Raw genomic sequence first — 111,249 nt, forward strand, 5'->3', positions numbered from 1 at the left:
TGGGCTGCTCTGACCCGCTCGCCGCGCTCGCGCGCCGCTCGTTGCCTGGCCGCCTCGATGCGCCGCGTGCTGGCATCCGAACGCGCATCGACCTCGTGCTTGAGCTGATCCACAACGGCCTCGGCAATCGAAAGATGCCGATCAAGCGTCGCCGCCCGGCCGAACGAGGCGGCGCCCGCGCTTGCCCGTACCCGCACGCCATCCTGTGCCAGACTATCGAGAGAAACGAGGCCGGCATCGGCAAGCGCCGCCAGATGCTCGCAAAGCAGCCGGTCGAGCAGATCGGCGCAACCAACCCGAAAATCCGAAAGCGTGTGATAGTTCACCGAGACACCGCCGCACAGCCAGCGATAGACGTCGTGGCTCCCGCACAGCCGTTCCAGCGCCCGCGCGCTGCCGACGCCGTCGCTGTTGGCATAGAGCCAAAGCGCCAGCAAAAGCCGTGGCGAAATCGGCGGATGGCCCGGCCTGTGCTCACGCGCCTTGATCCGATCTTCGAGCGCGCTCAGATCCAGTCCCTCGACATAGCTCCAAATGACCCGCACCGCGTGATCCTGGCCGATCAAGCTGTCGATATCCACCGCACGCAACTCGATCTGATCGCGCACCGGCTCGCGCATGCGCGCCGCTCCGCCCGCCAACTGAGCTCTGCGCCGCGCTCCATGCGCCGGCATTCCCTCGAACAGATCGTCGCCCACCATCATCCCCCAAGCAAATCAACGACCCACAGAATCACAATCCAATCGCCGCCGCCACAAAACATTCACAGGCTCTGAGGCGCGTAGCCCGGAGGGCGGAGCTTCGAAGCACGCGGCCCAACGCCGCTTCTTGCATTCATCACCGCCGACACATCCGCCTCGTCCTTCGAGGCGATTCTACGGATCGCACCTCAGAATAAGGCTCTCTTGAGTCTTGGCGGGGCCGCGGTGGGGCAAGGCGCCAATCGAACTCGCGCTTCCGGGTTGCATCCACTGCAGCCGGCTGCGATGACATATCTCTGATATTCCGGGAGGTGGCGATGGATGCAGGTGGCGTGACGATCAGGCTCATAGGTGCAGACGAGGTGGAGGCTTTTCGGCGCATCCGCCTGGAAGCGCTTCGCGTCGATCCATCCTCTTTTGCCAGCCGTTACGAAGACTGGGAAATTCTATCTCTGCAGGAGTGGCGCGATCGGCTGAACGAGCCGGTTTTCATCGCCTTTCAGGAGGACGAACCCGTCGGTATCATGGGCTTGTTTCGGCAGCGGTCGAGCAAGATGGCCCACCGCGCCACGATCGTCATGGTCTATGTCTGCGCCAAACTGCGCGGAACGGGCGTTGCCGTCAAACTGCTGGAGGCGATTTCCAATCACGCGCGCAATATCGGCATCCGTCAATTGGAACTCTTCGTCAGCGCCGAAAATTCGGCGGCGATGCGGTTCTACCAGCGGCAAGGTTTTGCCGAGATCGGCCGTATCCCCGGCGGCGTGCTGGAGGATGGCCGGGAGATCGACGATGTCATGATGGCGCGGCGGCTGGTGGGTTAGGCCCGTCGCGGCGCGGCGTGCCATCCGGCCTCCTGACCTCAAGCGGGATTGGGGTTGCAGGGTGCAGCTTGAATCGGAGGTTGCCGTAATGAAAATCCTGATGGACAAGGATCTTGACGATAGCGGGTTGATGGCGATCGCGATCGATGCGCTGGAGACCGCCTTCCATGCCAGGGCCGCCAACAGGTTGATCTCGCCGCCGAGGCATCATGTGTCGTTTGCTGACCGAGGCGATCTCGTTTTTACCGTTGGCGGTATCCTGGGCGAGAAGCCGCTTGCGGGCTTTCGCGTCTACGACACATTCGATGGGGCTGAGCATGCGCAGATCGTCGCCGTATGGTCGGCCGACGACGCCAGGCTCAAAGGCATTGTTCTCGGATCGCGCTTGGGAAGCCTCAGGACTGGTGCGATCGGAGGTCTCGCGATCCGGCATCTCGGCGCGCCTGACGCCAAGATCGTCGGCATCATCGGCAGCGGAGCGCAGGCGCGAACCCAGCTTGCAGCGGCTGCCGCCGTTTGTAACCTCGATCGCGCCCGCGTTTACAGTCGCGACGAGAAAAATCGTGCTGCCTTTGCACGCGAGATGCAGCTCGCCCTGGGTCTTGAGGTGGAGCCTGTCGGCAGCGTCTCGAAAGCCGTTGTTGACGCCGACATCGTCATCTGCGCGACGACAAGCCAAACGCCCGTCCTCCACGTCGGCGATTTAAAGGCCGGCGCGCACGTCAACACAGTCGGCCCGAAAACGCTTCACGGGTACGAACTCGGCCTGGATGTCGCCGACGCCGCGGCCGTGATCGCGACGGATTCTCCCGAACAGGCGCGCGCATACGCATCGCCCTTTTTTCTGGCAGGCTCCGGCACCGACGGCCGCCTGGTCGATCTCGCCGACATCATTGCCGGGAAAGCGGCAGGGCGGGCATCGCCCGAAGAGATAACGCTGTTCTGCTCCGTGGGCCTTGCCGGAACTGAAGTCGTCGTCGCCGCGGCGGTGCTCGATAGGGTGGGGGATGGGTGTGGACTTTGAGTCAAAGACGCGCTTCAAGCCTCTGTTCACTCTATCTATTCGCGCCCTGCCGTGAGGCCCAGCACATCCCGCATGCCATATTCGCCGGGTGCGCGCCCTGCGATCCAGCGGGCGGCGGCAAGCGCGCCGCGGGCGAACATGCCGCGATCGAAAGCCGAATGCGACAGCGTCACGACTTCCTCGGCGGCGGCAAACAGGACGCTGTGTTCTCCGACGATCCCGCCGGCGCGCAGGACGGCAAAGCCGATCTCGCCGGGCGGTCGCTCGCCGGTGACGCCGTCACGCCCGCGCCGCTCGACGGACGCCAGGGAAACGCCGCGCCCCTCGGCGGCCGCTTCGCCGAGCATCAGCGCCGTACCGGACGGGGCATCGATCTTCCTGTTGTGGTGGGCTTCGAGGATTTCGATATCCCAGCCATGCGCGGGAAGAGCGCGCGCAGCCTGAGCGACGAGACCGACGAGGATGTTGACGCCGATGGCGAAGTTGCCGGAGCGCAGGATAGGAATCGTTCGGGCGGCCGCTGCGATCCTTTGGATCTCATCGGGCTCGAAACCTGTCGCTCCGATCACCAGGGCCGGTCCGCCTGCCGAGGCGCAGAGGCCGGCGAGTTCGGCAGCGGCATTTCCCGTCGTGAAATCCAGGATCACGTCGGCGGCCGCGATTGCGGCCGCACGGTCGATCAGCCCTTCACCGACGGAGCCGGGACGGCCGATGCCGCCGATCACCGCAAAAGCCGGATCGGCCGCGAGCAGCGGCAGTATGGTGCGGCCCATGCGACCGTTCGCGCCTGCGACGGCTACTTTGATCGGTGAAATCACGTTCTTTCCTTAGCTGGCAATTGCCGGCAATTACCGCAGTTCTGCTCCAAGCGCAAAGTGGGATCTGTTGGCCGATGATCTGAGGCATCACCAATTGCCGGGATCGGCGGTGTGATCGATGCTGGCGAATTCATCAGCCTTGTTCCGATCCAGCTTGATCTCCGTGGTCACATTCGTCTCGTCGGTGACCGAGTAGCGGTCAGGGACGGGTCCCTTCGAAAGTTCCTGGTACAGGAGCAAGGCTGCCTCCTCGGCGGTATCGGCCTCGATTTCGCGGGTGAGAGTAACGGTGAACTTGTGCATGGGTTCGGCCCCTTCAATCGGCGCGCAGACGATGCGCAGCTTGCGCAGTCTGACATGCTTTTTGCGGTGCGAACACCGCAAGCGTGCCGGGTGTGCGTGGATCAAACCGAAGAGCCTTTGCCGAAATAACCTACATGGGCTGGAGAAAGGCGATTTCCCTCTTATTTGAGTGGGAATTGCAAACCAAGAGGAAGGACCGCGCCATGGCAAAAAACACGATCTGCCTATGGTACGACAAAGACGCTGAGGACGCCGCCCGCTTTTATGCCGCGACCTTTCCCGACAGCGCTGTGGGTGCTGTCACTCGTGCGCCGGGAGAATATCCTGCCGGTAAGCAGGGAGACGTTCTGGTTGTTGAATTCACCGTCGCGGGTATCCCTTGCATCGGTCTGAACGGCGGCCCTGCAATCAAACACAGTGAAGCCTTCTCGTTTCAGATCGCCACGGAGGATCAGGAGGAAACCGATCGCTACTGGAACGCCATCGTCGGTAATGGCGGCCAGGAAAGCGAGTGCGGCTGGTGCAAGGACAAATGGGGTTTGTCGTGGCAGATCACCCCGCGCGTCCTCTCAGAAGCGCTCTCGGCGGGTGGTGATCAGGCAAAGCGTGCTTTTGACGCGATGATGACGATGAGAAAGATCGATGTCGCGGCGATCGAGGCGGCTCGGCGCGGTTGAGGCGCCTTCGCCCGCCCGAGGCCGACAGATGATGGCCTGTCAAAACCAGAGATCGCGTACACAGCGCCCGTCGGAGGGAAGGTCTTTGAATGTTTCCAGCCCGTCGAAGTGATCGATAGGGAGATCGGCGACGAGTTCCGGAGGTGCAAGCCGCATGTTGACCGCCATGCGGCGGCGGCCATCCTTTTGCAGGCGCAGACCGCGCCAGCTCAAGACGCAGGCGCAGGATGGGCAGAACAAAATTTCGAGGGATGACGTCTCCCTGCCGGAGCGGGTATAGGAGGCGGTCTGGCCGGTGAGCGCAATACGCTCTCCTTCGTAATCATAGGCCCAGAGCGTGCCGTAGCGCCGGCAGAGGGTACAATTGCACGCGGTGATCGATCCAGGATCGCCTTGGAGCGTCCAACTCGCCTTGCCGCAATGACATGAGCCCGTAAGCATGAGCGTGAGTTCACTTGCTGCTCTCCTTCAAGCACCGCATCGTGCCTTAATCGCGCGGTGACCGCAATTGCCGCTTGCCTATTGATCCGGTCGGCACATGACGATGTCAGATGCAATCCTTTCGAAATCCGGATCATGCTGCCTGTAGGCCGCCGCCGTTCAAGGGGCCTGTGGCCATGCTTCTTCATTTCAAAGGCCGTATAACGAGATCGCGGAGCGAACGCGGAATGCCTCGTGTCCTATTCCACAAGCCCGAAGATCGGGCCATAGCCGCCGTGCCAGGAGCGATCGTTGCGGCCCATTGCCGGATAGAAGAGTCCGACACCGCGTCCACCATCGAGAAACAACGCGTCGGGACATTTCAGCTGGTCGCGGAAGAGTCGTGCGAAATCGTGGAAATTGACGCTGTCTTCGCTGATCGCGAAGCGAACTGCGCCGCTTGTGCAGATGCCGACACCGCTTCGGCGGGTTCGGTCTGTCGAGCCGAAGATGAAGATCGGGTTCAGCTTTCCAGCGATGACGAGCATTGGGCCGGACTGCGTGGCGAACCGCACCTTAGGGGCGCGCTTTAGAAATTCGTCGGTCGGAAGTATGCCGGCGCCTGCTTCATCAAGAAAGAACACGCCGTTCGGCCTCTTATAAAAATTCGGGACCTGACCGGCAGAGCCTCCGGCCTCTGCCGTATTGAGAGATTTCAATTCCCTGGCGTTCTCGACATACAGTCCCATCGGCGAAAAGTCGGCCCGGTACATTCCGGCGTTGACGGCAAAGGCCAGCGTTTTCCCTTCGGAGCGAAGGGCTTCGGCGAGGCTTGAAAAAGCGCGGTATGGTTCGCCATCGGCGCCCTTCCAGAACAGGCGCAGATCGGCTTTTCCTGCTTCCAGCGTGCAGACGACGTATGTCGCCTGTTCGAAAGTTTCCTCATCGCATGGCTCTGCATGCGCCTGAGGCAGGAATGTCATCATTGCCGCCAGCATCACGGCCGCGGCGAGCATGGCTTGTTTGAGATAGGGCATTGGTGTCAGAATAGTCATGACGAGATCTAATTTCCTATCGTGCGGCTGCGGCGCCGGGTTTTTCATCGCCATCGGTGACGCCCAGAATAGGAATTTTTGCCGGCACAGCAATGACTGTCAGCCGCGATTGGTATTCCAAGATTTTTCGTGAAACGCCGAGGCCGCGTCCTGCCTCCTTCTTCTGCAGGAACGCAACCATAGCATCCGGCTCCAATTCTCCCGCTGGCAGAAGAAGTGGATCAGGCAGATGAGGGGGAAGGAGCCTCAGCGGCAAACGTCGCGATCATCAGAACCCAGACACCCCAAAGCTTGGAACATTCACCAGGCGGTACGGGCGGTGCCGAGTGCTGTTGTATGAGAGGATGAGACCTGGGCGACGTGCGCCTTGACCGACACGACGCAGTTTCCCGGGAAGCTAAGTTTGTGCATCGTCAAGTGCTTCAGCAACGCCTCTGCGTCACGCTTCTCGGTCAGCGGAAATGTCACAGTCATGCGGGTTCCTCCAACGAACATACTGAGCACCTGCGGAAATTAATGGTTAAATTCTCTCGCGCCGCAACAAGAAAATTTGAATGATAAAATTAAAATCGATTAGCTTTTTGGTGGTTTTTTTAAAATCGTTTGAAATTGGCTTCCTCGGTTTTCCCATGGATTGGTCAGCGGATCGGCCGCGAGCGAGATCCGCATCGTGCGCTCCAACAAGCACTCGAAGCGTTCGGAGCAATGCCCTCGATGAAGGCATTGGCAGATGCTGAGAGATGGCGCTGCTGAGTTAAGATCAGCCGCTCACCGTCTATTGCGGACCGCCCAACTTTTGAGCCGCAATCCATTGAGCCTGATGAAGCCTTCGGCATCATGATGATCATAGGCGATGGAGCTTTCCTCGAAGCTGACGAGGTCTGAGGAATAGAGTGAGGAGGGCGACGTGCGAGAGATGACCGAGGCGCTTCCCTTATAGAGCCTCATTGCCACTTCGCCGCTGACGAAGACCTGGCTTCGGTCGATCAGGGCCTGCAGCATCTCCCGCTCGGGGGCGAACCAGAAGCCGTTGTAGATCATCTCGGCGTAGCGTGGCATGATCTCGTCCTTCAGGTGCGCGGCGGCGCGATCGAGCGTGATCGATTCAATTCCGCGATGCGCGGCAAGCAGGATCGTTCCCCCCGGTGTCTCGTATACGCCCCTCGACTTCATGCCGATAAACCGGTTTTCAACCAGATCGAGCCGCCCGATGCCATGCCGGCCGCCCAATTCATTGAGTGCGGTCAGCAAGGCTGCCGGTGTCATCGCCTTGCCGTTGACGGCAACAGGGTCCCCGCTCTCGAAGCCGATAGTGACGATCTCAGGGGCATCGGGAGCGTCGACAGGATCGACCGTGCGCCGATAGATATGATCGGGTGCGACCTCCGCTGGATTTTCAAGAATTTTGCCTTCCGTCGAAGTGTGCAGCAGGTTGGCGTCGATCGAGAACGGCGCCTCGCCACGCTTGTCGCTCGGCACAGGGATGCGATGCTTCTCGGCATATTCCAGCAGCTGCGTGCGGGAGCGGATGTTCCATTGACGCCACGGAGCAATGACCTTGATTGACGGATCGAGCGCATCGACGGCCAGTTCGAAGCGGATCTGGTCATTGCCCTTGCCTGTCGCACCGTGGGCAACGGCGTCCGCGCCGATCTCCCTGGCTATGGCGACCAGATGCTTGGCAATCAGCGGCCGGGCGATGGAGCTGCCGAGGAGATACTGACCCTCGTAGACTGTGTTAGCCCGCAGCATCGGAAAGACAAAGTCGCGGACGAACTCCTCACGCAGATCGACGATGCGGACATCCTTGACCCCGAATATTGCCGCCTTCGCCCGCGCCGGCTCGAGCTCTTCGCCCTGACCGAGATCGGCGGTAAAGGTCACGACCTCGCATCCGTAAGTCTCTTGCAACCATTTGAGGATGATTGAGGTATCCAGCCCGCCCGAATAAGCGAGCACGATTTTCTCTATTTTTCTTGCCATCAGCCTTCTCCATATCGATTGGGTGGAACGATAGGCCAAGTCGTGCGCAATGAGCTTGCAAAACATTCCGAAAATTGCAAAATATTGGCATATTGTGGCGCTGTCGCGCATCAGATGGGATATAAAATGCCAGTTCTTCTGGACGCGATCGACCGCCATATTCTCCGCGTCCTTCAGCGCGACGGGCGCATTTCGAATGTCGAGCTGGCACGGGAGGTGGGGCTTTCGCCCTCGCCCTGCCTGCGCCGCGTTCGGTTGCTGGAAGAGGCCGGGATCATCGATCGCTACGTCGCCGTGCTGGATCCGGCAAAGGTCGGGGCGGGGCTGACGGTTTTTGCCCGTGTGTGGTTCAAGACCCAGGATGCCGAGGTCACGCTGCGGTTTGCCGAAGCCGTGAGGCGGTTTCCGGAGGTGATGGAATGCTACCTGACGGCGGGGGAGTGCGATGCCGTGCTTCGGATCGTCACTGCCGATCTGCACAGCTACTGGCGTTTTCAGGCCGACCACCTGACGCGCATTCCGAGCGTCCTCAACGTCAAGACCGATGTGCCGATGGAAACGCTGAAGCGGAGCTTCGAACTGCCGTTGCGATAAGTGTCGCTCTCGCTGGCGGCTGATGTCGAGCACCTGCGTTGCTGAGGTGGGGTGGCCGCCCTCGTCCTTCGAGGCTCCGGCCTCCGGCCTGCGCACATCAGGATGAGGTCGGAGAGAGGTCGCGGCTGCTGCAAGGCGGGCCGGTGCGTTTCAATCACATCCGGCGCGATATCAAGGGCATATCGCAGAAGGTTCTGTCGCAGACACTGAGAAGGCTGGAGCGCAACGGCCTGATCTCACGCACGATCTTTCCGACCGCGCCGGTAACCGTCGAATATGCGCTGATGCCGCTTGGGCGCACCCTGACCGATACGGTTTCGGCACTCGCTCACTGGGCGGAGCAGAACATGGACGCAATCTTTGCGGCGCAGCGTGCTTATGATGAAAGGGATGCCGGTTGATGGCGCCGGCGCTCCGAAGCATCTGGTCGGGCCGTGGCGCACGGGGCGCGCTTGCCCGACGGAAGATTTGCGAGCCATCGTGGCGCCTGCTGTGTGACGCGTGATGTCGCAAGCAACATCTGCTGTCACTCGCTTACGCGGTCCTCATCCGGCGCAGCCGTGCTGCGCACCACCGCCAGGCGGGCGCAACGACGTAGCCGACGGCCGGGATGGCCGCAAGGCCGAGGAGGATGCCGACGAGACCTGAGCCGGCAGCTTGGACCAGCCAGGAAACCACACCGCCAACGGCCGGCATTGCATGCGCGGCGCCTTCCCCGGCATCGTGGAGCAGATGGCTCAGCCAGGCAAAGCCAAAGCCTTCGGCGCCATGCACAATGATGCCGCCGCCGACCCAGATCATCGCCGCCGTGCCGACGAGACCCAGCACCTTGAGAAGATAGGGCATGCCCTGCACAAGGCCGCGCCCGAGCATGCGCGGTAACGCGCCTGTCCGCGAGCGGGAAGAACGCCGGGCAAGCCAGAGGCCGAAGTCGTCCGCCTTCACGATCAAGGCGACGACGCCGTAAACGGCGGCCGTGATCAGAGTGCCGACCAGGGCGAGAATCAGCGCCTGCATCGCCAGACCCGACTCCGACAGGGAGCCGAGAGTGATCGCCATGATCTCGGCCGAGAGGATGAAATCGGTTCTGATGGCGCTCGCGACCTTTTCGTCCTCGAAGGTCTTGGGATCGACGCTGATCGTCTCAAGGGCGGTCTCGTGGGCACGGGCCGCGTGCGGCACGACGAGTTCGTAGACCTTTTCGGCGCCTTCGTAGCAGAGGTAGAGCCCGCCGAGCATGAGCAGCGGCGTCACTGCCTGCGGCACGAGAAGGCTGAGGACGAGTGCGGCCGGCAGGAGGAACACCAGTTTGTTCTTGAGAGAACCGATGGCGATCCTTGCGATGATCGGCAGTTCGCGTGCCGCCGAAAGGCCGGTCACATAACGCGGCGTGACGGCTGCGTCATCAATCACGACGCCGGCGGCTTTGGCGCCGGCTCTGCCCGCCTGGGCGACTACGTCGTCCAGAGAAGCGGCGGCCGCCTTTGCAAGCGCTGCGACATCATCAAGGAGGGCAATCAGGCCGACACTCACAAGCAAACCTCTCATTCAGGGTCAATGGCTGGCGAGAATATCCAATCGGGTGACAGCCGGGAAGGGGCGCCTCTTCGGATGATTGGTGGTGCCTGATCAAAAGGTCAGGGATCACCCCGGCCGGGACGGAGTACATGGCGTAGGTGGGACCGTGTGCAAGCGAGCCGCTCATTCAATCTGGATATGAATATGGTCATCATGACGCGCGGCTCGGCAGCCCTGGAAGCGGACATGGGCGTCGGTGATGCCAAGCGCATTCTTCAGATGCGGCTCGATGAAGATCTTCTGCAGGCCAAAGCGTGCGACGCCTTCCGTCGTCAGCCAGGCGATCGCTGCCGCGGTGCGCTGCTCCTCGATCCCGTAGACAGGGAAGAGCGGCTGCAGGGCATCGAAATCCCAACGCGTGGTGAGCCAGTCGTGGCGACCCGCGCAGGGCAGTTCGTCGCCCGGGGCGGGCTCCTCGAAGGCAAAATAGCCGATCGGGGAGCGTGTGGCGCCGTTCAGAAAGGCGCCGTCGGCATCTTTGTAATAATAGGCGAAATCGAGCTTCTTGCCGTCGGCATGAGAGAGATGCGGCAGCAGCGGAAAACCGTTGACGAAGGGAAAGTTCGCATCCAGCGCGACGGTAACGGTACCGGGAAACTGCTTTTCCATGTGGGCGGCAAGTGCCTCTGCCAGATCGCGCAGTCCACGCGTCACGTAGTTGCGGTTGAGCGCGCAGTAGATCGGCGAGCGGATGACCAGCGGATCGGCGGTGCCGGCGAAGCAGGAAAGCGGAACCCGGCCGAATGTGGGTGCGGTGAGGTGCGCGACGAAGGTGGCGCCGGCGTAGAGAAGCAGAAAGAGCGCGAGGTTGGCCGCAAATCGGCGCAGGCGCAAGGCGCGTGCGACGACAAGCGTTATCAAATAGGCGAGGCCGCCGATCTGGGTGAGCAGCGTCAGAATGATGACGATCAGAGCGTGGAGGATAAAGCGGAGCACGGGCAGCCCTGTGGAGGGGAAGTTGCATTGCCATAGGTGAGGGAGTGAGGACGCGCAAGACGGTCGGCGCACCCGCCTGACACTTCGAGTTTTGGCCGGAATTGACAGCGGAATTTATCTGACTTAAGTCAGATAATATGGTTGCTGATCCTGTCGCCCGCGTCCGTCGCTTCAACCGCGCCGTCACCTCCGAAGTCGGCGCTCTGGATACGTCTTTCCTTGGACGCGGTCGTCCGCTCGGTGCTGCTCGCGTCCTCAATTCGATCGGTCGTGGCCAATCGGATGTTGCGGCGATCCGCGATTATCTCGGTCTTGACTCGGGCCTGATGAGCCGTCTGCTGCGCGCTCTGGAGGAGGAGGGGCTGATCGAGACCATCCCGAACGATCGGGATGCGCGTCGCCGCATCACCAGGTTGACCAGCACCGGCGAGTGCGAGTTTCAGGCTTATGAAGCACTTTCCAATGCCCAGGCCGAAGCGTTTCTGGCGCGTCATCGCCGCCCGGACGAACTCCTGCGCGCCATGGATATCGTCGCCTGCTCGTTAAGACGCGACCAGATCGTGCTGGAGGAGAAAGATCCTAGGCATGACGATGCCCGCTATTGCCTGAACGAATATTACGGCGAACTTGCACGCCGTTTCGACAAGGGTTTCGACGTCTCACTTTCCCGCGATCCTGACGCCAAGGACATGATCCGCCCGCGCGGCGCGTTCCTGGTCGCGATGTCCGACGGCCTTCCGATCGGTTGTGTCGGGTTGAAGGGCAGTGGCGGCGAGGTCGCAGAAATCAAGAGGCTCTGGGTCGCCCCGTCCGCGCGTGGCCTCGGGATGGCAAAACGGCTTATGTCGGCTGCCGAGACGATCGCCCGCGAGTTGTCCATCCGGCTCCTGCGTCTGGATACCAACAGCGCGCTTGCCGAGGCGCAGCAGCTCTATCGCGGTACCGGCTGGACCGAGATCGAGCGGTTCAATGACGATCCATATCCGGATACCTTCTTCGAAAAAAGTCTTTGACCGCGACCGGCTTTGTCCTGAAGTGGCTGGCGATGGTGCTGTGCGACGGCGCGGCCTCACGTTGATGCCATTGCGGCCACCCAAGGGTGAGGGCGCGGAGCCAGTTGCCAATATCCTCAGACGCGCATCGACAGCTCGATGTCCTCTTCGAACGGGACCGAGAGATAGCCAGCGGCGGTGGAACGAACGCGGGCGAGATATTCGGGGCTGACGTCGGCATTGTCGGCGACGATGAGGGCGCCGGGTCTCAGGCGGTCTTCGACCAGTTCCAGGATGTCACGATAGAGCCCCTTGGCGCCGTCGAGAAACAGGAGGTCGATGGTATCAGGAAGATCGGTGCCGAGGGTGCGAAAGGCGTCTCCCTCACGGATTTCGACAAGGTCGATGAGGCCGCCGGCCGTCAAATTTTCGCGCGCGCGCCTGACTTTCGACGGTTCGAACTCGCTGGTGATCAGCCGGCCACCGCCATTGTCGCGCAGTGCTGCAGCAAGATGGAGGGTCGAGATGCCGAAGGATGTGCCGAACTCGATGATCGTTTGAGCACGGCAGCTGCGCGCCAGCATGTAGAGCAGCGTGCCGGCCTCGCGCGAGACAGGAAGCCAGAGGTCCTTCAGTCGCCCGTAAAGGTCGAGATATTCCGTCTTGCTGCTGATCAGGCGCATCCTCTCCTCGCTGGAAAGCTCGGATATGGCGGGGCTCGTCGCCGCGGCGGCTTCTTCGAACAGGCCGTCGAGGAGAGGCGCGAGCGGCGCTGTGGTCAGTGTCGTCATTGGAGGGCTCCTTGGAATGATGAGGTTCTTGCGCTGGGTGAAAAATACGAGTAATCCATCGCATTTTCTAATCGCATTGCGGAGCACTGCCATGAGCGACCGGCCAAGTACCCGGATTTCTTCACGAAAGCAGCCGAAGCAGGCCCGCTCGACGGAGCTCGTGGGGGCGATCCTCGATGCTGCTGCTCAGGTTTTGGCACGGGAGGGAGCCCATCGCTTCACCACGGCGAGGGTAGCGGAGAGGGCGGGCGTCAGTATCGGTTCGCTCTACCAATATTTCCCCAACAAGGCGGCAATCCTCTTCCGGCTGCAGAGCGACGAATGGCGGCAGACGAACGACATGCTCGCCGACATTCTTGCCGATTCACAACGACCGCCGTTCGAACGGCTGCGCAGCCTTGTTCACGCCTTTCTTCGCTCCGAGTGTGAGGAAGCGGCGATGCGCGTGGCGCTTCACGACGCAGCGCCGCTCTATCGCGATGCGCCGGAGGCGCAGGCGGCGAGGGCGTCGGGAGACCGCATCATCGGGCTGTTCATGGAGGAGGTGCTGCCATCGGTCCCGGAGGCAAGCCGGGCGCTTGCCGGTGACCTGATCGTCACGACGCTCGCCACGGTGGGGAAGCAGTTCTCGGAGGCGCCCCGAAGCTTGGGCGAGATCGAAATCTACGCCGAAGCTATGGCCGAGATGTTCGCAGCCTACCTTGAAAAGCTCGAATCCGGCCGGGACACGGTGCATTCCTAACAAAGGACCGCAACACGGCAAATGAGAGGCTTTCTGTGAGCCGGCCACGGATTATCGCAACCCCTGTCACGGCGCAGGGGCAGCCCTGATCGGCCGATTCCGGATTCCTATTGGTGGTTCAACTGCTTCGACAGTTCGGCAAAAAGCCCATCGCGGGCGGTGTTCATCTGAACGAAATCGACGGCAACGGTGATGGCGCGGCGTCCTTCGACGCTGTCGATGTCGAGCTTTTTCTCGCAGCACCATTGCCGAACGGCATCGGTGACGATGGTTATTTGGCTGTCGTCGAGTGACATAAGCGACAAGAGCATCTTCGTACCCTCTATGAAGCGGCAGGAGCACGACGATCTCTCAAGCGGTCGTGCCGATGATCCGATGGGCCGATGGCGCGTACTCTACGCTCATTCTGCAGCAATGCCATAGCTATTTGGGCACGCTTAGTTGACGACAAGTCGAGAACGGGACTGCTGAGCGTTCCGGTCCGCTGACGCAGTCCGGATGTCGCAAAATGGCGAATGCGGAGATAGGCGATGTCGAGCGGGAAAAGCTTCTGAAAACCCCGGCGTCGCCTTACCGGGCTAATCCGTAAGACTTCTGCTTGGCCAGGCTCCGTTTGATCCGCACGGACGAGCGTCTGCTATAATCGCGGCGATCTCCGGTCGCATGGCCCGGCCGAACTTTGCGAGGCGTCAGATGACTGACGTTCAGGAACGGCTCCTTGAGAGCAAGATGACCGAGATCCGGCAGGCCCGGTCCTGGAGCCCGCGGGGCATCGCCAAATTCGAAAGCCTGATCCGCAGCGGTGACGATCTGTCCCTCTACCGCATCAACCCGCTGGCTTTCGCGCACGACGGCGCCATTTCGGAGGCGGAAAGCATCGATCTCTTTCTCCATGCGACGCGCAGCGGTTTATTCGAGATGAGCTGGGACGTCGTATGTCCCCAATCCGGAATGGTGCTCGATAGTTTCGGCGCCTTGAGGACGCTGAAGACTCACTATGTCTGCGGCCTGTGCGACGTCTCCGGCGAAACCGACCTCGACGATTTCATCGAGGTCACCTTCACAGTGTCGCCGCAACTGCGCCGGCTGTCTTTTCACGATCCCGGCTCGCTCTCGGCCGAGGATTTTCACTGGAAGGCACGGTTTCTCAGCGATGCGCGACTTCCAGGTCAGCAGGTCCGCTTTCTCGACGTCTTGAAAGGGTTGGTGCGCGGCCTTTCCTTCCTGGCGCCGGGTTCGGTCACAACGATCAGGGCTGAACTCGGCGCCGGGGCGCTCGCCGGCATCAATGTAGAGACCCAGGCGAGCTTTGCGCTGCCGGTGAGAGGCGAGCCCGTTACGGCGCCGGCACTCCTCAGGATCGGGTATGACGGTCGGCGTTTTTACCCTTCGTCCTCAGCGGTTCGGCCCGGCCCGGTCATCGTCGAAGTCGAGAACTCGGCTGCCGCGCGCGGCTCACTGCTCCTCATCAACTGGCCGCCCGAGATCCTGGCGCAGACCGCCAAACCTGTTCTCGATTTCGATCCTTACATGTCGGGCGGGATGCTGCTTGCACGCCAGACCTTTCGGCGGCTGTTTCGCTCCGAATGTGTTGATGAAAGGGAGGGCCTCGGCATCCGTCAGGTCACGCTTCTCTTCACCGATCTCAAGGGTTCGACCGCGATGTACGCGCGGCTCGGCGATCTCAATGCCTATGCACTGGTGCGTGAACATTTCGCCCTGCTCGGCGCCACGGTGCAGGAGCATTCGGGCGCGATCGTCAAGACGATCGGCGACGCGGTGATGGCGGCCTTCTCCCGCCCGAGCGACGCCATCTCGGCTGCTCTGCATATGCTCGAAGAAATCGAGCGCTTCAACGGCGAGCATGGCGATCCCGGCATCATCCTGAAGATCGGCGCCCATTGCGGTCCGTCGATCGCTGTGACCTTGAACGATAACCTCGATTATTTCGGGCAGACCGTCAATGTCGCGGCACGGGTGCAATCATTGGCCGAGGCCGGCGAGATCTGTCTATCCGAAGCCCTGTTTTCGGCGCCTGACGTCAGCCGGCTGCTCTCCGGCCATAGGCTAGTCGCCTTCGAGGCTCCGCTTCGGGGCGTGGAGGGGATGGCATGCGTCTACCGGGTGATGCCGGCGTAATCTCAGGTCCTTGATTTGTGCATGTCTTCATCCCGCGCCGCGGCACGTTCTTGAGCACACATGCATTTCACCATTTGCAACGGGCAATGTTGCCCAAAAGGAGGAGAATACAATGTTGAAATGCACAGCTATAGCCATCGTTGCCGCCGTCGCATCCGCACTGCCTGTCCTTGCACAGGATGTGATGATGAAATGCGACGAGGCGTCGATGATGAAAATGCAGTCCGACATGGACGCCATGACCGATCCGGCCATGAAGGAAAAGAAGGAAATGGCGTCCAAGGAAATGATGATGGCTAAGGATTCCATGACGGCCAACAAGATGGACGACTGCAAGATGCACATGGAAAACGCCATGAAAAGCATGGGCAAAATGTGACGCTATTGATGCCGGGCGAGAGGGCCTTGGACAGCCGCCTCGTCCAGGCGCCGGGATGAATGTGTTTCCGGCGCCGCTCACCCGGGAGAGATCGCCGGACTGAACCAGCGGCTCGGTTATTTCGCCAGCACAAGATGCGTGGCCTTTTCGCTGGCGACATGCTCGGTGATGCGAAAGCCCAGCGCAGGAAGATCGATGCCTGCAAACATTGCTTCGCCCCTGCCGAGCACGACGGGGGAGACGGCGAAATGCAGCTCGTCGATCAGACCCGCCTGCAGATACTGGCGGACAGTCGCCACTCCGCCGCCGATCTTCACATCTTTATCGCCGGCCGCCGCCTTCGCCTGCTCGAGCGCCGCATGAATGCCGCCGGTGACGAAGTGGAAGGTGGTGCCTCCTTCCATGACGAGCGGTTCGCGTGGATAATGGGTGAGGATATAGGTCGGTGCATGATAAGGCGGGTTCGGACCCCACCAGCCTTTCCAGGCATCGTCGGGCCATTCGCCGCGGATCGGGCCGAACATGTTGCGCCCGAGAATGAAGGCGCCGAAATCGGCCATGGCGCGGGACGCATAATCCTCGTCGATGCCGGACGAACCGTCGTCCTTACCCATCATCGCGCGGAAGGTGCGTGTGTGGAAGAACCACTGAAACATTTCCGGCCCGCGCTTTCCGAGTGGATCATTCAGGCTTTGCTCCGGCCCGGCGCCGAAACCATCCACGGAAACGGAAAATCCTGCAACGCGCACCTTGGACATGCTTTCCTCCATCTGATTGCGAATTGAAACTAGTTGTAATCTCGCACAGGTGATCCTATAATGCAACTGGTTTCCATAGGAGATGCTTAGTGGAAATAGAATTGCGGTCCGGCTGTCCGATCAACCTGACGATGGAGGTGCTGGGCGACCGATGGAGTCTGATTATCATCCGCGACATCATGTTCGGCAACCGCCGGCATTTCCGCGATCTGCTCAACCATTCGGAGGAGGGGATCGCCTCCAATATCCTGGCGGCGCGGCTGAAGCGGCTGCTCTCGCTTGGCTTCATCAGCAAGCGGGACGATCCGAGCCACAGCCAGAAAGCAATCTACAGCCTGACGGAACCGGCAATCCAGCTCGTTCCCCTCTTCGCCATGATCGGCGCCTGGGGCAGGCGTCACCTGCCGGTGAGCGAGGATCTCAGCATCCGCGCCGAGTTGCTGGAAGAGGGCGGGCAGCCGCTCTGGAACGAATTCATGGAGGATCTCCGGCAGATCCACATCGTCGATCCGATCGGCGGGGCGAACGGGACGGTGACCTCGCCGGTGCTGGCGCGGCTGACGGCGGCGTTTCTGGAGGTGCGGGGAAGAATGGCCGCGGGGGCGGCTTGATGTAAGAAAAGGATGATTGAAAGACCTACCGTGTGGCCCCCTCATCCGACCCTTCGGGCCACCTTCTCCCCGCGGGGGAGAAGGGGAACCGTGGCAACGCCTCGCTCCCTCTGACATTTCGGCTGAAGGAGGGCCGTGCGGCTTGGTCCCTTCTCCCCAGCGGGGAGAAGATGCCGGCAGGCAGATGAGGGGGCCACACAGTAGGACGCTTCTTTCACTTTCTACCAAAAATATCCGGCCGTGCCTGCTGGTCTCGGCATCCGCTATCTCACGAACAGTATAACCAACGGCCCGGCCAGCAGGCTGGCGAGGATGAAGGCGGAGAGGAGGTAAGTCTCCAAGATACGAAGAATGGATCTGAAGTGGGGCATCTTGTCGTCCTGAATTGTGATGCCCGATCCTCGGCCGCAACAATTGCAGCAGCATGACCGGCTGCCTTTCAAGTTCCGCAATGTTGCTGCAACCCTTGCGGCCGAAACTTGGGCGCAAGGAATGGTGGGCGATGCGGATTCTGTTGATCGAGGACGAGAGGGAGCTGGCCGGAGCTCTGTCGGCGGCGCTCGGCAAGCATGGCATCGTGACAGATCACACAATGCATCTCGGCGATGCCGTCGAGCTGACGCGGCAGAACCACTATGATGCGATCCTGCTCGACCGGCGCCTGCCTGATGGCGAGGGGCTGCGGTTCATTCCGGAGCTCAGGCGAACGGGGAGGGATACGCCGATTATCGTGCTGACGGCGCTGAACGAGCCGAAGCAGCGGGTGGAAGGGCTCGATCTCGGTGCCGACGACTATCTCGGCAAGCCGTTTCTGGTCGAAGAGCTGATGGCGCGGCTCAGGGCCGTGCTGCGCCGGCAGCCGAACCTTTCCGAACTCAAGATCAGCGCCGGGCGGATGGTGATCGATCCCTTACATCTCAGCGTTACCGTCGGCGATACGCCGCTCGATCTGCCCCGGCGCGAGCTTCTGGTGCTCGCCGCTCTCGCCAAGCGCAAGGAGAAGACCGTGCTGCGCTCAACGTTGGAGGCGGCGGTCTACAATTACGAGGAGGAAATCCAGTCGAACGCGCTCGATGCGCATATATCGCGGCTGCGCAAGCGGCTAACCGATGCCGGGGCTGAGGTTTCGATCCACAATATCCGCGGTGTCGGCTATCTTATGAGGGAAGAATGATGGTCGGGGGGAGCAAGGCCAATCCCTCGCTCTGGTGGCGGCTCAGCTGGCAGCTCGGCCTGGGTTTCGTCGGCGTGGTGACGGCCGTCATCATCGGGCTCTGCTTCTACGGCGCGACGATCCTCTCGCCGAACGTTGCGCTGGAAGACCACATTACCGCGGTGCTGGCTCCGGCCGTTGCGCTCGATCCCGAAGGGCGGCTTGAAATCAAGGATACGCCGGAGCTCGACGCGCTGAAGCGAGAATATGACGGGCTCTGGTATGTCGCGGCCACGACGAAAGGTTCTTACGTGTCCTACGGAAGCATTCCTGCCGTCTACGGCGAACTTGCGCGTCTGACCTATTTGTTCGAAGGGGCCGATATCAGGGGATCGGCCGCGACGGACGAGATCGCCTCCGTGGAAAGTGTGGAGACCGCGATCGGCGAGCTACGGGTGCTGTTCGGCGGCGTCGCCGACAAGGGCTGGCCTGTCTTTACGCTGATGGGCATCGCCTATCCGATCTACATCCCGCTGCTCGCCATCGCCTTGCCCGCGGTTTTTCTCGCCGTTCCCAGGATCGTCGGGCGAGGCCTCGCCAGCGTCAGCGAGGTTGCCCGTAAGGCATCGGAAATCGAACCGCGCCGCTACGATGCGCGCCTGCCGCTGGACGGCATTCCCAGGGAAGTCGCGCCTCTGGTGATCGCCTTCAACGAGGCGCTAGACCGCTTGGAAAACGAGCACCGCAAGCGGCAGCATTTCCTGATCGATGCGGCGCACGAATTGAGAACGCCGATCGCCATCATGCAGACGCGGATCGATGGAACGGCCGAAGGGCAGGAGCGCCGGCAATTGCTCGACGACGTCGCGCGTCTGGCCGAGACGGCCGAACAGCTGCTCGATTTCGAGCGCAACGACCAGGCGACCGATCTCCATGAGACCGTCGATCTGGTCGAAATCGCCCGGACCGTGGTGGCCGATCTTGCGCCGCTCGCGATCGGCGCCGGTTACCAGATCTCGTTTCGGAGCGCGGTCGAAAGCCTGAAACGCAAGGGCAGTCCTTCGGCCCTGCCGCGGGCGGTGAGCAACCTCCTGCGCAACGCCATCGACCATGGCGGCGGCGGCGGCATGATCACTGTCTCGGTGTCGGCTGCCGGCGGCGGGCGGATCAGCGTCGCAGACGAAGGGCCGGGCATTGCGGCCGTGCACCGGGAGCTGGTATTCGAGCCCTTCTACCGCGTCACCCCGAAAAGTAAGGGGGCAGGGCTCGGCCTCAGCCTCGTCAAGCAGATCGTCCTGAACCACGGCGGCGAGGTCCACATCGAGAACAGGGCTGCCGGGGCCGAGGTGACGATTCAACTGGAATAGGCCGAATTGTTCCGACAGCCTGCGCTGCCGGGAGCGATGTAATGCTGCGGCAATTCTTGGCCGGCACTTTCGCCTGAAATCAACGGCGACGGAGGCCAAACGGAGTGCGCAGCAATCGATTTACTTCATCCTTTTCAAATCGGGTGTCGAGAGCCTTTTCCCTGGCCCTGCCGCTGGCGCTTGCCGTGGCTGCGGGTGGCTGCAGCACGGTCCCACTCAAGGAAGGCGGGACGCTGACGTCCTACTCTCATCTCGGGCCGGCCAAGGGCAAACTCTCGAAATCGCGCGTCTATGTCGATGGTCTCAGCCTCGCTCCGATAAAGACGGTCGCGATCGAACCGACGAGCTTCGCCTTCAGCGCCGCGACGCGCGTCAAGTCGCCTGGTGACCGCGCGATGGTCTCCAATGCGCTCGACCGGGCGCTCTGCATTTCCCTCAGCGATCGGTATCAGATCGTGGCGTCAGGCGAGCCCGCGGATCTGACGATCCGCTCCGTCGTCACCGACATCGTACCGACCAACAAGACGATGGCAGGCGTTTCCACAGTCGTAACCGTCGGCACCGGCTTGGCGCTGCCGGTCGGCGTGCCGCGCCTTCCGGTCGGGCTCGGCGGGCTGGCGGTGGAGGCCGAGGCGGTCGACAGGTCGGGCGCGCAGCGCGCGGCGATGGTCTGGGCGCGCGGCGCGAATTCACTGCAGAACAACCCGCGCGTGTCCGAGGTGGGCGATGCCTACGGCCTGGCTGGAAAGTTCAGCAGCGACTTCTCCCGTTTGCTGATCGCAGGCAAGGAGCCGAAGGGGTTGGACCTCCGGCTTCCCTCGCGCCAGCGGATGAAATCCTGGCTCGGCGGGAAACCGAAATACGTCGCCTGCGACGCCTTCGGCCGCGAACCCGGGCTGGTCGGGATGGTGGCCGCCAAATATGGTGCGCCGCCGCAATGGACTGAGAAGAAGCCGAAGCCGGCAGCTGCCTATTGACCGAGTGCTCAGCCCACCCCGAGCTGGGCCGATCGGACGGACGGAGGGGCGACAGCCTTGCTCCGTCCGTCTTTAGTGCTCGGATGTGTTTTCAGGCGGCGGTCCGGGATGTAGCCAGAAATAGAGTTTGGTCCGCTCCGGCCTGTCGGAGGGGTGCGGACCGCGCATGAAGAATTGCCCGCCGTTGCGCTCGATCACGCGCCTCGAAGCGTCGTTGTCCTCGTCGCAGAGAACAACGAGGCGGGTGAGGCCCTGCTTTGCCGCCACATCGAGCAGGAGGCCGAGCGCGGCGGTGGCGCGGCCGCTGCGCTGCTTCCACGGCACGACCGAATAACCAACATGGCCCGAGACTTCGGGCGGCAGCTCCTCTGTGCCCTGATGAAAGCGGAGGTTGATGCTGCCGCAGAATTCGCCATCCCATATCCAGAAGAGAAGAACCGTCAGCGGCGACTCGGACACGGTGCGCTGTCTGTCGCCCGGACTAAGATCGTCGAGAAATTTCGATTTGTCCTGGCGCAGCCGCTGGAGTTCTCCGCGGATATAAGCCTGGTCGCCGGCACGGCGCGGGTCGGGAGACCAACCGGCCGCAAGCGCTGCTTCGAAGCCCGACAGGTTTTCCGGATCCGGCGCAAGCAGGGCCACGCAGCCGGAGGGTGTCGCGGTGTCTCCTGATGTCATAGGTCGCCTTGCAAATGCAGCCGCTCGGAAGGTTCGATCCTGGCTAGACAAGCACGACTGAGAGCCGCTGGGAAGCGCCTGCGCGACAGCAAAAAGCCCCGCGCGGTGACGCGGGGCTTACTGCAGTGCCGCAGGCTGGATTACCGGCACTGACGGCGCGGGCCGTAGTACGGCTGATAGGTATTGTCCCAGGCTCGGTATGACCGATAGCGGGCGTAGCAATATTCGGCATGCGAGCCATAGGCGCGCGGACGGTAGGCGGCGCGTGGCTGCGAGGCGATGATGCCCCCGATGATGGCGCCTGCGGCCAGGCCGCCGATGATGGCGCCGGTATTGTCGTGGTGGTGGTGGCGCCGCCATCTGCGGTCATAGCGGCGGTCCCAGCCATAGCGGTCGTCCCGATAATAATGGCGATCGCGGTAGTAACGCCGGTCGCCGTAATATCTGCGGCGATCGCCGTAGCGTGAACAGACGATCGAGAACCTGCTGCAACCGACGGTCATAATCCGAGCATCGGTACTTGCCGGTGCCGGCTGCGCCGCCTGTTGTACCGGACTCGGCACGAAGGTTGGGCCTGCGGATGCAGGCATTCCGGAGAATGCCGTCGCAATCGACAGGGCAATGATGGCGAATCTTTTCATCTCACTCACCTTCACGGACATATGAAGAAACAACGCGGACTGAGAAGATAAGTTTCATTTTGGGAATTGGGAACGGGGGACTTATGTGCGTATCCGCTAACGCAATAGGACTGGGCGGCCGGACTATTGCGATCGGGGCGGTGGTAGGGCCGCATCTCTCTGAAACGCGTAACGGACATTATCTCATTTGAGCGGGCGCATCAGGTCTTCCGGGCGTTGAGGCGTGGGCGGGGGAGTGGGATTTGCTAAAGGATAAGTTTCCGACCCTCGGCCAGGACGACCGGAATTCGCAAGAAGTTCAAATTGCAATTAGATCCTAAACTGGTTCTTATCGAGCGGCTGCTTCAATGCCTGACATGTAACGCGTCACCCTTAATGTCAGAAAGATGACCATGCAGCTCTCCAGAATCATCGGCCTTCTCTGTCTATCCACGAGCCTGGCGCTTGCGCCCCTTAACATTGTCTTTACCGATACATCGCCCGCCTTCGCAAAAGGTGGTGGCGGTGGCGGCAACGGCGGTGGCGGTGGTGGTCACGGCGGTGGCGGGGGTGGCAACGGCGGTGGCAGTGGCGGCGGCAACGGCGGCGGCAGCCATAGCAGCGGCGGCGGAAAGGCAAGCTCCAGCTCGAGTGGGAAGACGGAAAACGGCCGTGGCTCGAGCAAGTCCAGCGGCAAGACAGGCAAGGCGAATACGACCAAGCAGAGCGTGACCACGAAGGGCGCCGCCAAGAAGACGATATCCGTCAAGGCGCCCGCGGAAAAGTCGGCCAAAAAACCCGCAGCACAGCTTGCCGGTCTCAACTCCTTGAAACGCAATTTCCATGCCCTCATGAAGACGGCGGATCCGCGTATGACTGCGATCGCCGCGTACGCTACCGCTTACGCTCAATATGAGCTGGCCAACGGGGTTGCTCCGCCGGCGGACGATCCTGTTCTCGGCGACGCCGCTCTAACGGCAGCACTGGCTTCGGCGACCAAGACCGGCACGCTCAGCCCCGAAGCTTTGGCCTGGGCCAAGGACACGCTCGGCATCGGCACGGCTGTCGGCACGATCGACCAGATGAGAGACGCGTTGGCGGCTGCGGCGCCGGTCGCGGAAGAACCGGTGGCGGAGACCCCGACGACCGAGACCCCGGCAACCGAGACTCCGACTGGCGAAACCGCCGACGGCAGCGAGACGACAGATCCTAGCGCGACCGCGGAAACGCCGGAAGCCGAGACGGGCAGCACGGAAGAAGTATCGGGAACGACCGAGTCGGCGCCGGCTGTCGATTCAACCGAAACCTCGGCCACCGCAACGAGTACCAAGGCGACCGGCCTCTAAATCACCGGAAATGGCTAGCGTATCGGCTCGAAATCGGAATAGCTTTGTTAGCGCGCCCTTTGTGCGTCTGAAACGAGGATCACGGGCAGAGGTGTCGCGAGGAGACTGACGCGCGCCGTCAGACCCGCTTCCCGCCGGCAAGCAGTCGAAGCTGGTCCTCATCATGCACACCCTGCCGATAAAGCTCGATGATCAGGGCTCCGAGACGATCGGCTTCCCCGCCTGCTCTATCAATGTCGAGCCCGCTACACAGGGCTTCGTGCACACGCCTGCAAATATCGAGATCTGCGGAGGCGAGTGGTTCGTCACGCGTGCTGAAAAGCTTGTCTGACATCGCAATCAGCCCTTTTGGGATGCCGTGAATCGCTATTGTGCAAAAAAGATAATTTCGCAGCCTTTGCTTCGCAAGATGGGCGAACGTCCGAAATCAGAACAATATGGGAGCCGCGGCAAGACGCGGCGCCGGGGTGGAGCTAAAATCAATCGGCGCCTCGGCCGGACGAAATAGGCGGGCAGACGATCTCTATTTGGCCGCGGGGTCCTTACCGCCCTGCTGCGACAGGCGCAGCTCTTTCAGGCGTTTGGTCTTTTCCCGGCGAGCCCGCTGCTCCGCCTCGATGGTTTCCTTTGCGGCTCGCTCGGTATTTTCGAAACGGTCCTGCCGGTAAGCCTTTGATGAGGGTTCACGTTCTCTTTTCATGGCCGCTAAACGCAAATCGACGAAAACGGTTTCATGATAAAACCGTTTTGCCGAAAAGCGGCGCGGGCGGCGGGCGCCTCGTCAGCGCCCGGCGACACGTCGGATCAGCCTTTGATAAAGGCGAGGATGTCGGGATTTATGATATCGGCATGGGTCGTGCACATGCCGTGCGGGAATTTCTCGTAGACCTTCAGCGTCGCATTCTGCAGGAGCTTGGATGAAAGCAGCGCGGAGTCGGCGATCGGCACGATCTGGTCGTCGTCGCCATGCATGACGAGGGTCGGCACGGTAATGATCTTCAGGTCTTCGGTGAAGTCGGTTTCCGAGAAGGCCTTGATACCGTCGTAATGCGCCTTGGCGCCGCCGATCATGCCCTGGCGCCACCAATTGTTGATGACCGGTTCCGACACTTTCGCACCCGGCCGGTTGAAGCTGTAGAACGGGCCGGCTGGAAGGTCATGATAGAATTGGGCGCGGTTGGCAGCGAGCTGCCTGCGCAGGTCGTCGAAGACTTCGATCGGTAGGCCGCCGGGATTGGCATCGGTTTTCACCATAATGGGCGGTACGGCGCCGATAATGACGAGCTTGGCGACCCGGCCCTGCGGCTGGCCGTGGCGGGCGACATAGTGGGTCGCTTCGCCGCCGCCGGTGGAATGGCCGACATGGACGGTATTCCTGAGATCGAGATGCTCGACGACGGCTGCGGCATCGGCAGCGTAATGATCCATGTCGTGGCCGTCGGCCACCTGGGTGGAGCGGCCGTGGCCACGCCGATCATGGGCAACGACGCGGTAGCCCTTGTCGAGGAAGAACAGCATCTGTGCGTCCCAGTCGTCGGAGCACAGCGGCCAGCCGTGATGGAACATGATCGGCTGGGCGCTCTTCGGTCCCCAATCCTTGTAGAAAATCTCGACGCCGTCCTTCGTTGTGACTGTGCTCATATCTCATGGCTCCTTGTGGTTGGATTTGACTAAACAGGCTGCTGCAGGCGGGATTGGCAGCGCCACGAGCGCCGTGACGCCAATGACGGGATAAGAAAGTCGCGCCTGGGGATGGAAGCGACAATATGATGATGTTCTTATTGAATGCCTTGTTCTACTCTATTGATATGACAGAAGTTTGCATGATCAGTTGCCAGAATGCTCAGTGCCCTGTTAACCGGTGACGGCGACGCAATAGGGCGGGTCCTTACCCGACTGCTTCGCGCTGCGACATTCCTTGATCACGGTACCTCGGTATTGCAGTGAAGGCGGCCGAGCTAACGGGCAATGTCCGCAATGAGCCACTTTATTCCCGTTCGTGCAATCTATACGTTCGGGTAGGTGTGTTTCGCCTTCGATTATGTTGTGCCGGATCCAGCGCACTGGCGCTCACTTGAACGGAGATCGACGCCCAACCATCTAATCCCTCACAACAACGTTATGGCGACGATCGCATCCGCGATTGCTTTGCCGACGGCGGGACGGCCGTCTGCCGCCTGAGGATCAAAACATGGGTTACATGGATAAGGATATAGTGCCCCAGAAAGACGGGGCGCTGATCGATGCCTATTCGCAATCGATCGCAGCAGCAGTCGACACGGTCGGCCCGGCGGTCAGCCGCATCGAGCGGGCCGGAGGACGGCAGGGGCACGGGTCGGGCTTTGCTGTCTCGCCCGACGGCCTGATCATTACCAACAGCCATGTCGTCGACGACGCCAAGGTGGTTCGCATCACGACGCCTGATGGATTCGTCACCGAAGGCCGGGTGCTCGGCCGGGATATCGATACCGATATCGCCCTTATCCGCGCCAATGCCAGCACCGGGGCCTGGGCGAGGCTCGGTGATTCCCAGCGCCTGCGCAGGGGCCATATCGCGATCGCGATCGGAAATCCGCTGGGCTTCGAATGGACCGTCACTGCCGGTATCGTTTCGGCGCTGGGCCGGTCGATGCGGGCAGCCAGCGGCCGGCTGATGGACGACGTCATCCAAACCGATGCCGCGCTCAATCCCGGCAATTCCGGCGGGCCGCTGGTGTCTTCCGGCGGCGAGGTCATCGGCGTCAACACCGCTGTCATCCAGGGCGCACAGAGCATCGCCTTTGCCGTCGCATCGAACACCGCCAATTTCGTGGTGTCGGAGCTTCTTCGCTATGGCCAGGTCAGGCGCGCCTTCATCGGCATAGCAGGTGACACGATCGTGCTGCCGCGACGGGTCGCACTTGCGGCGGGCACGGTTCAAACGACATCCGTCCGCGTCCGCAGGGTCGAACGGGAGGGGCCGGCGGCAAAGGGCGGGCTACAGGAGGGCGATTACATCCTCGCCATCGACGGCAGCCCGGTCGGCGGCGTCGACGATATCGTCAGGTTGATGGATGGCAGCAGGATCGGCAGGGAGACGGAGATTTTGGTTTTCTCAGTAGCCGGCCGGATTGAGAAGAAGACATTGCTGCCGATGCCGCGGTCATGATGACTGTTGCCACGAAAGGTTGCCGACAGCCGCGGCTTACCGAATGAGCGCGCGACCGCGGCTCGTTGAGAAGGCGCGCTCCAGGCGCCAGCCATGACTTGCTGGTAAAAAACAGAGACACCGTTCCGTCACGTCAGGCGCTGACCGCCTCCGGCTCAATCCCGGAAAAGTCCACTGCCGCGAAAGCCGCCGCCAAGACTTCCGGTCCGGCACCGTTTTTTGCCGCGTCGGTAGAGAGGATCTGGCGGTAGCGACGCGCCCCGGGCAGGCCGGTGAAGAGGCCGACCATGTGCCGGGCCACCTGTTGCAGCCGGCCGCCGCCGGCGATATGGCGCTCGGCATAGGCCATCATCCGGTCGCACAGCGCCTGCCAGTCGGGCTCGGCCGCCGGCGCGCCGAAGAAGCGCCGGTCGATGTCGGCGAGGATCGCCGCGTTCTGGTAAGCGGCCCGGCCGAGCATGACGCCGTCGACATGGGCGAGGTGCTGGGCGGCCTCGTCGAGCGTGCGGATGCCGCCGTTGATGCCGATGAACACATCGGGCCAGCGCTGTTTCATCCGATAGACGATCTCGTAGTCGAGCGGCGGGATCTCGCGATTTTCCTTCGGGCTCAAGCCTTTCAGCCAGGCCTTGCGGGCATGGATCCAGATCGCGTCGGCGCCTGCATCGAGAACGCGGGTGATGAGTTCCGGCAGCGCCTCTTCCGGCTCCTGCTCGTCGACGCCGATCCGGCATTTCACCGTCACGGGCGCGGTCGCGACCGCTTTCATCGCCGCGACGCATTCGGCCACCGTCTCCGGCGTCAGCATCAGGCAGGCGCCGAAAGTGCCCGATTGCACGCGGTCGGAGGGGCAGCCGACATTGAGGTTGATCTCGTCATAGCCATAGGGCTCGGCGATTTTCACCGCCTCGGCGAGTTTGGCCGGATCCGATCCGCCAAGCTGCAGGGCCAGCGGATGTTCCGCGGCGTCGTGGCCGAGCAACCGCTCGCGCGGGCCATGGATGATGGCGTCGGCCACCACCATCTCGGTATAGAGCAGCGCCTGCCGGCTGATCTGGCGGTGGAAATAACGGCAATGCCGATCCGTCCAGTCGATCATCGGGGCCACCGCAAATATCGGCCTCTTCTCAGTCATCGACGGTCCATTGTTCCTTGTAGCCGCGGCGCCTCAATGTTGGCGCCCTGATCGCCGCTCAGGCGAGATCATCATTAAGGGCGCATATAACACCTGGCCTTGCGATCGACAAATCCAAGCGTGGCAAACAAAAACGGCGCCCCTTTCAGAGCGCCGTTCCCGCCGAAGCCATAATCTAGCTTACGAAGCCGAGATGTTGACAGCCTTCGGGCCCTTGCCCATGCGGTCCGGCTCGGTGTCGAAGGTGACCTGCTGGCCTTCGCGCAGCGACTGGATGCCAGAAGCCTGCAGCGCGGAGATGTGGACGAAAACGTCCTTTGCGCCGCCGTCCGGGGTGATGAAACCAAAACCCTTGTCCTGGTTGAAGAATTTTACGATGCCTTTGGTGGCCATTGGGATAGTCCTTTTCCCTTAGTCTGTGTTTATCCGCGCCCCCGAGAGGAAGCGGACGGCTTTAGCTTTCGTCCCGATTGGGGTTGGGGACGAAGGGTCAGTCGGAGAAGTCACGTACGGGGAAAGAACGTCTACGCAGGCGGGTATTCCCGCGCCCCTTCCGTAACGGAAGAGTACCACATCAGTCCAGTCACCGGCATGCAAATGCCCGAGTAGGTGGATTGGTGCCATCATTTCGGTCAAAATGCAAGCGCCATTATTGTGGCATGTCCTTTCTCATGACAGGAAATGCCGAAGATTCAGTTACTTGACGAAAAGTTAGCAGATCCTTGCACGGCTGTGCCATATCGGGATTTCGTGCCGAAACGGGATGAGGGGGCGCTTCGGTGGCCGGGCATGGATTTTGCGGAGCTGCGGTCGGAGCGGCAGGCCACATCGATCAGCCCTCATGCTGAAGAGGATTGCAAAGCCTGCCTCCGGTGTTCCTGGCGCCGTCTTTGCTCCGCCCTCATCCTGAGTTGCATAGCCCACAGGGCGAAGCCTCGAAGGACGGCCCCATTGCCTTGATTCTGCATCGGGGCTGTGTGGAATGCCGGTAAGGGGTTGCGCGCCCGCCCTCGTGGTTCGAGACGGCGCCCCTTGGGCCTCCTCACCATGAGGGCTCTCTTTTGGCGCCTGCGGTTTTACTGCGAATCCCCCAGCAGTGCACTCAGGCTCCAGGGATTTTCACCCTGCTGATCGGCGATGTCGTCGACCTTCCAGCCGCCGTGCTCGCGCACCAGGCTGTAGAAAAGCGTCACCTCCTTGCCGTTGTCGAACTGCACTTCCACCTCGGCCTTGTCGTCCAACAGGATCGGCTGCCCGATCCTGACATTGCTTGCCTCGCCGTCCTGGCCTGCAATGACGGGATCGAAATCGACCGCGCCGACATCGCCCTCGGGCGTGTTGTCGAGATCGGCCTGGAGAAGCTTGTTCAGATGGTCGGAAAAGAAGATCGAATAGGGCGACGGCGCCTCGGCGTCGCTCCTGTCGGTGTCGTAGCTGTAAAGCGCCTTGAGCAGCGCCTTCGGCGTCTTGTAGGTCTCCGCCAAGGCGGGCAGGGCCGCGAACGCCGATATGGCGAGGGCGAGGATGACGGTGGGCAGACGCATGTAGGCTCTCCTGCGATGAGCGGAGAATCATAGCCGAAACGGGCGTTGAGGTGGAGCGGCATTTTCTGAGATGCCTCGAGTGGCCGCCCCCTCTGCATCTCCTGCTGGTGGCGGCAGGCACACGCCTTAGATTGCCGCTGTGGGGCCCGCAAGACTGCAAGCCCCACCGGCGTTGAAAGCCGATCATGACGCATATCGGCGTCAGGCAGAAATCCTGTCGCGATCAGATCAAAGCGTCATGCAGCAGGCTGGAGGATGAAGGCTCGAAGACGTCCTTCACGGCGAGGGTGAAGTCGTGGCTGGTGATGTTGCCGGCTGCGTCATAGGCCTCGGCGGTGAAGGTCAGGCTGTGATTGCTTTCGAAGTCGATCGCAGCCTTCGTCTGGATCTTGTTGCCGACGAGCTTGAAGATGCCATCGGCATCATCCGTCAGCCGCCACTTCACCGTGCCGCCTTCCGGATCGACGGCGGAGAGAAGGCCGACCGAGGTGCCGATTGCGACGTTCTCGGAGATTGAGCTGCGCGAGAAGGAGAGCTTGATCGGCGCCTGGTTGACCGGGGCCTCGTTGACATCGAGCACGTTGATCGTGATGTCCTTTTCGACGGTCACCTTGCCGTCGGAGACGGCGACCTTAATCGTGTGGGACTTGGCCGTCTCGTAGTCGAATGTCTTGGAGGTGACGATGCGGTTGCCCTTCAGCCGGAAGTGATCATCGGCACCGTCGAGCAACGTGTAGGTGAGGGTGTCGCCGTCGGCGTCCTTGGCGCTGAGCAGACCGACCGTGGTCCAGATCGGCGTGTCCTCGGAGAGTGCGGTTTTCGACAGCTGGATATTGGTTGGTGCGTTATTGGTGCTCTCGAAAGTTTGCGTGGCGAAGTCATAGACCCCATCGGCAAAACGGGCGAATTCGACGTCGGTCAGCATATCCTCACCATCTTGCCCACTCAGGCTCATCACGATGTGGGATTGATTGTCGTAGCGGAAGCCGAGCATGTAGTCGGAGAAATTACCGGAGAAGACCGCCGTGTCGGTGCCGGCGCCGCCATCGATGATGTCGTAGCCGCCGTTGCCTTCGAAAATGTCGTTGCCATCGGTGCCCGTAAAATCGTCGTCGCCACCGCCGGTCTTGACGTCAATGCTGGAGCCATAGCCGGTGATAAAAGCTCCGTGGTCTCCCAGTTCATCGGAAAGATCGAGGTGGGCGCTGTCCGTTATTGCCAGTGAGGGGCGAGAAACAACGTCGAACGGATTGATCGACCCGATGATGCTATCAAAGCTTTCGAATTGCGCGCTCGAACCGGCAACCTGAAATCTCCCAGTGTCAAGGACTTCGAAGTTCTCGATCGTCAGCCCTCTAAGATCGGGAGCTTGTAGCGTATCGAACCCGTCACCGCCATTCACTGTTCCGGAGACCAGTGGAGCGAATGGCTGCACGATAACGACATCGCTGCCATTGCCGGCGTCGATGTCCAAGATTTCCGGCACGAGCCCGAGATCCGGAGAGAAGTTGCCAACATCACCGTCGGTGATCGTATCGTTGCCGGCGCCGCCTCTGATGACATCATTCCCGCCGTCGCCGAAGATCTGGTCATTGCCGTCGCCGCCATTCAGCGTGTCGTTGCCAGTTCCGCCATGGAGGTGATCGTATCCAGCGCCGCCGTTTAGCGTATCTGCGCCGTCGCCGCCCGAGATCGTGTCGTTGCCTGTGCCTGTCGTGATCACATCATCGCCGCTCGAACCCGTCACATTGGCGGAGCCCGAGCCCAGTTCGTCGGAAAGGTCTACCGTCCCGGAATCCGAGATTACCAGGGTGGCTGCGAGGAGAGGATTCGTTTCGGAGTGGCGGATGACGTCGTAAGTTTCGAACTCCGCGCCGGTCTTGGTGATCACGGCGCCGTTCGTCTCCAGAATATTCAAAGGAATACCCGGCTCGGTACTGTCGGCGGTGAACGTTCCGGTGGCGAAATCGTAGACACCATCGGCAAATCGCGCGAATTCGACGTCTCTCAGCGTATTCGTGCCTTCCAGGGCGCTCGTGACGACGTTATTGAAATTTTCCTGGGCAAGGGAATAGTCGGCAAAATTGCCGGCGAATACAGCGGTGTCCGTGCCGTCGCCGCCATCGATCTCGTCGTCGCCAGCGCCGCCGGTCAATTTGTCGTTGCCGCCATTGCCGGCGAAGTAGTCGTTGCCGCCGCTGCCGTCGAAAATGTCGTTGACGTCGCTGCCCTGAAATTCGTCGTCGCCGTCGCCGGTTTTGACGTCAACGCCGGAGGGATTGTTCCAGTCCCAGATAAAAGCTCGGCGGTTCGCCAGTTCGTCGGAGAGATCGACGTGGGCGCTGTCCGTCACCTCCAGAGAGGCGAAGGAGTTGAGGAGCGGATCTGTCGACCCGATGATATGGTCAAAACTCTCGAACTGCGCGCTCGAACCGCTCACAGTGTATGGCCAGGTTTGAAGGACCTCGATGTTCTTGATCGTCAGACCGTCGAGCGAAGAGGTTTGCAGCGTATCGATTCCGGCGCCGCCATCGACTGTTCCTGAAATCAGTGGATTGTATCTCTCCACGATTATGGAATCGTCGCCGTCACCGGCGTCGATGTCGGTGAGTTGCTGCTGGTCGCCCGTTCCCGGCCAGGGGATGCCACCATCAAAAATTGTATCGTTACCAGCGCCGCCGATCAATTTGTCGTCGCCGCTACCACCACTGATTACATCGTCGCCGGCGCCGCCGTTCAGCGTGTCATTGCCGTCGTCGCCTGAGATGGTGTCGTTGCCTGCGCCCGTCGTGATCGCATTGCCGTAGTAAGAGCCAATCACAAATGCAGAGACGGAGCCCAGCTCGTCGGCCAGATCCACCACCGACGAATCGGAAACGGTTAGGGAGACAGGCGCGGCGGGGTTGGCTTCGGAATTGCGGATAACATCATACGCTTCGAACTCAGCGCCGGTCTTGGTAACTGTGGCGCCGTTGGTGTCCAGAATATTCAGGGCCATATTAAACTTTCCAAAAGATGCGTTGCATTCTGTAAAACGAGAAATCTTCAGAAGAACTGTTCTCCGGTTCAACGGACGACAACCCTTCGGGGATCTATGCCAATGCGCAACCAAGTTTTCAATGGAAAATTGTGTTTTTTTATTAGGTTTTTAACGGAAAAGTAAGTGTGAACACCTTGTTGTAGTCGGAATTAGAGAACCTGTTGCTTTATTTTAGTCTTTTAAATTATGTTGAATTCGCGTAATGGTTGTTGAGAGTCGGCTTTCCGATCCCGCTTTACGCCAGCTTGATGAGACCTGCTTCTGTAGGCCTGAAGCCGCAGGCTCGGTAAAAGCCGGCCAAGCGCGGTTCGAAATCGACGTGCAGCCATGCGGCGCCGCGCTCGCGGGCCAGGCTTGTGGCTTGCCTGACCATGCGCGTCGCGATGCCCTGCCGCCGCATCTCGGGATGGACCGACGTATCGAGGAGGAAGGCATGAATGCCTCCATCCCAGGCAACATTGACGAAGCCGACGAGCCTGCCGTCGTGATAGGCGCCGATATGGGCGAGGCTGCGGGAGAGGATGGCGGCGAAATCCCGGCTGTGTGGGCTGCCCCAGGCGGCGGAAAAGAGGGTGTTCAGTTCGTCGGCGGCGGGGAAGGGGTCGGTGCGCAGTTCCAGCATAGGTGGTTCTCTCCGTTCGAGGGGCTGAAGGATCGATTGGCAATGCGGCTCATACCGCGACGGCGAAGAGAAATTCCCGTCGGAGAGAGTCGATGCCGCGCTCCCTGGCTGCTTCGATCAGCCAGCGGGCGGTGTCCGTTCCCCGTCTACGGCAACCGTGGTTCGCGGGAAAGTGCACGCATCGCATCATCGGCCCAATTGAATACCGCGCGCGCCCGATCCGATACTATCCCGCCTGCTAACGCCTGCCGAGAGCAGTAGCTGGGGCAGGGAGGTTGCGGATCAATTACGGTGGATTGGTTCGAAGCTGCAGCACATGTTACACATATGAGGCGCGGGCATTCCCGCAGGGGCGCAACTGAGGCGTCGTTGACACCCGATCGCCCCGGAACATAATGAGAACATCTGACATTCCACCGGCAGAGAGGGTTCCATGTGCGGACGCATATTCGTCAAGACCTCGCTTGAAGAGCTGATCAGCAATTTCCCATTTGCTGTCAGGGGCGGGGATATTGACGGGCTGGGAAATCGCTTTCCCCGATGGAATGGCGCGCCGTCGCTGGATTACCCCATTATCGTCAGGGACGTCGTGCGCGAGCCTGATATAACGGGCCCCATCTTCGTGTCGGCACGCTGGGGTCTGCTGCCCTCCTGGGCCAAATCAGGCGGCCGGCCGCCGCCGGTCAATGTCCGCTGCGAGAGCATCGCTTCCAATGGCATGTTTCGCGCGGCATATGGTTCGCGCCGGTGCCTGGTGCCGATCAATGGCTTCTTCGAGTGGAAGGACATTCATGGCACGGGCAAGAACAAGCAGCCCTATGCGATCGCGATGAAGGACGGCTCCGCCTTCGCGCTCGCTGGCATCTGGGAAAGCTGGAAAGATGAGAACGGCATTTCGATCCGCAACTTCGCCATCGTCACCTGCGAGCCGAACGAGATGATGGCTGAGATCCATGACCGCATGCCTGTCATCCTGCATCGCGAGGATTATGAACGCTGGCTGTCGCCGGAGCCGGATCCGAACGATCTGATGAGGCCTTTCCCGGCCGAGTTGATGACGATGTGGAAGATCGGGCGGGGCGTCGGCTCGCCCAGGAATGACGGGCCCGAGATCATCGAGGAAGTCGAGGACGATCCGGAGCCGACGCTGATCTAGGGCAATTCCGGAAAAGGCGGTGGCGGTCTTGCCTCCGGAATCGCTCTGATTCACCGGCTCAGGCGGGAGCCATTCACGAAACCATGCGGCAAACACATCCTCACGAGGAGAGGACAACGTATGCCAGACGATGCCGGAACGCTGTTACGGTCGTTCCTCAACAATGCCCTTCGTAGACAGACGCAGCGCCGAATCCGGGATTTCGGCGGCTATCAGATCGGCAAGCGCCGGCAGTCGCATGTCATCGATGCGATCGCAGACGAGATAGCCGAATTCCTCTGCACCTATCTCGATATCAAGGTAAACGGCCGACCGGCGACCAGGGAAGGCGTGGTCTTCGCCATTGCCCAGGCGCTGCGGAACGTCTCCGATGAACTCGCCTACAGGCTGACATCCCGCGATGACGATGCGTGGAGAACCGTCTGCGAGTCCGTCGCTGTTTTCCTGGAAGGCTGCATGGAGTTCGATCAGAAGCCCTATGACGGGTCGCTGACGGCGCGATCGAACTATAACGGCTGGAAGGACTGGGAGGTGATCGTCAGCGGCGAGAGGCCTCGGGGCAAATGGCGCCACGCGTGGAAGGAGAAACCGGGCGACGATTTCATCGGCTTTTACGGCGAAACCTGCATGGGGCGGATCTTCAAAATCGATCTCACCGGCTCCGACGAGCGCTGGTACTGGCTGATATCAGCCGACGGCAGCCCACGCCGCGGCTGGCCGGCGGCGGGGTACGAGGCGAGCGCGAGGAGCGCGGCCTGTCGGGTGGAGCGGATTTATTTTGCGTTGGTGAAGGGGGAGGCGAGGATTTTGTAACGGCACGCTATAGCCATCTCAAGTCTTTAGAGCGGCCATTACCGCTGGGAGAATGAAGTCAGACGAGAGTCCAACGTTGTGGTGAACTCTTGAAACTCTCGATGTCTCTGGCCTAACCCTTAAATCCGGTGTTGCAGTACGGGTGGCTCAATTGCGCGTTTGAAGAGTGCGCGCTGCCCCCTTCTTCGCGCCTGGCAATATGATCCGTGTGCATTGAGTTCCGATGCAGCAATCCATGGCAAATCCCACATCGCACGCCGCTCTGGGCCAATTCAGTTACGAATGTGGCCGACTTGACGCTGCGGTTGAAATGCCGTTTGCCAGAATCCTCGCTTTCCCGTATTGGCGCGGGCGTGGCGAAAAAACTGAAACGGTTATCTGCGGACATGTCCTGAATGATCTCAGTATCGCTTTTGCCATCCCACAGACCTTGTAAAGCCAACTCCATAAACTCCTCAAGTGCAGGTCTGCTACGTATGCCTGCGCCTTGGCGCTTCACAATTAGCGTGAACGCTTCTTTATGCGCCATTAGGAAATCCTCAAACGCGCGACGCACCCGCGTGAAGTTGTCTAATTGATTACGTTCGACGAGCTTCCTGACGACCTGAAGAACCGCCAAAAACGCGATCGGTTGGAATGCGCCTCCGCGGGTATAGAAGTACACCAATGGGTGCAGTCCAAGCGACTGGGGTGCGGTAGTAGTAATATTCTCAAGTCGTCTTCGGACAGAGTTTATGTATGCGACGGTGTTGGTTCCATTTTCATCTTGTAGAAGTGGATCCTTAGCGCCGATATTGTTAATTAGGCTAACGAGATCAAATACGAACGGCAAGGAGCTGTAGCCCCGTCCACCGACTGGGACGTCGGAAGTTTTGATAGGCAGTTCGCCCATTGGAGGCAGATACAGCGCCTCATAAACAGCTTTTCCGAGGTACTCTATCTCCCTTTGAGTATCGGGTGTGAATTCTCCCCAGTATTTATGGCCAGTTCCACTGCGGTTTATGGCCCGCGTAGCGATCGCCACAGCAGATGTGCGCGATCGAAGAATACGCTTCTCGACAGGATCTACCGGTGTAGGTGCTTGGTTGATCTTAAAAAATGAATTTTCCGCTCCGTTGGCATCGACAGCGGGAACCCACTGAGCAATAAAGGAATTCGAATTCATCATGCCCACGCGCTCTTTGATTCGCTGCGTGGCAAATTGAGTCCGGTTTGCATCGAGATAGGATCCATAAGTCCCTATACTGCCCTCAACGAGTTTCCGCGTTTGCTCGGCCAGCTTTAGTTGCTCTTCCGGAATTTGGTTCTCAAAGTAGTTAAGCGATCGGGACCGATCGCCGTAGTCGTCGTAAATCCACGCAAGCAGAGCGCTTAAGCGATGGGCACCATCGATGACGAACACATATTGTCCTGATCGCCATAGGATGATCGCCGGGATCAAGTCACCATCGAGAAAAGCTGCGATTAGATCGACAACTTTTGCTGGCGTCCAGTTGGAAGTCTCTCGTTGGAAGTCGGGCTTGCGAAGACTTTGGACAAAGAAGTCATCTTTCAGCAACCCCAGGCTTATGGTGCCAGTGGGATTTCCCTTAAACGGAGCACTACCTGCTGCGAAGTCTTCCCTCGGAATGAGGGCGTCTAGGTTCACCCCTGTGAGCGCCATTCTATGAGCCCTAATCTGATATGGGTTGTCTATGCATAGACTATTCGCTTTCCTCGTCCTGCGGTCGTGGTGCGTAAAATATCCACAAAATTCTGACGGAAGAACCAGCGTGTCTGCCTGAGTTGCTAGAACCCCCAGGCTCTTAGCGTCCTGCAAACCCTAAACATTCACCCATATCTTGCGCAGCGGAATCCCAACGCATTCGGCGATCTTCCGGTCCTGTTCCTCAGTCGTATCGGCAATTTCCGGATTGCGCGCCTCAAGCGCAAAGCGGCCGAACGCGGCGGGCCAGATGTAGCGTAGGTCGTTCAATGATACAGTGCCGCCGCAGCAGGGAGCCTGAATGTTCAGGTCTTTGAAACCATCAGCGGCAGCAGTATCCATGGCGTCTCCCCACCACTCTTCGGCATCCGCACCACAGGCGCTGCATTCCACCCCGGACCAGTTCTCGCCTGGGTCGTAGAACCTGACCTCATCTTCGAAGCCCGCAGTTACCTCATCCGCCTCGGCGGCGATGGTTTCCAGCAGGGAAACCGCCGTGTCTGCAACCTCGGGGGAGGGCTGCCAATAAGGGTCTGCAGGGACGTAGCGAAGGATGGTTTCGGACATTGTCGCTCCTTTTGGGCTCGAGGCACCGGCTCAGTACTTTACTGCACCAAAAGAGTCGGATTCGTTACCGCCCCGGCCGCCCGGTCTTCCCCTTCGTCCGTCCCTTGCGCTTCTGCTCGCCCGGGTCCTCATAGCTCCCGGCGCCAACCCGGCCGCGCACCACTGGCCGCATACCGTCATCATGTTCCGGCTGGCCTTCCAGCAGCGGCGAAAAGCGCTTCGTGCCTTTGGCGGCGTCGGGCTTGTCAGGCACATGGCCGGTCACCGGCTTTTCCGTGCGGCCGACGGTCATTTCGTCGAGGGTGTTGCGGCGGAAGAGGCTCTTGTTGTCGGCGGGGGTGGCGACGTGGCGGCCCATTTCGTCGAGTTCCGGTTTGCGGAAGAGTGGGGTGGCCGTGTCGGTGCCGGGGCCCATGTCGTCGAGGGTGGGTTTGGAGAAGTAGGAGGGTGTGGTACCCCCCTCTGTCCTGCCGGACATCTCCCCCACAAGGGGGGAGATCGACTCGCGGGTGGCTTTTCCGTTCCTTTTGCCGCCTTCCTGGTGGCGGGCTTCCTCGCGTGCCATCGGATCGTCCATCGCGGCGAGTTCCACGGCCTTGAGGCGTTTGATTTCGTCGCGGAGGCGGGCGGCTTTTTCGAAGTCGAGGTCGGCGGCGGCGTCGCGCATGCTCTTTTCGAGCGCGTTGAGGTGGGCCTGCAAATTGTTGCCGACGAGGTTGCCGCCGTCGGCGAAGCCTTTGCCGGAGACGCCCGAGATGTCGGCGCGGACGTGGTCGCGTTCGTAGACCGAGTCGAGGATATCGGAGATCTTGGCCTTGACAGATTCCGGTGTGATGCCGTTTTCGAGGTTATAAGCCATCTGCTTTTCGCGGCGGCGCGCGGTCTCGTCCATGGCGCGCTGCATGGAGCCGGTGACGTTGTCGGCATAGAGGATGACCTTGCCGTCGACGTTACGGGCGGCGCGGCCGATCGTCTGGATCAGCGAGGTTTCGGAGCGCAGGAAGCCTTCCTTGTCGGCATCGAGGATGGCGACGAAGCCGCATTCGGGAATGTCAAGGCCTTCGCGCAGCAGGTTGATGCCGACGAGCACGTCGAAAGCGCCGAGACGCAGGTCGCGGATGATCTCGATACGTTCAAGCGTGTCGATGTCGGAGTGCATGTAGCGCACCCGCACGCCCTGCTCATGCAGATATTCGGTCAGGTCCTCGGCCATGCGCTTGGTCAGCACGGTGCAGAGCGTGCGATAGCCCTTGGCCGCGGTCTCGCGAATCTCGCCGAGCACGTCGTCGACCTGGGTGCGGGCGGAGCGGACTTCGACCGGCGGGTCGATCAGGCCGGTGGGGCGGATCACCTGTTCGGCGAAGACGCCGCCGGATTGTTCCATCTCCCAGCCGCCCGGTGTGGCCGAGACGGCGATGGTGTCGGGGCGCATCGCGTCCCATTCCTCGAAGCGCAGCGGCCGGTTGTCCATGCAGGAGGGCAGGCGGAAGCCATATTCGGCCAGCGTCGCCTTGCGGCGGAAGTCGCCGCGATACATGCCGCCGATCTGCGGCACGGTGACATGGCTTTCGTCGATGAAGACGATGGCGTTGTCGGGGATGTATTCGAACAGCGTCGGCGGCGGATCGCCGGGGTCGCGGCCGGTGAGGTAGCGCGAATAGTTCTCGATTCCCTGGCAGGAGCCGGTGGCTTCCAGCATCTCGATATCGTAGCGGGTGCGCTGTTCCAGGCGCTGGGCCTCCAGCAGGCGGCCGGCCTTCTCCAGTTCGGCCAAGCGCAGCCGCAGCTCCTCCTTGATCGCCTTGATGGCGCCGTTCAGCGTCGGACGCGGCGTGACATAGTGCGAATTGGCGTAGATCTTCACCGATTTCAGGTCGCCGGTCTTTTGGCCGGTCAGCGGGTCGAATTCGGTGATGGCGTCGATCTCGTCGCCGAACATGGAGATGCGCCAGGCGGCATCCTCCAGGTGGGCGGGGAAAATTTCGATCGTATCGCCGCGTACGCGGAAGGAGCCGCGGGTGAAATCCATGTCGCGGCGCTTGTACTGCTGGGCGACGAGATCGGCCAGCAGCTGGCGCTGGTCCAGCCGGTCGCCGACATTCATCTGGAAGGTCATCGCCGTATAGGTCTCGACCGAACCGATACCGTAAATGCAGGAGACCGAGGCGACGATGATGCAGTCGTCGCGTTCGAGCAGCGAGCGCGTCGCCGAGTGGCGCATGCGGTCGATCTGCTCGTTGATCGAGCTTTCCTTCTCGATATAGGTGTCGGAGCGCGGCACATAGGCTTCCGGCTGGTAATAATCGTAGTAGGAAACGAAATATTCCACCGCATTGTCGGGGAAGAAGTTCTTGAACTCGGAATAGAGCTGGGCCGCCAGCGTCTTGTTCGGCGCCAGGATCACGGCCGGGCGCTGCGTTTCCTCGATCACCTTGGCCATGGTGAAGGTCTTGCCGGAGCCGGTGACGCCGAGCAGCACCTGGCTGCGGTCGCCATTCTCCAGGCCCTCGACGAGATCGCGGATCGCCGTCGGCTGGTCGCCGGCCGGCTTGTACTCCGAGTCCATGCGGATGGTGATGCCGCCTTCGGATTTGTCCGGACGGGCAGGGCGGTGCGGCGTCCAGATCTTGCCGTTCTTGTGCAGCGGGTTGCCGCTCTCGATCAGCTTCGACAGCGCCTCCACCGTGGCGGTGACGCCGCCGGGTGCAATGTTGCCGGCATCCTCGAGCGAAATGTCGAGGCCCGCCACCGGGTTGAGGCCGGCGGCGGCGCGCATCTTCGGATCGGACGAGCCGCCGATGGAAACGCCGCGCGCGGTCTTGCTCACCGTCGCCTTCTTGTTGACGCTGACGGCTTCCGAATGCTTGCGTGCTTCGTTCTCCACCTTCTTGCGGTGCTTGCCCGCTTTCGAGGCAATCTCGCGCTGGCTTTCGACGCCCGATGCTTCGGCATCGGCCTCCAACTGCTTCACCCAATCGGCGACGGAGCCGGAGAGGGGGACGCCTTCAAAGGACGATTGCGGGGCTTCCTCGAAACCATTCGAGGTCGGAGATTTTTTCGGAGCTTTGGCCATGGCGCGAATATGGAGAGAGTCAGCGCGAAAGGGAAGAGGCAAAGAGTACAAAAGGGAAACGAATGACTCGTTCGGATTGGCTCAACAATTCCTCGAGTTGTGGCTGTCAGCAGGAGCACCCGCCTCATCCTTCGAGGCCCCTCCGGGGCGCCTCAGGATGAGGCTCTCTTGGGCGGGGCACCGTTGCCATCCTCTCGCCCGCACTGGAACCGGGATCGGCCTTCGGCAGTTAATCCTATGTAATTTCAGCTTCAGGTGCGACTGCCATTAGCGACCATTCCGCCTTCTGGAAAAAACCGATCTCGATCGATCTTGATACCGGCGAACGGCTGGTTCTCCGCTCACCGCAGGATGCGCTTTACGCACTCGTCTCCGACTGGCCCGTCAATGGCGGCGTCCATCAGCAGAGGGCGATCGATTTCTGCCGCGCCTGGCTTGCCGGCCGCATGCCGGCGGAAACGGTGCGGCAGGCTTTTATCCTTGCGGCGCTGGAGGCTGGCGTGGCGATCAATGATGACGATGGGAATGGGACCACAAGTTCCGTTTCAAACCCTCCGGTTTAAATAGAGCGTGCAATCATATCTACACGGCGCGCGACCAACACGCGGCAAACAATGTTGTTTGTGTATTGCAAAAATTATTCCCGCTGTGTTTGTAGGAATACGCAGCGTTTATCGCGCTCCGATTCTTTGGAGATTCGTCTGAATGAGAATAAAAGTCCTCGCTTGCACTGCCCTGCTGATGCTGGCCGGCTGCAATGCCCCGGTGTCGCAATCCGTTGCGGATTCCCAACGTGCTCCCTCCAGTGACGTCCGACAGAACTTCATCAATATTGTATTCAAGAGAAGTTATAGACACGAGGCGGGGGAAGTGGTTTGGGCACGGATTTCCAGCGTGGTGCTGCTTGAGCCTGAGAAAAAGATCTATGCTTACTGTGTGCGTGTGGTGCCCAAGCGCAGCTGGGGCGACTGGGCCTATCTCGGGGTTTCCTTCACCGATGGCCAAATCCTCGGCGCAACGGCGAATGACTATCGTTGCAAGGACAAGCGGCTGCACTACTACCCGTTTCCTGAGCTGACCGGCATGAAGACCTGAAGCGGGCGTGAGAGATTTGGCGGCGTCGATGTTGCTGCTTATCGCCATCGACCGCCGGCGCCCCCGCCTCGCCCTTCGAGGCCCCTTCCGGGCACCTCAGACTCTGTGAATCTTTAGGATTTTCGTCGTTTTTACGAGAGCTAAGTCATTGATTTGACTCGCATCGAAAAATCGAAAAATCGAAAAATCGATAGATTCACAGGCTCTCAGGGTGAGGCTCTCTTGGGCCTTGCCGGCATAGCCGCGGCGCGCCCGTAGAGGCTGCGGCATCCTCCATCCTCCCTCATGCTGAGGTGCGCAGCCCGCAGGGCGGAGCCTCGAAGCACAGGCTGTAACGTTGCTGCTTTACCATCGCCTTTGGGGAAAACCGATCTATCGGCCTTGATACAGGAGATTCAACCAGATGAAGATTAGATTCCTTGCCAACGCTGCCCTGTTGGTCCTGGCCGGCTGCCAAACTCCGGCGCCGCAATCCGTTGCAGAATCCCAGCGTCCGCCCTCCAGCGCAGTTCGACGCGAGTATGTCGACGCGCTGCAGGGAACCATCAAACCGGGGAACTTCATAAAGGCCGAGATATCAAGCGTGGTTCTGCTTGATCCGGAAAAGCAGATATATGCTTATTGCACGCGCACGACGGAACGCCGCAACCCGAACTGGTCCTATATCGGCCTCGGCTTGCAACACAACATGATACTGTACCTGAAAAAGAACGACTATCGCTGCCACGACAAGCGGCTTAGGTACTATGATTTTCCGGAACTGCGGAACATGAAGTACTGAGGCAGAGGCGGAGCATTTGCCTGCCTCGCCGGTCCCTTCCGGACACCGCAAAACCAGAGACCCCTCACGCAGAGGCAAGGTAGAGAAGGCCAAGCTCGACGACCTTTCCAAGCAGCAGATCAGTGCGGCGAACGGCGATGCTTTCGGTGTCTTCCTCGTCGGGGTCCCGATCGGCCGCGTCGCGGGCGGAGACAAGGAAGGCGAAATTGCAGCGTCCAAAGGCAAGGTCTCGGCTATGCAGTCCGCCGGCATGAGCAAGGGCTGCAAGCTGCCCGGCTGATAGTGGGTTCGTCAGGACCGCTAAGATCGAGGCAGGGCACCAATTTACGGCCAGGTGATACTTGGCGTTGGAAGCGGACTGCGCATCCCGCAGTCCGCGCGGCGGATAGGCCGTGCCAGCGAAGGCAACACCTAACCCGCGAGATCGATCCTTACACCTTGCTCAAGCAAAGACGGCTTCCCTGGAATCATCCATTGTGGACGCCGTGCAGTACCCTGCGAGCACGACAACCGATCCAATGGGAACTAGCAGTGCGAGAAGCTGCCACCATCCGTTTCGGTTGATGTCGTGAAGGCGTCGGGCGGCCATGGCGATCGACGGAAGAAATGTGGCCAGCGACCAGATCAGGTTCAAGGTTTCGCTCCGATCCACGACATACAAAACAATGGCGACGAGAAAGATGAAGAGCGCCGAATACCAGAATTCCGATCGGCTCGCCCTGCCGCTGAAGTTCACATAGTTCTTGAAAAAGCTTGCAATCGCTTGGCCGAAACCCATAGCCGGCGGCCGGCCGCCGAAGCGGTTCGGCCCGACCGGCGGTTTTTTGAAGACGAAGATCAATGGCACGCCGATCAGGATCAAGACGATCAACCAGTGAAACAGATAAAAACTGCCCATGAAATACCCCAGCTGTTAAAACAGCTCAGAGATAAGCGATGTTTGTTTCCAGAGGTTTAACTTGCTTGTGATCCGATGTGTTTCGCAATCACAGCGTGAGAAACTGCAGCTGCCATGTTGGCGGCGGTTTGATGCTTTGAGAAGGGCGCGATCGCCGTCGTTCAACGCTTGGCCAGAACGCGTGCCTGCACTGGCTGCTCGATGCCCTTCAGCGCCAGCATCCGCGTTTCGGCGCCTGCCACGAGTTCGGGAGCCTTCGCGGCCGTTTCGGCCGAGATCAGGATCTCGCCGGCGGCGGCCTGGGATTCGAGCCTTGCGGCCTGGTTGACGACGCCGCCGATCGCAGTGAAATCGCTGCGGAAGCTTGAGAATTCGCCGATCTGGACCTCGCCGGAATGGATGCCGACGCCGACGCCCAAGGTGCGGCCGGACAGAGCGTCGAGCGCCAGTCCGCTCAGCGCCGCGGCGCAGTTGCGCTGGATCTCCTGGGCGGCCCTGATCGCCGCGCCGGCGTGATCTTTGCGGATGATCGGGAAATTGAAGATCGCCATCAGACCGTCGCCCATCTGCTTGTTGACGATGCCGTCATGCGCCCAGATCGCCTGGGCGCAGCGATCCTGGAACAGGCTGACGATTTCGCTCAAGCGCACCGCCTCGATACGCTCGGAAAGATCGGTAAAGCCCCTGATATCGGCGAACAGGATGGTGGCGTCGACGGTGATCTGGCGCTGTTTCTTCACATATTGGAAGGAGCGCTCGCAGATCGTGCAGATATCGGGATTCATCTTGCTGCGGGTAATGCCGAAGGCGCGGAAGGGAAGCGCAAGCGGGCCGCCGATCGGAATCGGCATATGCATCTGATCCCAGCAGCCGCGGCAGATTCTGGCGCTGCCGTGCCTTGCCTGATCTGTGAAGGTGGATTCTGCCGTCATGTCACGTGATCCAATGGCCGTGGTGAAGCTTCCGTCAACATGTGGGTTTTGGCAACTGTTGTGTTGGTTGAGCAGGTTTTATCGGCCGCGGGCGGAGCCGTTACATTGCCTGTGGACCAACTGCATTGGCTCGCGGACCAACTGCGTTGGCCGTGGGATAACAGACACAGTTGTTACTCCCACTGTTCGATGCCCGATGCGAAACTATCTTCGACCAATCGCGATGCACTGGCTTTCGAACAGGAGGCGCGGGAACTCGCCCCAAAGAGGAGATTGAAGCGATGACTGCAACAGCCGAGAATGGAAAGGGCGGACAGACCATGCAGAGGCCGCCCGTCGTGTCGCAGGCGGCCTGGGAGGCGGCTCACCGGCAGCTTCTCGTGAAGGAAAAGGCGCATACGCATGCCCGCGACGCACTTGCCGCCGAGCGGCGGCGCATGCCGTGGATGGCCGTCGAAAAGCAATATGCTTTCGAAGCGCCGCAGGGCAGGATCAGCTTGCTCGACCTGTTCGAAGGCCGGCACCAGCTCATCGTCTACCGCGCCTTTTACGAGCCCGGCGTCTTCGGCTGGCCCGAGCACGCCTGCCGCGGCTGCTCGATGGTCGCCGATCAAGTCGCCCATGTCGCCCATCTCAACGCCCGCGACACGACGCTGGTCTTCGCCTCGCGCGCGCCGCAGGCCGACATAGCGCGGCTGAAGGAACGGATGGGCTGGACGATGCCGTGGGTGACGATTACCGACGACTTCGACAAGGATTTCGGTGTCGACGAGTGGCACGGCACCAATGTCTTCTACCGCGACGGCGAGCGCATCTTCCGCACCTATTTCGTCAATAACCGCGGCGACGAGCAGATGGGCGGCACCTGGAATTATCTCGACATCACGCCGCTCGGACGCCAGGAAGTCTGGGAGGATTCGCCTGCGGGTTATCCGCAGACCCCGACCTACAAATGGTGGAACTGGCACGACAGTTACGTTGCCGACGCCGAGCCCGATAGGAAATGGGTCGAGGTCTCCGATGCCGGCGAAGCCGCGTTCCGGGAGGAAAGCGCCAAGGGGAAATCCTGAGCCGCGTTCAGGATCAGCCCTCATTCTTGTACGCTGCCGTAGCTGTCTGATGCGGTTGTACGGCGAAGATGCGCGTTTCAGGATGAAGGGGATGGGGGTACCGTGTGGCACCCCCCTCTGGCCTGCCGGCCATCTCCCCCACAAGGGTGGAGATCGGCTGGGCGCGACGCGATGGCTTCCCCAAACAACTACCTTATAGCTGCTGCGCTACGGTCACGAGGGAACGATGGTCCAACCTCTTGCCGATCTCCCTCCTTGTGGGGGAGATGCCCGGCAGGGCAGAGGGGGGTACACAGCACGCCCGCAAAGAAAAGACGAAAGTATCTCGTGCTCAAGGCCGGAGCCTCGAAGGACGAGGGCGGGCGGCTGGGAAGAGTTGGCGCGAAGATGGAGAGAGGTCGCGCGGTCTGAATTACCCCGGTTGCCTTGCCGGCCACTGAGCATGCATAGTGGCCGGCGAGGCGGAGGGGGCGATGATGAGATTGCATGTGCTTATTCTGATGATGCTTCTCGCGCCCGCCGCGGCGCATGCCGAACGCCGCTGCGGCTGGCTGGAGAATCCCTCGATGGCCAAATGGTCGCTCATGGATGCCGGCGGCGGTTGGACCATCATGGACAATGGCAGCGGCTACAAGGCGGCCGAGGGAATGGACAAGATTCCCGACCTGACGGCCGGCGAATTTGTCTACACCTATGCCTCGCATGGTTATGCCTGCGCCTGCATGGACGTCGACACGGACGGGGAGGAGGGGATCACCCGTATTCACTCCGTGCGGCAATTGCCGCTCTCGCGGTGCCGGAACGACGCCGCGATCCGCTGGTTCCTCGATAAGGATTAGTGGTCGGGCGGGGCGGCGTTAAGCGCCGCGCCTGAGGACAGATATCAGGAAACGCGTGTCCGGTATTGTACCGGGACGGGCGCGGCTGGAACTTTGTCGTGCGCGTTGTGTTTGAGGTCGGCTCACAGGAGAAGACGATGCCATCTACGCAACCGCACTCGGCCCCGCGCAATTTCCAGTTCCCCGGTGAACAGCGGCAGGGCGACCCGACCATGGGGACGATCAATGCCGAGCTTGCCGACAAAGGCTTTCTGGTCACCAGCACCGACGAGCTTATCACCTGGGCGCGCACCGGCTCGCTGATGTGGATGACCTTCGGTCTTGCCTGTTGCGCCATCGAGATGATGCAGATGTCCATGCCGCGATACGATGTCGAGCGCTTCGGCGTCGCCCCGCGCGGAAGCCCAAGGCAGTCGGACCTGATGATCGTGGCGGGTACGCTGTGCAACAAGATGGCGCCTGCGCTGCGCAAGGTTTACGACCAGATGCCGGAACCGCGCTATGTGATATCGATGGGCTCCTGCGCCAATGGCGGCGGGTATTACCATTATTCATATTCGGTGGTACGCGGATGCGACCGCGTCGTACCGGTCGACATATATGTTCCCGGCTGCCCGCCGACGGCCGAAGCGTTGCTCTACGGCATTCTGCTCCTGCAGCGGAAGATCCGGCGCAACGGCAGCATCGAGCGGTAGCTCGCGATCCTTTACCGAATTGCTTACCATTTTTCGCACGCCCCTCCTTTGCGGCGGAAACTTCCGAGCGGGAGTTGCGTTAGGACGGTGACCGGGGGGTGTGTCCACCGGCGAGCTTGCGATGGGAGGAGGATCCATGAACGTCATGATCGTTGAAGACGAGGGTCTTATCGCCATGGAACTCGAACGCATCGCGCAGGATGCCGGACACCAGACCGTCGGACCGGTTTCGACCATTGAGCAGGCGCTCGCCTATGCTCCGAAAAGCGACGTCGCGCTCGTCGATCTCAGCCTCGCCGACGGTGCCAGCGGCGCGCAGCTCGCACGCCGACTGATCGATCGCTACGGCGTCGACGTCATCTTCGTGACCGGCAGTCCGGAAAGCGTCGGAAACGGCATTGAGGGCGCGCTCGATGTGATCGCCAAACCCTTCACCGACGAGAGGATCACCCGCGCGCTAGCGCGGGCGCAATCGCTGCGCAGAGACTACGAAGGCAGGAACGCTGTTTTCTGAGCGAGTAAAGTTGTATTCTTCCGTTGCCACTGTCGCCGGGAAGAGATGTCAGGATGAAGCACGCGCTCTTTGCCGTTTTCTTCGCTCTTACGGCCTGCGCCAGCACCGCCGGCGGCCCGCAGCCTCTTCCGGATAGTCTCACCTATGGCGGAAAACTCGTGCGTTCACCTTATCGTCCGGGAACGGTGGTCCAGCACACCTTTCTCGGCGCCTTCGGCTACCGCGTCTTCGAGACCTATGTCGTTCAGCCGGACGGAACGCTCAAGCTGACCTCTCAGACCACCGGACCGGATTTCCTCTGGCGATGATACAAGGCAGCATTTTCAGTGAGGCCAGGATTCATCCCGATATGATCGCCGGCGCATCCATTGCGCTATAGCCGACATTCAGGTGATCGATCGCCAATTGGACGAATGCCTTGACCAGGGGCGACAGGTGCTGACTGCTGGGATAGACGACATGCAGGCCGCCGGCTGGGGTCGTGTAGCCGTCGAGGACGCGTTGCAATCGGCCATCGGCGATGCAGGCTGCGGCGACGCCGTGCGGCAGTTGCGCAATGCCGTAGCCGGCGATCGCGGCGGCCATGACCGCCTGCATCTCGTTGGCGGCGAAGCGTCCCGATACCGTTACCGTTTCCCGAATGCCCTCGCCCTCCAGCACCCAGTGCGCATTGGCCGCCGACCGACCGGCGATGACGCAATCGTGGCTGGCGAGGTCCTCCGGCCGATCCGGTGCGCCACAGCGGGCGAGATAGTCGGGGCTAGCGCAGAGAATCCGGTAGGTCGATCCGAGCTTGCGGGCGATCAACGTCGAATCCTCCAAAATGCCGGTGCGGAAGGCGAGGTCGATGCCGTTCTCGATGAGATTGAGCCGGTCGTCGGACAGGCGCAACTCCACCCTGGTTTTCGGGTAGGTCGCCAGGAAATCGAAGATGGTGGCGGAGAGGAAATGACCGCCGAAGCCGACGGGCGCGGAGATGCGGATCGTGCCGGCGGGCTCGGCCCGCGCCTCGGCCAGCCGAAGGTTCGCCTGCTCGAGGGTGCGAAGCGCCTCACTGCTCTCCTCGTAATAAAGGCGTCCCGCATCCGTCAGCCTGAGGCTGCGGGTGGTTCGCTGCAGGAGCCGCACGCCGAACTCGCGCTCCAGCGCGGCGATACGACGGCTGACCGTCGTCTTCGGCATGGCAAGCAGGCGGGCGGCGGCGGTGAAGCTGCCGGCCTCGACGACGCGGGCAAAGACGACGATGTCGTTGAGATCGAGCATTGTATTCACCAGTGGCACGATGTTTCTCAATCTTAGGCTATTATGGTTTAATGCGGCAAGCCTTACCTCTGGCTCATCGCCAACCACAAGGAGCAGAGACATGAGCAAGGAAAGAAGCGTGCTGGTAACCGGCGCGACCGGACAGCAGGGCGGCGCGGTCGCTCGCGCATTGGTGGCGCGGGGCCACCGCGTCAGGGCGATCTGCCGAAGACCGGAGAGCGACAGCGCTAGGCGCCTGGCCGCGGCGGGCGTCGAAGTCGTCGCCGGTGATCTCGACGATGCCTGGTCGGTGACGCAGGCTGCGAGCGGGGTCGATACGATGTTCCTGATGGGCAATAGCTACGAGGCCGGGACGGATGCGGAAACCCGCCAGGGCATCACCGCCGCGAATGCGGCCAAGGCTGCCGGTATCGGGCACTTGATTTATTCCTCCGTCGCCGACGCCGATAGAAAGACGGGCATTCCGCATTTCGACAGCAAGTTTCTGGTCGAGCAGCATATTGCCGGGCTCGGCGTTCCCTACACGATCAGCGCGCCCGTCGCCTTCATGGAAAACACCGTGGCGCCCTGGGCCATAGACGCGCTGCGCCAGGGCGTCTACGCCGCGGCCCTGCCGTCCGGGCGCGTGCTGCAGCAGATCTGCCTTGCCGATATCGGCGCCTTCGTCGCGGCCTTGGCCGAACGGCGCGAACGGGTGTTCGGCAGACGTTTCGACATCGCCGGCGACGAATTGTCCGGCGAGGATCAGGTGAAGATCCTGTCGGAAGTGCTCGGTCGTCCGATCGGCTATCAGGAATTGCCGATTGCCGCGATGCGGCAGCAGAGCGAGGATGCGGCGCTGATGTATGAATGGTTCGACCGCACTGGCTATGACGCCGACATCGCCTCGCTTCGCGGCGATTTTCCTGACGTCGGCTGGCATCGTTACGCCGATTGGGCGCGCGGGTTTGATTGGAGCGTTCTGAATAAAGCTGGCGGCTGACGCGCTCCACGGCGGTTGACGGGTGGCAGATCCTCGGCGCAGGGCCGAGGATAAGGGAGAAGGAGATCCGGCGGATCGACAGCGATTATCCGCTTGCGGCCGCCGGCGGCGCGTTCATAATGAGCCATCGTCCTTGGGGGGAGGAGGCATTCATGCCGTCGAGTTTTCATGTCGAAAGTGCGGATGGGTATGAGCGGCTGATGGGCCGCTGGAGCCGGAAGCTGGCGCCGATGCTCATCGATTTTGCCGGGCTGGCGGATGGCGATCGCGTGCTCGACGTCGGCTGCGGCACCGGCAGCCTGGCGTTTACGCTTGCGCAAACGCCCAGCCTGCGGGAGATCGCCGCCATCGATTATTCTCCGGTCTTCGTCGAGGCGGCGAAGCGGGCCAATACCGATCCACGCATATCGATCCAACAGGCGGATGCCTGCGCCTTGCCTTTCGCGGACGACCGTTTCGACAGGGCGATTTCGCTGCTGATGCTGCATTTCGTGCCGGAGGCCGGCAAGGCGGTGGCCGAGATGGCCCGCGTCGTCCGCCCCGGCGGCGTGGTCGCTGCCGCCGTTTGGGACCATTACGGCGGTATGTCGAATATGCGAATGCTGTGGGATACGGCCGTCATGCTCGACGAGGACGCGCTGCCGCTGCGCCGCCGATATTGTTTCCAGCCGATGATGCGGCCGGGGGAAATGAAACAGACCTTCATCGCGCAGGGCCTTTCCGACGTCGAGGAAACCTCGCTCCTGGTGCGGATGGATTATCTTTCCTTCGACGATTATTGGCAGCCGATCGCGGCCGGCGAAGGGCCACTCGGCAGGTATGTTGCGGGACTCGAGCCGGACAAGCGAAAGGCCGTCGACGCTGCCATTCGGGCCGCCTATGAGTCTGGCGAACCGGACGGGCCGCGGTCGTTTGCATCGGTGGCGTGGGCGTGCCGGGGCAGGGTGGCTTGAGACGGTCGGGCGGATGCGCCGGTTGCGATGAAGAGCGCCGGGGGGCATGCGCCAGTGCTCAAGAGAGCCTCATCCGCAGGGGCTTCGAAGGACGAGGTGGGTGCTGCGGCGGCGAAAAGATGCAAGGAGCGAGGTTGAGGCGCGTGCTTCGAGGCTCCGCCCTCTCGGGCTGCGCACCTCAGCATGAGGAAAGCTGGAGGATGCCGCCAAGGGCCCGAGAGAGCCTTATCCTGAACTGAAGCCACCCACTGCAATCGGAGCATCCTTCATCTTCCGCGCATGAAACCTGAGCCTTTTCAGTAGATTACAAATCGTCCATGTCGTGATATCGCCGCATTTCCTACAGATTCCCGTCGCAATCGGCTGTCAGCCTGTCACCATCAAGTGATCAGGAGGTGATCGGGCATGAGCCTCTCTTTCCCGACGATGGCGGCGATCCGATTCGGTTATGGTTTCCGGCCGGGCGAGGTGGCGCCGCAAAGCAAGGATGAGCTGATCGGGCAATTGTCCAAAGGGGCGGCGGCAACGCCGGATTTTCCGCTCGGCGGCCCCGACATGCGTCACCGGGCGATCCTCAGCCTACAGGACCAGCTGAAGCAGATCCGGGAAGATGCCAAGACGGTCACCGACGATCCGACGCAGCGCGAGATGCGCAAAGCTGTGCAGCGCCAGGCGCAGCAGCAGTTTCAGCACGATGCGAACCTGCGGCTGATGCAGGCGGTGCTGTCGCCCTACGGCTTTTACGAGCGGCTTTCGACCTTCTGGACCGATCATTTCTCCACCAGCGCCAACAAGAGCCTGCCGATGCGTCTTATCGTGCCGCTCTACGAGGCCGAGGCAATCCGGCCGTTCATATCGGGCAGGTTCGGCGATCTCCTGCGCAGCGCCACCGCTCACCCCGCCATGCTGATCTACCTCGACCAGGCGGATTCGCTCGGGCCGGATTCGGCCGGCGGCGTCAAGCGCAACAAGGGGCTGAACGAAAATCTCGGCCGCGAACTCCTGGAACTGCACACGCTCGGCGCCGGCAGCGGCTATACCCAGGCGGATGTTACCGCTGCGGCCATGGTGCTGACGGGGCTCACCATCGACCGCAAGGAGATGGATATCGCCTTTCGGCCGAACATTTCGGAGCCCGGCACGCATCAGGTGCTCGGCGTCAGTTATGGCGGGCGCCGGCGCTCGCGCGAGGATTATCTCGACATGCTCGACGACCTCTCGGTCCATCCGAAGACGGCGGCCCATATAAGCCGCAAGCTCGCGGTGCATTTCGTCTCCGACCAACCAGACGAGGGGATGGTCTCCGATATGGCGGCCGCGTGGAAGAAGACGGATGGCGACCTCACCGCCGTCTATACCGCCATGCTCGACCATCCCGCCGCCTGGCAAAACGAGGGCGCCAAGGCGCGTCAGCCGTTCGATTTTGTTGTTGCCGGTCTGAGGGCGCTGAATGCGGGGCCGGTCAACGGCGTCGTCGGCAGCTTCCTGGCAGCCAATCAGCAGGGAACGGATGAGGGCGATATGGCGGCCAATACGCCCGGCATGGCGGGAGCGCCAGTGGCAACGGACCCCGCCGGAGAGGCGAGGGACAAGCGGCTCAAGGCCTTTCGGGCAGCGCGGGCATTGGGGCAGGGGGCGCTGAAGCGCATGGGCCAGCCGACCTGGCTGCCGCCGAGCCCTGCCGGTTTCGAGGAAGGCTTTTCCGCCTGGATCACCGGCAGCCAGCTCGCCGAGCGCCTGGCCTGGGCAAGGCGGGCGGCGGCGCAGTTCGGCCGCGACGAGGATCCGCGCGAGTTCCTGAGATCGACGCTTGCCGATGCCGCGCGCGACGAGACGATCCGCGTGGTGTCGCAGGCACCGAACAAGATCAGCGGTTTGACGCTGGCGCTGGCATCGCCGGAATTCAACCGCCGATAGGAGGCTCCCAATGAACCGGATTTTGCTTTCCCGCCGCGGCTTTCTGACCTCGGCCTGCTGTCTTGCCGCCGCCCCCGTCTTCACGCCGGTCAGCTTCGCGGCAATGCCCGGCGACAATCGTTTCGTCACCATCATCCTGCGCGGCGCGATGGACGGGCTCGACCTGGTGCAGCCTTACGGCGACACCGGTTTTGCCGCGCTCAGGCCGACCCTGGCCCTGACTCCGGACAGCGGACTTCTCGATCTTGATGGGCATTTCGGCCTCAATCCCGCCGCCGCCGACCTGATGCCGCTCTGGAAGAGCCGAGAACTCGCCTTTATCCATGCGGTGTCGACGCCCTATCGCGACCAGCGCAGCCATTTCGACGGCCAGGACATGCTGGAATCGGGCGGCGAACATGTCGCCGAGGAAAAGACCGGCTGGCTGAACCGGGCGCTCGCCGTCATTCCCCGCTTGGATGCGCGCAAGGCGATCGACGTCAACACGTCGACGGAGCTGATCCTCTCCGGGCCGAACAATGTCGACGTCTGGGCGTCGGATTCCAATCTGGCGCCGGCGCGTGACGAGATGCAGTTTTTGGCGCGGCTCTATGCCGGTGATCCGCCATTCGCTCAGGCGCTTGCCGAGGCGACGCGAGCCGACAGCGCTGCGATGATGGTCGAGCCGGACGGCGAGCGCGGCGAGAAGATCGGCGACGTCGCGGCGCTCGCGGCCAACATGCTGAAGGGCGATTACCGCATCGCCAGCTTCTCGATCACCGGCTGGGACACGCATATCGGCCAGGCCGGCCAGTTCAAGCGGCCGGCAGGGGATCTTGCCCAGGCGATCAACACGCTGAAGACGACGCTCGGCCCCGAGATATGGGCAAAGACGGTGGTGCTCGCCATGACGGAATTCGGCCGCACCGTCCGCCAGAACGGCTCCGCCGGCACTGACCACGGAACGGGCGGTTGCGCCGTCCTTGCCGGCGGCGCAATCAACGGCGGGCGCATCCTTGGCCGCTGGCCGGGGATCGGTGATGGCCAACTGCTCGACGACCGCGACCTGATGCCGACCGCCGACGTGCGCGAGGTGGCGGCGGCGATGCTCTACCGGCAGTTCGATGTCGGCTTGGATGATCTGACGGGGAAGATATTTCCGGGGCTTGGATTTGATAAGGGATCACAGTTTTTAAAGATGTGAGAGAGGCGGCACGGCACAACGACCAGCCCTCATGGTGAGGAGGCTGAAGGGCCGTCTCGAATCACGGGGGCAGGTGGCTTGGCGTCACGCCAGCATCCGCACTCGGCGAAGCGGAGGCCAGCCCCGTCCTTCGAGGCCCCTGCGGGGCACTTCAGGATAGGCTGGGGAGAGGGCGCGACCTTCCAACGAGGTTTGAGAATTTGCCGCTGCCCGGCCCTTCGCTTTCTCTCAGGGCGTTCGGTCCTGCGATCGATTCACTGGATCGATCGCTCCCGCTTCGCGGGATCGGGCCTCACTCCAACACATCATAAAGCCTGAAGATGAAGCTCACCTGGTAGAGCAGGTTGGCGATGACGAAGATTGAGTGGAAGCGGCGGTTCGCGGTCCAGGCGGCGAGGGCGCAGAGCAGGATGTAGACGATATTGCGGGCGGGATATTCCCAGCCGAGCGAGAGGATGCGCTCCGGACCTTTGATCGCCGTGTCGAGGATATCGACGGCGTAGATCAGGCCGAGGACGCCGAAGAACCATTTACGCCGCGAAATGAAATATTCCTCGTAGCCGCCATATTCATCGAGGCTCGCCGGGAAGAGCAGGGCGCAGAGCAGGAAGAACAGGCTGCAGAAGCAGACGAGGAAGAGATAGATGCCGAAGCCGATGACGGGCACGGCCTGCAGGCGATATTCCCACCACCAGATATGGATGATGAAGAGGAACAGGGACAGCGCCCAGCCGAGATGGACGACATAGACCCGCGCCTTGGCCGGGTGTTGGACGATACCGGCCACGCCGGTCAACAGCCTCGCGAGCGAAAGGCTGATGACCATGCCCATCACCACCTTGATATGAAGGAAGACCTCCGGCGAGCTGACCGTTTCCATGGTGTCGATCCCGGCCTGTCACTCCTCGGGGACTTGCTTGGGCTTGCCCTCTTCGTCGAGCGCCACCATAATGAAGGTGGCGGCGGTGACCTTTTCCATCTTGGCATAACGCGAGCGGTGCGCCCACGCTTCGACGATCAGCGTAATCGATGTGCGCCCGACGCGGTCGATATCGGTATAGACCGAAAGCGTGTCGCCGATCTTGACCGGCAGTTCGAAGGCCATCTCCTTGACGGCGGCGGTGACGACGCGGCCTTTGGCGCGCTCGGCGGCGCGAATGCCGGAGGCAAGGTCCATCTGCGCCATGACCCAGCCGCCGAAAATATCGCCGGCCGGATTGGCATCGCCCGGCATGGCGAGCGTGCGCAACGTCAATTCGCCTCTCGGCTTGGCGGCATCGGTCATGGAAGGTTCCTTCAGGCTGGGTGTTACGATTCTGCAGCCACGTTAGGCGAACTCGTTGTGTGGACCAATCCCTTTCGGTGCCAGCGAAGGCGGCGGTGCAAATATCGCGGTCGTCACCGAGCTGAAATCTCATTCGATTTCAGCGGGTTGAATTTTACAACCGACACTTCACCTTGCGTTATTTGATCGCCTTCTAATAAAACTTTACGCTCCAGTAATTCAGGCGGTTCACAATGAAAGCGGTCTCATATCCAAGAATCGCCGGGAACCCTCATGCGTAACGTCAAAATATCCACCCGTCTTTACTGCCTCGTCGGCTTCACGCTTGCCGTGCTCGCAGCGACGATGATCTTCTTTCTGAACTATTCCTATTCCGAGCTGGAAGCGGAGCGGAAGGCGGGGCTGGAGAAGATGGAGGCGACGGCGCTCGGCATTTTCGACAAATATTACAAGATGGAACAGGCGGGTACGATGACCCGCGAGCAGGCGCAGGCGGCCGCCAAGGACGTGATCGGCGCCATGCGCTACGGCGCCGACGGCTATTTCTGGATCAACGACATGCGCCCCGCCATGGTGATGCACCCGATCAAGCCGCAACTGAACGGTACCGATATCTCCCAGATGAAGGACCCGACGGGCAAGTTCCTGTTCGTCGAGTTCGTCAACAAGGTGAAGAAGGACGGCAAGGGCTTCGTCGATTATTACTGGCCGAAGCCGGGCGCCGATGAGCCGGTGCTGAAATATTCCTATGTCGCCGGTTTCGAGCCCTGGGGCTGGATTGTCGGCACCGGCGTCTATGCCGATGACCTGGCGGCGCTCTATCGTCAGAATGCGATCTGGGCTGCGGCGCTCTGCCTGCTCGGCGCGGCCGCCACTATCGCGATCGCCTATGCCATCGTCCGCAGCGTAACGGCGCCGATTGCCCGGCTAAAGACGGCGATGAACGCGATTGCTGCCGAGGAAGCATCCGTCGAGATTGCCGGCAGTGAGTGCCGCGACGAAGTGGGCCAGATGGCCAAGGTGCTGCTGGTTCTGCGTGACTCCGTCGACGAACGCAGCGCGCTGCGCGGGCGCGAAGACGCGCGGCAGCGGCAGATCGAGGACGAACGACGCGGCAACGAAGCGAGCCTGCGCTCGGCTTCCGAGCGGCAAAACCGCGCCATGCAGGTGCTCGGCGTCGGCCTGGAGAAGCTTGCAAGCGGCGACCTCACCGTTGCAATCGGCGATATCGGTGAGGACTACGCCAAGCTCAGGAATGATTTCAACGCCGCCGTCGATGCGCTGAACGGCGTCATTCATGCGATTGCCGAATCGAGCCGGGTGGTCAACGACAGTGCGTCCGACATCAGCGAGGCGACCGGTAATCTGTCGAAGCGCACGGAGCAGCAGGCGGCCGCACTCGAAGAAACGGCCGCAGCGCTCGACGAAATCACCGCGACGGTCAAGACCGCATCCGAGCGGGCGAACGAGGCGCGCGAGATGGTGGCCGAAACCAAAGCGAGCGCCGGCCGCTCCGGCGACATCGTCCGCAACGCCGTGACCGCGATGGGCCGGATCGAGGAATCCTCGAGTCGCATCAACCAGATCATCTCTGTTATCGACGAGATCGCCTTCCAGACGAATCTGCTGGCGCTGAACGCCGGCGTCGAGGCTGCGCGGGCCGGCGAGGCGGGCCGCGGCTTCGCCGTCGTCGCCCAGGAAGTGCGCGAACTTGCCCAGCGTTCCGCCAATGCGGCCAAGGAGATCAAGGAACTGATCAGCCGCTCGGCTGCGGAAGTCGAGGGCGGGGTTGCGCTGGTGCGCTCGACAGGTGACGCGCTGCTGGAGATCGAGGCGCTGGTCAACCAGGTGAACGACCATGTCGCCTCGATCGCGACGGCGGCGCGCGAGCAGTCGACGGGGCTCAACGAGATCAACAGCTCCGTCAATCACATGGATCAGATGACGCAGCAGAACGCGGCGATGGTCGAGGAGACGACGGCGGCCAGCCGCACGCTTGCCGACGAAAGTACGCAGCTGAAGACGCTGCTTGCGAATTTCCGCCTGCGCGAGGCGGGGCGGCCGACCGAGACCCGATACACACGGGCAGCGTGAAAAACAGCAAAGATCAAAGGCCGGGCGACCGGCCTTTTTTAATTCCCACCCTTCAGATTGTGCCGGTAAGTTTTCATTCACCGTTTTTAATTAAAAATGAACCGAGTTTTTTCGGTCACTCTGCGGCCGGCCCATGGAAGCGATAAGAGTATGGCGTTTGTTTCCTTTCCGCGGCGAGCCTTCCTGCCCGTGCTGCTCTCGGCGGCGCTGACCACCTGTTCGATCAGCGATGGGCTGGTGCCGCCGGCCAATGTCGACAATGGCACCCGGGTCAGTTCGATTTCACCGTCTCGCGGTGCCGCGCGTATGGCGCGTGCGGAGCGCCTTGCGCCCGCGGAAACTCAGGCCTCCTATCCCGTCTCCGGCGGGCCTGTCGGCAGCAGCCAGGGCTCGGTCGATTATCTCGATACGCCGAACCTTGCCGGCACCGGGCACGCGGCACAGGCGCCGCAGACGCTGGCCGCGCCGGAATCCCATGGCCGCAAGCTGCCGATGATCGACAGCGACGAGGCGCTGGCGGCAGGCCAGCCGAACGGCAACTGGGGCGGCACACAGAACCTTGCTGTCCCGTCCGGCGGTGTCAACATGGATGAAGAGCTCGGGGCTGAACCGGTCGTCGGGCTGGCGCAGGAGCAGCAGCAGCAGATCGCCGAGGGCAACGCCAGCGAACCCGTCGTCGACGGCATCGGCACCGACAATCCGGCTCAGATCAATCAGCCAGTGCGCCACTCCGCACCCCGGGCAATGCCGCAGCCGGCAGCGCAGGCGGAGATGAGCCGAGCCCCCGCCTGGAACGACGGCCGCCCTGTCTTGGAGCCGACCCGCGTTCCCGAAGAGGACGAGAGCGAAGAAGTCGCGATGCTCCGGCCGAACAACCCGATGATGAGCCAGCCCGCCGCACCGGTCGATCCGAGCGTCATGCCGGCTTCCGAACTCGCCTGCCGGCGCGAACTGAAGCGTATGGGCGTGCTTTTCGACGAGAAGCCGCCGATCTCGCAGGGACCGGCCTGTCAGGTGCCTTATCCGGTGTCGCTGAAGGGGCTTTCCGGCAATATCGGCGTGCAGCCGGCCGTGACGCTGAACTGCCAGGTGACGCTCGCCTTCGCCAAGTGGGTGAAGAACGAGCTGGCGCCATCCGCCCGCTTTCGCTACTGGAGCGGGATCAAGACGATCCAGCCGCTCGGCGGCTATTCCTGCCGGCGCATGAACAACAGCCGGCAGAGATATAATCCGATGTCGGAACATGCCCGCGGCAATGCTATCGATGTCGGCAAGTTCGTGCTGAAGAACGGCCACGCGATCGATGTGCGCAAGAAGGGCCTGTTCTCCTATCGCGAGGGCCGGCTCTTGAAGGCGGTGCGCACCGACAGCTGCCGCTATTTCAATACGGTGCTTGGACCAGGCAGCAACCCCGAACACTGGAACCACTTCCATTTCGATCTGCGCTCCCGCAAGAGCGGCAAGGTCTATTGCGATTAGAAAAGGGTTCATCCCAACCGCCGGACGCGCTATGGAGTTGCGAGGCGGAGTGCTATTGGAAAGTCTGATCCATGAGCTATGAATTCCATGTCGGCCAGAAGGTCGTCTGCATCAACGACACCTTCAAGCATGTCAGCATCGACCAGCTCATCCGCAAGGGCGAGATCTATACGATCCGCTGGGTGGGCGAATATACCCATTATGTCGACGGCACCTTCATCGGTGTGAAGCTCGCGGAAATCCACCGCGGCAATGATGACGGCCCGGAAGGCTACGGCGCGGCCGACATGCCCTATCGTGCCACGCGCTTCCAGCCGCTGGTGAAGGACAAGATCGCATCGCTGCGTAAGCTTTTGGCGCCGACACCGGATGCGCCGGTGGAGCCGAAAGAAAAGACCAGGAAGAAAGAGAAGGTCTGAGCGCGGTTGCTTCAGCCCATCCTGAGATTGAGGAACTGCCCCGTTTGCCTGCTGACCTCGAGTGCCATCCGCTTAATCTTTGCTGTCCCTCGATGTGGTCAGATTCATAAGAATTTTGCCGAGCTCAGGCAAAGCCAGCTCCGTTTCGCATTCGATCGCGGCGGCGCTAAACCATTTCAGCTCGGTGTGTTCGTCGTCAATCAGTTGCGGGCGGCCTAGCCACCGATCGATGCGATAGATATGAAACGTGGCGGATACTGCGGATTGGCCTTGCCATCCGAACTTTGTCACAAATTGCCAGAGCTCCGGCGTCACGCCTATTTCTTCCATGAGTTCGCGGCGCATTGCCGTCTCGACGTCTTCGCCGTTCTCGACGTGGCCGCCGGGGAGGCTCCAGCGATCTGGATGCTGCCTGCGTCCGGGACTGCGCCTTGCGAGGAGAACGCTTCCATTCTTGATGAGGGCGCCCACCGCGATCTCAGGCATGTCGTCTCCTCCTTTATGTCGGCAAATGCCGGCAACGCCGCGCTTTTTCCGGACGGTCTCCCCGTGAGAGGGCGCCGGGCTCCGCTTTGGCGCACTCCTTTCGCCTATTAGGAAGGCCTAACAATATCGCCGCCCCGTACGGTCAGAATTTCAAGTTTATGCCAGCTTTCCGGCTTCGAAGAAGCGGCTGAGCGAGGTGACTTTCTGTATATTGAGGATACATGTATTCTCCAGCAGGCAGGCATCTCGCAGATGCAAGCCGCTTTAAACGCCGAATTGAAATATACATGGGAGCTCGCGTCACGCGAGCGCACCGAAACAGCGTCATAGACCAACCGATTTTCAGCGGCTCCGGATCTCCCGCCCCGAGCCGGCATGCTTTCGATCCTTCAACGCTCTCCATTTGTAAGGAACCAGATCATGACGATGAACAGACGCGCTTTCTCGGCCGCCCTCGTTGCCGGCGCCGCCGCCTCTCTGCTAGCCACCCGCGGCATGGCCGCGACATCCGCTCTCGTCAAAGCACGCAATATCGTGCTTGCGCATGGGCTATTTGCCGACGGCTCTTGTTGGACCGAGGTGATCACGCGCCTGCAGGCGGCCGGGCTGAACACCACGGCGGTGCAGAACCCGCTGACGACATTGCCCGAGGCCGTCGCCTCGGTAAAGCGGGTGCTCGATCGGCAGGATGGCCCGACAGTTCTGGTCGGGCATTCGTTTTCCGGCATGATGGTCACGGAGGCCGGCGTGCATCCCAATGTTTCGGCGCTTGTCTATGTCGCTGCGCGGGCGCCAGCTGCAGGCGAGGATTACACCGCGCTCGCCAAGACCTATCCGACTCCGCCGGCTTCTGCAGGCATCGTCTTCGACGGTGACGAGGGGCGTCTGGGCGAAGCGGCTTTCCTGCGCGATTTCGCCGGCGACGTGGCGGAAGCCAAGGCAAAGGTACTCTATGCCGTGCAGCAGCCATTCCAGAAGGCGCTGCTGACCGGCAAGACGACGCAGGCCGCCTGGCGCTCCAAGCCGAGCTGGTATGCGGTCTCGACCGAGGACCGGACGATCAATCCCGATCTCGAACGCTTCATGGCCAAGCGCATGGGTGCGAAGACTATCGAGGTGAAGGCCAGCCACCTCTCGCTGATCTCCCATCCCGACGAAATTGCCCAGCTGATCCTGGAGGCGGCGGGGGCCGCAGCTTGACGCACATATCCGGAGAGGAGGGCAGATCCGGAATGCTCAGTCTGGTAGTGTCATGGCCGATGCCCATGACCTGAGGAAAGCGGCAGCAAGGCTTGCGCCGCCGCAGCTTTCACGCGACAAAACCGGATGAGCATTCCCAAGCAACATCCCTTCGCCTTCGATCCGACCTACGGCATGCGGCTCGAAGAGCTTCTTGCGATCGAGCTGCCGGAGGAGCCTGCGGGCTTCGATGCGTTCTGGGAGGCGCGGTATTTGAAGGCGCTCGCAGTCGATCCGCAGCCGGTGCTTTCTCTGAGCAAGTTCAGTCATCCCGACTGGCACGTACTCGACCTCGTCTATCTCTCGACCGGTACGTTCAAGATCGGCGGCTGGCTGCTGCTGCCGCGTGAAGGCGGGGTACGGCGCGGTCTCGTCGTCGGGCATGGGTATGGCGGGCGGGATCAGCCTGACTTCAATCTGCCGGTCGAGGAAACGGCGGTGATCTTTCCGTGCTGCCGGGGGCTGTCGCTGAGCAGGCATCCGCCGATTTCCGAGAATCCGTCCTGGCATGTGCTGCACGATATCGACAAGCGGGACGCCTATATCATCGGCGGCTGCGTCGCGGATATCTGGCTCGCGGTCTCGACGCTTGTTACGCTCTATCCCTGGCTCTCCGGCCATATCGGCTATAGCGGCATCAGCTTCGGCGGCGGCATCGGGGCGATGGCGATCGCCTATGACGAACGCATCGATCGCGGCCATCTGGCGCTGCCGAGCTTCGGCCACCAGCCGCTGCGGTTGAAGCTGCCGAGCGTCGGCAGCGCGCAAGGGGTGCAGGAATATCAGGCGGAACATCAAAACGTGCTGGAGACGCTGCGCTTCTACGATGCGGCGACCGCGGCGCGGCGGATCGATGTGCCGATGCTGACGGCAGTGGCGCTTTTCGATCCCGCCGTCGCGCCGCCCTGCCAGTTCGCTGTCGCAAATGCGATACGGAAATATAATGAAATCTTCATCCTGGACGCCGGTCATTTCGATTACCCTGGAAGCGCTGAGCAAGAGGCGGCGCTCCGCGACAAGATCGGACAGTTCTTCAGGGTGACATGAACCGCGAATATCTCAGCTGGTACAGTCAGCGCCTGCATCGGGAGATGGAGATCTTGGTGTTCGGCCATGCCGGCGCCAAGGTGCTGGTGTTTCCGACGCGGGAGGGGCGCTTTTTCGAATATGAGCAGCTTGGCCTGGTTGCGAGCCTCGCCGACAAGCTTTCGGCCGGTCATTTGCAGCTCTATTGCATCGAGGGACTGGCCGCCGACAGCCTCTACGGCTTCCACCATCATCCGGCCGAACGCATTCGCCGGCATGCGGCGCTGGAGGATTACATCCTCAACGAGGTGCTGCCGCTGATGGCGGCGAAAAACCCGCACGATTGCACCATCGTGCATGGATGCAGCTTGGGCGCCTTCCAGGCGGCGAGCCTCGTGTTCCGCCATCCGCATCTCTTCCGAAAGCTCGTCGCCTTCTCCGGGCGCTACGACCTGACGATGAAAGTGGAAGTGTTCGGCGACCTGTTCGACGGCTATTACGATGACAGCGTCTATTTCCACACGCCGACGCATTTCCTTCCAGGGCTCGGCGCGGATTGGCGGCTCGACAGGCTGCGCGAGATCGACATCGTGCTGACCATCGGCGATGCCGATCCCTTCCTCGACAACAACCGCTATCTCAGCCGGCTGCTGGGCGAAAAAAACATTGGCCATCAGCTGCATGTCTGGGACGGCCGCGCCCACCGCGCCGGCGCCTGGCGGAAGATGGCGCCGCTCTACATTTGATGTGGGAAGGCGGTCACGGCCAGCGCAAAGCCGCCGTCGCCACCGGCGCGTCCCAAAGCGCGATCTCCTCGTCGGTCAACAAGGCGAGGGTGACGGACAGTCCCTGCATGTCGAGCGAGGTGACATAGGTTCCGACAAGCGAGCGCTCGATCGGGATGGCTTTCTCCTCGATGATACGGCGGGCGCTGGCATAGGCGAGGTAGAGTTCGGCGGGCGGCGTGCCGCCGAGGCCGTTGACGAAGAGCAGCGCTTGGGTGCCCGGCATTACTGCGATGTCGGCGATGATGGTCTCGCAGAGATGCCCGATGATGGCGTCGGCGGCGGCGAAGGGCTGCCTGGCATGGCCGGGCTCGCCATGAATGCCGACGCCCATTTCCATCTCGTCGGGTCCGAGCGAAAACGTCGTGCGCTCGGTCTGCGGCACCGTCACGCCGTTCAGCGCGACGCCTATCGAGCGGATGCGGGTGTTCAGTCCCTCGCCAAGCTGCTTCAATTCGGCGAGGGGCATGCCGCGTTCGGCGGCGGCACCCAGGATCTTTTCGACGATCAGCGTCCCCGCGACGCCGCGACGGCCTCGGCCGTCGCCTGATCTCGACGTCTCGATATCGTCGCTGACGACGATCATGTCGAGGCCGTGACGGTCACCGGCCATCTCGATCGCCATTTCGAAATTCATCAGATCGCCGTCGTAATTCTTGACCACGAGAAGGCAGCCGGCGCCGGTATCGGTCTCTTCGATAGCGGCAATGATCTGGCTCGGCGTCGGCGAGGTGAAGATGTGGCCGACGCAGGCGGCATCCAGCATGCCCTGACCGACGAAGCCGATATGCATCGGCTCGTGGCCGGCGCCGCCGCCTGATATCAGCGCCACCTTGCCAGATGTGAGATGGCGGCGGCGGACGCATTTGCGCTCGGCCCCGAACACCACGAAGGCCTCATGGGCGCGCACGAAGCCTTCGACGCTTTCGGCGACCATGGTTTCCGCGGTGTTCATGAACTTCTTCATCAAGCCCCTCCCAAGGCCAAAAACATTACGCTACGTCAGCCCGGTCACACTTCACTGCTCGCTCGCCCCTGATATCGCGACGATCTTCTGCACCAGATCGGAGATCGCCTCTTCCAGGAGGCGGTTTTTCCTGTCGTCGCCGAAGTCGGGCACCATCAGCGACAGGTGCCGCAATTTCTCGGAATGGCCGAGATCCGGCAGCTTGCCGGGATGGGCGGCCTGATAGGCTTCGAGAAAGCGTTCCTCCTCAGTGGCGCTGAAGTGGCAGACGCGCACGATCGTTGCGAGATGGCGCGCCGGCAGCGGCGTCGCATAGGTCGGGCTGGTGATCTGGGTGACGAAGCTGCGGTGCTTGCCGAGCGCCGTCGCCAGGCGCTGGCGCGTGCCGGACGGCCTATTGTCGATGATCTGCGCCAGAATGGACTTGTAGGCGATTATGGCGTCTTCGGTGTCTTCGCGCGCCATCCTACTCTCCGGCTGCCCTTGTGCCATCGGCGTTGAGGCCGACGATTGCCGATCTTATCGCGCGACGGCGGGCCGGCGCCACGGAAAAATGCCGGAGCCCGGCGGCAAGCAGCCCCGGGAGATAGCGGGGATCGCCGGCCATATCGCCGCAGATACTGACGGGCTTGCCGCCGGCGAGTTCTACCGCCTGCTCGATCAGCCGGAGCACGGCGGGTGCGGCCTTGCCGGCGTCGGCCTCGTTGCCGTCGCGGACAGAGGCGGTGAGATATTGCGTGAGGTCGTTGGTGCCGAAGGAGAAGAAGGCGGCCGATCCGAAAGTGTCGAGCATCAATGCGGCCGACGGCACCTCCACCATCATGCCGATCGGCGGCATCCGGTGGAGCAGGGAACGGCGGCCGAGTTTTTCGGCTTCCTCGCGGAACAGTTCGCGCATCCGGTCGATCTCGTCGGGAAAGGTCACCATCGGCAGCATCACCGAGAGCTTGCCGAAGACGGCGGCGCGCAGCAGGGCGCGGGCCTGGACGCGGGCGATTTCCGGCCGGGCAAGCAGCAGCCGGATGCCGCGCAAGCCCGGCTCCAGAGCCGGCAGGTCTTCGAGGCCGGCAAGCGGCTTATCGCCGCCGATATCCAGCATTCTTATGATCACCGGCCTTTCGCCCGCCTGCTCCAGCACGCGGCGATAGATCGCCAGCTGGCGTTCCTCATTGGCGGCATCGGCGATCGAAGTGACTGAAAATTCCGAGCGCATCAGCCCGACGCCCGTCGTTGCCGGATCGAGGGCATCGATCTCGGCGGGATCGTTGATGTTGATGGAGAGAAGGATCGGTACGCCGTCCGCGGTGCGCAGCTCGCCGCTTTCAGTCTTGATGTCGCCGGCTGGCGCGAGCGGCGGGATCAGCATGCCGCCCGCCTCGAGGATGACGGCGCCTCCGTCGCCATCGACGGCGACGGAATCGCCATCCGCTGCTGAAAAACGGCCTGTGCCGACCACCATCGGCACCGATTTCGCCCGGGCGAGCAAAGCGACGTGACCGGCGGCGCTGCCTGCAAACAACGCGATACCGCCGCCCTTCGACCAATCATGGGCGAGGAAGCGGCTCGGCTCCATATCCTTGCCGACGAAGACCGAGCCGGGCGGGAAATCGGCGACCGGGGTGCCGGCGAGGGCGCCGAGCACGCGGTTCTTGATGTCGAGAATGTCGATGGCGCGCGCCCGCATCTGTTCCTCGTCGGCCGCTTCGAGTTCGCCGATATAGGCGTCGAGCGTCGCGACCCAGGCGAAGACGACATTCTCGTCGGCTTTCATGCGCGCGCCCGTTGCTTCCGCGATCGTCGGATCGCGCAGCACCTCGATCTGGAAATCGATGATATCGCGGCTTTCGGCATCGGCGCCGTCGGCGAGGCGCTCGAGCTCACCGATCGAGATATCGATCGCCTTCTCAAGCGCGCCGTAGCCGCCGCCGGTTCCGGGCGCGGAAGCAGCCTTCGGCTCCTCTGCGAGAAAGGCCGGGCCGGATGCGATGCCGGGGGATGCGCTCTTTGCTTTCAGCTTAAGCGGTTCTGCCATGTTTCTTTTCCTCATCGAAATTGCGCTCGATGAGTTCCTTGAGCGCGCGGATCGCCTCTTCGGCGAGAATGCCGTCCGCCCGTATTTTGAGGATCGAACCTTTGCGGATTCTCGCACCCATGATCTTGATGATGCTCTTGCCGTTCAGCCAGACGTCGCTGCCGTTGACGGCGACCTCGATCGAGCAGGGGAAGGACTTGGCAAGGCGCGTGAAGGTGACGGAGGGGCGGGCATGCAGCCCGACGCCGTGCTTGACTTCCACCTCCGTCTGGCAGTTCAGGTGCAATGGATCGGGCTCCTGTTTTTCACTACGCAATCGGTTCGTCATCAGGGCGACAGTTCCTCTGCCGTGGCGACGACCTTGGCGAGCGACGCGCCCCCTGAGGCTTCGGCGGCGGCGATGACGGCGCCTTCGACGAGCGGGGCGTTGCAGATGGAGACGAGGGCCGAACGGGGAAGGCCCAGCATTTCGATCGCCATCTCACTGTTGGTCTCGGCGCCGCCGAGATCGACGAAGACGGCGACGCCGGCATCGGACCAGGCGGCCTCGATCGCCTTCAGAATGCCGCCGGCATCGGTGCCGAGTTCGCCATGGACATTGCCGCCCGACCAGGCGAGCGGCACGCAGTCGCCGACCATCTGCCGCACCATGTCGGCGATGCCCCTTGCCACCAGTGGCGAGTGGGAGACGATCACAATGCCCACATTTGCGGTCTTTCCATTCATGCCGGTCCTTTCATTCATTGGGGGCGGTGCTCCCCGAGATAGCGGCAGATCGCCGTGGTCAGCAGCGCGCAGCTCGATGCGCCGGGATCGACATGGCCGATCGAGCGGTCGCCGAGATAGGCGGCGCGTCCGCGCATTGCCTTCATCGCGGCGGTCCTATTGGCGGAGCGTTCGGCCTTGCGGGCTACGTCACCGAGCGGAGACCGCTTGGCCAGCGCCGCATGGACGGGATAGAGAACGTCGAGCAGCGTCTTGTCGCCAGCGTGCGACCGCCCGCGCCTTGCCACGGCGTCGATCGCCTGTTTCAGCACCAGTGAAAAATCGGCCTTCTCCCCATTTTTGCGAAGCTCGCGGCCGATCTCGATCAGCAGCGTGCCGTAGAGCGGGCCGGCCGCCCCCCCGACATTCATCACCAGCGTCAGGCCGATCTTTTCCACGGCGTCGGGGAAGGGCAGGCTCGACACGCTCTCGCCCTCGGCGCTCACCGCCTCGCAGCCACGCCGCATATTGGTTCCGTGATCGCCATCGCCGATGGCGCGATCGAGTGCGCAGAGGTGATCGGCGTTTTCCGCGATCGTCGCGCGGCACACTTCTATCAATCCCGCCACAAGCACCTGTTCCGCCTGCACTGCCTTCCTCCCTGTCGCCCGTCTCCCCGCGGGCTTTCGAACTTTACCCGGTCAGGCGAGGCTTGCCGCCACGCCGAACGCGCCGGCAACCGCGACCGCGCCGGGATCGGCGACACCCGCCAGATCCCTTTCGCCGACATAGGAGGCGCGTCCGGCTCTCGCCTTCGTCATCGTCTTCGTCGACTCCGCACCTGATGCCGCTGCTCTTGCCGCGGCAGCGATATCGCCCGACGCGAGCGCCTGCAGGGCAGGCGACAGCGCATCGACCATCGTCCGGTCGCCGACCCCTGCTCCTCCATAGAACGTCATCCTGTCGAGCCCGGCAAGAAGAGCTGCTGATATATCGGCTTTATCGGCCATCGCCTTTGCCGAGGCGGTGAAGAAGATCGACAGCAGCACGCCGCTCGATCCGCCCATACTGGCGCCGAGGATATCGCCGAGCGAGGCAAGCGTTGCCGCCGGTCTATCGAGCGGCAGCGTGTCGAGGCGGGCGAGCACGCTGCGGGCGCCTGCGGCCACCGTCGAGCCGGTATCGCCATCGCCGACACGGCCGTCCAGCCGGTTAAGCTCACTTTCCAGAGAGATCAGGTGCTCGCAGAGTGCGGTGATCAGGTGACGGTTCCGGCTGTTCTCGCCTGGTGTCGCCGCGCCGTTCAGGCTGACCGCCGTCCTCGGCGCAGGGATGACCTTGATCTCGTGGCGTTCGACGGCCGGCATCCAGGCATGCGGCTCGACCGCTGCCGTCAGCGCCGCTTCGCGCGCGCCATCCAGCCGGATCAGCGACAGCGAGAAGCCATTCATGTTGAGCGCGGTCATCATCGGCGCCGGGCCGACGATCAGCCTGACGTGGCGGCCAAGCGGCGAGGACAGCACTGTCTTGGCGATGACCGTCATTTCGAGCGGCGGCACGGCGCCGAGATTGTTGATGAGGAGGGCGTGGTCTGCTCCCTCGCGCAAGACCGGAGTCAGGCGCGCCGCCATGGCAGCGACGATATCGGCGACCGGCTGCAGCGCGATGCGCTCGGCGCCGGGTTCGCCATGGATGCCGAGGCCGAGTTCGCCTTCATCAGCGCCGAGGCGATCCTCATGCGCCTGGCCGGGCACACTGCAAGTGGAGAGCGACATGCCGAGCGAGACGATATCGCCGGCGGCAGCCGCGGCATGGGCCGCGACCGTCTTCAGGTCCTCGCCTTTTTCGGCGTGATAGCCTGATATCTTGTGGACGAACAGCGTGCCGGCGACGCCGCGCGGCTGGTTGATGCCGGGGATGGCGATGTCGTCGGCGACGATAACCATTTCGACGTCGAAGCCCTCGGCGCGCGCCTTTTCGGCGGCAAGGCCGAAATTCAGGCGGTCGCCGGTATAGTTCTTGACGATCAGCAGGGCGCCTTTCGGGCCGGTCACGGCGCGGATCGCCGTCAGCACCGCATCGACGCTCGGCGAGGCGAAGATCTCGCCGGAGACGGCCGCCGTCAGCATGCCCTTACCGACGAAGCCGGCATGGGAGGGTTCATGGCCGGCGCCGCCGCCCGAGATGATTGCCACCTCGGACTTGTCCCAGTCCGCACGCAGGATCACCTTGATGTCGGGAAAGCTGTCGAGACGGGCGAGACGGCCGCTGCTCGTCGTCAGAAGCAGGCCGTCCAGAGCGTCGGCGACGATCGTTTCCCTGCGGTTGAAGAAGTGTTTCATCGATTGAGACCCGTCCGTTTGTTTTTCATGCCATCATCGGTTTTGTTTGCCGGTCACGACAGGCGCTGTCCAGCCGCATCGAAATAAAGCGGATCGCGCAGCGTCAGGCTGATCCGGTCGCCCGGCGCGATCGCCAGATATGGATCCGCGAGTGTGACGAGCTTGTGATTGCCCGCCCTGATATGCAGATGGTTCTGGTCGCCGAGATGTTCGATCCAGTCGACCTCGGCGTTTGCGTCCTTGCCGACGACGATATCGAGATGTTCGGTGCGCGCGCCGACTGTTTTGGTCCCGGAGGGCGGATGGCCGCCCGGCAGCAGGTCCGCCGGCAGGAGGTTGATATGCGGCTGGCCGAGTCGGGCGGCTACATGAAGGTTGGTGGGATTGCCATAGATCTCGCGCGGCGTTCCCAGCTGCATCAGCCGGCCCTCGGCGACGATGCCGATGCGATCGGCCATGGTCATGGCTTCCACCTGGTCGTGGGTGACGTAGAGCAGCGTCGAGCCGAGCTCCTTCTGGATGCGCTTCAGCTCGAGGCGCAGTTCGGCGCGCAGCTTGGCGTCGAGCGAGGACAGCGGTTCGTCCATCAGATAGATTGCTGGCCGGCGCACCAGCGCCCGGCCGATGGCGACGCGCTGCATCTCGCCGCCGGAGAGCCTGGTCGAGCGGTTTTCCAGCTTGTGGTCGATGCGGACCATGCGCGCGACCTCGCGCACGCGCCGGTCGATCTCGTCTGCGCTCAGCTTGCGCACCGGCGCCTTCAGCGGAAAGGCGAGGTTCTCGTAAACCGTCATGTGCGGATAGAGCGAATATTGCTGGAAGACGAAGGCGACGTCGCGCCCGGCCGGCGCTTCGGCCGCGACATTGCGGCCGCGGATCTCGATGCGGCCGCTATCAGGTCTTTCGAGCCCGGCGATCAGCCTGAGCGTCGTGGTCTTGCCGGCGCCTGTCGGACCGAGCAGCACGACGAATTCACCGTCTCGGATAAAAAGATCGAGCTCATCAAGAGCCTGGGTGTCGCCGAAGCGCTTGCTGAGATTTCTGAGGACGACATCAGCCATGCCGGGTCTCCTGATAGAGCTGGGATAGCACCGCGCGGCCCGAGACGCAGTCGAAGAGCGCGAGGTTCGCCGGGTTGAATTCAAGGCCCACGGTCTCGCCGATCCGGAAGCTGCGGTTGGCGGGAACGCGGGCCTTGATCAGGCCGCCCGGGGTTTCCACTGCTACAACCTGGTTGGTGCCGAGATATTCGCTGCCATAGACCGCGCCACGAAGGTGCGAGGCGTCGCTGAAGCGGATATGCTCCGGCCTGACACCGAGCGCTAGTTCGCTTTCGGCCATGTCCTGATGGATTTCTGGAACGGCAACATTAACACCGTCGAGCAAGATGGACATGTCGCCGCTCTTCAGGCCGGAGGTGAAGCGTATGAAGTTCATTGGCGGCGAGCCGATGAAGTCGGCGACATACATGGTGGCCGGCTTGGCATAGATCTCCTGCGGCGTGCCGAACTGCTCGATGACGCCGTGGTTCATGACGGCAATCTTATCGGCCATCGCCATCGCCTCGTGCTGGTCGTGGGTCACGTAGACGGTGGTGGCATGGATGCGATTGTGCAGTTCGCGCAGCTCATGGACCATGATCTCGCGGAACTCGGCGTCCAGCGTGCCGAGCGGCTCGTCCATCAGAAAGCATTTCGGGCGGCGGACGATGGCGCGGCCGAGCGCTACCCGCTGCCGGTCGCCGCCGGCAAGGCCCGAAACCGAGCGGTTGAGAATATGATCGATCTGCAGCAGGCGGGCGGTCTCTTCGACGCGCTGGCGGATCTCGGCCTTGGGCATGCCCTGCGACAGCAGCGGGAAACCGATGTTCTTGCGCACATTCATATGCGGGTAGAGCGCGAAGAGCTGGAAGACGAAGGCGATGTCGCGGGCGCTGGCACGGTTGAAGGTGACGTCCTCGCCGTCGAGATGGATCTTGCCGCTCGAAGGCAACTCGAGGCCGGCGATCATGCGAAGCGTCGTCGTCTTGCCGCAGCCGGAGGGCCCGAGCAGCGCCAGGAACTCGCCGTCATGGACGGTGAAGCTCGAATCCTGAACGGCGACGAAGCTGCCGAATTCCTTGCGGAGATTTTCAATCCGAATGTCCGCCATGGTTCACTCCGGGAATTTCGAAACGATGATGAACATGACGGTGCCCAAGAGTAGGGTCACCAGCGAATAGGTGTAGAGCACCAGCAGGAAGGGCTGGAACAGCATCAGGAAGCCGAGCCCGATCAGCACCGTGGCGATATTCTCCATCGGGCCGCGGCGCAGGAAGAACATTCGTTTTGGACGGGCAGGGGTGCGGGTGCGTGTTTCGATCAGGTGGCTCATTTGCGGACGGCTCCGAAGGTGATGCCGCGCAGCAACTGCTTGCGCAGGAGAATGGTGAAGACCAGGATCGGGATCAGGAAGATCGTCGTGCCGGCGGCGACCGCAGGCCAGTCCTGCCCGCCTTCGCCAATGATCGTCGGGATGAAGGGCGGCGCGGTCTGGGCCTCGCCCGACGTCAGAAGAGCGGCGAAGGCATATTCGTTCCAGGCAAAGATCAGGCAGAAGATCGCGGTCGCGGCAATGCCGGTGGTCGCCTGCGGCAGCACGACCTTGCGGAAGGCCTGCAGCCTCGTATAGCCGTCGATCATCGCCGCTTCCTCGTATTCGCGCGGGATCTCGTCGATGAAGCCCTTGAGCAGCCAGACGGCAAGCGAGACGTTGACGGCGGTATAGAGCAGGATCATGCCGAGTGCAGTGTCCGACAGGCCGAGCTCGCGATACATCAGGTAGATCGGGATGGCGACGGCGATCGGCGGCATCATGCGCGTCGACAGGATGAAGAACAGCAGGTCGTCGGCGAGCGGCACCCTGAAGCGGGAAAAGCCATAGGCGGCGAGCGTGCCGAGGAAGACCGCGAGGAAAGTGGAGCCGAAGGCGATCACAAGCGAGTTGACGAAGCGCGGCAGGAAGTTCGACGGGCCCGCGATCACCATGTTGCGCTTGCGGGTTACCTCATCACAGGTGCCGACCGGCGCCGGCAGCGAGGCGATATAATCGGGCGTCTGCCGGGTGCGCGTGGTGAAGAGATTGCAATAGCCCTCGAGCGACGGCGTGAAGACGATCTTCGGGGGATAGCTGATCGAATCCGGCGGCGATTTGATGCTGGTCAGGAAGATCCAGACGAGCGGGATGAGGGTGATCAGCGCATAGAGGACGACAATCGTGCCGGCGATGCGCTTGCTGTTGAGGCTCGGCTCTACGACCGAATGGGCTGTATTGGCGGCGCTCATCTTTGCTTCACCTTGTTCAATGCCTTGACGTAGATATTGGCGAGGCCGAACACCGCGACGAAGAGGACGATGGCGAAGGCCGAGGCCCGGCCGGTCGCCCAGCTTTCGAAGGCGGCGCGCTTCAACGTGATCGAGGCGACCTCGGTGACCGAGCCCGGCCCGCCGCCGGTCAGCAGCGTCACCATGTCGAACATCTTGAAATTCTCGATGCCGCGGAAAAGCACTGCAAGCATGATGAAGGGCAGGGCCATCGGCACGGTGATCGACCAGAACTGGCGCCAGGGCGAAGCGCGGTCGACCTCGGCCGCCTCGTAGATATAGTCGGGGATCGAGCGCAGCCCGGCAAGGCAGATCAGCATCACATAGGGCGTCCACATCCAGGTATCGACGATGATGATCGCCCAGGGAGCCAGAGAGACATTGCCGAGCATCTGGACATCGGATGTGGGAATGCCCGACACCAGCGAGACGGCATAGGCAAAGAGGCCGATCTGCGGCTCGTAGAGAAAGCGCCAGAAATTGCCGACCACGGCGGGCGACAGCATCATCGGGATCAGGATGATGGTGGTCCAGAAGGCATGGCCGCGAAACTTGCGGTCGATCAGGTAGGCAAGCGCAAAACCGATCACCGTCTGCAGCAGGATCGTCCAGAAGACGAAATGGGCGGTGGTCTGCATCGCCTGCCATATATCGGGATCGTTGAGAACGCGCTCGTAATTTCCAAACCCGACGCCCTGGACCGGCGCATTCGGCCGGTTGGCACGGTAATTGGTGAAGGAGAGATAGACCGCCCAGATGAGGGGGAAGATGTTGATCGCCAGGAGCAGGGTGATGGAAGGCGCGATGAACAGCCACGCGATCGCCCTGTCGGAGAGGCCGCGGACATGACGGGCGAGCGAGGCGGGCGTTGCCCTTGCTGTCACGTCGGCCGCTTTCTCGACGATGGAGGAATGGGAAATGGTCAAGTTTTCACCCGGTCTTTTAGGATATGAAAGATCCGGCGGCCCGGCTCGTCTGCCGATCCGGGCCGCCATCCTGGTGAGGATGGCGCGCAGAGGGATGCCGCCAATCCCCTCAGGCACTAGATTTTGCCGTCGTCCTTGAAGACGTCGCTCCAGTCCTTCACCAGGCCGTCGAGCGCTTCCTTGGCGGTGCCGTTGCCAGCGACGACGTAGTTATGGACGCGCTTCTGCATGGCCTGCAGCAGCGAGGCGTAGCTTGGCTCGGCCCAGAAGTCCTTGACGATCGCCATTGAGTCCAGGAAGGCCTGAGCATAGGGCTGGCTCTTGGCGAAATCAGGCGCGTTGACGACCGAGTTCAGGCAGGAGAAGCCGCCGAGTTCCCACCATTTGGCCTGCACCTCAGGCTGTGCGAACCATTTGATGTATTGCAGGGCGGCGTCGCGCTTGTCGGAGTAGGAGACCACCGAGATGCCCTGACCGCCGAGCTGGGCGAAATGCGCCTTCTCCGCCGGATTGGGGAAGAAGCCGATCCTGTCGCCGCCGACCTTCTCGTCCTTGTAGAGGCCGGGCCAGGTGAAGGCGAAGTTCATCTGCATGGCGACCTGGCCGGATTTGAAGGCGTCGGCGGATTCGACCATATAGACGTTGGAGCTGCCGGGCGGCGTGCAGCAGTCATAGAGCGACTTGTAGAATTCGAGGCCCTTGACCGCATCGTCCGAGTTGACGAAGCCTTCCATCTCGTAGGGCTTCTTCGGGTTGTCGTACTGGAAGCCCCAGTCGTAAAGCACGTTGGTGACGCCCATGGTGATGCCTTCGGAGCCGCGCTCAGTATAGATCGCAGCGCCATAGACGGTCTTGCCGTCGATCTCCCGCTTCTGGAAGAACTCGGCGATCAGCTTCAGCTCATCGTAGGTCTTCGGGGCTGCGAGATCGTGGCCGTACTTCGCCTTGAATTCCTTCTGGAGTTCCGGCTTTTCGAACCAGTCCTTGCGGTAAGTCCAGCCGACGACGTCGCCCATGGCGGGCAGCGCCCAATAGTTCGGCGTGTTCTTCGGCCATTCCGAGTAGCCGACAACAGTCGCCGGCACGAAGTCATCCATCTTGATGCCTTCCTTGTCGAAGAAGTCGTTCAGCTTGACGTAGTGGCCGTTCTCGGCCGAGCCGCCGATCCACTGGCTGTCGCCGATAATGAGGTCGCAGAGCTTGCCGTGGGAATTCAGCTCGTTGAGGAAGCGGTCGGCATAACTCGTCCAGGGAACGAATTCGAACTTCATCTGCGTGCCGGTCTTGGCGGTGAAGTCCTTCGACAGCTCGACGAGCGCATTGGCGGGATCCCATGCGGCCCAGCACAGCGTCAGTTCATCGGCTTTGGCGAGATTGGGCAATGCCGACGACATGACGAATGCCGCGGCCAGCCCCAAAAGGGCTTTCGATGTTTTTTGCATAAGTTCCTCCCAGAACCAAGCCGGCTCCCACCGGCGTCGCATGTTCACCCGTTCAGAGAATGCTCACATGAGCTCCTCACTCATCATGTTTAGCAATATGTTTAGTGATAGACCTTTTTATAAACATTGCAAGCGGCAATCGTTGCTGCACCGCACAGGCGCCGCGCGCGAAATTGGAGCGGGCGAGGCCGGCTGTTTGAGCAAATATTCCGCACGTTCTCGAAATTTTTTTCCTGACCGTACCGATGCAGCGATATCGGGCCTCGCTAGGATATCGACGGCGCGATATGGACCGTTAGCCGCTCCCGTGTTTTCCCCGGCGCGGTACAAACTCGGCCTCGCTCCGGCGAGGCCTTTTTCTTTGCGCCCGCCGTCGGGGGCATCTGAATATTCCCGCTCAGTGCGAAATTTAGCCTTTCCGCCTCGATGCAACGGGCGTATTCAGCCAGGGCGCGGTTTTCCATGTCCGCGCGTCCCTCGCGTGGCAGATCACCGATCGGCTTCCTCCCGTTTCCCTGTCGCGACCCAGAATTCCATTGGCGGACCGATGACCACGGCAGAGACGAACGAGCAAGGGCAAGAGGCGGCGGGTGGCCGCCAGGCGAAGATCGTGGCGCTGGTTGTTGCCGTTTCCTTTTTCATGCAGATCCTCGACGGCACGATTGTCGCCACTTCGCTGCCGCAGATGGCGGCGAGCTTCGGCGTGCAGCCGGTGTCGATGAGCATCGGCATCACCGTCTACATGCTGACGATGGCGGCCTTCATTCCGCTGTCGGGCTGGCTCGGCGACCGCTTCGGCGCGCGCCGCGTCTTCCTGGTGTCGATCGGCGTCTTCACCGGCGCCTCACTGTTCTGCGGGCTCTCCGGCAGCCTCACGGAATTCGTGCTGTGGCGTGCGCTGCAGGGGGCGGGCAGCGCGCTGATGACGCCGGTCGGGCGCATCATCGTGCTGAAAAACGCCCGCAAGTCCGAACTCGTCCAGGCAATCGCGCTCATCACCTGGCCGGCGCTGACGGCGCCCGTGGTCGGCCCCGTGCTCGGCGGCTTCATCACCACCTATGCCAGCTGGCATTGGAACTTCCTGATCAACATTCCGATCGGCATCGTCGGCATGGGGCTGGTGCTGCGCTTTGTGCCCGAACAGCGCGAGGCCGATCCCGGCCGGCTGGATATTCGCGGCTTTATCCTGAGCGCGGCCGGATTGACCCTGCTGCTCGCGGCATTGGAGCTTTCAGCCAAATGGGAGGGCGGGCTTTGGCCGGTCATCTCAATGCTTGCGGCCGGCATCGTCCTATCGGTCATGGCGACGCGGCATTTCCTTGCCGTCGACAATCCGCTGCTCGATCTTTCGGCTTTCCGCGTCCAGACATTTTCGATGTCGACGCTCTCGGCGGGCACGGCTTGCCGAACGGCCATCAACGCGACGCCTTTCCTTCTGCCTCTCTTGTTCCAGCTCGGCTTCGGGCTGAGCTCGATTGCCGCCGGCACCTATCTGCTCGTCTATTTTCTCGGCAATTTCAGCATGAAGGCGGTGACGACACCGCTCTTACGCTTCTTCGGCTTCCGAACCGTTCTCGGGCTCAACGGGCTGATTGCAGCGATTTCGATCGTTGCCTGCGGTTTCCTGACGCCTGACACGCCGCCGTTTTTCATCCATGCGCTGCTCTTTCTCGCCGGCCTGTCGCGGTCGATGGAGTTCACGGCGCTGAACACGCTCGCCTTTGCCGATATCGGCCCGGCGCAGCGAAGCTCGGCCTCGACGCTGTCGAGCATGCTGCAGCAGATGTCGATGCTGCTCGGCGTTGCGGTGGCCGCCGCCGTGCTCAACATTTCCTCTGCTCTCAGAGGCGCCGACAATCCCGTCCTGGCCGACTTCCGATGGGCCTTCGTCGTGGTCGGCGCGATCGGCATCGTCTCGTCGCTGCGCTTCCTGCAATTGCCGAAGGAGGCGGGCGCCGAAGTCTCCGGCCATCGGAAATTCCAGAAGAGCTAACGTCGCCTGCGACAAGAGCGAGGGAGGAGCGATGTTTACCTCGGGCGGGCAATGCAATACGACAGTGCCCATGCCGACGACTCGGACCTTGCGGCCGTCGTTGCTTAGAGAGAACGCCGGGAGACGGAATGAGCAATTCTAGCGGCGATGCGGATGCCTTGATCCACATCCTCTATATCGACGACGACGAGGGGCTCGCCCTCCTGATGCAGAAGAACCTTGCGCGGCGCGGCTTTTCGGTCGAGTGGGCGCAGAATGGTTCTGCCGGCCTTGCTCGGATCGCCGAGGGCGGCATCGACGCCGTCGTGCTCGATCATCTCCTGAGCGGCGAGACTGGACTCGACATTCTGCCCTGCATCACGTCCGTTCCGGATCATCCGCCGGTCATTTATGCGACGGGGTCGGACGACACCAGCATCGCGGTCGCGGCGCTGAAGGCGGGCGCCGATGACTACATGCTGAAGGGGATTTCGGCCGATTATTTCGACCTGCTCGCGGCCGCCCTCGAACAGGCGCTGGAGCGGGCGCGCTTCCGCCGCGAGACGGCGCAGGCGCAGGAGGTGATCCGTCAGCAACGCGACCATGCCGAGTTGCTGCTTGCCGAAGTCAATCACCGCATTGCCAACAGCCTCGGCCTCGTCGGCGCACTGATCCGCATGCAATCTTCCATGACCAAGGACCAGGTGGCGGTCGACGCGCTGCACGAGACGCAGATGCGCATCAACGCGATCGCGAGCGTGCATCGCCGGCTCTATACCAACCGGCAGGTCGGCTCGGTGCAGGTCGATGAATATCTGAACAGCCTATTGACCGAGCTTGAAGCTTCGATGCGCGACGACAAACGGCCGCACCGTATCGTGTTGACTGCAAAGCCGGTTAATCTGGCGACCGACAAGGTGATCACGCTCGGGTTGATCGTCAGTGAACTCGTCACCAATGCTTTCAAATATGCCTATCCCGAGAGCGTCTCGGGCGAGATCCGCGTTTTTGTCGACCAGACGGACGGGCAATTGCGCGTCATCGTCGAGGATGACGGAGCGGGGTTCGATCCAGAGGGCCCAGCCAGGGGAACGGGGCTCGGCACACGGATTCTGACGGCGATGGCCGCGAGCTTGAAATCGGATTTTGCTTACGATCCCGGGCATGACGGGACGAGGGCGATGCTGGTATTTTCGTTGAGTGAGGGGACGTAAATAGGAGTGGAGGGTGTGCCGAGCGGCCCCCTCATCCGACCCTTCGGGCCACCTTCTCCCCCGTGGGGAGAAGGGGTTATGCCGCGAGGTCTCGATTCCCTCTTCTCCCGAGCGGGGAGAAGGCGCCCGTAGGTCGGATGAGGGGGCACACGGCACACCTTGTCCTATTTTTACAAGAGCTTGCCGGCATAACATCATCAAACCAAACGCTACGGGAGGCAGAGTATGACGGCGATCCGCACACCCCGGGAGGTCTACGATTTCTGGTTCGTTCGATGCGGCCGCGAGCTATGGTTTCGTCCGCCGCCGGAACTCGATGCCGAGATCCGTGATGTTTTCCGCGATACGCATCTGGCGCTTGCCGCAGGCGTCGGCGATGAATGGCGGGCCGACCCGGTGAGCCGGCTGGCGGCGGTCATCGTGCTCGATCAGTTTCCCCGCAACATCTATCGCGGCACGGGGCTTGCCGTTGCTACCGACGGGCTGGCGCTTCGGGAAGCCAAGCTCGCGCTTGCGGCCGGCGCCGACCAGGCGGTGGAACATGCATGCCGAACCTTTTTCTACCTGCCCTTCGAACACGCCGAGAATCTCGACGAGCAGGAGCGTTCGGTGGCATTGTTCACCGCGCTGGGCGACGAGGAATATCTCGATTATGCGATCCGCCACCGCGAGATAATCGCCGCCTACCGGCGCTTTCCTCACCGCAATGCCATGCTCGGACGAGAATCGACGGCAGCAGAACTCGACTATCTCTCCAAGCCCGGCGCGGGGTTCTGAGCAGTTCGAACGAGCGGTTGAGTGCTGCATGGAGCAAGGTCGGTGCAAGGCGCTTAAGGCATCTTCCGCCTTTCTGTCGCCTTTGTTTGCTACGACAAGCTGGCATTCTATTCCGACGACAACCTTTCCGGAGGCGCTTTTGCGGCTGAGAACGACCCTGCTTCGCACCATTCTTCTGATGACGCTGGCGTTCGCCGGTGCGCATTTCGAGAGCGCAGCAGCCTTCGCGCAGGAACCGCAGCCGCAGGCAGCAGAGGCGCCGCTTGTCGATACGCCTTCCGCCCAGGCGGCGAAGGAGATCGAGAAGGCGAAGGTCCAGCTTGGCTCGCTTCAGGACAGCGTCAAGGAGAACGCCGATAATGACGATGCGCTGGTCGGGCTTGCGACCAAGGCCGATGAGCTCAGCCGCGCCGTCATCACCATATCGGTCAACCTGAGGCCGCGTTTCGACCAGATCAAGAACCGGCTGACCGAGATCGGCGAGCCGCCGAAGGATGGACAGCCGCCAGAGGCGAAGATCGTCACCGACGAGCGTAACGCGCTTGCCGCCGAGCGCGCGCAGATCAACGCGGTGACCGGTGACGCCGAAAACCTGTCGATCGCGGTGACGAAGCTCATGAACGAGATCATCGAGATGCGGCGGCAGCTTTTCGCCGATACGCTTTTCAGGCGCACGGAAATCTCCGTCTCGGTGCTCGACGATGCCGCGCGCGCCTTCGTGCACGAGGTCAGCGAATTCTCACAGGCCTTGGCGAGCTGGGCCTCCTTCGTCTGGAAGTTCAAGCGGTTCCCGCTGTTTGCCGCGATCTTCCTGTCGCTCGCCTCAGCACTGGTCCTGCTCTCCGGCAGCTACCGGCTGTTCGGCTCGTATTTGCGCCGCGATGAGGCGGTCGAGAACCCCTCCTATATCGGCAGGCTGTCGATCGCCTTCTGGTCGACGCTGATCCGGACGCTGGCGCTGGCGGTCCTGCTCGTTACCTCCTTTTTCTTCCTCAACAGTTTCAATGTGCTGCGACCCGATATCGCGCCTGTTATCGGCGCGCTGTTCGGCACGATCGGGCTCGTCTATTTCGTCGGCCGCTTCGTCAACGCCATTTTCGCGCCGAGCGAACCACACTGGCGGCTGGTGAAGCTTTCCAATCTCGGCGCTCGCGCGATCGGCTACTGTCTCTCGGCGATGGCTGTCGTCAACGGACTCGACTATCTCTTCGGCACGGTCAGCGAGGCGATGGGATCGCCGCTGGTACTGACCGTCGTACGGAGCCTCATCGCTGCGCTGATCATCGGCATCATCCTGATCGCCGTCTCCTTCAGCAAGCCGATGCTGGCGAGAAGCGGCGATCCCGACGCGCCCGGCAGACATTGGCCGCGCGGCATGGCAATCATCCTACGCGTCGTCGGTGCCGCTTTGATCGTTACAGCGCTTGCCGGCTACGTCGGACTTGCCCGCTTCGTCGCGACGCAGCTCATCATCACCGGGGCGGTCGTCGCCACCATGTATGTCGGCCTGCTCGCCGGCAAGGCGATCTCGCGGCAGGAAAGCTTCGGCGACACCTTCTTCGCGCGCTTCCTGGCGCGGCGCTTCAACCTCGGGCCGGTGGCGATAGACCAGGTCGGCCTGCTCGTCGGTCTTGCCATGTATGCGGTGGCGCTGCTCGTCGGCATTCCACTGATCCTGTTGCTCTGGGGCTTCCATGTACAGGATCTGCAGCTTATCGCCTTCCGGCTGTTTACCGAGGTCAAGCTCGGCGGCATCAGCATCTCGCTGCTCGGAATCTGCACCGGCATCCTGCTCTTCGCCGGCGTCTATCTGCTGACGCGTTGGCTGCAGCGCTGGCTCGACGGCAATGTCATGGCTCGAAGCCATGTCGATCTCGGCGTGCGAAACTCGGTCAAAACGGGCATCGGCTATCTCGGCGTCGGCATTGCCGCGATCATCGGCGTTTCCGCCGCCGGCATCGATCTGTCGAGCTTCGCGCTTGTCGCCTCGGCACTTTCGGTCGGTATCGGTTTCGGCCTGCAGAACATCGTCTCCAACTTCGTGTCAGGCCTGATCCTGCTGGTCGAGCGGCCGTTCAAGGTCGGCGATCACGTCGTCTCCGGAACGGCCGAAGGTATCGTCAAGCGTATTTCGGTGCGCGCAACCGAGATCGAGACTTTCCGCAAGCAGGCGATCATCGTGCCAAATTCGGAACTGATCAACGGCCTCGTCGGCAACTGGACACACCGCAACAAGATCGGTCGCTCGGAAATCCCGGTTTCCGTCAGCTACGACGCCGATCCGCAACAGGTGATGGATATTCTCTTGGAGTTGACGGCGAAGATACCGCTCGTCATGCGCAATCCCGAGCCACATGTCGAATTCCTGCGCTTCGGCCCCTATTCGCTCGATTTCGAGCTGCGCTTCTTCCTCGCCGATATGGGCGACGGCCTGACGGTGCGCAACAATCTCAGGATCGAGATCCTCAAGCGCTTCAAGGCGGAAGGCATAGAAATCCCGCTGCCACAGAGCGACCTTACCATCCATCGGGAGGCTGCCCTCGTTCTGCCCAATGCGGTTAAGGAGCATGCGGACGGCCATGAGAATTCCAAGGATAGACCGGTGGAGGAAGAAGAGCGGCCGGTGCGCCAGCTGCGCGGGCGGGCAGCGGAGAGCTGAACAGCTTATTCAGCCATCATTCACAGGTCTATGTGCATGATACCTTCCATCGGGATTGCTGCCGAGGGCAGCACCGATCTTTCGAGGGGAGGGCGCGTCAGCGCCGCCGCACATGATGGCAAGATTTGCCGCCTTTTTGCTTGTCCCGCTGCTTGCCGCGCCGGCGGTCAACGCCGCATCCATCACCAACACCGATCCTGCCGCCGTGGTGCTCGTCATCACCGAGGGCGGACAGCGTGTCGAAGTCGTGGTCGATGCCGGCGCTTCCGAAAGCCTCTGCTCCTCGGGCTGCTTCATGACGACACCCGACGGGGACCGGATCGGGCTCGATGGCGGCGAGACGATCGACATCGTCAAAGGCTCGGCGGTCGTCAAGTAGGATTGCGGACCTGTCAGGCTGGACGGCTCAGATAATGGGCTTGCCGTCCGCATCCAGGACCTTCTCGCCGTCTTCCTTGGCGAAGGCGCCCTTGTGCGTCTCCGGCAGGATTTCCAGAACCACCTCGGAAGGCCGCGACAGGCGTGTGCCGAGCGGTGTGACGACGAAGGGCCGGTTGATCAGGATCGGCTGCGCCAGCATGGCGTCGAAAAGCTGATCGTCGGTCAGATCAGGATTGTCGAGGCCGAGTTCGGCGTAGGGCGTATCTTTGTCGCGAAGGGCCTGACGCACGGTGAGACCGGCATCCGCGATCATTCTTGCCAGCTCCTCCCGCGATGGCGGGTTCTTCACATAGTCGATGATATCAGGCTCGATGCCAGCATTGCGGATCATCGCCAGCGTATTGCGCGAGGTGCCGCAGCCGGGATTGTGATAGATGGTGACGTTCATGATTTACCTGTGGTGATCGGGATGATAGCGTGAGTTATCGCAGCCCGCTTTGGAAGAAAAGAGCTGTCCTTAGCGGGCAAACTCTAGGTGGCGGCCCTCCGGCAACTCGGCAGGGTCTTTGTCGTGACTTCCTCACACGCATCTGACGGAGCTCATCGCCGCCTGGGCAGCTGATAATAGCTGGTTTGTCGCCGGTCCCGGTTCTGCGGCGGTGTTTCTGTTCAATCCGTGCACGGTGTCCTCAATCAGGCCGGCATCGGCGAGACGCCGTCGATTTGCGCGGAATTGCTGCACAAGATCCAGGCGCACTTCCTGCGTTCGCTGGGTTTGCCGTCAGTGTCGGATTGATGCCTGGCTATCCCACCATCTGAGCACCCGCATCGCCCGCAGCGTGATCCAGCGCGACGGCTGGCCTTGCCCCTCGTCGACATGGAACCAGACGCGCCCGGGCAGGGTCCAGTCCAGCAGCCATCGGCCGTCGTTCGAGCGCCTGGAGCGAAGGTGGCCGATCGCCTCGCCAAGGCGCGGATCTGGATCGGCGCCGGTCAACATGGCGCTTGAGCGGAAATAATCGAGCGCACGCAGGATATCGTAGCGCCAGCGATTGGGGTGGAGGAAGCGCAGGAAGCGTTCGTCCGCCGGTTCGCCGGTGCCGAGACGGCGGAAGAGCTTGCGTTCGAGCAGAAACTTCTCGCCCGTGCTGCGCGCCTCGCGGGACCGGGGCGTGCCGCCTGTCGATCTTTCGAATTCGAGCAGACCTTCCAGCACGTTGATCGTGCTGGCGAAAGAGGAGCGAAGGGAGCCGCGGACGCGTTCGCAGTTCCAGCCGCCGTCATCGAGGCGCTCGCCCGTGAGCCTCTCTACGATGCGGGAGACGTCGATGCCGAAATAGGCGCCGTCTGCGACGGTCCGGCCGTTGATGCATTCCTCGACTTCACCCTCCCAATAGGGCTGGCCGCCTTCTTCCCAGCGGGCGCTGGCGCCGAGCGATGCGACTGTGCGCCTGGCGCGTTCCGATGACGGGTCGAGGCCGAACTCTCGCAGTTGCGACAGCGAAAATGTCGTGGCCGTCCAGGGCTGGCCGTGCTCGCGCCATTCATGAGGATCGAAATCGGCGGGCAGAAAGGCGCCACCCGCCCATTGTCCATCGTCGTCCTGAAAGGAGAGGAGCTTTGCACCCCAGCCTTCGGTCTCCACTTTGGCCCGTTCTGCCATCCATTCCGGTTCCGGAGCTTCGATGAGGTCACGCATCACCTGCCAGCGGATCGCCGGGTCGGAATCGAGAAGCCATTCGATCACCGGGTCGGGTTGGGTCATGGGCGGACCTCTTCGGCGGACGGTCAGTAACCTGTTTATAATCACTTCGGCCGCGTGCGGCCAGCCCGACGGCGGCGGGAGTGGGCCTTTCACACGCGCGACCGGCACCCATATCCCGAGCTTCGCGCACTATTTCTTAATCATATGTCCAAGAAATCGGAGGCGGCCATCGGGCCGCGAGGGCTTCCGACAAACCACTGCAGAACCTGCGACGTCATCCTCGCCCTTGTGCCGAGGATCTGCTCGCGTCCATTAAGTATCTGAGAATAAATGTTTCCCGTCAAAGCAATTGCTGTGATCAGATACTCGGCATAAGGCCGAGCATGACGGAGGAGACTTTGTCCACAAACTGGTGGCCCACTGGTCCGCTTCTTCGTTTCATATAGGGACGTGCTGATTAATAATTAGTCAAATCAATTGATGTATCACTTCGGCTGGGGACGGGTTTTACATTAAAGGTTTATCATGGCGTTTTTAGGTATTTCGGGGATGCAATATTCCGGAGAGATGTTTGCCGGCACGCGTATTATTGTCGCGGAAGATTCAAACGTATTCACCTCGATGATCAGCAAACGCCTCAAGGAGTTGTTCGACATTGATGTAGAGATCTGCCGTAACTTCGAGGATCTGCAGTTTTCCTACGACAAATCGTCCGATCCGATCACGCTGGCGATTTCGAACATCAATCTGCCCGGTGCCGAAAACGGCGAAGCGCTTGAATATCTGGTCGACCTCTCCATCCCGACCATCGTCTTCACCGGCACCTTCCATGAGGGCATGCGCGACAAGCTGATCGCCAAGGACATCGTCGACTACATCCTCAAGGACAATATTTTCGCCGTCGACCTTCTGGCGGAGTCGATCTGCCGGTTCCTGACCAATCATCGCCATCACGTGCTGATCGTCGACGACAGCGCGACGGCGCGCGCGCTGCTGTCGAGCCGGCTGAAGCGCTATAATTTCCGAGTGAGCACGGCCGAAAACGGCGCCAAGGCGCTGGAGACCCTGAAGGTCAATCGCGATATCGGCCTGATGATTACCGATTACAATATGCCCGATATCGACGGGTTTGAACTGACGCGGCGCATCCGGGCCCATATCGGCTCGCACGAATTGCGCATCATCGGTGTTTCCTCCTCCTCGAATCGGCTGCTTTCGGCGCGGTTTCTGAAGGCCGGCGGCAACGATTTCATGCTGCGTCCCTTCATCGACGAGGAGTTCTACTGCCGCGTCAACCAGAATCTCGACACGCTGCTGCAGATCCAGTCCATGCGCAAGGAGCGGGCGGTTGCCTGACGGCTCTTCCGGAATCCGGATCGCGAGGAAGTCCCGGGCGATCGTCGCCGCCGGGCGCCGGATCTTTGCAATTACAGGTAACCCGAATATTTGTCCCCTTCACGTGGATGAGCCTCTCGGTTATCGTCCGCCGCGCCGGGCGGAGGGCCGAGTCGAGCCCGCAAGGCGCAGGGGGGAATAGCGGCTGTGGCTTTTCAGGCGGATTTTCAGCGAGATGGTATCGGGCTGCGTTCCGGCGGGCTCAAAATACTTCTGGTTGAAGATTCCCGAATGTTTTCCGCCGTGCTTTGCCACCGGTTCCAGACGGAACTTGGCCTTGCCGTCAAATCCTGCTCGTCGCTGAAAGCGCTTCGCAGGGAACTTGCCGACGACGGTCACGGCTACACCATGGCCGTCGTCGATCTCAACCTGCCGGATTCGCCCTATGGCGAGGCGCTCGACTGTACGATCGAGCACGATATTCCAGCAATCGTCTTCACCGCCACGTTCGATCTCAATACGCGCAACAGGATCATGGAGCGCAATGTCATCGATTACGTGCTGAAGGACAATGAGTTTGCGCTCGACAATCTGGTCGCCACCGTCCGCCGCGCGATCTCCAACCGCAAGACGCGGGTGCTCGTCGTCGACGATGTCGTCTCGGTACGCCAGGTTCTCGTCGATCTCCTGAAGGCACAGCAATATCTGGTCGTCGAGGCAAGCTCGGGGCTCGAGGCGCTGGCGGCGCTCGAAGCCTATAGCGATATCGAACTCGTCGTCACTGATCATCACATGCCCGATATGAGCGGGTACGAGCTGACGCGGCGCATCCGCCATCGCTTCGGTTCGGACCGGTTGCGCGTCATCGGCGTCTCCTCCTCCAACGATCGTATGCTGTCCGCGAGTTTCCTCAAAGCCGGCGCCAGCGATTTCGTCTATCGGCCCTTCGTCGCCGAGGAGTTGCAATGCCGCATCGCCAACAATGCGGAAACGCTGGCGCAGATGCGCCAGTTGAGGGCCGCTGCAGCCTGCGACTATCTCACCGGCCTCTATAACCGCCGCTATTTCTACGACAATGGCCCGAAGCTGGTGAACGAGTGCCTGCGATTGAAAGTGCCGAGCTCGGTCGCCATTCTCGATATTGACCACTTCAAGCGGCTGAACGACACATACGGCCACGAGATCGGCGACAAGGTGTTGAAGGCGGTTGCAAACAGGCTGTTCACGATCTTCGAGGGCAGTGACAACCTGCTCTCCCGCCTCGGCGGCGAGGAATTCGCCATCCTGTTCCCGCAGATGGATTCGGCCGCCGCCACCAAGCTTTGCGACGAGATCCGCTCGGATATTTCGCGGCTGAAGGTAACGGCCGACGACGAGGAACTCGGCGTCACCATCTCGATCGGCATCGCCGAAATCGGCAGCTACGAAACCTTCGAGAATTATCTCAACGCCGCCGACCAATTCCTCTACATGGCCAAGCATCGCGGCCGTAACCAGGTCTATTCCGACGCCAGGATGACGGAAGAGGTGGCGCAGTAGGGCTGCTTTCGTTTACTCGGCGCCGTATCCGCCTCTCTCATCCGCAAATGCCCATTCTTCAGGCTCGGTAAACGAGCTTAAAGGGCTCTGCCGCGACCTCTCGAGTCCCCCTTCTCCCATCGGGGAGCAACCATGTTTAATTTTTGCGGTATTGTGGCGTCCATTCGGTCTTGCGAAAGAGGATTGTGTTGGCGAGAACGATGAGTTTTCGGGACGGCTATGACGGCGCACAGGTGTTCCTTTCCGCTCTGACGCAAGCGCGTGTAGAAAGCGGCGAGATCCGGATTGTGCCGGGTTGCCGTGAATGCGCACATGAACAGGCTCTTTCGCAGGCGTTCGCGACCACCCTGGATGCGGCGTCTGCCATGATATTTTCCGCTATCCTCGTCATAGGGCGCGACGCCGGCAAGGGCGGCGATCTCGGCGCGGCTGGCATGGCCGAGTTCGGGCAGCCGAATGATCAGGCACAGGGCGCTGCGCAGCCCGATCCCCTTGATGGAGATCAGCAGCTCGAGCCGTTGCGCCAGGTCGCAATCGTCGCGAACTGTCTTTTCGAGCCGCAGTAGATGGGCCTTGCGGCAGGTTTCGAGGCGGGCGACCTCGCGCAGGTGACGGCGTTTGATCGCCTCCGACAATGCGGTCTCGGCAAAGGTCTTGACCAGCGCGATCTGCTGCTCGATCTGTTCCAGATAGGTCAGTTCGGCGGCCAGCTTGTCGAAGCGTGCGTCCGGCAGCGCCGGCAACTGCTCGAGACTTGCCGTGAAGAGCGCAATCAGCACAGCATCGAGCCGATCGTTCTTGGCCCGCTTGAGCCGGCTCTTGGCGAAGAAACGCAGTTGCGCCGGCTGCAGACGCGCCGCCGGCCGCTTGCCGGCCCGCAGATGCGCCAGCAGCCGCCATTCATAGCCGCCAGAGGCTTCGAAGCCGATGCGGCTGACGTCATGCTCTTGAAGAAAGGCGTCAAGCACCTTCAAGCCGTCGGTGTCGTAAGTGACCCTCAGCCTTGCCTTGCTGGGATGGAGGGCGATGTCGAGATGGCTTTTGCCGACATCGATTCCGGCACAGATCATGTTATTATCGGTCATCTTCGTCGTCCCTGTCTTGGATACGAACCCCAAGGTTCCTGCAACCACACGGGCCAGATGAAGAGCCGGTTGCGATCCTGCTCCCCACAGCCCCAAAACGGCTAAGAAGGTGACGATCCGACAACCAGCTGCCGGGCGGGCGGCCACCCGCCCGGCAAGCATCAATATCCTATATTTTTCTCATCCAAGAAGGTGCCCGTAGGGCGGATGAGGGCGCCGCGGCGCCGGTCTTCAACAATGCCTATGGCACAACGGCCAGGGATTTCCGCCCGCGTGCCGGGATAGGTTACGATGGAAAGGCTGGTCCGTGTGGCCCCCTCATCCGGCTGCCGCCACCTTCTCCCCGCTGGAGAGAAGAGGATATGCCGCGCCGTCTCCGACCTTCGACCGCTCTCGAATAACACGTCCTCTCGCGCGGAGGCAGATGCTCGGCGCAAGCTGAGCACCACGAACGAGTAGTCGAAGCTCAAGCCGCAACAGCCTGTCTTGCCGTCGCCATGGTCATCTTGCGCTCGGCGCGTTCCTGCTGTGGCGAGCGGTGGTAGAGTTCGCGATAACACTTGGAGAAATGCGAGGCCGAGACGAAGCCGCAGGCGACGGCGACCTCGACGACGGGCATCGAGGACTGCACCAGCAGGTGTCGCGCACGGTCAAGGCGAATTTCCAGATAGTAGCGGGCCGGCGAACGGCCCATCTCCTGGCGGAACAGCCGCTCGATCTGGCGGCGGGAGAGGCCGGCGCCATCGGCGATCTCGATCAGCGACAGCGGCTCGGCGAGATTGCCTTCCATCAGCTCGATAATCGACAGGACCTTGGCGTTCTGCACGCCGAGACGGGCGCGCAGCGGCAGGCGCTGGCGGTCGTGCGGGTTGCGCACGCGGTCGGTCAGGTGCTGTTCGCAGATGCGGTTGACGAGGCTTTCGCCGAAATCCTCGCCGATCAGGTTCAGCATCATGTCGAGCGAGGCGGTGCCGCCGGCGCAGGTATAGAGATTGCCGTCGACCTCGTAGAGGTCGGCATAGACCTCCGCCTGCGGAAAGGCTTCGGAAAAGCCGGGCAGGTTCTCCCAGTGGATGGCGCAGCGCTTGCCGTTCAGAAGACCGGCCTGCGCAAGCACATGCGCGCCCGTACAGAGGCTCCCGACAGCGACGCCGCGATTGTAGCATTCACGCAGCCAGGCATTAACGGATTTGTTGTTGAATTCCTCGATATCGATGCCGGAACAGACGAGCACCATGCCGGGACGGTTTTCGCCGCCCAGATGCCGGCGTTCCTCGGCAAGCGAGGAATTTGCCTCGATGCCGATGCCGCAGGAGGAATAGACCTTCTCTCCGTCGACCGACGCGAGCCGCCAGGTATAGGCCTGATAGCCGAGCATGCGGTTGGCGATGCGCAAGGTGTCCACCGCTGCCGAAAAGGGCAGCATGGTGAATTGCGGTACCATAAAGAAGACCAGTGAGCGCTTCTTGATCTGCATCCTGTTCATAGCGAAATCCATGCTCGAGGGGCGATGACATATTCGTTGCGCGGAATGCGTCGCGCCGATGTCCTAAAAGCGACAGTGGCATGGAAAAATGCGGCCGGGAAGAGCAAATATGCGACATTGACCGGAATTTGACCGGTCATATCGCCGGTCGGAGCAGAAAACAGGCTTATAGGCGACTGAAATTCAGGGCTGAAGACGGCTGGGAACGGCACGGCGGGCAGGAAAAAGGCGGCGTTGCGCGAGGCAGACGCCGCCCTCATCTCAGGAGGAATGTCGCATTCATTACATGGTCCGGTGTTTGCTGTCGTCGGTGCTCGGCCAGCCGATATCCTTGCGGACGTCAAACGGCATGGCTTCGATTTCACGGGCGGTCCGCCAGCGTGTCCAGGCAAGCACGAGCTTGTGGGCGTAATGGCCCAGATCAAAGCGGCCTTCGCCGGAGGTGAGGGTCTTGCCACCACCCCGATAGGTGAGCGTGGTCATTATCCAGTTCCTTTCCTGGGTCAGGGGCATGGTCGTCGATGGGAGGCTCGTCCATGTCCACGCTGTTAATATGGGCTTCGTCGACCTATCATTCAAACGAATAGAGCTTATGGATAGCATCAACGATATTGAATGATCTCGGCGCCTTCCGATAATGGCCTCACGGCTCCCACCTGTCGGGAATGAGGACAGCTGGCGACCTTGCGAAACGACGTGCGCTTACACTCCAGGTTCATAAATCGAACGTCTCGCTGCGCGTCGGCGGCGAGGCCGACTTCACGGATTTATGAACCTGACAGATAGGTCTTAGCGACGAACGGCACCTAATCTTCTTGAGCAGATGCACTACGTCCTAGCGCGGCGCTGAGCTTTCGGGCCTTGCCCCTCACTCCCGATAAATCCCAACGGAGCGGACATGCCGAACCACAGTCAACTGGAACTTTCCCGCCGAGATTTGCTTATCTCGTCGGCCGCCACGGTCGTCGTCACGGGGACTGCGAGAGGTAGCGCGGCTGCCCAACCGTCCGGAGACACGATGAAGCATTCAACGTCGGTCTCGCTTGCGGTCAATGGCGAGCGGCACGAAATCGAAGTCGACAACCGCACCACCTTGCTCGACGCCCTCCGCGAGCATCTGCACCTGACAGGAACCAAGAAGGGGTGCGACCACGGCCAGTGCGGTGCATGCACGGTCCTGGTCGAAGGTCGCCGTATCAACTCCTGTCTGACGCTTGCCGTCATGCATGATGGAGACGAGATCACCACCATCGAGGGACTGGGGAAGCCAGGCGATCTTCATCCCATGCAGGCCGCCTTCGTGAAGCATGACGGATTTCAGTGCGGCTATTGTACGCCCGGCCAAATCTGTTCGTCGGTCGCCGTCCTCGAGGAGATCAAGGCCAACATTCCAAGCCATGTCACCGGGGATCTGACTGCGCAGGCACAGCTGACCGCCGCCGAGATCCGCGAGCGCATGAGCGGCAACATCTGTCGCTGCGGCGCTTACTCGAACATCCTGGACGCCATCTCTGAAGTCGCGGGGATCAAAGCATGAGAGCCTTCACCTTCGAGCGACCCTCTACAATCAAAGCGGCGGCCAAAGCGGCTGCCGCCAATCCGGAAGCGAAGTTCATCGCGGGCGGGACGAACCTTCTCGACCTGATGAAGCTCGAGATCGAAACGCCGACCCATCTGATCGATGTCAACGGCCTCGGCATGGACAAGATCGAGCCGACGACGGAAGGCGGCGTTCGTATCGGAGCGCTCGTGCGCAATACCGACCTTGCCGCCAACGAAACCATCCGGCGGGACTACGGTCTGCTTTCTCGTGCACTTGTCGCAGGTGCCTCGGGGCAGCTCCGCAACAAGGCGACAACTGCCGGGAACCTTCTGCAACGCACGCGCTGTCCGTATTTTTACGACACCAATCAGCCCTGCAACAAACGGCAGCCGGGCAGCGGCTGCTCCGCCATCGGCGGGTTCAGCCGACAGCATGCCGTGGTTGGGGCGAGCGAATCCTGCATCGCCACCCATCCGAGCGACATGGCGATCGCGATGCGTGTTCTCGACGCCGTGGTCGAAACGGTCAAGGCCGGCGGCGAGGCACGGTCGATTCCGATCGCCGAATTCTATCGCCTGCCCGGAGACACGCCGCATATCGAGAATGTCCTCGAGAGAGGCGAAATCATCACGAGTGTCGTGCTTCCACCGCCGCTCGGCGGAAAGCACATCTACCGAAAGGTCCGCGACCGGGCTTCCTACGCCTTCGCGCTTGTCTCCGTCGGGGCGATCATTCAGCCAGACGGGAAGGGAAGGGTCGCCCTGGGAGGCGTCGCCCACGAGCCGTGGCGGGTGGAGGACGCGGAGGCCGATCTTCCGAATGGAGCGAAGGTTGTCGCGAGCGGACTGATGGCAGGGTCTCGGCCCACCGAGCAGAACCGTTTCAAGGTCGAACTTGTCGAGCGCACTCTCGGCGCGGTCATCGCAGAAGCAAGGGGGTGAGCCATGGAGTTCAACACGCCAGCGACCACAAATCCGATCGACCAACTCAAGGTGGTCGGACAGCCGATCCACCGAATCGACGGTCAGCTCAAGACGACGGGAAGGGCGATATATGCCTACGAGTGGCACGACGCCAATGTTCCCTATGTCTACGGATATCCGGTCGGCGCATCGATCGCTAAGGGAAAGATCAAATCCATTGAAGTCACTGCCGCCAAAAGGGCGCCCGGCGTACTCTCGGTGGTGACGACGCTTGACGTAGGCGACCTCGGCAAGGGAAGGTTCAATACCGCGAAGCTGTTCGGCGGCGACGAGATCCAGCACTATCATCAGGCGATCGCCGTGGTGGTGGCCCATTCTTTCGAAGAGGCGCGTGCGGCCGCGGCCCTCGTCAAGGTCGATTACGAAAAGCAGCCTGGCGCCTTCGACCTCGCCGCCGCCATGGGTTCGGCGGTCAAGCCTCACGAGTCGCAGGAGCCCGATACTGCTGTCGGCGACTTCGACGGCGCATTCAAATCCGCGCCCGTCACTCTCGATGAGACCTACACGACGCCGGACCAGTCCCATTCGATGATGGAGCCGCACGCCTCGATCGCGCTCTGGGAAGGAGACGAGCTCACCGTGTGGACGTCGAGCCAGATGATCGACTGGTGGCGTAGCGACCTCGCAACGACGCTCGGCATCGACAAGCAGAAGATCCACCTGATGTCGCCGTTTGTCGGCGGCGGATTTGGCGGCAAGCTTTTCCTGCGGGCCGACGCTGTTCTCGCCGCCTTCGGCGCCAAGGCCGTCGGACGTCCGGTCAAGGTGGCCCTGCCGCGGCCGTTCATGGCGAACAACACAACTCACAGACCTGCGACGAGACAGCGAATCCGCATCGGCGCTGACCGCGATGGGAAGATCACGGCGATCGCGCATGAAAGCTGGTCGGGAGATCTTCCGGGCGGCGGGCCGGAAACGGCGGTGAACCAGACGCGGCTGCTTTATGCAGGAGCCAACCGGATGACCGCGATGCGGCTTGCGACGCTGGATCTTCCTGAAGGCAATGCGATGCGTGCGCCCGGCGAAGCGCCCGGGCTTATGGCGCTTGAGATAGCGATCGATGAGATGGCCGAGAAGCTCGGCATGGATCCGATCCAGTTCCGGATTATCAACGACACCCAGGTCGATCCGGAGAAGCCGGAGCGTCCGTTCTCGCAGCGCAATCTGAATGGCTGCCTGACACTCGGAGCAGAACGATTCGGGTGGAGCCAACGACCAAAGATCGGGTCGCGCAGGGAAGGAAACTGGCTGGTCGGCATGGGTGTCGCCGCCGCCTTCCGCAACAACCTCGTATTGCCGTCCGGCGCACGCGTGAAGCTCGACCGCGAGGGCGTCGTCACCGTCGAGACCGACATGACCGACATCGGGACCGGCAGCTATACGATCATCGCGCAGACCGCTGCGGAGATGATGGGGGTCGGCGTGGACAAGGTCGCCGTGCAGCTTGGTGACTCCCGCTTCCCTGTGTCGGCGGGCTCCGGCGGGCAGTTCGGCGCAAACTCATCGACGTCGGGTGTCTACGCCGCGTGCGTCAAGCTTCGCGAGGCAGTCGCCGGCAAGCTCGGTTTCAACTCCGACGACGTCGTGTTCGAGAACGGCCAGGTCCGCTCCGGCAGCCACACCGTGCCTCTGGCCGAGGCGGCCGGCGATGAAGGACTTGTCGGCGAAGATACGATGAACTGGGGCGATCTGACGAAGACACATCAGCAGTCGACCTTCGGCGCACACTTCGTCGAAGTCGGCGTTGACGTTGCGACAGGTGAGACAAGGATCCGCCGAATGCTCGCTGTCTGTGCCGCCGGCCGAATCCTCAATCCGATTACTGCCCGCAGCCAGGTCATCGGTGCGATGACGATGGGAGCCGGTGGGGCACTCTCGGAAGAGCTTGCCGTCGATACTCGCCATGGGTTCTTCGTCAATCATGACCTTGCAGGATACGAAGTTCCGGTCCATGCGGATATCCCGCACCAGGAGGTGATCTTCATGGACGAGGCGGATCCGATGTCGTCGCCGATGAAGGCCAAGGGCGTCGGCGAACTCGGTCTCTGCGGCGTGTCCGCTGCGGTCGCCAACGCGATCCACAATGCCACGGGCATCAGGGTTCGGCACTACCCGATCACGCTTGACAAGCTGATCGGCGGACTGCCCGACGTTGCCTAGGGCGATCGCATGATACAGACCGCGCTTTTTCTCCCTACACCGGTCCGGGCAGCCTCGACCGACGATCCTGGGGAGATTTTGTCCTTCCTCGCCGCTGTCGCAAACGACGGCGGCGAGGTTGCCCTCGCGACGCTCGTCGAAATCCGGGGAGGGGCGGCGCGGGCGCTCGGATCACAGGTCGCAGTATCCTCGGACGGGAGGTATTGCGGATACGTCTCCGGCGGATGCGTCGAGGCAGCAGTCGCATCCGAGGCAATCAAGGCGATTGCCGAGGGGCGCGACCGCGTGATCAAGTATGGCGACGGTTCGCCATACTTTGACATTGTCCTGCCCTGCGGCGGAGGCGTGACGATCGCCATCCATGTCATGCGTGGCCTCGGGCAAATCCACGGTGTGCTTGATACCCTCGAATTGCGACGGGCGGCCGCACTCCGATATTCACCGAGCCGCCAGCGCGTCGAAGGAGCCGAAACTCCAGCCCGCTCGGGCTGGTACGGCGAGGACTTCGTTACCGTTTATCGTCCTCGGACGCGGATCGTGGTTTCCGGAGAAACCATCGAGGCGGAGGCGGTAGCCGCTGTGGCGAGAGCGTCCGGATACGACGTCATTATGCGAAACGGATCCGGGCGTGACCTCGCTGACGCGATCGATGAATTTACGGCAGTGATCATGCTGCATCATGACCTTGATGCCGAGGAGCAGATCCTCGGCACCGCCATGCGTTCGGCCGCATTCTATATCGGCGCACTCGGCAGCACTCGCACGCACAAACGGCGGCAAGATCGGCTTCGCGACCTCGGCTGGTCAGCGTCCGAGATCGAGCGGATAAAAGCGCCCATCGGCTTTTTCGGGCCGACGAGGGATGCAAGTTCGCTTGCCTTGTCGGTGCTTGCCGATGTCGCTGCCAGCCGCTTGTCGGCATACGGCTGATGGCTGCCGGGATCATTCCAGCTCTCCAGGTTGCCGTCGTTATCCTGGCGGCAGGGAGATCAAGTCGAATGGGCAAAGGAGAGGATCACAAACTGCTTGCGACTTTCGACGGCGTCCCTCTGGTTCGAAAGTCCGTCCTCAACGCGTTGGCCTGCCAGTGTTCCCGCGTTTACGTCGTAACCGGCTACAGGCACGACGACGTGCTTGAGGCGATCGGTGATCTGCCGGTCGAGGTGGTGCGCAACGAGGACTATGCATCGGGCATGGCGGCATCCTTGCGGCTCGGAGCGGCGCGTGCGCAAAAGGATAGGCCCGACGGCATCGTGATAACGCTTGCCGACATGCCTGCGATAACCGATCGGCATCTCGACATGCTCATCGATGCTTTTCGCAGGAACGGCGGCGCTCATGTGGTGCGCGCCGTTGCGAATGGATCGCCGGGCAACCCGGTGATCCTTCCCCGTCTTTTGCTGGATGCCATTCAGGGTCTCGAAGGTGATGTCGGCGCGCGCCGCTTGATTGACGGTCATGACGTACCCCGCGTCGAGGTGGAAATCGGCGAGGCGGCTCTCATGGACGTCGATACCGTCGAGGAGTTGCATGCCGCGGGAGGGGTTCTCCCCATTCGAGGGTACCCTCGATGACACCGTCGTTCCTGAGGTAAGGTCAGCTGAAAAGTGAATCTTCAATCGCATAGCCGTGTCAATTTCGTTGCCTCGGATCTTGTGCCGACAGTCACAATACGGTTCACGGCAAGATGGCTTGGAACCAACTCCGCTCCCCATCGTTGGCGCTTGGTAACTGCCAATGATGCAAAGGAGGAAACGATGATTTCCGCAGATCAGATCCGTGAACATATGGAAGTGCGGGCTGCCGACGGCGCTCACGTTGGAACGGTGGATCAGCTTGACGGTCCGACCCGCATCAAGCTGACGAAAACCGACTCGGAGGACGGCAAACATCATCTGATTCCGCTCGATTGGGTCGATCACGTCGACGCCCATGTTCACCTGTCGAAGAATGCCCGGGATGTCCGCAGCCAGTGGGCCACCATCAATTGAGGAGTGAGAGGCTGCGGTTTAGGCTGCGGCCTCCTCCTGCAAGAGGCCCCCATTCCTCGTCCGAACGAGAGGAGATCGAATATGCCAGCCAAATCCAAGGCCCAGCAGAAGGCGGCAGGTGCCGCACTTTCAGCCAAACGCGGAGAGACGCCCAAGAAGGAACTCAGGGGCGCTTCGAAACAGATGGAAGAATCCATGAGCGAAAAACAGCTGGAGGAATTCGCGTCGACCAAGACCAAGGGCAAACCCGAGCATGTCTCCAAATGATCGAGCAAGAGCCCACGAGACCTATGTCGAGCTCGAAAGCATGGAAAATCCTGCGACATGATAGGCCTCTGAAAGGGCATCGAAAATCGCGCGGGCGGAGCCGTCACGGTCCTTGGCCATCCAGCGCAGTTCGAACGTAACACCAGGGCGGCCCTCGCTGGTCTGCCCAAAAGAAACGAACTGGGCAGTGCAACCCAGCGGTCCAAGCACCTCCGACAATTCCGGCAGCTCGGCTTCGGAACTGTGAATGACGAGTGTTGCCTTCTGTTCGCAACGCAGCCACATATCCAGCTGCTTCATCGGCGACAAGACGATGAAGGCGACGGCGGTCGCCACCGTCCCGGTCAGGACCTGGCCGCCGCCGAAGCAGAGACCGACGACGGTCATGAACCACATGGTCGCGGCCGTGGTGACGCCGGTCATCGTGTCTCCACGCCTCAGGATCGCACCGCCGCCGATAAAGCCGACGCCCGTCAGTACGCCCAGAGGAAAGCGCAGCACGTCCATCTGCGTGAAATAACTAAAGGTCTTTCCGTAGGTCGATAGAAGGAGATTTGCCTGGATCATCGCCAGGCAGGCGGCAAGAGCCACCAGGATCGTGGTCCTGAAGCCCGCGGGGTGACCACCGCGCTCGCGATCGAGGCCGATGAGGCCGCCCGCGACCACCGTCAGTATGATCCGCAAGGCGATCTCCCACCAGCTTGGCGTCAGCGGCATAGCATCCGTCAGGAATGAAGGCATGGTCTGATCCTGATTGTGTTGCCGCTCTTTCGCTGCCGGCCGGGCATTCGTTCCTCCTGCGCTACAGTGCATCCGGATGAGATAAACGCAATGTCGGCTAGGACGTTCCCGGAACGCCAGGGCCGTTGACGTTTGCAACAGGGCAAGATTGGCAATTTGTCGGCCATCGGTGTATGGTTCCGGACCGGGACAATCCCCACTGACCATAAGAGCGCGTAGCGTCTAAAACGGAGTCATTGATTGGCCGTTGCCTTCACCAAGGAAGAGAGTTTCGAAACCGCTTCGGAAACCCTGTTGCCGGACCGGCCAATTTCGCCGCATCCCAACCTCGTCACGGAAGCGGGATTGAGGGCTCTCGAACTGCAGTTTCAGCAGGCGCGCGCGGCCTATGATGCGACGAGCACCATCGAAGACATAAACGAACGGCGGCGCCAGGGTGCCAATCCTTTACGTGATCTCCGATACTTATCGGCCAGACTTCGCACGGCCCAGCTCATGCCTGACCCACCGTCAGCCGACGTGGTTGCCTTTGGTAATACGGTCACTTTCAGCCGCGACGACGGGCGCGTGCAGACTTATCGGCTCGTCGGAGAAGACGAAGCAGATCCCAAGGCGGGATCGATTTCCTACGTCTCTCCGGTGGCGCGGCTGCTGATGGGCAAGGCTGTCGGCGATGTGGTGGAGACAGGCGGCCAGGAGCTGGAGGTTATCGCCATTTCCTAGAGAAGATCGTCAAAATTTGCCGAGTTCGGAACGCTAAGACTATTTTCACAAAAACGGTACCGCCTGGTACTTTATTTATCGGACGTTTACTCGCCGTGGACTAGAAGGTGACGTTCCGTCATCGAAGGTCATGTTCATGGTCAGTCCAATTTCCAGTTCTGCATCCACCATCCTGAGTTCAGCCGCTTCGACCTCGTCTTCCGGTTCATCTGAACAACTTGCCTCTGTTGAGGCGCAACTTGCCGAACAGCAGGCAGCCCTGTCGCAGACGCAAGACGAGCAGGAAAAGGCGACGATCGAAAAATCGATCGAGACGCTGGAAGCCAAGATTGCCAAGCTCGAATCCAGCGAGAGCAGCGAAACTCAGTCGTCTGCCGCATCGAAGCCCGTCGGCGAAGCTCCGAAAGAACTTTCGGGCGAAAGCCGGCGGATCGGCACCAAGAATTTCGACGAAACCAGCGAGTTCGGCAGCCGCACGGCCTATGTGTGATCGCTCCAACCGACTAAATCCCTCTGCCGGGGCGAAGCCTGGAGGCGAGGCATGCCTGACGGCAATTAGAGACGGCGCTTCGCCACGGCGACGACTTCGCGCGTCAACTCCGCCAGGCGGTCGGCGGCGAGGCGGTTTATCTGCCAGTAGAGTGGGACGTCCAGCGGCGTGTCGGCAACAAGTTCGACGAGCCGCCCCGATGCGAGATGATCGCGGGTGAGCTGGGTCGGGTTCATTCCCCATCCCATGCCGGAAAGGGTGGCTTCGACAAAGCTTTGCGGCGAGGGCAGCCAATGTGTGGGGTAGTCCAGATCTTGGCCGAAGGTTTGCCTTACCCAACTGCTCTGAAGCCTGTCCTTTTGATTGAAGGTCAGGGCCGGAGCGTTGCGGATCGCCTCCGATGTCACGCCGTCCGGGAAGTGGCGGGCGACAAAATCGGGTGTCGCGGTGGCGTTGTAACGGAGGGTTCCAAGGGCGAAGCGCCGGCATCCCCGGATCGGCTTCTCCAGACTGGTGACGGCTGCGATCACCCGTCCGCGCTGCAGCCATTCGGCGGTGTGATCCTGGTCGTCGACGGCGACATTCAACAGATAGGACGAGGTTTTGGAGAAATTCGACATGGCCTCCACGAACCATGTGCCGAGGCTGTCGGCGTTGGTTGCGATCTGCAGCGTGACCCTTTGGCGTGGCTCGTCGGGATCGACGAGAGCCGGCAGCTGCCCGAAAAGCTCGGCCTCCAGCATGCCGACATTCTCGACGTGACGACAGAGCCATTCCCCTTTTTCGGTCGCCAAACAGGGCGTGCCTCTGGCGATCAGGATGACGCCGAGGCGTTCTTCGAGCTGCTTCACCCGCTGCGAGACAGCCGACGGTGTCACGTTCAACACGGTCGCCGCCCTTTCGAAGCTGCCGGTCTGGACCACGGTTGCGACGGCGCGCAGAGCGGGATAATCGAGCATGGATTAGTTTCACTTAATTAGGATAAGACAGATTAATTAGACTAAGCCAACTTCAGGCGATACCGCAACTGCATCGAAGCTGAGAGCGGTTGCCGAAACGATGAATTTTTCGATTTATGTCACGGGTCTGATGATGGGCCTCAGCCTGATCGTCGCGATCGGCGCGCAGAATGCCTTCATCCTTCGCCAGGGCCTGCGCAATGAACATGTCCTCGCCGTCTGCCTCACCTGCGCGCTGTCCGACGCCGTACTGATTTTGCTCGGCGTGACCAGCCTCCGGCAGATTGCCGGATTGCTGCCCTGGCTCGATCCGGTCATGCGCTACGGGGGAGCCGTGTTTCTGGCCTGGTACGGAGCCAAGAGCCTTTATTCCGCCTTACGGTCGTCCGCTGTGCTCACAGCTACGGAAGCTGAAACGATAAGCTTTTCCCGGACGCTTGCGACCTGCCTCGCGCTGACCTGGCTTAATCCGCATGTCTATCTCGACACGGTTGTGCTGCTCGGCACGATATCGACGCGCTATCCGGGGCAGCAGGCTTCCTTTGCCGCTGGCGCCGTGACCGGCTCCTTCCTCTTTTTCTTTGCGCTCGGATATGGCGCGAAGCGGCTGCGGCCGATCTTTTCCAGGCCGGCCTCCTGGCGGATGCTCGAGACGCTCGTCGCTGCGACGATGTGGATTGTCGCCTTCAAGCTGATAGGCGGGACGTGAGCCGATCGCCGTGTGAGGCCATCGGCCCGGCGCATGTCAGATCCGAGCCAAAGATCCGCATTATGCGCGCGTTTCCACGAGTCTCAGACCCCGCTTTGGTCGGGCGGTGACGTTAAGGAGCGGCAACTCCATTTCACGCTGGCAGTCAGCCAGCAGATGCGACGGAAATCGCTTCAATTCCCGGAGCGCATGTTCGTGGTTCGCATCCCTGCGCCGTCGTGACTTGAATGCGAAAACGGCCTGTAGGATATTCCAGCTGCTTGATTGCGCCATGTCCAGTCTCCTTTGCTGCATCAGTTCCGATACGCAGACTATGGGGAGCGATTGACATTCAATCAAACAAAATGATATGCGGTTAAAGATCAGAAAAATTGAAAGATGTGACGATGAGCCTTCCCTTTCGCCGTCCCATTCCTTTGCTTGACAACGATGTGCTGCGCACCTTCGTCGCCATTGCCGAGACGGGCAATTTTTCCACCGCCGCCGAAGCGGTGTTCCGCACGCCTTCGGCGGTTTCCATGCAGATCAAGAAGCTCGAGGAGCAGCTCGGGGCGACGCTTTTTTTGCGCGATGCCCGTTCGGTGACGCTGACGCGCCATGGCGAAATGCTGCTCTCCTATGCCCGCAACATCCTGGCGCTGTCGAACGAGGCGGTGTCGCGTTTCATCATGCCGGAGCTCACCGGTGTCGTCAGGCTCGGCGCGCCGGAAGATATCGGCGAGCGGCTGCTGCCGAGAATCCTCAAGAGTTTTGCCGAAAGTTATCCCGGCATCATGGTGGACGTGACGATCGACATGAGTGTCGGGCTGAAGAAGCGCATGGAGGAGCAGAGGCTCGACCTGGCGCTGATCAACTGCGCGACTCGGCCGTTTCCGACCGGTGGCGAAGTGGTGTTCCGCGAGCGGCTGGTCTGGGCCGGCGCAAGGTGCGGTTCGGCGCATCGGCGCGATCCCCTGCCGATTTCGATCTGGGAAGATGGCTGCATCTGGCGGCAGGAGGCACTTGCCCAGCTCGAACGCAACAAACGGCCTTATCGCGTCGCCTATCTCAGCGGCCATACGATGGCGCAACGCGCCGCCGTGCTCTCCGATCTCGCCATCGCGCCGCTGCCGCTCTCCTATGTCAGCGAGGACATGTCGATTCTCGGCCTGCAGGAAGGGCTGCCGGAGCTCGGTTCCTTCGACATCCGCCTGCTGACCGCCTCGCAGATGTCGGGACCGATCGAGACGGTGGCCGACAGCATCCGCAGTGCTTTTGCCGAAAGAGCGAAGGCCGTCGCCGCCTGAGGACCTCTCTCGGTCGCTGAACCTTTTGTTCCCTTGTGCGTTATCGGCGCGGATGGCATGAGTGCCGTTCGGGGTTGATTTCAAACAAGGATATTCGAAATGACGACAACGGCCAAAATTGCCGCAGCCTTCATGGTTCTTCTTGCTCTTTCCTCCTGCGGCAACACGATCCGCGGCATGGGAAAAGATACGGCGAACGCCGTCAACGCCACTCAGGATGCCGGCCGCTCTGTCGACCGCGCTGCGAGGAAGTAATCGGCCGGCAGCTTTGCCGGACTGAAAGGCCATCCGAGGCCGGATCAAGGCACCGGAGGATATGCCTTTTCGAGGCCGCCGGATCGGCTAAGACCGGTCCGGAAGGCTTGGTAGGCGGGGTGCTGGCTTGAACGAGCGGTTTCCATCAGCCGTATCTGCAGGCGATCCGGCGCCTCGGCCCCAAGCCACAATCCAAGATTTTCAAGCTTCAGCGAGTTCAGGAAATGCGACTTCGCGGCAAGGTCGAGATGGCGCCGCAGGCCGTCGAGCAGGTTGTCGTCCTGAGCGGCATTTTCCATGAGCAGGGCCAGATATGATTTATCGGCTTCCGACAGCGCGGCGAGCTTTTCCGCAACGGTATCGCGGTCGGGAAAGGGAACGTTGCCTGTCATTCGAATCGTCCGGTCCTTGGCGCCATCTGCCGTTATAAGCTCGCTTTGACTTTTTCGGCTACATCGACCGGCACCCATTTCATCCAAAGCTTCTCGTAATTGCGCAGGAAATAGATCGCGGCATCCTCGTTGCTTTCGCGATTTTCATCCTGCCAGGCGAGCACCTGGTTGATCGTCTCATTGTCCCATTTGCGGGTCTTGAGATAGGTCGTGACGGGTCCGGCGCGGCTGGCGAAAGACCTGGTCATCAGCGTGAAGGCGCGCGAGACCGGATAGGAATTGAGCTCAGGCCTGATACAGCCGGCAACCGCAGTGCAGCGGTCCCATTCGGCCTTGTTGTGACTGACGCCGAAGCTCAGCAGCGTCATGTCGTATTTGCCGAGGATGGCGGTCGGCGCCCAGTAATAACCGAGCCAGCCGATCTTCTTATCGAAAGCTCGGGCGATCGAGGCGTCGAGCCGCTGGGGACTGCCGGTCTCGACAAGTTCGAAGCCTTTTTTGTCGGCGGCGAGGGCCTTGAAGAGGTTGGTGGTCGATATCTGGCAGCTCCAGTCGGCGGGACAGTTGTAAACTGCCCCTTTCGACGGATCATCCTCGGCAGGGAAAAGCTCGGGATGCTTCAGCGCGTCCTCGACCGAGCGAATATCGGGATTGGCGTCGGCAATGAATTTCGGGATAAACCAACCCTCGACCGCGCCATCGGCGAGTATCTCGGCGCCCTGCACCAGCCGCCCGGTGTTGACGGCCTGATCGAGCAGGGCCCTGACGGAATTGATCCAGTATTCCGAAGCGATATCGGGGGTGCCTTTCTCGTTCATCGAGGCGAAGGTCGGAAGGGTGTCGCCGTCGACGATGGTGACGGAGCAGCCGTAGCCCTTTTCCAGGATGATCTTGTCGAAGTTTGCGGCAATGCCGGCCGAGGCCCATTTCATCTCGGCGATCGAAACTTTGCCGCACTCGGCGGCTTCGGCCGGCGCGGTCGCGCTAAAAAGAGCCGCGGCAAAGACGGCCGAAATCAAAAGCGTCTTCATCGTCTTCCCCGAATTGTTCTTAGGCAACGCGCTGCCGACATTCACCTGGCGGCGATGCCGCAACAGGCGTTTCCCGTTCACGGACGCCGTCCGACCGGCTCCGGCAACGCGTCGCAGACCATATTTCAATGGCATATTTTGTCGAAGCCTACGCGTTCGCTCGCAGAAATCAACCGTCTTCTGCTCGTGATTGCGGTACTAAATTATTGAATTCGAAGAATATAGTTCACGGCTGAAATTTCCCCGGATCGAAAATGGACGCTGTCTGCGAACGCCGGCGCAGTGGTGATGGAAATTTCGCCGAGCAGATCAAAAAAAGTCAAAATTAACATTTGCGTAAGCCTTCAATAACTCTCCGGTAAGAATGTGCCGTTATCAGTTGGGGCGTGGCGGCAACGACCGCTGCTTCTCCGGTTCAGGTAGTGCGTACCGGAGAAAGCGAGCTTCGCCGTGTAGGGGCGAAGACGCCTGAGTTTTCGGCAAACCGCGCAGAGCCAAGGCCATGCGCGGTTTTCGCGCGTTCGCGAGGATGTCCGAAGCCTTGACCCGGGATCGGCGGCCATTGTAGGCCTCCGGCTAGTGCATCGGCCCGAAAATGTGAGCCGATTTTCGGAAGCGCGATGCTCTAGGGAAAGGCGGCCGCCATGGCAAGAGCGATCATGCTGCAGGGAACCGGCTCGGATGTCGGCAAGACGGTGTTGGTGGCGGGTCTCTGCCGGCTGGCAACCAATGCCGGGCTCGCCGTGCGGCCGTTCAAGCCTCAGAACATGTCGAACAACGCGGCGGTCGCCGATGACGGCGGCGAGATCGGCCGCGCGCAATGGCTGCAGTCGCTCGCCGCCCGCACCCCGTCCTCGGTGCATATGAACCCGGTGCTGCTCAAGCCGCAATCGGAGAGCGGCAGCCAGATCATCGTGCAGGGAAGGGTGTTCGGACAGGCGAAAGGGCGGGATTATCAGCGGCTGAAGCCGCAACTGCTCGGCGCCGTACTCGAAAGCTTCGAAAAGGTGTCTGCCGGCGCTGACCTCATCATCGTCGAGGGTGCCGGCTCGCCGGCAGAAATCAATCTCAGGGCTGGCGACATCGCCAATATGGGCTTTGCGACGAAAGCGGGCGTGCCCGTCGTGCTCGTCGGCGATATCGACCGGGGCGGCGTCATCGCCTCGCTGGTCGGCACGAAGGCGATCCTCGACGAGGGCGATCGAGCGATGATCGCGGGCTATCTCATCAACAAATTTCGCGGCGACGTCTCGCTGTTCGACGACGGTATCCGCGCGATCGAAGGCTTCACCGGCTGGCCCTGCTTCGGCGTGGTGCCGTGGCTGCAGGCTGCCGGGCGTCTACCGGCCGAAGATTCGGTCGTGCTCGAGCGGCTGGCGAGAGGCGGTGCCGGGGCGCTGAAGATCGCCGTGCCGGTGCTGCCGCGCATCGCCAATTTCGACGATCTCGATCCGCTGAGGGCGGAGGCGGATGTCGAGCTGGTCTTCGTCCGAGGGGGCGAACGGTTGCCTGCCGATGCGAGCCTCGTCATTCTTCCAGGGTCGAAATCGACGATAGCGGACCTCGCCGATTTCAGAGTTCAAGGCTGGGACCGCGATCTTGCGGCGCATGTCCGGCGCGGCGGGCGGGTGATCGGCATCTGCGGCGGCTATCAGATGCTCGGCCGCATGGTGCATGACCCGCGCGGTATCGAGGGCGGCACGAGCGAGACGCCGGGGCTCGGGCTTCTCGACGTCGAAACCGAGATGGCGCCTGAGAAGACCGTTCGCAACAGCCATGCCCGCTCGACCGAATATGACGCGGTGCTTTCCGGCTACCAGATCCATCTCGGCATCACCCGCGGCCCGGATTGTGTCAGGCCTTCCGCGATCGTCGACGGTGCGCCCGACGGAGCGGTTTCGGCCGACGGGCGGATCATGGGCACCTATCTGCATGGGCTCTTCGGGAGCGATGCCTATCGCGCCCGGCTGCTGGAAAGCTTTGGGTTATCGGGCGAGCGGACGAATTATCGTCAGGGAGTGGACCAGGCGCTCAATGAGATCGCCGGGGAATTGCAACGTTGCCTCGACCCACACTGGCTGGCCGGGCTGATTGATTAGCTGCCACCCATCAAGGCCGCGCCTGCGGCTTCGCGTCTCAGGGTGCGGTGCGTTGAAGAAGGTCGCGCAAGGGGCCATTTGAGACTACCGGATTTCACTGCCGATCAAAAAGGCCGAGAGACGCCCGCTTGAAAACACGTTGGCCGCAGTCGGAGTCTTGAAAGGAGAGGCGCATCTTCGGTCGTATTGCATTACCCACTTCTCTCAAGGGTAGAATCGCGGTGCGAAGCAGGCTAATGAATGGTTGTTGATCCTCATGCGGAGGTTTCTAAAATTAAAGATCATATCCAGTGGGTTATAGAGCAGGGAATCACCAGCGAGCATATCGGTGATCTCGTCGCCGGCCTGTGTGAACGGCTGATCGCGGACGGGTTTCCGATCTGGCGGGCAAGCATCCGCATGCCGTCCCTGCATCCGATGTATCGCGGCATCGCGGCCAATTTCGTGCGGGGCGGTGAGACTGTTCTCGAGAATGCGGAGCACGGCAGCGAGACCGAGCGCAACTTCGTGAAGACGCCGATATTCTATCTTCTGAACCGCGGTGAGAAGACGGGGCGGTGGAACCTGGCTAAAGGCGAGGGTCTCCACTATGGTGAGCTCTACGAATTCGCGCTTGCCGGTGGCACGGACCATGTGGTCAATCTTTTCGAGTTCCCGAAGGAAGTCGCGCTGCGCGGGCTCGGTTTCTCTCTGACGAGCGATTCTCCGGGCGGATTTTCGGATGATCAGCTGGCGATCATCGATGAACTGTTCCCAGCGCTGGGACTTGCCGCTTACCGTGTGGCGGTTTCGAAGACGGCGACCGATATTCTTGCCGTCTATACCGGCGCCAGGACGAGTGCGCGCATCCTTGCCGGTGAAACCCGCAGGGGAATGGGCGGCTCCATCGATGCCGCCATCCTTCTTGCCGACCTCCGCAACTTCACGGCGCTGACCGAGGCCTATCAGCCGGGGGAGATCGTCGGCTTTCTCAACGAACATTTCGAACTGATCGACCGGCACGTCGAGGAAAATTCCGGCGAGATCCTCAAGTTCATGGGCGATAGCGTGCTGGCAATCTTTCCGACGGACGCCGAGGATCCGCAAAGGGCTTGCAAGGCCGCATTGGCTTCGGCGCAGAACCTGCTGAGAGCAAACGAGGAGCTCAATCGCGAACGGACGCTGAATGGTGGCCCCGATATCGGGATTGATGTCGTCTTGCATCTCGGCGAGGTTTTTTACGGAAATGTCGGTGCCCAAGGCCGGCTGGACTTCACCGTGATCGGCAGGGCCGTCAACGAGGCGTCGCGGCTTGAAAAGCTGTGCGGAACGCTTGAGCAGCCCCTGCTGCTGTCGGAAAGCTTCGCAGCGACCTGCGCCGTGCCCTGCGACTATCTCGGCGCTTTCGAGCTGCGCGGCGTTTCGAAGAGGGCCGACGTTTACAGGCTTGCCGGCGCCGCTTCTTAGGCTCGCTCAAATCTCGCCCGACACCTCGCGGCGGCGCCGGTCGAGTTCTTCGCTGTAGCGACGCAGCGTGTGGCTTTCGCTGAGTTGTCCCACCACCTTGCGCTCGATCAGATTGTTGACGACGGCGAGCGCTTCGCTTTCGCTCTTGTCGAAGATCGCTGCCGCCTGCTTGGCATTCATCTGCGGCTGCAGGAAATCATTGCGGTAGCGGACGAAATCGGCAAGCGTCTGGCTCTCGTCCTGGACGTCGGTCGGGTTGGCATAGATCTCAGGCACCAGCACGAGACCGGCATATTTGTCGTTCTCCTCGACGAGAATGACGCGTTGGGTTGAGCCGATCGGGAAGGCCTTCTTGAAGTCTTCCAGCGAGATATCGGCCTTTGCCGTCTTCACGTCGGCACGCATCAGTTTGTTCACCGTCAAATTGCGAATCCAGCCAACGTCGTGGGCGCTGCGGATGCTTTCGCCGCGCAGGTGGAAGCGCCACGTGGCGAAGGAGTAGCCGAAGGTCGAGCGCACGACGAGCGAGGAGGTGATGACGGCGGCAAGAACCAGTGCCGTGATCGGGAAATCGCCTGTGATTTCGAGCGCCAGAAAGGTCATCGTCAGCGGCCCGCCAATGACGGCGACCGACAGGGAACTCATCCCGACCACGGCATAAATGACCGGCGTCAATGTCGCATCGGCGAAATAGGGGCCGCAATAAGCAAAGAGCTTGCCGAGCAGGGCGCCCATGAACAGCGAGGCGAAAAACAGCCCGCCCCTGAAACCGGAGCCGATCGAGATCGCCGAGGCAAGGGATTTCAGGAGGAAGAGACCGATCAGCGCCGGGATCGCCACGTCGCGGGACAGGTTGAGATGCAGCGCGCCGTGCCCCGCCGAAAGGACCTGCGGCGAGATCATCGCGAGAAGCCCGACGATGATGCCGCCGAGCGCCGGGCGAAAGGGCGTGGCGATCGAGCTTTTGCGGGCCAGCTCCTCGATGAAGGCCACGCCCTGCATGAGGAGAATGCCAACGCCGGCGCAGAAGACGCCGAGCAGCAGCGCCGGCACATAATCGGCAGGCACGACCGTGCCGAAGCTGCCGATATCGATGGTGAAATCGCCCTCGGCAAGCAACCTTGCGATGAGGGTTGAAACGAGGGCGGAGACGACGACCGGGGTCAACGACACGATGGTGTAGGTGCCGATGATCAGCTCGAAGGCGTAGAAGGCGCCCGTCAGCGGCGCGTTGAAGGCGGCGGCGATGGCGCCGGCCGCGCCGCAACCGACGAGGATGCGCAGATCCGAGCGGCGCAGCTGCAGCTTGAGGCCGAATTTGGAGGCGATGCCGGCGGCGAGCTGGGTATAGCCGGCTTCCAGGCCGACGGAGGCGCCGAAGCCGTTGGAGATCAGGTTCTGTACGGCAACGATGATGCTATCTGTCAGGGAGAGGCGGCCGCCATGCAGTGCATTCGCCTCGATCGGGTCAACCATTGGTTTTTTGCGCCGTTTGGCGAGCGCCATGAGCAGCAGGCCGAGCAGGGCGCCACCGATGACAGGGGCGGTGAGCAGCAGCATCTTGTCCTGGATTACCGACGCGCTCAGCCTTTCGCTGTCGGCGATGCCGAAAACAAGTTGGTGCAGCTGGTTGGAGACATAGCTCATGCCGGTCACGGCAAGACCCGAGGCGATGCCGACGATGGCGCCTGCCAGCGACAGGCCGACTTCGCTGCGGCGCGTCAGGGCGCGCAGCCGCCCCGGATCGAAGAAAACACGCAGCGCGCGCAGGCGGCGGCGATCCAATTTCATAAGCATGGCTAGACAACTAGGCGAGGAGAGGCCGGGTCAAGGGCGGAGGTGCAGTCGCCTTGCAACGCAATTGCGGCGAAAAGCCGACGACCACATCAAATATTCATGACGTAAGCCGCTGATAAAAGACGATATTTCCGGTAGGGTCAGTGGTGTTGGCTGGTCTTTCGCGCAGTCTGGAGTTGGGGTGGTTGCAAAGGTCGGTTGACTTCACCTCGCGGCTTCCCTAACCATCCCAGGAATAACGGATGGTTCCGGATCGGCATTTCGCCTTCCGGATGAAAAGGGAATGTGACGGGGCGGACCCACATCGGGCGCCTTTATCACAGCCGACCCCGCGACTGTAGAGCGGTCAGGGTCTTCCATCCGGCATCGAAGCTCTTCCGGCCTGGCCGCAATCGTGCAGGCGGACGGGATGGGCGACATGCCGGAAAAGCCACTGGAAATGCATGGTGATTAACCGGGGTCGGACGCCTCTATCTCTACGAATCGTCCACCTTTTCACCGAGGCAGCCGGGAAGGTGAGGCAGATCCGATGGCACGATCAGGGGCGACCGGGCTTCCGGTTCGCCCCGATCGCCGCCGATAACCGCGAGCCAGGAGACCTGCCTTCCGTGCCGGGCGAAAAGCCCAACCCTGGGCAAGAGGCCCGCTGCCAGCACGGAGGTTGTTTTGGCTGAAGGAACGATTTCAGCGCCGCCTCTGGTGGTGCGATTGGGGTTCCCCTTCTCCCCAGCGGGGAGAAGGTGGCCCGAAGGGTCGGATGAGGGGGCCGCGCGGCACCTCCGTCCTTTTGCCCTTCGCTTGCGCTCGGTCCATTCGCGGCTTCGCCGCTCACCCCCTCAACCGCCTGCCGGCACCTTCTCCCCGCTGGGGAGAAGAGAGATTTGGCGCCGCCTTGCCCTCTCTCGGAGGGTCGCTTCGGCATGACCACCACCCTCATCCTCGGCGGCGCCCGCTCCGGCAAATCCCGTTTTGCCGAAAATCTCGTTATGGCAAGCGGCCTCGAGCGCCACTACCTCGCCACCGGCCGTGCCTGGGACGAGGAGATGCAGACGCGTATTGCCCAGCACAAGGCCGATCGCGGCCCTTCCTGGACGACGCATGAGGAGCCGCTCGATCTTCTCGGCGTGCTTGCCGCGATCGACGGCGAGGGGCGCATTGTGCTTGTCGATTGCCTGACGCTCTGGGTGACCAACCTGATGATGGAGGAGCGCGACATGGCGGTGGAATTTGCCGCGCTCGCCGATTTCCTGCCTGGCGCCAAGGCGCGGCTGGTCTTCGTTTCCAACGAGGTTGGCCTCGGCATTGTGCCTGACAATCGCATGGCGCGCGATTTTCGCGATCATGCCGGACGGCTGCACCAAATAATCGCGGCGAAGGCCGACGAAGTCTATTTCATCGCGGCCGGTCTGCCGCTGAAAATGAAGGGTTGAAGTTCCATGAACCAGCAGAAAATCCCCGCAACCGTCATCACCGGCTTCCTCGGCGCCGGCAAGACGACGATGATCCGCAACCTGCTCACCAATGCCGCCGGCAAAAAGATTGCGCTCATCATCAACGAGTTCGGCGATCTCGGCGTCGACGGCGAAGTGCTGAAGGGCTGCGGCGCGGAGAATTGCAGCGAGGACGACATTATCGAGCTCACCAATGGCTGTATCTGCTGCACCGCCGCCGACGATTTCATTCCAACGATGACGAAGCTCCTGGAGCGCGAACAGCGGCCTGACCATATCGTCATCGAAACCTCCGGCCTCGCCCTGCCACAGCCGCTGGTCGCCGCCTTCAACTGGCCTGATATCCGCACCCAGGTGACCGTCGACGGCGTCATTACGGTTGTCGACAGTGCGGCCGTTGCCGCCGGCCGTTTCGCCGACGACCATGATGCGGTCGAGGCGGCGCGCGTCGAGGACAACTCGCTCGATCATGAGAGCCCGATCGAGGAGCTGTTCGAAGACCAGCTCACATGCGCCGATCTCATCGTCCTCAACAAGACCGATCTGATCGATGGGGATGGCCTGGGCCGTGTGAAGAACGAAGTCGCCTCCCGCATCGCCCGGAAGCCGGTCATGATCGAGGCCAGGAATGGCGAAGTGCCGGCCGGTGTGTTGCTCGGCCTCGGCATCGGCACAGAAGACGATATCGCCAATCGCAAGTCCCATCACGAGCTGGAGCACGAGGAGGGGGCGCCGCACGATCACGACGAATTCGACAGCTTCGTTGTCGAACTCGGCGCTGTTTCCGATCCGACAGGCTTTATCGAAAAGCTGAAGGGCATCATCGCCGAGCACGACGTGCTGCGCCTCAAGGGCTTCATCGACGTTTCGGGCAAGCCCATGCGCCTGCAGCTGCAGGCCGTCGGCAGCCGCATCGACCAGTATTTCGACCGCGCCTGGGCAGCGGGTGAGGCGCGCCGAACGCGCCTCGTCGTCATCGGCTTGCGCGAAATTAACCAGGACGCGGTGCGCAAGGCGATCGAAGCGCTCGTTCAGGGATAATCGATGCATCTGCTTCTGGCCCAGCAGGGAACGATCAGCGACGGCGAGGAGGCGATAGACCTCGGCCAGTCGCCGGGCGATATCCTGTTCCTTTCGGCCGCCGACACCGAGCTTGCGGCGATCGCTACCGCCTATCGCGAGTGCGAGGGGATGCCGCATTCGCTGAGGCTCGCGAATCTGATGAGCCTCAAGCATCCGATGTCGGTCGATACCTATGTCGAGCGAACGGCCAGGCATGCCAAGCTGATCGTCGTGCGTGCGCTCGGCGGCGCCAGCTATTTCCATTATGCGCTGGAGGCGCTGCACGCCGTTGCCGCACGCAACGGCGCATTGATTGCGGTATTGCCCGGCGATGCCAAGCCGGATGCGGGGCTGGTTCCTTTCTCCAATGTTGACCTCAACGATCTCAACGGGCTCTGGGCCTATCTGATCGAAGGCGGCGACACCAACACGCGGGATTTTCTCACCTATGCGTCGGCGATGCTGTCGGGCGCGGAGAAGCCGGCGCCGGCAGCGCCGCTGATGAAGGCGGGCATCTGGTGGCCAGGGCGGGGGCTGATCGGGGTCGAGGAGTGGCGGCGGGTCGTCGGTTCGCATGTCGCGCCAACGTCGTCCGTCAAGCGTGGGGCACCAAGCTCGACAGAAGAGGTGGAATTCGAACCCACGTCCCCCATCGTCGCCATCAGCTTCTACCGTGCCCTCGTCCAGAGCGGCGAGATCGGGCCGGTCGAAGCGCTGGTCGAGGCCCTGGCCGCACTTGGCCTGCGGCCGCTGCCGGTCTTTGCCTACAGCCTAAAGGATCCCGTTTCGACAGGGATTCTCGAGAGCGTGTTTTCGGCGTTGAAACCGGATGTCGTCATCAACACAACGGGCTTTGCGGTCTCCGCACCGGGCGCGGACCGGCAACCGACGGTGCTGGAGGCGGATGGCGCAGTCGTGCTGCAGGCAATCCTGTCGGCTTCGTCGAAGGAGGCCTGGGAAGCTTCGTCTCAAGGTCTGTCGGCGCGCGACCTCGGCATGAATGTGGCGTTGCCTGAAGTCGACGGGCGCGTATTGGCTCGGGCGGTGTCCTTCAAGACGGCGGCGCGTTACGACGCGGCTGTCGAGGCGAACATCGTCGCCAGCGTGCCCGATGCCGGCCGGGTGCGCTATACGGCAGAGCTTGCCGCCAACTGGGCGCGGCTGCGCGGGAGGCCCGCCAATACGAGGCGCATCGCCCTCGTCATGGCGAATTATCCGAACCGCGACGGCCGGCTCGGCAACGGCGTCGGGCTCGACACGCCGGCCGGCAGCATCGAGGTGCTTCGGGCGATGGCGGGTGCGGGTTATCCGGTCGCCGATGTTCCGGCCGATGGCGACGCGCTGATCCGCCATCTGATGGAGGGGCCGACCAATTCCGTGCATGACGGCCGGGTCATCCGCGAGGCTCTTTCGCTCAGTCGCTACAAAAACTTCCTGGGATCTCTTCCCAAAAAGATTCAGGATGATGTGACGGACCGCTGGGGCGAGCCAGAGAACGACCCCTATTTTCGCGACGGCGTCTTCGCCCTGCCTTTCGCCCGCTTGGGCGGCGTCCTGGTAGGCATTCAGCCGGCACGCGGCTACAATATCGATCCGAAGGAGAGCTATCATTCGCCGGATCTCGTGCCGCCGCATGGCTATATCGCCTTCTATGCTTTCCTGCGGCACGAATTTGGCGCTGACGCCGTCATTCATATGGGCAAGCATGGCAATCTCGAATGGCTGCCGGGC

General features: G+C 61.6%; 112 protein-coding genes, 3 pseudogenes and 1 riboswitch (1 of these 116 only partly in view). Of the genes and pseudogenes, 60 read left to right on the forward strand and 55 right to left on the reverse strand.

What is annotated here, in order from left to right; genetic code table 11:
- The coding region (locus GGD53_RS17010; RefSeq protein WP_184457674.1) for a transposase at positions 1 to 704 on the reverse strand (704 nt) is incomplete at its 3' end.
- A gap of 254 nt (positions 705 to 958) precedes the next feature.
- On the opposite strand from GGD53_RS17010, the pseudogene GGD53_RS17015 reads away from it, so the two are divergent.
- Positions 959 to 1,525 (forward strand): annotated as a pseudogene (locus tag GGD53_RS17015) (GNAT family N-acetyltransferase); the annotation flags it as partial.
- An 88-nt stretch (positions 1,526 to 1,613) separates the two neighbouring features.
- Positions 1,614 to 2,549 (forward strand): ornithine cyclodeaminase family protein, encoded by a 936-nt coding sequence (locus GGD53_RS17020; protein ID WP_184457678.1) that lies wholly within the window; start codon positions 1,614 to 1,616, stop codon positions 2,547 to 2,549.
- A gap of 35 nt (positions 2,550 to 2,584) precedes the next feature.
- Here the strand turns inward: GGD53_RS17020 and dapB are convergent, their stop codons facing one another.
- Positions 2,585 to 3,367 (reverse strand): 4-hydroxy-tetrahydrodipicolinate reductase, encoded by a 783-nt coding sequence (gene dapB / locus GGD53_RS17025; RefSeq protein WP_184457679.1) that lies wholly within the window; start codon positions 3,365 to 3,367, stop codon positions 2,585 to 2,587.
- 87 nt (positions 3,368 to 3,454) lie between these two features.
- Positions 3,455 to 3,670, reverse strand: coding sequence for a hypothetical protein (locus GGD53_RS17030; RefSeq protein ID WP_184457681.1), 216 nt, complete (start codon positions 3,668 to 3,670; stop codon positions 3,455 to 3,457).
- A gap of 203 nt (positions 3,671 to 3,873) precedes the next feature.
- Here GGD53_RS17030 and GGD53_RS17035 point away from each other — a divergent pair, with 203 nt between their 5' ends.
- Positions 3,874 to 4,347: a VOC family protein gene (locus GGD53_RS17035; protein WP_184457940.1), complete on the forward strand. Its 474-nt coding sequence runs from the start codon at positions 3,874 to 3,876 to the stop codon at positions 4,345 to 4,347.
- 39 nt (positions 4,348 to 4,386) lie between these two features.
- Here the strand turns inward: GGD53_RS17035 and GGD53_RS17040 are convergent, their stop codons facing one another.
- The 5 genes from GGD53_RS17040 to GGD53_RS17060 form a co-directional block, all read right to left on the reverse strand.
- Entirely contained in the window at positions 4,387 to 4,788 is a 402-nt protein-coding gene (locus GGD53_RS17040; RefSeq protein WP_184457683.1) for a GFA family protein, read from the reverse strand.
- Positions 4,789 to 5,027: 239 nt separating this feature from the next.
- Positions 5,028 to 5,804 (reverse strand): phosphodiester glycosidase family protein, encoded by a 777-nt coding sequence (locus GGD53_RS17045; RefSeq protein ID WP_184457942.1) that lies wholly within the window; start codon positions 5,802 to 5,804, stop codon positions 5,028 to 5,030.
- 34 nt (positions 5,805 to 5,838) lie between these two features.
- The gene (locus tag GGD53_RS17050) at positions 5,839 to 6,003 is read right to left on the reverse strand and encodes a hypothetical protein (RefSeq protein ID WP_184457685.1); all 165 of its coding nucleotides are present in this window, start codon (positions 6,001 to 6,003) and stop codon (positions 5,839 to 5,841) included.
- A 119-nt stretch (positions 6,004 to 6,122) separates the two neighbouring features.
- Positions 6,123 to 6,296 carry a hypothetical protein gene (locus GGD53_RS17055; RefSeq protein ID WP_184457687.1) on the reverse strand — a complete coding sequence of 58 codons (174 nt, stop codon included), beginning with the start codon at positions 6,294 to 6,296 and terminating at the stop codon, positions 6,123 to 6,125.
- A gap of 294 nt (positions 6,297 to 6,590) precedes the next feature.
- Entirely contained in the window at positions 6,591 to 7,805 is a 1,215-nt protein-coding gene (locus tag GGD53_RS17060) for an argininosuccinate synthase (protein ID WP_184457688.1), read from the reverse strand.
- Positions 7,806 to 7,931: 126 nt separating this feature from the next.
- On the opposite strand from GGD53_RS17060, the gene GGD53_RS17065 reads away from it, so the two are divergent.
- Both GGD53_RS17065 and GGD53_RS17070 read left to right on the forward strand, forming a co-directional pair.
- Positions 7,932 to 8,399 (forward strand): Lrp/AsnC family transcriptional regulator, encoded by a 468-nt coding sequence (locus GGD53_RS17065; RefSeq protein ID WP_020921621.1) that lies wholly within the window; start codon positions 7,932 to 7,934, stop codon positions 8,397 to 8,399.
- Positions 8,400 to 8,527: 128 nt separating this feature from the next.
- A pseudogene (locus GGD53_RS17070) lies at positions 8,528 to 8,800 on the forward strand (winged helix-turn-helix transcriptional regulator); the annotation flags it as partial.
- A gap of 133 nt (positions 8,801 to 8,933) precedes the next feature.
- On the opposite strand, the gene GGD53_RS17075 reads toward GGD53_RS17070, so the two are convergent.
- Positions 8,934 to 9,932 (reverse strand): DUF808 family protein, encoded by a 999-nt coding sequence (locus GGD53_RS17075; RefSeq protein ID WP_184457944.1) that lies wholly within the window; start codon positions 9,930 to 9,932, stop codon positions 8,934 to 8,936.
- Positions 9,933 to 10,100: 168 nt separating this feature from the next.
- Entirely contained in the window at positions 10,101 to 10,985 is an 885-nt protein-coding gene (locus tag GGD53_RS17080; RefSeq protein WP_184457690.1) for a hypothetical protein, read from the reverse strand.
- 65 nt (positions 10,986 to 11,050) lie between these two features.
- Here GGD53_RS17080 and GGD53_RS17085 point away from each other — a divergent pair, with 65 nt between their 5' ends.
- On the forward strand, positions 11,051 to 11,926 hold the full coding sequence (locus GGD53_RS17085; RefSeq protein ID WP_184457691.1) for a bifunctional helix-turn-helix transcriptional regulator/GNAT family N-acetyltransferase: 876 nt from the start codon (positions 11,051 to 11,053) through the stop codon (positions 11,924 to 11,926).
- 116 nt (positions 11,927 to 12,042) lie between these two features.
- On the opposite strand, the gene GGD53_RS17090 is transcribed toward GGD53_RS17085, so the two are convergent.
- Complete coding sequence (locus GGD53_RS17090; protein WP_184457693.1) at positions 12,043 to 12,696, reverse strand: O-methyltransferase; 654 nt, start codon at positions 12,694 to 12,696, stop codon at positions 12,043 to 12,045.
- 91 nt (positions 12,697 to 12,787) lie between these two features.
- On the opposite strand from GGD53_RS17090, the gene GGD53_RS17095 reads away from it, so the two are divergent.
- Entirely contained in the window at positions 12,788 to 13,438 is a 651-nt protein-coding gene (locus GGD53_RS17095; protein WP_184457695.1) for a TetR family transcriptional regulator, read from the forward strand.
- Positions 13,439 to 13,545: 107 nt separating this feature from the next.
- On the opposite strand, the gene GGD53_RS17100 is transcribed toward GGD53_RS17095, so the two are convergent.
- The gene (locus tag GGD53_RS17100; protein WP_184457697.1) at positions 13,546 to 13,749 is read right to left on the reverse strand and encodes a hypothetical protein; all 204 of its coding nucleotides are present in this window, start codon (positions 13,747 to 13,749) and stop codon (positions 13,546 to 13,548) included.
- Positions 13,750 to 14,131: 382 nt separating this feature from the next.
- Between GGD53_RS17100 and GGD53_RS17105 the strand changes: the two genes are divergently transcribed.
- Together GGD53_RS17105 and GGD53_RS17110 are read left to right on the forward strand one after the other, a co-directional pair.
- Positions 14,132 to 15,577, forward strand: coding sequence for an adenylate/guanylate cyclase domain-containing protein (locus GGD53_RS17105; protein WP_184457700.1), 1,446 nt, complete (start codon positions 14,132 to 14,134; stop codon positions 15,575 to 15,577).
- 112 nt (positions 15,578 to 15,689) lie between these two features.
- Positions 15,690 to 15,956: a hypothetical protein gene (locus GGD53_RS17110; protein WP_184457701.1), complete on the forward strand. Its 267-nt coding sequence runs from the start codon at positions 15,690 to 15,692 to the stop codon at positions 15,954 to 15,956.
- A gap of 116 nt (positions 15,957 to 16,072) precedes the next feature.
- On the opposite strand, the gene GGD53_RS17115 is transcribed toward GGD53_RS17110, so the two are convergent.
- Positions 16,073 to 16,714: a dihydrofolate reductase family protein gene (locus tag GGD53_RS17115; protein WP_184457703.1), complete on the reverse strand. Its 642-nt coding sequence runs from the start codon at positions 16,712 to 16,714 to the stop codon at positions 16,073 to 16,075.
- Positions 16,715 to 16,803: 89 nt separating this feature from the next.
- Between GGD53_RS17115 and GGD53_RS17120 the strand changes: the two genes are divergently transcribed.
- The 4 genes from GGD53_RS17120 (at position 16,804) to GGD53_RS17135 (ending at position 20,822) form a co-directional block, all read left to right on the forward strand.
- A complete protein-coding gene (locus GGD53_RS17120) occupies positions 16,804 to 17,325 on the forward strand; it encodes a winged helix-turn-helix transcriptional regulator (RefSeq protein WP_184457705.1) in 522 nt (173 codons plus the stop codon).
- 502 nt (positions 17,326 to 17,827) lie between these two features.
- Entirely contained in the window at positions 17,828 to 18,499 is a 672-nt protein-coding gene (locus tag GGD53_RS17125) for a response regulator transcription factor (RefSeq protein WP_184457707.1), read from the forward strand.
- Positions 18,499 to 19,845 carry a sensor histidine kinase gene (locus GGD53_RS17130; RefSeq protein WP_184457946.1) on the forward strand — a complete coding sequence of 449 codons (1,347 nt, stop codon included), beginning with the start codon at positions 18,499 to 18,501 and terminating at the stop codon, positions 19,843 to 19,845. The genes GGD53_RS17125 and GGD53_RS17130 overlap by 1 nt, the downstream gene beginning before the upstream one ends.
- Before the next feature lie 104 nt (positions 19,846 to 19,949).
- Positions 19,950 to 20,822, forward strand: coding sequence for a DUF3313 family protein (locus GGD53_RS17135; RefSeq protein ID WP_184457709.1), 873 nt, complete (start codon positions 19,950 to 19,952; stop codon positions 20,820 to 20,822).
- A 72-nt stretch (positions 20,823 to 20,894) separates the two neighbouring features.
- Here the strand turns inward: GGD53_RS17135 and GGD53_RS17140 are convergent, their stop codons facing one another.
- The gene (locus tag GGD53_RS17140) at positions 20,895 to 21,500 is read right to left on the reverse strand and encodes a GNAT family N-acetyltransferase (RefSeq protein ID WP_184457711.1); all 606 of its coding nucleotides are present in this window, start codon (positions 21,498 to 21,500) and stop codon (positions 20,895 to 20,897) included.
- 140 nt (positions 21,501 to 21,640) lie between these two features.
- The gene (locus GGD53_RS17145; protein WP_184457713.1) at positions 21,641 to 22,141 is read right to left on the reverse strand and encodes a BA14K family protein; all 501 of its coding nucleotides are present in this window, start codon (positions 22,139 to 22,141) and stop codon (positions 21,641 to 21,643) included.
- Positions 22,142 to 22,533: 392 nt separating this feature from the next.
- Here GGD53_RS17145 and GGD53_RS17150 point away from each other — a divergent pair, with 392 nt between their 5' ends.
- Positions 22,534 to 23,466: a hypothetical protein gene (locus GGD53_RS17150; protein ID WP_184457715.1), complete on the forward strand. Its 933-nt coding sequence runs from the start codon at positions 22,534 to 22,536 to the stop codon at positions 23,464 to 23,466.
- Positions 23,467 to 23,584: 118 nt separating this feature from the next.
- Here the strand turns inward: GGD53_RS17150 and GGD53_RS31845 are convergent, their stop codons facing one another.
- Both GGD53_RS31845 and GGD53_RS17160 read right to left on the reverse strand, forming a co-directional pair.
- Positions 23,585 to 23,800, reverse strand: a complete 216-nt coding sequence (locus GGD53_RS31845; protein WP_085778548.1) for a hypothetical protein — start codon at positions 23,798 to 23,800, stop codon at positions 23,585 to 23,587.
- A 470-nt stretch (positions 23,801 to 24,270) separates the two neighbouring features.
- Entirely contained in the window at positions 24,271 to 25,107 is an 837-nt protein-coding gene (locus GGD53_RS17160; protein WP_184457719.1) for an alpha/beta fold hydrolase, read from the reverse strand.
- 550 nt (positions 25,108 to 25,657) lie between these two features.
- Between GGD53_RS17160 and GGD53_RS17165 the strand changes: the two genes are divergently transcribed.
- Positions 25,658 to 26,614 carry a S1C family serine protease gene (locus GGD53_RS17165; RefSeq protein WP_184457721.1) on the forward strand — a complete coding sequence of 319 codons (957 nt, stop codon included), beginning with the start codon at positions 25,658 to 25,660 and terminating at the stop codon, positions 26,612 to 26,614.
- Positions 26,615 to 26,747: 133 nt separating this feature from the next.
- Here the strand turns inward: GGD53_RS17165 and dusA are convergent, their stop codons facing one another.
- The 5 genes from dusA to GGD53_RS17190 all read right to left on the reverse strand — a co-directional run bounded on the left by dusA (position 26,748) and on the right by GGD53_RS17190 (position 32,955).
- Positions 26,748 to 27,749: a tRNA dihydrouridine(20/20a) synthase DusA gene (gene dusA, locus GGD53_RS17170; protein WP_184457723.1), complete on the reverse strand. Its 1,002-nt coding sequence runs from the start codon at positions 27,747 to 27,749 to the stop codon at positions 26,748 to 26,750.
- A gap of 180 nt (positions 27,750 to 27,929) precedes the next feature.
- Positions 27,930 to 28,142, reverse strand: a complete 213-nt coding sequence (locus GGD53_RS17175; RefSeq protein ID WP_064803342.1) for a cold-shock protein — start codon at positions 28,140 to 28,142, stop codon at positions 27,930 to 27,932.
- A gap of 683 nt (positions 28,143 to 28,825) precedes the next feature.
- Positions 28,826 to 29,293, reverse strand: coding sequence for a DUF3828 domain-containing protein (locus GGD53_RS17180; protein ID WP_184457725.1), 468 nt, complete (start codon positions 29,291 to 29,293; stop codon positions 28,826 to 28,828).
- A 223-nt stretch (positions 29,294 to 29,516) separates the two neighbouring features.
- Positions 29,517 to 32,291 carry a metal-binding protein gene (locus tag GGD53_RS17185; RefSeq protein WP_184457727.1) on the reverse strand — a complete coding sequence of 925 codons (2,775 nt, stop codon included), beginning with the start codon at positions 32,289 to 32,291 and terminating at the stop codon, positions 29,517 to 29,519.
- A 277-nt stretch (positions 32,292 to 32,568) separates the two neighbouring features.
- A complete protein-coding gene (locus GGD53_RS17190) occupies positions 32,569 to 32,955 on the reverse strand; it encodes a GNAT family N-acetyltransferase (RefSeq protein WP_184457729.1) in 387 nt (128 codons plus the stop codon).
- A 433-nt stretch (positions 32,956 to 33,388) separates the two neighbouring features.
- On the opposite strand from GGD53_RS17190, the gene GGD53_RS17195 reads away from it, so the two are divergent.
- Positions 33,389 to 34,111, forward strand: a complete 723-nt coding sequence (locus GGD53_RS17195) for an SOS response-associated peptidase (RefSeq protein WP_184457731.1) — start codon at positions 33,389 to 33,391, stop codon at positions 34,109 to 34,111.
- Between the two features lie 120 nt (positions 34,112 to 34,231).
- Positions 34,232 to 34,924 (forward strand): hypothetical protein, encoded by a 693-nt coding sequence (locus GGD53_RS17200; RefSeq protein WP_184457733.1) that lies wholly within the window; start codon positions 34,232 to 34,234, stop codon positions 34,922 to 34,924.
- A gap of 112 nt (positions 34,925 to 35,036) precedes the next feature.
- Here GGD53_RS17200 and GGD53_RS17205 read toward each other — a convergent pair whose 3' ends face one another.
- From GGD53_RS17205 to uvrB, 3 genes are all read right to left on the reverse strand, one after another.
- Entirely contained in the window at positions 35,037 to 36,587 is a 1,551-nt protein-coding gene (locus GGD53_RS17205; RefSeq protein WP_184457735.1) for a GmrSD restriction endonuclease domain-containing protein, read from the reverse strand.
- A 159-nt stretch (positions 36,588 to 36,746) separates the two neighbouring features.
- Positions 36,747 to 37,196: a hypothetical protein gene (locus tag GGD53_RS17210; RefSeq protein ID WP_184457737.1), complete on the reverse strand. Its 450-nt coding sequence runs from the start codon at positions 37,194 to 37,196 to the stop codon at positions 36,747 to 36,749.
- 64 nt (positions 37,197 to 37,260) lie between these two features.
- The gene (uvrB, locus tag GGD53_RS17215; RefSeq protein ID WP_184457738.1) at positions 37,261 to 40,269 is read right to left on the reverse strand and encodes an excinuclease ABC subunit UvrB; all 3,009 of its coding nucleotides are present in this window, start codon (positions 40,267 to 40,269) and stop codon (positions 37,261 to 37,263) included.
- A gap of 329 nt (positions 40,270 to 40,598) precedes the next feature.
- Between uvrB and GGD53_RS31850 the strand changes: the two genes are divergently transcribed.
- The 4 genes and pseudogenes from GGD53_RS31850 to GGD53_RS17235 form a co-directional block, all read left to right on the forward strand.
- Positions 40,599 to 40,832: a DUF982 domain-containing protein gene (locus tag GGD53_RS31850; RefSeq protein WP_246717823.1), complete on the forward strand. Its 234-nt coding sequence runs from the start codon at positions 40,599 to 40,601 to the stop codon at positions 40,830 to 40,832.
- 142 nt (positions 40,833 to 40,974) lie between these two features.
- Positions 40,975 to 41,364 carry a hypothetical protein gene (locus tag GGD53_RS17225; RefSeq protein WP_184457740.1) on the forward strand — a complete coding sequence of 130 codons (390 nt, stop codon included), beginning with the start codon at positions 40,975 to 40,977 and terminating at the stop codon, positions 41,362 to 41,364.
- Between the two features lie 403 nt (positions 41,365 to 41,767).
- Complete coding sequence (locus GGD53_RS17230) at positions 41,768 to 42,145, forward strand: hypothetical protein (RefSeq protein WP_184457742.1); 378 nt, start codon at positions 41,768 to 41,770, stop codon at positions 42,143 to 42,145.
- A 76-nt stretch (positions 42,146 to 42,221) separates the two neighbouring features.
- Positions 42,222 to 42,425, forward strand: a pseudogene (locus GGD53_RS17235) (hypothetical protein); the annotation flags it as partial.
- 162 nt (positions 42,426 to 42,587) lie between these two features.
- Here the strand turns inward: GGD53_RS17235 and GGD53_RS17240 are convergent.
- Positions 42,588 to 43,043 (reverse strand): DUF805 domain-containing protein, encoded by a 456-nt coding sequence (locus GGD53_RS17240; RefSeq protein ID WP_184457744.1) that lies wholly within the window; start codon positions 43,041 to 43,043, stop codon positions 42,588 to 42,590.
- Positions 43,044 to 43,204: 161 nt separating this feature from the next.
- Positions 43,205 to 43,975, reverse strand: a complete 771-nt coding sequence (locus GGD53_RS17245) for an adenylate/guanylate cyclase domain-containing protein (protein ID WP_184457746.1) — start codon at positions 43,973 to 43,975, stop codon at positions 43,205 to 43,207.
- Between the two features lie 281 nt (positions 43,976 to 44,256).
- On the opposite strand from GGD53_RS17245, the gene GGD53_RS17250 reads away from it, so the two are divergent.
- The 5 genes from GGD53_RS17250 to GGD53_RS17270 all read left to right on the forward strand — a co-directional run bounded on the left by GGD53_RS17250 (position 44,257) and on the right by GGD53_RS17270 (position 47,401).
- Positions 44,257 to 45,045, forward strand: coding sequence for a DUF899 domain-containing protein (locus GGD53_RS17250; RefSeq protein ID WP_184457748.1), 789 nt, complete (start codon positions 44,257 to 44,259; stop codon positions 45,043 to 45,045).
- 473 nt (positions 45,046 to 45,518) lie between these two features.
- Positions 45,519 to 45,884 (forward strand): DUF4087 domain-containing protein, encoded by a 366-nt coding sequence (locus GGD53_RS17255; protein ID WP_184457750.1) that lies wholly within the window; start codon positions 45,519 to 45,521, stop codon positions 45,882 to 45,884.
- Positions 45,885 to 46,021: 137 nt separating this feature from the next.
- A complete protein-coding gene (locus GGD53_RS17260) occupies positions 46,022 to 46,579 on the forward strand; it encodes a NuoB/complex I 20 kDa subunit family protein (RefSeq protein WP_281413916.1) in 558 nt (185 codons plus the stop codon).
- Between the two features lie 136 nt (positions 46,580 to 46,715).
- Positions 46,716 to 47,093: a response regulator gene (locus GGD53_RS17265; protein ID WP_184457753.1), complete on the forward strand. Its 378-nt coding sequence runs from the start codon at positions 46,716 to 46,718 to the stop codon at positions 47,091 to 47,093.
- A 53-nt stretch (positions 47,094 to 47,146) separates the two neighbouring features.
- Positions 47,147 to 47,401 (forward strand): hypothetical protein, encoded by a 255-nt coding sequence (locus GGD53_RS17270; RefSeq protein ID WP_184457755.1) that lies wholly within the window; start codon positions 47,147 to 47,149, stop codon positions 47,399 to 47,401.
- 31 nt (positions 47,402 to 47,432) lie between these two features.
- On the opposite strand, the gene GGD53_RS17275 is transcribed toward GGD53_RS17270, so the two are convergent.
- Positions 47,433 to 48,356, reverse strand: a complete 924-nt coding sequence (locus GGD53_RS17275) for a LysR family transcriptional regulator (RefSeq protein ID WP_184457950.1) — start codon at positions 48,354 to 48,356, stop codon at positions 47,433 to 47,435.
- Positions 48,357 to 48,456: 100 nt separating this feature from the next.
- Between GGD53_RS17275 and GGD53_RS17280 the strand changes: the two genes are divergently transcribed.
- The 4 genes from GGD53_RS17280 (at position 48,457) to GGD53_RS17295 (ending at position 53,391) form a co-directional block, all read left to right on the forward strand.
- Complete coding sequence (locus GGD53_RS17280) at positions 48,457 to 49,338, forward strand: NmrA/HSCARG family protein (protein ID WP_184457757.1); 882 nt, start codon at positions 48,457 to 48,459, stop codon at positions 49,336 to 49,338.
- 152 nt (positions 49,339 to 49,490) lie between these two features.
- Positions 49,491 to 50,291: a class I SAM-dependent methyltransferase gene (locus GGD53_RS17285; RefSeq protein WP_184457759.1), complete on the forward strand. Its 801-nt coding sequence runs from the start codon at positions 49,491 to 49,493 to the stop codon at positions 50,289 to 50,291.
- Positions 50,292 to 50,696: 405 nt separating this feature from the next.
- Positions 50,697 to 52,208, forward strand: coding sequence for a DUF1800 domain-containing protein (locus tag GGD53_RS17290; RefSeq protein WP_184457761.1), 1,512 nt, complete (start codon positions 50,697 to 50,699; stop codon positions 52,206 to 52,208).
- 10 nt (positions 52,209 to 52,218) lie between these two features.
- The gene (locus GGD53_RS17295) at positions 52,219 to 53,391 is read left to right on the forward strand and encodes a DUF1501 domain-containing protein (protein ID WP_184457763.1); all 1,173 of its coding nucleotides are present in this window, start codon (positions 52,219 to 52,221) and stop codon (positions 53,389 to 53,391) included.
- A gap of 292 nt (positions 53,392 to 53,683) precedes the next feature.
- On the opposite strand, the gene GGD53_RS17300 is transcribed toward GGD53_RS17295, so the two are convergent.
- Positions 53,684 to 54,271, reverse strand: coding sequence for a hypothetical protein (locus GGD53_RS17300; RefSeq protein WP_184457765.1), 588 nt, complete (start codon positions 54,269 to 54,271; stop codon positions 53,684 to 53,686).
- Between the two features lie 18 nt (positions 54,272 to 54,289).
- The gene (locus GGD53_RS17305) at positions 54,290 to 54,676 is read right to left on the reverse strand and encodes an acyl-CoA thioesterase (protein WP_064803309.1); all 387 of its coding nucleotides are present in this window, start codon (positions 54,674 to 54,676) and stop codon (positions 54,290 to 54,292) included.
- Between the two features lie 273 nt (positions 54,677 to 54,949).
- Between GGD53_RS17305 and GGD53_RS17310 the strand changes: the two genes are divergently transcribed.
- The 3 genes from GGD53_RS17310 (at position 54,950) to GGD53_RS17320 (ending at position 58,668) form a co-directional block, all read left to right on the forward strand.
- Positions 54,950 to 56,770: a methyl-accepting chemotaxis protein gene (locus GGD53_RS17310; RefSeq protein ID WP_184457767.1), complete on the forward strand. Its 1,821-nt coding sequence runs from the start codon at positions 54,950 to 54,952 to the stop codon at positions 56,768 to 56,770.
- Positions 56,771 to 56,920: 150 nt separating this feature from the next.
- Positions 56,921 to 58,249 (forward strand): extensin-like domain-containing protein, encoded by a 1,329-nt coding sequence (locus GGD53_RS17315; RefSeq protein WP_184457769.1) that lies wholly within the window; start codon positions 56,921 to 56,923, stop codon positions 58,247 to 58,249.
- Positions 58,250 to 58,320: 71 nt separating this feature from the next.
- Complete coding sequence (locus tag GGD53_RS17320) at positions 58,321 to 58,668, forward strand: CAP-Gly domain protein (protein ID WP_184457770.1); 348 nt, start codon at positions 58,321 to 58,323, stop codon at positions 58,666 to 58,668.
- Positions 58,669 to 58,740: 72 nt separating this feature from the next.
- Here the strand turns inward: GGD53_RS17320 and GGD53_RS17325 are convergent, their stop codons facing one another.
- A complete protein-coding gene (locus tag GGD53_RS17325; protein WP_184457772.1) occupies positions 58,741 to 59,154 on the reverse strand; it encodes an NUDIX hydrolase in 414 nt (137 codons plus the stop codon).
- A gap of 420 nt (positions 59,155 to 59,574) precedes the next feature.
- Here GGD53_RS17325 and GGD53_RS17330 point away from each other — a divergent pair, with 420 nt between their 5' ends.
- The 3 genes from GGD53_RS17330 (at position 59,575) to GGD53_RS17340 (ending at position 62,165) form a co-directional block, all read left to right on the forward strand.
- Positions 59,575 to 60,354 (forward strand): alpha/beta fold hydrolase, encoded by a 780-nt coding sequence (locus GGD53_RS17330; RefSeq protein ID WP_184457774.1) that lies wholly within the window; start codon positions 59,575 to 59,577, stop codon positions 60,352 to 60,354.
- 126 nt (positions 60,355 to 60,480) lie between these two features.
- Positions 60,481 to 61,440: an acetylxylan esterase gene (locus GGD53_RS17335; RefSeq protein ID WP_184457777.1), complete on the forward strand. Its 960-nt coding sequence runs from the start codon at positions 60,481 to 60,483 to the stop codon at positions 61,438 to 61,440.
- Positions 61,437 to 62,165, forward strand: coding sequence for an esterase family protein (locus GGD53_RS17340; protein WP_184457779.1), 729 nt, complete (start codon positions 61,437 to 61,439; stop codon positions 62,163 to 62,165). The genes GGD53_RS17335 and GGD53_RS17340 overlap by 4 nt, the downstream gene beginning before the upstream one ends.
- Positions 62,166 to 62,178: 13 nt before the next feature.
- Here the strand turns inward: GGD53_RS17340 and GGD53_RS17345 are convergent, their stop codons facing one another.
- The 13 genes from GGD53_RS17345 to GGD53_RS17405 all read right to left on the reverse strand — a co-directional run bounded on the left by GGD53_RS17345 (position 62,179) and on the right by GGD53_RS17405 (position 73,980).
- A complete protein-coding gene (locus GGD53_RS17345) occupies positions 62,179 to 63,171 on the reverse strand; it encodes a dihydroxyacetone kinase subunit DhaK (protein ID WP_184457781.1) in 993 nt (330 codons plus the stop codon).
- 51 nt (positions 63,172 to 63,222) lie between these two features.
- Complete coding sequence (locus GGD53_RS17350) at positions 63,223 to 63,636, reverse strand: hypothetical protein (RefSeq protein ID WP_097600013.1); 414 nt, start codon at positions 63,634 to 63,636, stop codon at positions 63,223 to 63,225.
- 1 nt (position 63,637) lies between these two features.
- Positions 63,638 to 65,203, reverse strand: coding sequence for a putative PEP-binding protein (locus GGD53_RS17355; protein WP_184457783.1), 1,566 nt, complete (start codon positions 65,201 to 65,203; stop codon positions 63,638 to 63,640).
- The gene (locus GGD53_RS17360; protein WP_008535102.1) at positions 65,187 to 65,531 is read right to left on the reverse strand and encodes an HPr family phosphocarrier protein; all 345 of its coding nucleotides are present in this window, start codon (positions 65,529 to 65,531) and stop codon (positions 65,187 to 65,189) included. Before GGD53_RS17360 ends, GGD53_RS17355 begins: the two co-directional genes overlap by 17 nt.
- A complete protein-coding gene (gene dhaM / locus GGD53_RS17365; RefSeq protein WP_037175071.1) occupies positions 65,531 to 65,929 on the reverse strand; it encodes a dihydroxyacetone kinase phosphoryl donor subunit DhaM in 399 nt (132 codons plus the stop codon). The genes GGD53_RS17360 and dhaM overlap by 1 nt, the downstream gene beginning before the upstream one ends.
- Positions 65,930 to 65,943: 14 nt before the next feature.
- Positions 65,944 to 66,558 (reverse strand): dihydroxyacetone kinase subunit DhaL, encoded by a 615-nt coding sequence (gene dhaL, locus GGD53_RS17370; protein WP_184457785.1) that lies wholly within the window; start codon positions 66,556 to 66,558, stop codon positions 65,944 to 65,946.
- Between the two features lie 51 nt (positions 66,559 to 66,609).
- On the reverse strand, positions 66,610 to 68,250 hold the full coding sequence (locus GGD53_RS17375; RefSeq protein ID WP_184457787.1) for a dihydroxyacetone kinase subunit DhaK: 1,641 nt from the start codon (positions 68,248 to 68,250) through the stop codon (positions 66,610 to 66,612).
- A gap of 53 nt (positions 68,251 to 68,303) precedes the next feature.
- The gene (locus GGD53_RS17380; protein WP_184457789.1) at positions 68,304 to 69,311 is read right to left on the reverse strand and encodes an ABC transporter ATP-binding protein; all 1,008 of its coding nucleotides are present in this window, start codon (positions 69,309 to 69,311) and stop codon (positions 68,304 to 68,306) included.
- The gene (locus GGD53_RS17385) at positions 69,304 to 70,401 is read right to left on the reverse strand and encodes an ABC transporter ATP-binding protein (RefSeq protein WP_184457791.1); all 1,098 of its coding nucleotides are present in this window, start codon (positions 70,399 to 70,401) and stop codon (positions 69,304 to 69,306) included. The genes GGD53_RS17380 and GGD53_RS17385 overlap by 8 nt, the downstream gene beginning before the upstream one ends.
- A 3-nt stretch (positions 70,402 to 70,404) precedes the next feature.
- Positions 70,405 to 70,623 carry a hypothetical protein gene (locus tag GGD53_RS17390; protein WP_184457793.1) on the reverse strand — a complete coding sequence of 73 codons (219 nt, stop codon included), beginning with the start codon at positions 70,621 to 70,623 and terminating at the stop codon, positions 70,405 to 70,407.
- Positions 70,620 to 71,573: a carbohydrate ABC transporter permease gene (locus GGD53_RS17395; protein ID WP_184457795.1), complete on the reverse strand. Its 954-nt coding sequence runs from the start codon at positions 71,571 to 71,573 to the stop codon at positions 70,620 to 70,622. Before GGD53_RS17395 ends, GGD53_RS17390 begins: the two co-directional genes overlap by 4 nt.
- Positions 71,570 to 72,538, reverse strand: a complete 969-nt coding sequence (locus tag GGD53_RS17400) for a carbohydrate ABC transporter permease (protein WP_184457797.1) — start codon at positions 72,536 to 72,538, stop codon at positions 71,570 to 71,572. Before GGD53_RS17400 ends, GGD53_RS17395 begins: the two co-directional genes overlap by 4 nt.
- 116 nt (positions 72,539 to 72,654) lie before the next feature.
- Complete coding sequence (locus GGD53_RS17405; protein WP_184457799.1) at positions 72,655 to 73,980, reverse strand: ABC transporter substrate-binding protein; 1,326 nt, start codon at positions 73,978 to 73,980, stop codon at positions 72,655 to 72,657.
- Between the two features lie 547 nt (positions 73,981 to 74,527).
- Here GGD53_RS17405 and GGD53_RS17410 point away from each other — a divergent pair.
- From GGD53_RS17410 to GGD53_RS17430, 5 genes are all read left to right on the forward strand, one after another.
- Positions 74,528 to 75,973 (forward strand): MFS transporter, encoded by a 1,446-nt coding sequence (locus GGD53_RS17410; RefSeq protein WP_184457801.1) that lies wholly within the window; start codon positions 74,528 to 74,530, stop codon positions 75,971 to 75,973.
- Positions 75,974 to 76,101: 128 nt separating this feature from the next.
- Complete coding sequence (locus GGD53_RS17415; protein WP_184457803.1) at positions 76,102 to 77,166, forward strand: sensor histidine kinase; 1,065 nt, start codon at positions 76,102 to 76,104, stop codon at positions 77,164 to 77,166.
- Between the two features lie 225 nt (positions 77,167 to 77,391).
- Positions 77,392 to 77,943 (forward strand): DUF924 family protein, encoded by a 552-nt coding sequence (locus GGD53_RS17420; RefSeq protein ID WP_088395601.1) that lies wholly within the window; start codon positions 77,392 to 77,394, stop codon positions 77,941 to 77,943.
- Positions 77,944 to 78,082: 139 nt separating this feature from the next.
- Positions 78,083 to 80,602, forward strand: a complete 2,520-nt coding sequence (locus GGD53_RS17425; protein WP_184457805.1) for a mechanosensitive ion channel family protein — start codon at positions 78,083 to 78,085, stop codon at positions 80,600 to 80,602.
- Between the two features lie 112 nt (positions 80,603 to 80,714).
- Positions 80,715 to 80,981 (forward strand): hypothetical protein, encoded by a 267-nt coding sequence (locus tag GGD53_RS17430; RefSeq protein WP_064810608.1) that lies wholly within the window; start codon positions 80,715 to 80,717, stop codon positions 80,979 to 80,981.
- Between the two features lie 27 nt (positions 80,982 to 81,008).
- On the opposite strand, the gene arsC is transcribed toward GGD53_RS17430, so the two are convergent.
- The gene (arsC, locus tag GGD53_RS17435) at positions 81,009 to 81,431 is read right to left on the reverse strand and encodes an arsenate reductase (glutaredoxin) (protein WP_184457807.1); all 423 of its coding nucleotides are present in this window, start codon (positions 81,429 to 81,431) and stop codon (positions 81,009 to 81,011) included.
- A 333-nt stretch (positions 81,432 to 81,764) separates the two neighbouring features.
- Complete coding sequence (locus GGD53_RS17440) at positions 81,765 to 82,748, reverse strand: squalene cyclase (protein ID WP_184457809.1); 984 nt, start codon at positions 82,746 to 82,748, stop codon at positions 81,765 to 81,767.
- 465 nt (positions 82,749 to 83,213) lie between these two features.
- Here GGD53_RS17440 and GGD53_RS17445 point away from each other — a divergent pair, with 465 nt between their 5' ends.
- Positions 83,214 to 84,044 (forward strand): response regulator, encoded by an 831-nt coding sequence (locus tag GGD53_RS17445; protein WP_184457811.1) that lies wholly within the window; start codon positions 83,214 to 83,216, stop codon positions 84,042 to 84,044.
- 186 nt (positions 84,045 to 84,230) lie between these two features.
- Positions 84,231 to 85,562: a GGDEF domain-containing response regulator gene (locus tag GGD53_RS17450; RefSeq protein ID WP_184457812.1), complete on the forward strand. Its 1,332-nt coding sequence runs from the start codon at positions 84,231 to 84,233 to the stop codon at positions 85,560 to 85,562.
- Positions 85,563 to 85,639: 77 nt separating this feature from the next.
- On the opposite strand, the gene GGD53_RS17455 is transcribed toward GGD53_RS17450, so the two are convergent.
- The 3 genes from GGD53_RS17455 to GGD53_RS17465 all read right to left on the reverse strand — a co-directional run bounded on the left by GGD53_RS17455 (position 85,640) and on the right by GGD53_RS17465 (position 88,616).
- Entirely contained in the window at positions 85,640 to 86,647 is a 1,008-nt protein-coding gene (locus GGD53_RS17455) for a transposase (protein ID WP_210303249.1), read from the reverse strand.
- Between the two features lie 466 nt (positions 86,648 to 87,113).
- Positions 87,114 to 88,133 carry a GlxA family transcriptional regulator gene (locus tag GGD53_RS32275; RefSeq protein ID WP_041678677.1) on the reverse strand — a complete coding sequence of 340 codons (1,020 nt, stop codon included), beginning with the start codon at positions 88,131 to 88,133 and terminating at the stop codon, positions 87,114 to 87,116.
- 282 nt (positions 88,134 to 88,415) lie between these two features.
- On the reverse strand, positions 88,416 to 88,616 hold the full coding sequence (locus tag GGD53_RS17465; RefSeq protein WP_064803254.1) for a hypothetical protein: 201 nt from the start codon (positions 88,614 to 88,616) through the stop codon (positions 88,416 to 88,418).
- 415 nt (positions 88,617 to 89,031) lie between these two features.
- Here GGD53_RS17465 and paoA point away from each other — a divergent pair, with 415 nt between their 5' ends.
- From paoA to GGD53_RS17500, 7 genes are all read left to right on the forward strand, one after another.
- The gene (gene paoA, locus GGD53_RS17470; RefSeq protein WP_184457814.1) at positions 89,032 to 89,670 is read left to right on the forward strand and encodes an aldehyde dehydrogenase iron-sulfur subunit PaoA; all 639 of its coding nucleotides are present in this window, start codon (positions 89,032 to 89,034) and stop codon (positions 89,668 to 89,670) included.
- A complete protein-coding gene (locus GGD53_RS17475) occupies positions 89,667 to 90,617 on the forward strand; it encodes an FAD binding domain-containing protein (protein WP_184457815.1) in 951 nt (316 codons plus the stop codon). The genes paoA and GGD53_RS17475 overlap by 4 nt, the downstream gene beginning before the upstream one ends.
- A 3-nt stretch (positions 90,618 to 90,620) precedes the next feature.
- Positions 90,621 to 92,819 (forward strand): aldehyde oxidoreductase molybdenum-binding subunit PaoC, encoded by a 2,199-nt coding sequence (gene paoC, locus GGD53_RS17480; protein WP_184457817.1) that lies wholly within the window; start codon positions 90,621 to 90,623, stop codon positions 92,817 to 92,819.
- Positions 92,820 to 92,828: 9 nt separating this feature from the next.
- The gene (locus tag GGD53_RS17485) at positions 92,829 to 93,749 is read left to right on the forward strand and encodes an XdhC family protein (protein ID WP_184457819.1); all 921 of its coding nucleotides are present in this window, start codon (positions 92,829 to 92,831) and stop codon (positions 93,747 to 93,749) included.
- Positions 93,749 to 94,393, forward strand: a complete 645-nt coding sequence (locus tag GGD53_RS17490) for a nucleotidyltransferase family protein (protein ID WP_184457821.1) — start codon at positions 93,749 to 93,751, stop codon at positions 94,391 to 94,393. Before GGD53_RS17485 ends, GGD53_RS17490 begins: the two co-directional genes overlap by 1 nt.
- Before the next feature lie 183 nt (positions 94,394 to 94,576).
- Complete coding sequence (locus GGD53_RS17495; RefSeq protein WP_184457822.1) at positions 94,577 to 94,810, forward strand: DUF2171 domain-containing protein; 234 nt, start codon at positions 94,577 to 94,579, stop codon at positions 94,808 to 94,810.
- A gap of 81 nt (positions 94,811 to 94,891) precedes the next feature.
- Positions 94,892 to 95,077 (forward strand): DUF3008 family protein, encoded by a 186-nt coding sequence (locus GGD53_RS17500; RefSeq protein ID WP_020921551.1) that lies wholly within the window; start codon positions 94,892 to 94,894, stop codon positions 95,075 to 95,077.
- Between the two features lie 21 nt (positions 95,078 to 95,098).
- Here GGD53_RS17500 and GGD53_RS17505 read toward each other — a convergent pair whose 3' ends face one another.
- Positions 95,099 to 95,818: an MgtC/SapB family protein gene (locus GGD53_RS17505; protein ID WP_184457824.1), complete on the reverse strand. Its 720-nt coding sequence runs from the start codon at positions 95,816 to 95,818 to the stop codon at positions 95,099 to 95,101.
- 240 nt (positions 95,819 to 96,058) lie between these two features.
- Here GGD53_RS17505 and greA point away from each other — a divergent pair, with 240 nt between their 5' ends.
- A complete protein-coding gene (gene greA, locus GGD53_RS17510) occupies positions 96,059 to 96,541 on the forward strand; it encodes a transcription elongation factor GreA (protein ID WP_184457826.1) in 483 nt (160 codons plus the stop codon).
- A gap of 130 nt (positions 96,542 to 96,671) precedes the next feature.
- Positions 96,672 to 97,031, forward strand: coding sequence for a hypothetical protein (locus tag GGD53_RS17515; protein WP_184457828.1), 360 nt, complete (start codon positions 96,672 to 96,674; stop codon positions 97,029 to 97,031).
- A 65-nt stretch (positions 97,032 to 97,096) separates the two neighbouring features.
- Here the strand turns inward: GGD53_RS17515 and GGD53_RS17520 are convergent, their stop codons facing one another.
- Positions 97,097 to 97,990 carry a LysR family transcriptional regulator ArgP gene (locus GGD53_RS17520; RefSeq protein ID WP_184457830.1) on the reverse strand — a complete coding sequence of 298 codons (894 nt, stop codon included), beginning with the start codon at positions 97,988 to 97,990 and terminating at the stop codon, positions 97,097 to 97,099.
- A gap of 100 nt (positions 97,991 to 98,090) precedes the next feature.
- On the opposite strand from GGD53_RS17520, the gene GGD53_RS17525 reads away from it, so the two are divergent.
- On the forward strand, positions 98,091 to 98,699 hold the full coding sequence (locus GGD53_RS17525) for a LysE/ArgO family amino acid transporter (protein ID WP_184457832.1): 609 nt from the start codon (positions 98,091 to 98,093) through the stop codon (positions 98,697 to 98,699).
- 60 nt (positions 98,700 to 98,759) lie between these two features.
- On the opposite strand, the gene GGD53_RS31870 is transcribed toward GGD53_RS17525, so the two are convergent.
- A complete protein-coding gene (locus GGD53_RS31870; RefSeq protein ID WP_246717818.1) occupies positions 98,760 to 98,972 on the reverse strand; it encodes a hypothetical protein in 213 nt (70 codons plus the stop codon).
- Between the two features lie 113 nt (positions 98,973 to 99,085).
- Between GGD53_RS31870 and GGD53_RS17530 the strand changes: the two genes are divergently transcribed.
- On the forward strand, positions 99,086 to 99,985 hold the full coding sequence (locus tag GGD53_RS17530; RefSeq protein WP_184457834.1) for a LysR family transcriptional regulator: 900 nt from the start codon (positions 99,086 to 99,088) through the stop codon (positions 99,983 to 99,985).
- Between the two features lie 99 nt (positions 99,986 to 100,084).
- A complete protein-coding gene (locus GGD53_RS17535; protein WP_011425752.1) occupies positions 100,085 to 100,240 on the forward strand; it encodes an entericidin A/B family lipoprotein in 156 nt (51 codons plus the stop codon).
- Between the two features lie 44 nt (positions 100,241 to 100,284).
- Here GGD53_RS17535 and GGD53_RS17540 read toward each other — a convergent pair whose 3' ends face one another.
- Together GGD53_RS17540 and GGD53_RS17545 are read right to left on the reverse strand one after the other, a co-directional pair.
- On the reverse strand, positions 100,285 to 100,632 hold the full coding sequence (locus tag GGD53_RS17540; protein ID WP_184457836.1) for a hypothetical protein: 348 nt from the start codon (positions 100,630 to 100,632) through the stop codon (positions 100,285 to 100,287).
- Between the two features lie 32 nt (positions 100,633 to 100,664).
- Positions 100,665 to 101,663, reverse strand: coding sequence for a glycine betaine ABC transporter substrate-binding protein (locus GGD53_RS17545; protein WP_184457838.1), 999 nt, complete (start codon positions 101,661 to 101,663; stop codon positions 100,665 to 100,667).
- 644 nt (positions 101,664 to 102,307) lie between these two features.
- Here GGD53_RS17545 and GGD53_RS17550 point away from each other — a divergent pair.
- Both GGD53_RS17550 and GGD53_RS17555 read left to right on the forward strand, forming a co-directional pair.
- On the forward strand, positions 102,308 to 103,762 hold the full coding sequence (locus tag GGD53_RS17550; RefSeq protein ID WP_184457840.1) for a cobyric acid synthase: 1,455 nt from the start codon (positions 102,308 to 102,310) through the stop codon (positions 103,760 to 103,762).
- Between the two features lie 240 nt (positions 103,763 to 104,002).
- Positions 104,003 to 105,208 (forward strand): adenylate/guanylate cyclase domain-containing protein, encoded by a 1,206-nt coding sequence (locus GGD53_RS17555; protein ID WP_246717819.1) that lies wholly within the window; start codon positions 104,003 to 104,005, stop codon positions 105,206 to 105,208.
- A gap of 6 nt (positions 105,209 to 105,214) precedes the next feature.
- Here GGD53_RS17555 and GGD53_RS17560 read toward each other — a convergent pair whose 3' ends face one another.
- Entirely contained in the window at positions 105,215 to 107,005 is a 1,791-nt protein-coding gene (locus GGD53_RS17560) for a chloride channel protein (protein WP_184457842.1), read from the reverse strand.
- A 226-nt stretch (positions 107,006 to 107,231) separates the two neighbouring features.
- A riboswitch (cobalamin riboswitch) is annotated at positions 107,232 to 107,626 on the forward strand.
- Positions 107,627 to 107,925: 299 nt separating this feature from the next.
- On the opposite strand from GGD53_RS17560, the gene cobU reads away from it, so the two are divergent.
- The 3 genes in view from cobU to cobN are tightly spaced (at most 6 nt apart) and all read left to right on the forward strand, a layout consistent with a single transcriptional unit that may run on beyond the window.
- The gene (gene cobU / locus GGD53_RS17565) at positions 107,926 to 108,435 is read left to right on the forward strand and encodes a bifunctional adenosylcobinamide kinase/adenosylcobinamide-phosphate guanylyltransferase (RefSeq protein WP_184457844.1); all 510 of its coding nucleotides are present in this window, start codon (positions 107,926 to 107,928) and stop codon (positions 108,433 to 108,435) included.
- 6 nt (positions 108,436 to 108,441) lie between these two features.
- Entirely contained in the window at positions 108,442 to 109,497 is a 1,056-nt protein-coding gene (cobW, locus tag GGD53_RS17570) for a cobalamin biosynthesis protein CobW (RefSeq protein ID WP_184457846.1), read from the forward strand.
- 3 nt (positions 109,498 to 109,500) lie between these two features.
- Positions 109,501 to 111,249 carry the 5' portion of a cobaltochelatase subunit CobN gene (gene cobN / locus GGD53_RS17575; RefSeq protein ID WP_184457848.1) on the forward strand. It continues 2,196 nt past the right edge of the window, so the window shows 1,749 of its 3,945 coding nt (coding positions 1-1,749); the start codon lies at positions 109,501 to 109,503; its stop codon lies off the right edge, out of view.

The organism is Rhizobium aethiopicum, assembly GCF_014197535.1.
Classification (GTDB): domain Bacteria; phylum Pseudomonadota; class Alphaproteobacteria; order Rhizobiales; family Rhizobiaceae; genus Rhizobium; species Rhizobium aethiopicum_A.

Bases quoted from the DNA above. Each gene is read 5' to 3' on its own strand.
- GGD53_RS17020 (WP_184457678.1), top strand. From the start codon at position 1,614: ATGAAAATCCTGATGGACAAGGATCTTGACGATAGCGGGTTGATGGCG.
- GGD53_RS17030 (WP_184457681.1), bottom strand. From the start codon at position 3,670: ATGCACAAGTTCACCGTTACTCTCACCCGCGAAATCGAGGCCGATACC.
- GGD53_RS17035 (WP_184457940.1), top strand. From the start codon at position 3,874: ATGGCAAAAAACACGATCTGCCTATGGTACGACAAAGACGCTGAGGAC.
- GGD53_RS17040 (WP_184457683.1), bottom strand. From the start codon at position 4,788: ATGCTTACGGGCTCATGTCATTGCGGCAAGGCGAGTTGGACGCTCCAA.
- GGD53_RS17045 (WP_184457942.1), bottom strand. From the start codon at position 5,804: ATGCCCTATCTCAAACAAGCCATGCTCGCCGCGGCCGTGATGCTGGCG.
- GGD53_RS17050 (WP_184457685.1), bottom strand. From the start codon at position 6,003: ATGGTTGCGTTCCTGCAGAAGAAGGAGGCAGGACGCGGCCTCGGCGTT.
- GGD53_RS17055 (WP_184457687.1), bottom strand. From the start codon at position 6,296: ATGACTGTGACATTTCCGCTGACCGAGAAGCGTGACGCAGAGGCGTTG.
- GGD53_RS17060 (WP_184457688.1), bottom strand. From the start codon at position 7,805: ATGGCAAGAAAAATAGAGAAAATCGTGCTCGCTTATTCGGGCGGGCTG.
- GGD53_RS17065 (WP_020921621.1), top strand. From the start codon at position 7,932: ATGCCAGTTCTTCTGGACGCGATCGACCGCCATATTCTCCGCGTCCTT.
- GGD53_RS17085 (WP_184457691.1), top strand. From the start codon at position 11,051: ATGGTTGCTGATCCTGTCGCCCGCGTCCGTCGCTTCAACCGCGCCGTC.
- GGD53_RS17090 (WP_184457693.1), bottom strand. From the start codon at position 12,696: ATGACGACACTGACCACAGCGCCGCTCGCGCCTCTCCTCGACGGCCTG.
- GGD53_RS17095 (WP_184457695.1), top strand. From the start codon at position 12,788: ATGAGCGACCGGCCAAGTACCCGGATTTCTTCACGAAAGCAGCCGAAG.
- GGD53_RS17100 (WP_184457697.1), bottom strand. From the start codon at position 13,749: ATGCTCTTGTCGCTTATGTCACTCGACGACAGCCAAATAACCATCGTC.
- GGD53_RS17105 (WP_184457700.1), top strand. From the start codon at position 14,132: ATGACTGACGTTCAGGAACGGCTCCTTGAGAGCAAGATGACCGAGATC.
- GGD53_RS17110 (WP_184457701.1), top strand. From the start codon at position 15,690: ATGTTGAAATGCACAGCTATAGCCATCGTTGCCGCCGTCGCATCCGCA.
- GGD53_RS17115 (WP_184457703.1), bottom strand. From the start codon at position 16,714: ATGTCCAAGGTGCGCGTTGCAGGATTTTCCGTTTCCGTGGATGGTTTC.
- GGD53_RS17125 (WP_184457707.1), top strand. From the start codon at position 17,828: ATGCGGATTCTGTTGATCGAGGACGAGAGGGAGCTGGCCGGAGCTCTG.
- GGD53_RS17130 (WP_184457946.1), top strand. From the start codon at position 18,499: ATGGTCGGGGGGAGCAAGGCCAATCCCTCGCTCTGGTGGCGGCTCAGC.
- GGD53_RS17140 (WP_184457711.1), bottom strand. From the start codon at position 21,500: ATGACATCAGGAGACACCGCGACACCCTCCGGCTGCGTGGCCCTGCTT.
- GGD53_RS17145 (WP_184457713.1), bottom strand. From the start codon at position 22,141: ATGAAAAGATTCGCCATCATTGCCCTGTCGATTGCGACGGCATTCTCC.
- GGD53_RS17150 (WP_184457715.1), top strand. From the start codon at position 22,534: ATGCAGCTCTCCAGAATCATCGGCCTTCTCTGTCTATCCACGAGCCTG.
- GGD53_RS31845 (WP_085778548.1), bottom strand. From the start codon at position 23,800: ATGTCAGACAAGCTTTTCAGCACGCGTGACGAACCACTCGCCTCCGCA.
- GGD53_RS17160 (WP_184457719.1), bottom strand. From the start codon at position 25,107: ATGAGCACAGTCACAACGAAGGACGGCGTCGAGATTTTCTACAAGGAT.
- GGD53_RS17165 (WP_184457721.1), top strand. From the start codon at position 25,658: ATGGGTTACATGGATAAGGATATAGTGCCCCAGAAAGACGGGGCGCTG.
- dusA (WP_184457723.1), bottom strand. From the start codon at position 27,749: ATGACTGAGAAGAGGCCGATATTTGCGGTGGCCCCGATGATCGACTGG.
- GGD53_RS17175 (WP_064803342.1), bottom strand. From the start codon at position 28,142: ATGGCCACCAAAGGCATCGTAAAATTCTTCAACCAGGACAAGGGTTTT.
- GGD53_RS17180 (WP_184457725.1), bottom strand. From the start codon at position 29,293: ATGCGTCTGCCCACCGTCATCCTCGCCCTCGCCATATCGGCGTTCGCG.
- GGD53_RS17185 (WP_184457727.1), bottom strand. From the start codon at position 32,291: ATGGCCCTGAATATTCTGGACACCAACGGCGCCACAGTTACCAAGACC.
- GGD53_RS17190 (WP_184457729.1), bottom strand. From the start codon at position 32,955: ATGCTGGAACTGCGCACCGACCCCTTCCCCGCCGCCGACGAACTGAAC.
- GGD53_RS17195 (WP_184457731.1), top strand. From the start codon at position 33,389: ATGTGCGGACGCATATTCGTCAAGACCTCGCTTGAAGAGCTGATCAGC.
- GGD53_RS17200 (WP_184457733.1), top strand. From the start codon at position 34,232: ATGCCAGACGATGCCGGAACGCTGTTACGGTCGTTCCTCAACAATGCC.
- GGD53_RS17205 (WP_184457735.1), bottom strand. From the start codon at position 36,587: ATGGCGCTCACAGGGGTGAACCTAGACGCCCTCATTCCGAGGGAAGAC.
- GGD53_RS17210 (WP_184457737.1), bottom strand. From the start codon at position 37,196: ATGTCCGAAACCATCCTTCGCTACGTCCCTGCAGACCCTTATTGGCAG.
- uvrB (WP_184457738.1), bottom strand. From the start codon at position 40,269: ATGGCCAAAGCTCCGAAAAAATCTCCGACCTCGAATGGTTTCGAGGAA.
- GGD53_RS17225 (WP_184457740.1), top strand. From the start codon at position 40,975: ATGAGAATAAAAGTCCTCGCTTGCACTGCCCTGCTGATGCTGGCCGGC.
- GGD53_RS17230 (WP_184457742.1), top strand. From the start codon at position 41,768: ATGAAGATTAGATTCCTTGCCAACGCTGCCCTGTTGGTCCTGGCCGGC.
- GGD53_RS17240 (WP_184457744.1), bottom strand. From the start codon at position 43,043: ATGGGCAGTTTTTATCTGTTTCACTGGTTGATCGTCTTGATCCTGATC.
- GGD53_RS17245 (WP_184457746.1), bottom strand. From the start codon at position 43,975: ATGACGGCAGAATCCACCTTCACAGATCAGGCAAGGCACGGCAGCGCC.
- GGD53_RS17250 (WP_184457748.1), top strand. From the start codon at position 44,257: ATGACTGCAACAGCCGAGAATGGAAAGGGCGGACAGACCATGCAGAGG.
- GGD53_RS17255 (WP_184457750.1), top strand. From the start codon at position 45,519: ATGATGAGATTGCATGTGCTTATTCTGATGATGCTTCTCGCGCCCGCC.
- GGD53_RS17260 (WP_281413916.1), top strand. From the start codon at position 46,022: ATGCCATCTACGCAACCGCACTCGGCCCCGCGCAATTTCCAGTTCCCC.
- GGD53_RS17265 (WP_184457753.1), top strand. From the start codon at position 46,716: ATGAACGTCATGATCGTTGAAGACGAGGGTCTTATCGCCATGGAACTC.
- GGD53_RS17270 (WP_184457755.1), top strand. From the start codon at position 47,147: ATGAAGCACGCGCTCTTTGCCGTTTTCTTCGCTCTTACGGCCTGCGCC.
- GGD53_RS17275 (WP_184457950.1), bottom strand. From the start codon at position 48,356: ATGCTCGATCTCAACGACATCGTCGTCTTTGCCCGCGTCGTCGAGGCC.
- GGD53_RS17280 (WP_184457757.1), top strand. From the start codon at position 48,457: ATGAGCAAGGAAAGAAGCGTGCTGGTAACCGGCGCGACCGGACAGCAG.
- GGD53_RS17285 (WP_184457759.1), top strand. From the start codon at position 49,491: ATGCCGTCGAGTTTTCATGTCGAAAGTGCGGATGGGTATGAGCGGCTG.
- GGD53_RS17290 (WP_184457761.1), top strand. From the start codon at position 50,697: ATGAGCCTCTCTTTCCCGACGATGGCGGCGATCCGATTCGGTTATGGT.
- GGD53_RS17295 (WP_184457763.1), top strand. From the start codon at position 52,219: ATGAACCGGATTTTGCTTTCCCGCCGCGGCTTTCTGACCTCGGCCTGC.
- GGD53_RS17300 (WP_184457765.1), bottom strand. From the start codon at position 54,271: ATGGAAACGGTCAGCTCGCCGGAGGTCTTCCTTCATATCAAGGTGGTG.
- GGD53_RS17305 (WP_064803309.1), bottom strand. From the start codon at position 54,676: ATGACCGATGCCGCCAAGCCGAGAGGCGAATTGACGTTGCGCACGCTC.
- GGD53_RS17310 (WP_184457767.1), top strand. From the start codon at position 54,950: ATGCGTAACGTCAAAATATCCACCCGTCTTTACTGCCTCGTCGGCTTC.
- GGD53_RS17315 (WP_184457769.1), top strand. From the start codon at position 56,921: ATGGCGTTTGTTTCCTTTCCGCGGCGAGCCTTCCTGCCCGTGCTGCTC.
- GGD53_RS17320 (WP_184457770.1), top strand. From the start codon at position 58,321: ATGAGCTATGAATTCCATGTCGGCCAGAAGGTCGTCTGCATCAACGAC.
- GGD53_RS17325 (WP_184457772.1), bottom strand. From the start codon at position 59,154: ATGCCTGAGATCGCGGTGGGCGCCCTCATCAAGAATGGAAGCGTTCTC.
- GGD53_RS17330 (WP_184457774.1), top strand. From the start codon at position 59,575: ATGACGATGAACAGACGCGCTTTCTCGGCCGCCCTCGTTGCCGGCGCC.
- GGD53_RS17335 (WP_184457777.1), top strand. From the start codon at position 60,481: ATGAGCATTCCCAAGCAACATCCCTTCGCCTTCGATCCGACCTACGGC.
- GGD53_RS17340 (WP_184457779.1), top strand. From the start codon at position 61,437: ATGAACCGCGAATATCTCAGCTGGTACAGTCAGCGCCTGCATCGGGAG.
- GGD53_RS17345 (WP_184457781.1), bottom strand. From the start codon at position 63,171: ATGAAGAAGTTCATGAACACCGCGGAAACCATGGTCGCCGAAAGCGTC.
- GGD53_RS17350 (WP_097600013.1), bottom strand. From the start codon at position 63,636: ATGGCGCGCGAAGACACCGAAGACGCCATAATCGCCTACAAGTCCATT.
- GGD53_RS17355 (WP_184457783.1), bottom strand. From the start codon at position 65,203: ATGGCAGAACCGCTTAAGCTGAAAGCAAAGAGCGCATCCCCCGGCATC.
- GGD53_RS17360 (WP_008535102.1), bottom strand. From the start codon at position 65,531: ATGACGAACCGATTGCGTAGTGAAAAACAGGAGCCCGATCCATTGCAC.
- dhaM (WP_037175071.1), bottom strand. From the start codon at position 65,929: ATGAATGGAAAGACCGCAAATGTGGGCATTGTGATCGTCTCCCACTCG.
- GGD53_RS17375 (WP_184457787.1), bottom strand. From the start codon at position 68,250: ATGAAACACTTCTTCAACCGCAGGGAAACGATCGTCGCCGACGCTCTG.
- GGD53_RS17380 (WP_184457789.1), bottom strand. From the start codon at position 69,311: ATGGCTGATGTCGTCCTCAGAAATCTCAGCAAGCGCTTCGGCGACACC.
- GGD53_RS17385 (WP_184457791.1), bottom strand. From the start codon at position 70,401: ATGGCGGACATTCGGATTGAAAATCTCCGCAAGGAATTCGGCAGCTTC.
- GGD53_RS17390 (WP_184457793.1), bottom strand. From the start codon at position 70,623: ATGAGCCACCTGATCGAAACACGCACCCGCACCCCTGCCCGTCCAAAA.
- GGD53_RS17395 (WP_184457795.1), bottom strand. From the start codon at position 71,573: ATGAGCGCCGCCAATACAGCCCATTCGGTCGTAGAGCCGAGCCTCAAC.
- GGD53_RS17405 (WP_184457799.1), bottom strand. From the start codon at position 73,980: ATGCAAAAAACATCGAAAGCCCTTTTGGGGCTGGCCGCGGCATTCGTC.
- GGD53_RS17410 (WP_184457801.1), top strand. From the start codon at position 74,528: ATGACCACGGCAGAGACGAACGAGCAAGGGCAAGAGGCGGCGGGTGGC.
- GGD53_RS17415 (WP_184457803.1), top strand. From the start codon at position 76,102: ATGAGCAATTCTAGCGGCGATGCGGATGCCTTGATCCACATCCTCTAT.
- GGD53_RS17420 (WP_088395601.1), top strand. From the start codon at position 77,392: ATGACGGCGATCCGCACACCCCGGGAGGTCTACGATTTCTGGTTCGTT.
- GGD53_RS17430 (WP_064810608.1), top strand. From the start codon at position 80,715: ATGATGGCAAGATTTGCCGCCTTTTTGCTTGTCCCGCTGCTTGCCGCG.
- arsC (WP_184457807.1), bottom strand. From the start codon at position 81,431: ATGAACGTCACCATCTATCACAATCCCGGCTGCGGCACCTCGCGCAAT.
- GGD53_RS17440 (WP_184457809.1), bottom strand. From the start codon at position 82,748: ATGACCCAACCCGACCCGGTGATCGAATGGCTTCTCGATTCCGACCCG.
- GGD53_RS17445 (WP_184457811.1), top strand. From the start codon at position 83,214: ATGGCGTTTTTAGGTATTTCGGGGATGCAATATTCCGGAGAGATGTTT.
- GGD53_RS17455 (WP_210303249.1), bottom strand. From the start codon at position 86,647: ATGACCGATAATAACATGATCTGTGCCGGAATCGATGTCGGCAAAAGC.
- GGD53_RS32275 (WP_041678677.1), bottom strand. From the start codon at position 88,133: ATGAACAGGATGCAGATCAAGAAGCGCTCACTGGTCTTCTTTATGGTA.
- GGD53_RS17465 (WP_064803254.1), bottom strand. From the start codon at position 88,616: ATGACCACGCTCACCTATCGGGGTGGTGGCAAGACCCTCACCTCCGGC.
- paoA (WP_184457814.1), top strand. From the start codon at position 89,032: ATGCCGAACCACAGTCAACTGGAACTTTCCCGCCGAGATTTGCTTATC.
- GGD53_RS17475 (WP_184457815.1), top strand. From the start codon at position 89,667: ATGAGAGCCTTCACCTTCGAGCGACCCTCTACAATCAAAGCGGCGGCC.
- paoC (WP_184457817.1), top strand. From the start codon at position 90,621: ATGGAGTTCAACACGCCAGCGACCACAAATCCGATCGACCAACTCAAG.
- GGD53_RS17485 (WP_184457819.1), top strand. From the start codon at position 92,829: ATGATACAGACCGCGCTTTTTCTCCCTACACCGGTCCGGGCAGCCTCG.
- GGD53_RS17490 (WP_184457821.1), top strand. From the start codon at position 93,749: ATGGCTGCCGGGATCATTCCAGCTCTCCAGGTTGCCGTCGTTATCCTG.
- GGD53_RS17495 (WP_184457822.1), top strand. From the start codon at position 94,577: ATGATTTCCGCAGATCAGATCCGTGAACATATGGAAGTGCGGGCTGCC.
- GGD53_RS17500 (WP_020921551.1), top strand. From the start codon at position 94,892: ATGCCAGCCAAATCCAAGGCCCAGCAGAAGGCGGCAGGTGCCGCACTT.
- GGD53_RS17505 (WP_184457824.1), bottom strand. From the start codon at position 95,818: ATGCCTTCATTCCTGACGGATGCTATGCCGCTGACGCCAAGCTGGTGG.
- GGD53_RS17515 (WP_184457828.1), top strand. From the start codon at position 96,672: ATGTTCATGGTCAGTCCAATTTCCAGTTCTGCATCCACCATCCTGAGT.
- GGD53_RS17520 (WP_184457830.1), bottom strand. From the start codon at position 97,990: ATGCTCGATTATCCCGCTCTGCGCGCCGTCGCAACCGTGGTCCAGACC.
- GGD53_RS17525 (WP_184457832.1), top strand. From the start codon at position 98,091: ATGAATTTTTCGATTTATGTCACGGGTCTGATGATGGGCCTCAGCCTG.
- GGD53_RS31870 (WP_246717818.1), bottom strand. From the start codon at position 98,972: ATGGCGCAATCAAGCAGCTGGAATATCCTACAGGCCGTTTTCGCATTC.
- GGD53_RS17530 (WP_184457834.1), top strand. From the start codon at position 99,086: ATGAGCCTTCCCTTTCGCCGTCCCATTCCTTTGCTTGACAACGATGTG.
- GGD53_RS17535 (WP_011425752.1), top strand. From the start codon at position 100,085: ATGACGACAACGGCCAAAATTGCCGCAGCCTTCATGGTTCTTCTTGCT.
- GGD53_RS17540 (WP_184457836.1), bottom strand. From the start codon at position 100,632: ATGACAGGCAACGTTCCCTTTCCCGACCGCGATACCGTTGCGGAAAAG.
- GGD53_RS17545 (WP_184457838.1), bottom strand. From the start codon at position 101,663: ATGAAGACGCTTTTGATTTCGGCCGTCTTTGCCGCGGCTCTTTTTAGC.
- GGD53_RS17550 (WP_184457840.1), top strand. From the start codon at position 102,308: ATGGCAAGAGCGATCATGCTGCAGGGAACCGGCTCGGATGTCGGCAAG.
- GGD53_RS17555 (WP_246717819.1), top strand. From the start codon at position 104,003: ATGGTTGTTGATCCTCATGCGGAGGTTTCTAAAATTAAAGATCATATC.
- GGD53_RS17560 (WP_184457842.1), bottom strand. From the start codon at position 107,005: ATGCTTATGAAATTGGATCGCCGCCGCCTGCGCGCGCTGCGTGTTTTC.
- cobU (WP_184457844.1), top strand. From the start codon at position 107,926: ATGACCACCACCCTCATCCTCGGCGGCGCCCGCTCCGGCAAATCCCGT.
- cobW (WP_184457846.1), top strand. From the start codon at position 108,442: ATGAACCAGCAGAAAATCCCCGCAACCGTCATCACCGGCTTCCTCGGC.